The sequence below is a fragment of the Paenibacillus sp. FSL H8-0104 genome (genome assembly GCF_038050215.1).
Lineage (GTDB): Bacteria > Bacillota > Bacilli > Paenibacillales > Paenibacillaceae > Paenibacillus > Paenibacillus amylolyticus.
The window spans coordinates 3,460,293-3,575,635 of the sequence record NZ_JBBOTC010000001.1; the positions used below are offsets into that span (position 1 = coordinate 3,460,293).

Below are 115,343 nucleotides of genomic sequence, written 5' to 3' on the forward strand. Positions count from 1 at the left end.
GCCGCATCAATGCCGCGAGTACCCAGATTTACAGCCATCATGACTTCGGTTCCAACCAGCTTGGCCCAATCTGCAAATTCGTTTGTTCCTACCGCATTTGTTTCAATCGTCCACCAAGCGAGTTCAAGTCTGCGTTTACGCTCCGCTACCGGACCAACGCCGTCCTCCCAATTGTAACCGGATACGAAATTGCCGCCCGGATAACGAACGATGGGTACATTCAAAGCCTTGATCGCTTCAATAGCGTCCTGACGGAAACCTTGAGCATCTGCCGTAGGATGACCTGGATCATAAATTCCGCCGTATACGGCCCTTCCCAGATGTTCTATAAATGAACCATAGACACGCGGATCTACTTCAGCAATCTGAAAGTCTTTATCGATAAGCATTTTGGATGTAAGCAATGGGAAAACCTCCATAGAATTAATTTTAGGTGTGTAATAAACTTTATTTCAAGATGAGTTCGCATAAAAGCAAAATCAACAGATTGATTTGTTATCTAATGTGTATCATAATGCTATTATGTTGAGCAAGTTTATTTCGCAGGGTTCGCTAAAAAACGAATTCTAAATCAATAATATATGGATTCTATAGAGATAGGGAAGTGAAGTTCATGATGCTTGGCACGGATGCCACATCCTTGATCATATATGAGGCGCTCGCCAGCGAGGCCCGTTTAAATATCGTTCGCTTATTATTGCAAAACAGGGAAATGCATATCAATGCGCTTGCCAAAGAGCTGTATCTGAGCAAAGCCATCGTTAGTACACATGTGAGCAAATTGCAGAAAGCGGGCATCGTAGGCAGCCGCATGAAGCGTGAGAACGGTGGAACGTATAAATACTGCTTTATTCTGCAAGAATTTATGACTATCAATCTCTCCCCTGAACCAGTTGATGCTCCTTATCATGAAGTCTCTATTCCGGTAGGTCAATATACAGATTATGAAGCATGGCCGACCTGCGGGATTGCGACAACTACGCAGATGATTGGACAGTACGACACGCCTGCCTGCTTTATGGACCCGGATCGGGTCAATGCAGGTATTCTTTGGTTTGCACAAGGTTTTCTGGAATATAAGATCCCCAATTATCTGAATACAGAACAGCATCTCCAGGAAATTGAAATTTCACTCGAACTCAGTTCGGAAGCACCCCAAGTTAATGAAAACTGGCCTTCTGACATCCGTTTTTCCCTTAATGGTCATCACCTCGGAACCTGGACAAGCCCAGGGGATTTTGGAGATCGGAAGGGCAAACATACACCGTTATGGTGGAAATTGGACGTCAACCAGTATGGTGTACTGAAGGTGCTGCGTATTAACGGAGAAGGGACGTTTATGGATAGCCAGCGCATCTCAGATGTGCGTATCCATGATCTGGAGCTGGATTCATCCACTTACTGGACGTTTGGATTAAGACCGGAAGAAGGGGTGCCCGGTCGAGGCGGACTTACGTTGTTCGGGAAAGGGTTTGGCAACTACGATCAGGACATTTTGATACGGTACTATTACGAGGCTGCTGAGTTATAAATTTGGCTAGTAAAATGTGGAATATTAGGATAAGATGTAACCATCTGAACAAAAAGGAGCGTTTTTAAATGTCTAACAAGGTGATTTTGCTTTAGGTTCACAGAAGGATATTTGCGTTACAGGGATTCCTTTTGTGGACATTGCAGTGCGGGAAACCGTCCAAACAATGTTTACTGGAGGAGATTATTATTAATTTTAACGAAGCTGTTAACATCAGCAATACACATGTATTGGCATTGGTATCCGAGTTGTTTGACCTGGAGGGTTACAACATTCAGCTTATTCCGCCTCATGAGGGTGGACGGAATGTCGTTTACACCTGTGAGCAAGAGGGACGTGAATCGCTAATTCTCCGAGTGTCTTTTTTGCCTGACAGAAAGCGTGAAGATTACATTGCCGAACTGGAGTATGTCCGGTATTTATTTGAGCACGGTGCAAGTGTCTCGAATGTAGTCAGCTCGAAAAAGGGCGATCTGTTAGAAGAGGTCACTTATGGTGAGCATACGTTCTTTATCTGTATGTTTGTGAAGGCCACAGGGAAGTTGCTGGTAGAGAACCATTATCAGTACCGGGAAGGCGTTCCACTTAGCGAATACTATTATAATAGCGGTAAAGTTCTGGGCAGAATGCATCAGCTATCGAAAGGGTACACTCCCGTCCATCGCCGGCATCATTTGATTGACAATTACAGCGGTGAATATATCGATAACCTGGTACCTGAATCATTTTCTCTGCTTAAGGAGAAGATGGTTGAGCTTCTTAATACCTTAGACGGTTTGGATACAAACCAAGAGACATTCGGCATGATCCATTTTGATTATAACGATGGGAATTACTCAATCGATTTTGATACCGGTCAGATCACCGTGTATGATTTTGATAATTCATGCTTCGGTTGGTATATGTATGATCTGGCAGATCTATGGACACATGGCGTCGGCTGGATTCAATTTGAGCCGAATGCGGATAAACGCAAACAGTTCATGGATTACTATTTCCAAACCGCCCTCGCTGGATATACTTCCGAAACCAAGATCGAAGATTCGATGCTGGAGAAGCTGCCTTTATTTATTCAAGTCACTCTCTTGGAGAATATTCTAGGTCAATTTGAGGAAATGCAGTGTGCTGGCGAAGAACCGGAAGCTAACGAAGAACTGTTGTATCTCATTAAATGTCTGGAAGAGGATATACCGTATAAAGGATTTTTCCATGAGATGTATTCCACTGAAGCTCCTTTTGAGTATGAGGGACGCTGAAGGGACCTGTACGTAAACTAAACCCTGAATAACCAAGGATTCATCAAGTGGGGAGGCAGCCGGATCGACCGGTTGCCTCTTTGTTTGTCTGCGGCATTTTATTCGAATTTGGAAGGGGGCACGTTGTAGAATTTTTTGAATGCTTTGGAGAACGTAAAGGGATCGGGATAACCCAGAAATCCGGCAATTTGCTGGATCGTATATTTTTTCTCATACAGATAGTCTCTGGCCCGGTTCATTTTGATCTGATTGATATACTGCCCCGGTGTGATACCGAGAATTTTTTTAAACAACGAAATAAAATATTTCTCAGAGACGCCGGCAATATCTGCAAGTTCGTTAATTCGGATGGCACGATGCAGATTCGCATCCACGTATGGGAAGACATTTTGCAGAACCTCCAGACTTCCTTTGATCTTCCTCGGTTTTCGGTCTTTCAGAAACTCACCGTGATATAAGCCTTGCCTATGCAATTCCAAAATTTTGGCGATGACGAGAAGTAGAGAGGCTTTCAAATAAAGTGGACTGGCGGAAGCGCCGCTACTCTGTTTGAATCTTCGATAGGACGAGGTGAACAGCGTTGATTCCTCTTGAATCAGATTGCCAGGTACAATGCCCGGGAGTTGAAACTCGCTGAGAATCCGCTTCTGCTCAGCGATGCTGAAATCAAAGTGCATGTATACGAATCGGCACAACTCTCCGGTCGTGGAAGCCGTGTAGGGCATATCCGGATAAAAAAACACGACGTCACCCGGGTTCGCCGTATGCTCGATTCCATCGATGGTAATTAGTACGGAGCCAGCTGTAATGAACCACAGATCATAATCGGAATGAGACTTGTGCTCTGTCCAATTACTGTCGTGTGTTTGTTCCAAATAAGAGCTCATGCGAAGTGTGATATACTCCGAAAGTTCATCGATTATACTCATATTTACAGTTCCTGTGTGCATCTAATCCAACTCATTCCTCTCTACTTTATGACATCCTTCATTTTTCACTATCATAACAAAGGATTTATCTCTTGTTAACTATCGTACGATATGACATGTTTTGAAAACTATCACACATTCCGATTCCAGCTCACTCACCTATAATGAACTTATATCGTTAAGAGGAGGGGTTATTGATGAATGCTACAAGTACACAACATCCAAAGGTAGTTGTTATTGGGGCGGGCAGCCTGTTTTTTGGTCGTCAGTCCATCTGGCAGATGGTACACTCCCCATATTTGAATCAGGGAACGCTGGCTTTGGTGGATACGAACGAGGAACGGCTTTCAAAAATGGTAAAACTAGCGGAAATGGTCGCCAAGGAGAACAACGTATCCCTAAAGATTGAGGGTTCAGTGGACCGAAGACAGGTACTACCGGGAGCCGACTTCGTTGTGCTCAGCTTTGCGGAAGAATCGGTGAAATATCGGGGCATTGACTGCCAGGTTTCTCTAAAGTATGGAATTCGCATGTGTTCTGGCGATACGATTGGCCCTGGAGGAATCTTTCGCGCGATGCGGGAACTTCCGGTTATCACGGAATGCTCCAAAGACATTGAGGAGTTGTGCCCGGATGCGTGGGTGATCAATTATATTAACCCGTCTACCGTGCACGGCATTGCTTTACATCGATATGCACCGAAGCTTAAATCGTTTGCGCTGTGCGATAGTCATCATATGCCGCATAAGAAAGCCTATTATGCCGTAAGAGCTGGAATCATTGGAGACAATAGCCAGTTCACTGAAGAGATCAACCAAAAATTCGATTTTCGTATCGCAGGTGTTAATCATTTCACTTGGCTGCTCAAAGCCGAGTATGAAGGAAAAAATGTGATGCCCACAATTGCAGAAGCCATGCGCAAGCTGGCAGGTGATGAGAATAACGGCGGTGATCGCGGCGCAAAAGCTCTGTATAACGATGCGATTACCTATGAACTATATGATATTTTCGGAATCATTCCTACTTGTACGGCGCATACGAAGGAATACGTTCGGTATTGGCAGGGTCTTGGCAAAACTGCGGACACCATTCCGCCATTATCAATCTGGGAGACAGAGGACAGATATCAGCGTCACGACGAAATGTGGCGTCAGGTGGATGACTTTCTTGCAGGGAACATCCCAATTGCCGATTACATGAGTACCTTCGGACCAGACCATGCGACCGACATCATTGAGAATATGGTGGGGAACTTGGGCAAAAAGTTCTTCATCAATACGCTCAATCAAGGCGCGGTAACCAATATGAATGCGGATTCGTTCCTGGAACTACTGTGCGATGTAGATATGGATGGGGCGAAACCACTCCATGTAGGCGAGATGCCGCGTGGGATAAGAGGGATGCAAGAACTTGTACTGGATACCCATGAGCTTACAGTAGAAGCTGTTCTGGAACAGAGCTATGAGAAACTGAGAAGGGCGATGCTCACTGACCCGCTCGTGAATTCCATCAGTGACGCGGACAAGATCATCCATGAATTGTTGGAACTGGAGCGTAAGATGATTCCGGACGTTTGGTACAAGGATAGACTACAGTATAGCTAAGAATGATAACGAACAAAGACCACGTCGGTTCCTTCCATGGGACTAACGTAGTCTTTGTTTTTATCGTTTGTCATGTATTAAGAAATCCGACTCCACTTTAAACAATACAGCATGGTCTTCATAGTACGAAGTAATAAAATCACGAAATTCTCCAACAGCAGGATATAACCATTTTTGTTTGACCCAGGATAGGCTAATGGGATATATGGCTGAATCATCAGCAATTTTTACATAACGTAACCCCAGTGCTCTACATACGGAGATCGGAATTAATGCAACACCTTGATTAAGGCTGATAATTTCAAGCAGGGTATGAGAATCGACCTCAAATGCATGATTGGGGAGGAAACCTGCTTTTTCACAGAGCATAGTTGTAAAGCGGCTGTACTCCTTATTATCGGCAAGGGAAATAAAGGGCTCATTTGCAACAACACTTAATGAAATGCTTGTTTCTCCGCCGTATGCATGATCCGTGGGCACAACAAGAACAATGTCCTCCTCAACAAGAACAACACTCTCAATCTCCTCATCCTGAATCGGATGCCCCGTAATGCCCAGATGCATCTCACCTTTCTTCAAACCTGTAATAATTTCACTGCGGGTCCCAATACCCTGATGCAGCTTGGTTTTGGGGGAACCGTTGATATAGTCACTAATGAGACCAGTGAGAAATCGGGTATTCGTAATTGAGATCCTGATTGTATTGGATATTTGCTGTTCCTCCGCTTTAATCTCCATCTCTGCATTTTCAATTTCAATAAAAATCCGGTTCACATGCTTCAATAAAATCTCACCTGAGGAATTCAATTGAATATTTCGTCCTCTCCTATGAAATAGGGGGGTACCGAGTTCATCCTCAAGTCTTTTAATCGTTAAGCTCAGGGAGGGTTGAGCGATGTTCAATTGTGCAGCTGCCTTGGAGATATGTTCGGTATAGGCAACGGTCTGAAAATATTTGAGCTGAAGCAATTCCATTCACGTGCACTCCTTATTTATTCTGATAAATATATATAGTACTTATTATGTATTATATTAAATTTAAATATTGATGTAGAATTTTTTTATGAGATACAGATCAAATTTTAAATAACAAAAACCTGACTATATAAGTTGAACTAATCATTTACACAATAACGGAGAGGACAGAAAAAACCTGAAAAAGCGAAGCGTTCGCCTAAAAGCTTTCTGAAAGAAAGCTACATCGGAAGCATAAGCTATCACCGGATTTTCCCCTATTAGAAGGGGAATCGAAAAATCTGGGGATAACAGCGATTGGAAGGTTGTTCTGTCATCGTAGTGTCAGTGTAAATAATCTTTAATTCAACTTATATAGAACCAAAACATAAGGTAGGTGTCTTTGATGAAAATCGATGTGAATAACATAGCTAAAAATCTGAATACACCCCTAACAGCTCCGGCATACCCAATGCCACCGTACAAATTCGTGAATCGTGAATACTTGAATATTATTTACCGAACTGATGAAAAAGCGTTGCGAGCAGCCGTACCAGAACCTCTCGAAATTACGGAACCTTTGGTTAAATTCGAAGTGATGTGGATGCCAGATGTTTCTGGACTGGGTGCATATACAGAAGCTGGACAAGTCATTCCTGTGCAATTCAATGGGGAGGAAGGTGATTATGTGCATTCGATGTACGTAGACAATTTCCCCGCGATTGCGAGTGGTCGAGAGCTCACGGCCTATCCGAAAAAGCTGGGCGCACCCAAGTTGTATACCGATTCGGATACACTTGTTGGCACACTAGATTATGGATCGTTGCGTGTAGCCACGGCAACGATGGGATATAAACATGTGGAGATGGATAAAGAGTTCGCCAAACGTGAAATATGCCGACCTAATTTTATGATTAAGATTGCTACAGACTATAGCGGGAATTTAAGAATATGTGATCTGATCCGTACTCAAATTACGGACGTCGAAGTGAAGGAAGCTTGGACAGGACCTGCCCGACTTCAACTATTCGAACATGCGTTGGCTCCTCTTGCAGATCTGCCTGTGTTGGAAGTGGTGTCAGCTTCTCATATCCTTACCAACCTAACCTTAAACGCTGCACAACCTGTATATAACTACCTGGAAGAAAAATAAGGAGGAAAAATAAAATGAGAATTGCAATTGTAGGAGCAGGATCTTTGGGAACCATCGTAGGCGCATATCTTGCGGATGGTGGACTGGACGTTGAGTTAATTGATGCATATCAAGAACATGTAGATGCTTTAAATCAGACCGGTGCTAAAGTGACGGGTACCACAGAGTTTCAGGCAAAAGTAAAAGCCATTACTCCTGATCAGAAATCAGGACAATATGACCTCGTGTTACTTTTAACCAAACAACTCTACAACGATTCCATCCTTCAGGAATTAATTCCATTCTTGAATGAAGACAGTATGGTGTGTTCCTTGCAGAACGGGATTCCCGAAGAAAAAGTGGCGTCCATCGTGGGTGAAAAACGTGTTATTGCTGGCTCCGTTGAATTCGGCGCTACGTTCATTGAACCAGGTGTATCAAGTCTGACTACCGAGTACACTCAATTTAAGCAGTACGCTTTTCAGATTGGCGAATTAAATGGTGAGTTCACCGAACGAATTCAGGGCGTGAAATCGGTGTTGGATCTTGTGGGTGGAACACATATTTCCGATAACTTGGTTGGAACCAAATGGTCCAAATTGTTGATCAACAATGCATTCAGTGGTTTGTCCGCTGCATTGAATGGGGAATACGGAGACATTATCGATCATGAAGCCGGCATTGTGAGTGCAGCTCATATTGCGGACGAGACGATTAAAGTTGCTCGCGCCAATGGGGTTACCTTGGTTAAAATGAATGGATTCGACATCGCTTCACTCGAACTGAACAGCAAAGAAGATATCCCTGAACGGGTGAAAACATTACGTTACGTGATGGAGCCCTCCAGACTGCTCAAAGCAAGCATGCTTCAAGATCTGGAGAAGAACCGCAAAACGGAAATTGATTACATTAACGGAGTTGTTTCAAGCAGGGCAGAAGGTACGGGAATTGCGACACCTTATAATGATTTAGTTGTAAAACTGGTTAAATCTGCTGAAGAAACTCAAACCGTTCCTGATTTTGACACGAACATAAAAGCTTTTGAAGAACTATTAAGTGTTCAAAAATAAATTCAATTATTTCAACTGAAAGTCGCTAATATAGCGGCTTTTTTGTTGTATCAGTAAATCTAGTCAGGCTTGATTTTGCGACAGATAGAATAATCTTCGTGATTTTTGTTTCCTAAGATTATACAAAAAGGGGAATTAAATTTGATATAATATAGACTTGCTGGTTATTTTTCTATTCGAAGGAGATACATATGAGTAAATCTTGGGGGGAATTCGTCTTTTATTTGGTTGTATGGGACATACATTATTTATGTTCTTGCAAACAGACTTGATGATGAGGTAGAACTAGTTATGGAGCAAATTATGCAGAAATATAAGCGAAGAACAACACAAGCAAAGTTCAAGGCAGCTTACGGATTATATCGCAAGGATATGTTTGCCATTCGGCAAGCTGTACCTCATATCGGCTTATCGGACTACCGTACATATTACGAAACCATTCTACTCTTGGAAGACGGGAAAAGTGAAGATGCGCGTGAAAGACTTCAATCCATTAAAAAACAGTGGATGCGATCAACATTGCTCGCGGGTATTGAATTTAAAGCAGAAAACCATGATATCGCTATTCAGCACGCGCATGAAGCACTTAACTCTTCCAGAGGTGTTAATCGTTATGTTTTATATAAGGAATACGAAAGAGTATTACCAGAGGTTTTTGGACACATATCGTAAGATGGAGAAAATGTTTTGAAAAAATAAACCGTGCTTCACGGTTTATTTTTTTTCATTTACTAGCGGAGGTGTGAGTCCATCCTTAGCAAAAATAGAGGGTAGAATCGTCAATAACCTCTCACGGGTAAGGGGATCATCGTAGTTCCAGCCAGCTTCTACTATATGTACTTTACTGGGTGCCAACATGCCAACCAAACTTTGTAGCGGAGAAGGTATATTTACATTCATCTCCTCCTGAGGTACCATCACGAAGTTTCGGTCTCCACCGTATTGTGTGATTTTATTGTAATCAATTTGTATCCAAGGTCTGCCATTAATGATCAGTTGATTTACGGATTCAGTGGGTCGAAAGCCAAGTGATTCATACACGGTAGCGGCAAATCCCGTCTGTCCCATAACATATATGTTCTTACCCAGCACCAGATAGACAGTTGCTCGTTCTCCTGCAATATAATCATCCGCCAATTGTCGCCGTATCCTCCTGACACTTTCCTCATAGCGGTCGATCCACTGTTCAGCCGTTCTGCTTCGACCGAAAAGATCCGCAATATAACGAAGACGCTCAAAAGTGCTGGTTGATTCGCGATAAACGATGGTAGGTGCAATGGCATCCAGTCGAGGTAACTGCTGCTCACTATAGTTGCCTAACAGTATAAGATCAGGCTTCAGCAGGGAGACTTGTTCCGGTGCGGCTTGCAGTCCAATGTCGGGGATGTGATGCAGTTTGTTTCGATATATGACTTGTGATTTCATTGTAGTTATACCCGCACCGACTGGACGGATACCGATAGCAAGCAACTCACCAAGGGTATTGGTACCTGTGGCCACGATTCGTATAGCCACATCAGGGAGGGAAATCTGCCTGCCGAGGGAATCGGTGATCGTTCTTTGCCTGGTACGTCTTAGTATATTGGCGTATTCCCGGGGAGGGTGTCCTGTGAGCTGATGAAAGCGTCGACTGAAATAATACTCATCCTTAAAACCGACTTGTCGGGATATTTCACGTAAGGTCTCGGTAGAACTGGACAGTAGTCTTTTAGCGTGTTGGACCCTAAGCTCTGTTAGGTAGTCCGTCGGCTTCTTGCCAGTAATCACTTTAAACAATTTGCTATATTGCCATCGAACCATGCCGGCCATTTCCGCCAAAAGCTCTACGGTCAGATCTTCGTTGTAGTGCTGCTCCATATAGCTGAGTGTACGCTGTACCGCTTGATCATTTTGCACTGGCGGAGGAGCGCTTTCTAGCTGAGCCATCAGGCCAAGTATCAGTTGCAGCCGGGACTGAGTAACTGCTAATTTTGAATGATGCGTAGGCGTAAATTTCTTCTCCTGCAACCGATTTTGCTTGTTGGATTGCAAAGGCAGCGGAGAAATCCAGTCTTCACTTGCCAACGCAAGTTTTATAGTAGAAAGAGACAGCCTGTAAGGAAATCCCAGAATAAGAGGAGGGCAAGCCGGAAGCAGAGTCAACTGATCCACTTGAAAAGAAAGAAAGGTCAACCGGGCTACATGCGCTTGCTCTTTTATCGTTTTGAGAATGTAGGATTGCTGAGTAGGGAGCAGAATACAACTGCCTTGGCTCAGATCTTGGGAGATGTTGTTTGTTAACAGCCGAATTCCATGATCCAGAGCAATAAGCAATGTATATTCATTGGCAGCCTTGCTCTTGGTTGATGGATTATGATGATTGGTTTCCTGCAGTGGTGTGAGCTGAAGCAGATCATGCTGCTGCAGTTGGATGTATAGGGAAGCCATTTGCATTCTGGAGCACTCCGATCTAGTGATAATAATTCTCAATTACTAGTTTACCACATTTTACACGTTAGAGAATGTTTCGTTGCAGACCTTAGTACACGATGCTGAAGTTTACAGAATCCAAAAATCCTCCATAACCAAAGAGGTTGGAGGATTTTTGACGTTATCTATGCGATATTATTGATTCATCCATTTCGGTAGTTCATCAAGCAATTGCTCCAGTGCCAGTAGGTTGTCGGTATTCCAATCGGCTGATGCTTTGTAAACGTGTCCTTGCTGAACGGCCGGCAATGTTTTCCATAGTGTGCTCTGTAACAACCGATCAGATTCAGCTCGACTTTCGTCATTATCCAGCGTTAGGACAAAGAGATGATCTCCTGCATAGTCCGGCATTAGTTCTTCCGAAAGTTCGACGAATGTTAGCTCCTTGTCGATAATGTTTTGCTGAATTGCTGGTGGAATTGCAAATCCGTGCTCTTGATACAAGACTACACCCAATGAACGATTGCCCATCACATAGAGCTGTTTACCCAACTGCAAGAAGATGGTCGCTGTCTCGCCCTCTGCCACATTCAGCTTGTCCCACATCGCTTCCGCTTTTGTATCAAATCTGCTGATCCATTGCTCTGCCTCATCCTGTTTGCCAAAAATGTTGCCAAGTTCGCGTACGCGTTCCGTAAATGGTAACGCCGAGTTGAACGGAATGGTAGGCGCAATCTTCGAAAAAGCGGTGTTTCGGTCAGCATCTTGGTTATAACCATTCAAAATCAAGTCAGGCTGCAAGGCTGTTATTGCCTCCAAATCACCAGGATTTCCGACATCATCAATACCTTCTAATCGGTCTACAATATAGCTTTCGGAAGCATGAATCAGATTGGCTCCAACGACGGAAATATCCATGGCCAGGAGATCTCCAAGTGTTGAACCAAGATAGATCACCCGTTGCGGCTGAGTGGGTATTTCAATCACTTCGCCTGTTTGGGTTGTATAGCTTTTTGTCGTTTGTTCGTTGATCTTCACAGCTTCTTGTGAAGGGGCGCTTTCCGAACGGCTGCATGCTGCAAGGACGGATAGAAGAAGGAAGCATGCTCCCCATATGAATAGGTGTTTCTTAATTGTACTGTTCATCATTGTTTCCCCCTGAGTTCTCTTTTTCTCATTGATAACCATTATCAATTACAACGTAATTATAGGTGCCTTTTCAGCGGCTTACAATGAAAAAAACGCAGTGAATTTATTTGTACAAATGTCAATGCGTGCATCTATTTGTTCGTTGCTTTGTTTTCAATCCGCAGGTGTGTTGTCATCGGAGTATGCGTGATCAAAAACAGCTTGCTGTATAAGGAATTAATAACCTATGGATAATAATGACATTGACAACTGCAGGTTTTTCCAAAATAATAGTATGTAATTGAATACTGGTACCTTTAATTCAGTCCAGAGAGGCTGGCAAGGGCAGCGGATTTCATAATCACGCGAGAATCAGGGCTTATCCCGTCATGGGATGCTCTGTGTCTTCGCGCGGATTATGATGCAAAAAGAGGCTACTTGTCAGTGTATAACTTGACGAGTAGCCTCTTTTTTCTGCTTTTTTTGGTATCAGATACACTTTACGTTGGGGGTATTCTGATGAGCAAACAAGATCAAGAGTTTTCATGGCAAGCTGTGCCGAAATCGCAAAGAAACCACTTTTGGAAGACGTTATCCGTCATGCTCGGTTTCACATTTTTCTCAGCAAGCATGCTGGCAGGAGGCACGTTGGGAGTAAGCTTGACGTTCATGGAGTTCATTGGCATCGTGCTTGCGGGTAATCTGGTGCTCGGTATCTACACAGGGGCACTGGCACATATCGCTGCCAAAACGGGCCTGTCGACACATTTGCTCGCTAAATATGCGTTCGGTGCGAAAGGGTCGTATCTGCCTTCATTCCTGCTAGGCTTCACACAGGTCGGATGGTTCGGAGTAGGCGTAGCCATGTTCGCGATTCCAGTCGCCAAAGCCATGGACTGGAACGTGTACCTGTTGATTATCGTGTTCGGACTTGCCATGACAGCATCAGCTATCTTTGGTATGAAGTCACTCGTCATTCTCGGATATATCGCGGTTCCTGCGATTGCGATTCTCGGTGGTTACTCCATGTTCGAAGGTGCAGGTTCGCTGGGAGGTCTGCAAGGGTTGCTAGAATACACGCCAACACAGTCGCTTACCGCGGCGGCGGCATTAACGATCTGTATTGGATCATTCATAAGCGGCGGAACGCTGACACCCGATTTTGCCCGGTTTTCCCGAACATCGAAACAGGCAGTTACCGCAACAGTGATTGCATTCTTCCTGGGTAACTCACTCATGTTTCTGTTCGGTGCAGTTGGTGCGATGGCTTATAACCTGGCTGATATCTCGGAGGTCATGTTCCTGCAAGGATTGATCATCCCGGCAATTATCGTTCTGGGCCTGAATATCTGGACGACCAATGATAATGCACTGTACGCTTCGGGTCTTGGTTTTGCGAACATCACCAAAATCTCAAAGAAATTCTTCGTCGTCGTAAACGGTATCGTGGGTACCGTATTCGCCATGTGGATGTACAACAACTTCGTCAGCTTCCTAAACGTACTGGGCGCTGCGGTACCATCGATCGGGGCTATTATTATCGCAGATTACTTCATTGTGAAACGTAGAAACTATAAGCCATTTGCCGACATGTCATTCAAAAATGTAAACTGGGTAGCGATGGTGGCTTGGGCCATCGGCGTTGCATTCGCTCAACTGGCTCCTGGCGTAACACCATTGAACGCACTGCTTGGTACAGCAGTGGCCTATATCGTCTTGATGCTGATTGTTCCTGCGAAAGAAACCAAAGAAATGGGGAAAATAAATGATTATACAGAACGCAAAATTGCGGGGTAAAGAAGGACTATGGAATATCGTTGTGAAAGACGGAAAGTTTGAACGAATTACACAATCGCTGGAAGTGACCGAGAATGAAGAGATCCTGGATGTTAACGGATCGCTTGTGCTGCCACCGTTTATTGAGCCGCATATTCATCTCGATACAACGCTCACTGCAGGCGAGCCGGAATGGAATCTAAGCGGAACGCTGTTCGAAGGCATCCAACGCTGGTCAGAGCGCAAGGCTTTCTTGACACATGAAGATGTCAAAACACGTTCCAAAACGGCACTGAAATGGCAATTGGCACAAGGTATCCAGCATGTACGGACCCATGTGGACGTTACCGATCCAAGCTTGATTGCTGTTAAAGCGATGCTTGAAGTAAAAGAAGAAATGGCTCCATATATGGACATTCAGCTTGTTGCTTTCCCACAGGAAGGCATTCACTCTTATCCAAACGGGGCAGAATTGCTGGAAGAGTCACTGAAAATGGGCGTTGACGTGGTCGGCGGCATTCCACACTTCGAATTCACACGGGAATACGGCGTTGATTCAATGAAAGTTGCGTTTGATCTGGCCGAAAAATACGACCGTCTGATCGATATCCATTGCGATGAAATCGATGACGAGCAATCCCGTTTTGTTGAAGTCGTTGCCAAGGAAGCTTACGAACGTGGACTGGGTTCACGAACAACGGCAAGCCACACAACAGCGATGGGGTCATATAATGACGCTTATACGTACAAATTGTTCCGTTTGCTGAAGATGGCTGATCTGAACTTTGTCTCCAATCCGTTGGTTAATATTCACCTGCAAGGACGCTTCGACACGTATCCAAAAAGAAGAGGGCTGACGCGTGTCAAAGAGTTGCAGGAAGCAGGTCTGAATGTGTGCTTTGGTCACGATGACATCTTCGATCCTTGGTATCCGCTCGGTACAGGCAACATGCTGCAAGTACTGCACATGGGGATTCATGCTTCACAGTTGCTTGGTTACGACCAGATCGTGAATTCGATCGACCTCATTACGAAAAACAGCGCAAGAACGTTACACATTGAGGATGTATACGGTATTGAAGAAGGTAAACCTGCTAACTTCATCGTACTTGAAGCAGAGAACGAATATGAGGCTGTTCGCAAACAAGCCGGCGTACTTTATTCCTACAGAGGCGGCCGTAAAATTGCGGAATCGAAGCCGCGGGACACGTCCATCATTTTTGAAGGCGGTACAGAAAAGGTTACTTTTAATAAATAATGAAGAAAATATACTCCCATTAAAGTCGCTATTTTAGCGGCTTTTTTTCTTTTTTACTGTCTACATACAATAAGAACCAAACATTCAGCTTGCCTTAAGTGCTTCACTAGAAGCCTGCTTCCCGCCTTTTTTACGAACAAAACTAATGATCAGCAGTAGCAGGGGTAACAAGCCAAACAAAAAAATGGACATATTGCCAAGAAAATCACCCAAAGCTAATGTTTCCTCCAGGTTTTTGGGCAAGTAAGCAATTACATATAAGACTGGCAACATCGCGAATTGTATGCTCGTAATATTTTTGAGACGAAACAAATCTCGGATCCCGATTGCCGCAAAATAGTGTTTAAAAGCATAGGTTGCAAAGATCTGCATCAGCCAAAACACAATGAAAAGCGATTCATATCGCTCAAAAAGAAACCCCTCAATTTCAAAACTTCGAACCATGTCGAACGTTGGCCACATTCGTGTTTGAATTCCTGGCAAAGATAAGTTTCCTACAACGGTAACAATCGTGACCAAATATATGATCGTACAACTAAGTATGCTGTATATAGCAGCTTTATAGCTTGCTTTCACGTCTACCATGTAAGCTGTGATGATGAGTAAAACTTCATATCCAGAATAGGAGAGACACGAAGGTTTAAGCCCTTTCAACACAGGCATGAATCCATCGCCCAGGAGTGGTCTGAGGTTATTAATTTCAAACATCTTGCTGCTTAAAAGGAAAACCAGGGCTAACAACACAAGCGTAACGGGCAACACGATTGAAAAGACCCGGATGATGACCTTAAGACCACCCGTTAACATATAAATACCAATCCACAAACTGACCATAATGGTGACCCAAGTAGGCGTGCGCTCAAGGATGTACATACTTGTAATTTCGGCCATGACTCTAACTTCGAATGAACAAAGAACAACAAAATACACGATAATTAAAAGTCCCAATAGATAAGCAATCCACTGACCTGTGATTTCGGGTATAAATTCGAATACCGTTTTACCGGGGAATCTACGACACAACGTTACAAGGAGGATGCTGATTGTGGTTACAATTAATCCTGATAAAATGACAGAAATCCAAACATCTGGTGTCCCTACTGCTTTACTAATTGTGCGAGGGAGTGTTAGAATTCCAGCTCCGAGTATTGAATTGATAACTACAATAATGACCTCGGAGGTATTAATATTAGATGTGGATTGCTTCATTTGGCCTTCGCTCCAAACCGGAGAATATATTTCTAGGTAGTATCGCCCAACGCAGTTGTTTTATGTAAAATAAGTTGTACTGATATAATGTAGAGATATCCAATAATGAACTGAAGATGAGGATGCAGGTTATGCCAAAGAACGATAATATGTTAGCCATTCTATGGATGCTGAATTCAGGCACCAAAGTAACTGCAAAACAGATGTCCGAAAAGTTAGAAATCAATATAAGAACCGTATATCGATATATTGATGCATTATGTGCCAGTGGAGTACCGATCATTTCCGATACAGGTCACAACGGCGGGTATAGCTTGCTGAATCAGCATATCAAAGCACCTCTGTTATTTGATATCGATGAAAAAAAGGCACTTCTCCAAGCTGCTGTGTTTGCAAAAGAAGCTGGATATCCTTTGAGTGAGGCATTGGACAATGCAACATCCAAATTGAAAATGTATACAAATCAGGATCAGGAAAACACACTTCGCCGTCATTTAGCCGGGTTTAACGTTATCAATCGCATGGGAGATCCATCCGTTCAGCCGATCTTGGCGGAATTGGAGCAAGCCGTGGCTAATGATTGCTCTGTCGAAATTGATTATCGCAGAAGCCGCGATGAACAACCCAAGAATAGAGTAATAGACCCGTATGGAATGGTTTACTGGAATAATAAATGGTATACCATTGCGTTTTGCCACTTGAGGAATGAATTCCGCAGTTTTCGAGCAGATCGTATTCTGCGAATCAAGCATACTCCGCTCCGCTTTAATCGTTCGGAAGCCTTTTCAGCCCGTGAATTTTTTCTGCAAAATTTATTACCTGATGTAGGGGGCAAAGAGGGGTTAATCTCCTTGGTTATCGAAGGCCGATCAGAGGCATTGGATGACTTGGGGCTGCATTGGTTTATGGGACATTATCTGAAAGAGCGGACTTCTAATCAAGCCATCTTTTTATTTGATGAAAAATCAATTGATACATACGTCCCCTATTTTCTCCTATCCTATGGGAAGTCCATTCAAGTCATCGAACCACTGCGTGTGAAGGACAGACTTGTTGCTGTTGTATCCGAGTTAATAGAATACTATCAACTTTAACAGCTTCACTGACAGTAGATGTCAGTGAAGTTGTTTTATAATGATGACAATCTCGGATTACTGAGAAGGAAGGCGGAGTAGACATATGAGTGAACAGACAAAACACAAGGCAGTTTCAGGAAAATATACAAAGAAGGGTACACCTAACGGCGTTACATCGATTACCCCATTTATAACAGTGAAAGACCCTTCTGAAGCAATAGAGTTCTACAAAGTTGTTTTCAATGCAAGGGTGAAAGATATCACTGAGCATCCAGATGGAAATCGTAATAAGATTATTGTTCATGCCGAATTAGATTTTGGAAATGGTTTTTTACAGCTGGGGGCTGCAAACTCGGCATATCAATTGGCTTTGCCCCCAGATCAAGATCATGCATGTTATTCTTTAGGGATTTATGTCATTAATGTGGATGAAACCATTGCAACCGCCGTATCCAGAGGGGCGAAAGTAAGAGAAGAAATTATTAACTTTGCGTCTGGTGATCGATTCGGAAGTATACTAGACCCTTTTGGCGTACGGTGGTCTATTCTGACTCGGATTGAAGATCTATCGGAAGAAGAAAGTAGTCGAAGAGTCGCTGAGTGGGCCAAAAGCGATTTTTCCATGAACAGCTAGTTCGGAGCGCATCCTAAACATGGATGCGCTCGTTTTCTACTGTCCGTAATCCTATTCGTCTGTATCGGTCGAAGTATCCTCATTAAGCTTCTTATAATCCATTCCCATGTTTCCATCACACTAATGAAAGGAGGGAACATGTTTAAGCTAAGGAAAACACGGAAGATGTTAAAGTTAACTTGGATGACAATGTGGAAATCCCGTCACGTTTTCAGATTATGAGCATTCCTGCAACCATTTTATTCAAAGATGGTAAGCCTGTTGAGCAAGAAATCGGTATGTTGTCATCAGAGCGTTTAAAGAAACGGTTGCTGTTATTAACGTGGACACAAGATCCGCTTGGCCTCCTTTATTCTGATTTGATTGATGAATGGGTGCTCGATAAGCATTTTTGCATAAATATCACTTTTTTGAAGCCTGCCTTGGCAGTAAACGGGCCCGATTTCAGTTCTTTTTTAAGCATATAACCGAACCGCTCATATAATTTTTGTGCTGAAGGATTCGTATCGACGACCTCTAGATTGATTATAGTAATTTGCTTATTTCTTGCGACTTGCTCCAACTTAATTAATAGCAATTTACCTATGCCATGACCACGTGCTTCTTCAGATACGGCAATAGGGTCAATATGCAATACATGTTCGTGATACAAATGAAATTTCAAATAAAACGCATAAAATAAAAATCGCCAAGTCGCTACCACTGGGGAGTACACGTTCCGAAAAGCTGCATAATTGGCAGGTGTGAACGCTTTTTTTCCTAAATTGTAACCGAGAAATCCAACTACTTCTTCATTTCTTAATGCGTAAATGCCCTGTTCAAATTGAATAGACTGAGCTAATAGTTCTACTGCTTGTTTTTTCGTTTTTGCATAAAACCAAAGATGTGTTACTTTCAATGGAAAAGCTTCGTAAAATAAAGGAGCAACTTGTTCTTGTTGTTGTGCATTAAGCTGTTGTGTGATTTGAATTTGGTTCATTCATATCGCCCCAATCCTTCATTATCAATCAAGTTCACCGTCTATGGCAGACCGATGAAAACAATGTCGTCCTCCAAATAAATATCGATGCTGCATTTGCAAAGGAATATTACCCTGATTTATCCTATGTCTGGTTTACGCATGAATTTAGCCCTGGAGCATATCTAGGTTTAGAACGAGCAGAAGGAATCATTGAGGCCATATGCATGTTAATAACTCCAATTGGAACTAAGAGTGAGATGCCATTTTTAACGTTAAAGAATACAGTCGAACAGTTATTGGACCTGCTTATTATGAATTTTGATGCGAAAAGAATGTTCGAAGGGAACCCAACCAAGCTACAACGAATAGGAAGAATATATGATTACTTATTCAATAATAGGGGTTTTATTAACAAGGCATCTTTGAATGATATCGCCAAGCACACAGAGGAATATTTGAATTTGGATTATTTATCATCACAATTCAAGTTATTAATAGGAGATACGCTGCAAAACTTGCTTCATTACTTGCGCATTGAGCACGCAATCAAACAATTATTGACGACAGATCGAAGTCTGGTAGAAATATCAATTGAGAGTGGTTTTTCTTCACCTAGATATTTTTATCAACGATTTAATAAGATTTTCCCGGAAGGACCGAAAGCATTTCGTGAACAACATAAAAAGAAACAGGAGATGAAAGATCACTGTAGGGAAATCATCGATCCAGCATTAGTTTTTGCAAGACATCGTAGATTATTTGAAATTCCTGAGACGGTAAACAGCGAACTAAATAAATGGATTCACATCGATATATTTGGACATGATGAACAAAATTCAACTTCTCCATATTTGATCAAGCTATCTGAATTAGTAAAAGGTGATTCACATGCGTATCTTAAGAAGATCCTTCAGGAAAATAACGTAAGCCCCAACAACATTTTTCGATTTGAAGAAACGTTGGATAATGCAAACCGTGACGATTTTCAAGTTTTGACATGGCTGCTCAACCAATTCAGGGAAAACGATATCTTGCCTGTATTTATCGTCAGGACTAGTAGTAACGCTATTCTAGAACAGATAACCACCATACAAGGACTACTTCAAAACTATACGCTCACTTATGGCGCAGAATATATGAAGGGATGGAGAATTGAACTTCAATAATACGAAGGTACAAGAGAATAACCACACTCATAATGTTGATAAAAAAGTTGCGAAGCTTTGCTGCTTTGGATATGATTATCTAATGTGCAATCAAAGATAACACTTATGTAATCAATTAATGATAAAAGATAGTGAGGTAAGAAAAAATGATCGCAAGAACAGAAGAAGATTTTAATGGCTTGAAGGAAATTGGCAAAATTGTAGCTTCTATTCGAGATGAATTGGTTCAAAGAACCATCCCAGGCATAACGACTAAAGAACTTGATGATTTGGCAGGAGAGCTTTTTGAGAAAGCTGGCGCAGTTTCTGCTCCAAAAAGTGAATATAATTTCCCGGGATTTACTTGTATTAGTGTTAATGAAGAAGTGGCACATGGTATTCCGGGAGATCGGGTTATTCAAGAAGGGGACCTCGTCAATATTGATGTGTCGGGCTCCAAGAACAGTTATTTTGCAGATACGGGACTCTCGTTTGTCGTAGGCGAAGGTGAAGAAGTGTTAACGAAAATATGCGACGTTGTTAAACTGGCATTTGAAGCAGGTCTTAAAAAGGCAAAACCAGGCTCCAAAAAAAGCGGAATCGGGAAAGCCGTATTCCAAACTGCTAGACAGCATGAATTAACGGTTATCAAAAACCTTACAGGACATGGTGTTGGACGTGGAATACACGAAGCACCTGACCACATCTATAATTATAATGATCCATCGGATGATGAATTGTTAAAAGAAGGTATGGTTATCGCATTCGAGCCATTTATTTCAACTTCAGAAGAAGAAGTAGTCCAAACTGGAGATGGCTGGACCTTTGTTACTAAAAACAGCTATGTAGCTCAAATAGAACATACCATTATTCTTACTAAAAATGGTCCGATTATTGTCACTCTTTAAGGTGTTCAAACTGAAAGTCGCTAAATTTAGCGACTTTTTTTGTTTTTGTTTTATTGGTACGTCAAAGTAAATCAAAATATAAACGTTCGCTTATTAATTTATGTTGAAATTATGGAAGGATTTAACGTATATTTAGATCTGATCTTTATGTTATAGACAGAGGTGATTGATTGAGCACATCAAAAAAGCGCGTTCAAGTCATTGATGGACTGCGTGGATTCAGTTTGGTCGGCATTGTGCTGGCGAATATGCTGGCTTTCCAATATGGAATGTATGGCCAGAGCAAACCCCAACTGTTCGGGATTGGCGGGGCAGATCAGGCTTTCCTCTCATTCCTGCTGATCACTGTGGTGGGAAGTTTTATGCCGATTTTTGCATTTATGTTTGGCTTTGGAATGGTTAAGCTCTCGGAAAGCCTAAAATCACGAGATTTACGACCAAAGTGTCATCTGGCACGCCGTTTTCTACTACTGTTTGGAATCGGATTACTGCACATCATCTATCTGTGGGAAGGGGATATCCTTACATTTTATGGTATACTCGGTTTCTTCTTGCTCATGTTCCTTAATCGGAAACCCAGAACGCTGCTCATATGGGCGGTACTGCTACTCGTGGGAGCGGGCATACTTGGTCTCCCGGCATCTAATCCGATGAACCCGCTGGCGATTGAGTCCATTCATATGGAGAACTACATCATTCAAAGTCAGGATGTATACGGCAACGGCACATACGCGGAAATCAGGAATTTCAGTAATAACGGCGATCCATTCGGCGGGGATTTGGAGCTGTCATTTGCCCTGATAGCCCTGATGTTAGCACCACTCATGACGGTGCCGATGTTCCTGCTCGGCATGCACGCTGCCAGAATAGGCACGTTTAGCGATCCCCAAACGATGCGAGCTATGTATCTTCGCCGGGCATCATTATTGATTCCGGTAGGTTTGATACTCAAAGCATACGGTGTATTGGCACCACAATTGGGTGCGGAAGGTTGGCTCGGAATCGGAATCGGGGGGACGCTTGGAGGAGCGATGCTTGCAGTCGGATACATATACGCATTCGCGCTGTTGTATGCTGGAAACCGCCGTTTCAGCCTGATGGGCAGGTTCGAGGCGGTCGGCCGTCTCTCGTTGACGAATTATCTGATGCAGAGCGTAATCTGTACAACAATTTTCTATGGATATGGCCTGGGACTGTTTGGAAGTGCTGGCGTGTTTATCGGAGCAATTATTGCGCTTGCTGTCTACGTTATTCAATTGTGGCTCAGTCCGCTATATCTTAAGAAATTTAGCAATGGTCCTGTCGAGTACTTGCTACGGATTTGGACATATCTGTCCTGGAAAGGGCAGCCAAGAAAGAAGAAAAGATCAAATTTAACTACGAATGAAAACGCGCCTGGTGTCCAGTAAGCATAAAGTGTTATCGTGAAACGCAAAAAGAAGCTCGTTCCACCAAAAGAAAGGGCTTCTTTTTGCCGTAACGATCATCTTCCTAATGTTTCCTGTTATAATTAGTAATTATTTATAGATTCAACATATCAACCCTAATACATAAGCTAACTAATATAGTGCGGGCAGTGGTAAGGTAATGCGAAATGAAAGATGAAGCATATACATTCAACTGTTTCCACTCAAGCTTGAAAGGATCATTATTGTGCTAAAAATAATTAATTTTCTTCTTTTCTTGCTGATCATTTGGGTAGTCATCTTTTATCCTTTTCGTTTTGCTTGGTTTGAAGGTTTGAAACAGATTCCTGCAGATCTTCATGGTGTTTATTTACTTTTCTTGTTCTTTGGATATCTGATCTGTTCATCGGCTATGGGACTTATGGTAGGCAAGATGTTTTTTAAACGAAAAGAACAGTGAGTATATGTAGGTAGGAAGTAGGGAGCTTGGAGAATGGACAAAGGTATTTTAATCAATCAATTCTTAGAACTTTTTCCTGAATTCCACGATTGTTATATAGAACATTTGGATTTATATCAAGAGTTTCTAGGACATGTGTTTTTTGGTGATGAAGTGGCTACTTATGTTGAAGGATTGCTTCGTGAAAATGATGATACAGAACAAATTGAGAAGTTTTTCAATTTTTTTGAATGGATGGCGACTCAAACGAGCCTTTATATTGTACAAGTGTTATCTATTACAATTTTGTATGATCTAGGTGGGCATACCGATATTTTGAAAAAAGCTCAATGTTATATGAAACCGCATACTAAAAGACTTTCTCAAGAAATAGAAGATCTGCACTCAGGGAAATATTTTTCATAGGATACTCTGCTGGAGATTAGGTATTCAAGAGTTTAAATCGTTGGTTTTATAATATCATTCAAAGTCGCTAAAGCAGCGGCTTTTTTTGTTTATTCATGTAATTGCCTATCTAAAAGATTGAGGGGAAAGAACTTATTTCAATGATCGATTAGATAATTTTTGCTTTGAAGGAGTTTGCTACATTACAGCCTTACGCCTGTCCTGCCCAGATTATTGACTTGGGTAGTGACTAAGCGAATCTGGAAAAGATTATGGATGCGAGACCTGATGTCATCGTAACCTTTAATGGTTCGGTCGATACCATATACTATGAGTTGATGTCGAGGGACAAGAACATTGTGTCATTTCGGATTAGATTGAAGCGTTGTTGACCACTTTCTTGAATATGCCTTGGATGATTTTATGATTCGTATATTTGTTCCTATTAGATAAGTTGATACATTTACCTGAGGATTTGAGCCCCAGCGCTAATAAATGTTCTATCGTCGTTGATATTTAACAAAAATGTGAAAGATGAAACACTTATTTTTAGTAGATATCCCAAGATTTTTTGAGTAAGGAGTTTCTATTATGCACATAATAATAAGCCAGCTATTATATTTAATAGCTGACTTTCTTTTTATTCAAAAGTGAGCTATTCCCAATTAGCTGCGTGTTTTTGAATTAGATTAATCATCTGTTTCATTGCAGGTGAAATCCACTTATCTTTGTGATATGCCAAATATGTGGATATTGTAGGGCGGTCAGACCCAACTTCTTCGCCTTGAAATTTTTTGGATTTTAATTCTTCTTTGACAGAAAAGTAAGGAACCATCGAAATGCCTAGTCCGTTTTTCACACATTGCTTAATCGCTTCGATACTTTGGAACTCTATACTGTTCATAACATCGACTTTTTTATAATTGATGTAATCCTTGAATACAGATTTGTAACTGCAGCTACGTTCCGTATATAACACAGTTCCTTTTGCATGGTTTTTCTCATGAGGGGGACTAATAAGGACCATTTTTTCTCTCACCAAACGTTCGCAGTGTAGTTCGGGAGCCCCCCATCCCTCTTTTTCTAAGGCAACAAGAAGGTCAATCTCACCATTTTGAACAGCTTGAGAGACATCTTGGTAGTCAAGTGATTTGAGCGAAAGGTTAACTTGCGGATATTTCTCACCATACTCAACCAATAAAGAAGGGATGCGACAGATCATTAAGGATTCCGAAATACCTAGTGTCAAATTTCCCGAGGGCTCATCATTTGAAGTAAGTGCTTGTGTATACAACTCAATAATTTTATGAGCATACGGCAGAAATTGATGTCCGTATTGTGTGAGCACAACTTGTTTACCTAAGCGATCAAAAATAGGCTTACCGAACTCTTCCTCCAATTCTTTAATATGTGTTGTGACAGAAGATTGAGCATAACCGAGATGTTCAGCTGCTTTCTTAAATCCTCCTTTTTCAACAATAGTTTTTAATGTAATCAAATGGCGGAGTTCCATAGATACCCTCCTAAAGTGAGTTCATTTTTAATGAACTAAAGATTCAATAACATCAATTTTACTGTTCATTTCATTCATTTTATAATGTTCATATTCTGAAAGATATATAAACATAATTGTTAAAGGTGGATGGTTAAATTGGTACAAAAAAATAAATTGTTTGAACCTGTCAACGTTGGTTATAACTTTCTAAAAAATCGTGTAGGAGTAGCTCCAATGACTCGTACGAGTGCTACTCCGGAAGGTCTTGCCACGGAGCAGATGGCTGAATATTATGCGTCTTTTGCTCGTGGAGGTTTTGGATTTGTCATTACAGAAGGAACATACACAGATCAATTATACAGTCAATGTTACTTTAACCAACCTGGCTTGATAAATGAAGAACAAGCTATTGCTTGGAAAAAAGTCGTGGATACTGTACATGAAGCGGATGCTGCAATTATAGTTCAGCTTGAGCATGCAGGAGCACTTTCTCAAGGAAATCGCTTCAGTTCCCATAACCTAGCTCCTTCAAAAGTGCAACCTAAAGGAGATCCTTTGGCGTTCTATGGTGGAGTTGATAAATTTCCTACTCCGATAGCTGCAACAAAGCAAGATATCGAACAAGTGATTCAGGGATTTGTGGAATCAGCAATCCGGGCAAAAGCAGTAGGGTTTGATGGTGTTGAAATTCATGGAGCCAATGGTTACTTGCTTGATCAATTCTTGACCGACTACACTAATGAACGATCAGATGAGTATGGCGGTTCGACCGAAAATCGGGTACGGCTTTTAATTGAAGTTTCATCTGCAGTCCGTAAAGCCGTTGGACCGAATTTTACAGTAGGTATTCGAATTTCTCAAGCCAAAGTCAATGACTATATCCATAAATGGGGTGGAGGTGAAGCAGATGCTAAAGTCATTTTCGGTGGATTAGGGCAAACCGGGCTTGATTACATTCATGTGACTGAATATAAGGCATGGAAGCCTGCTTTCGAAGAGAATGGGCCTTCATTGGTACAACTAGCTAAAAGATTTTCAGGTAAAATTGTCATTGCCAACGGCCAACTTGAAGATCCATTAAAAGCATCTGAAATCATCACTGATGATAAGGCTGATCTCGTGACACTAGGAAAGGGGGCTCTAGCTAACCACGATTGGGTTACTAAAGTTAAAGAAGGTAAGCTACTAGCTGAGATGAGAGAGGATAAGATACTGCGACCAGATGCAACGATCAAGAATTTTGAAATCCTTTAATGGGAACAGACAAAAGTATTTTACTCAATTATTTCAAACTGAGGATGTCATACTATCTGTGTAGAGCTCTCAATCAGTGGTATGCATTCTCGACACCAAATAAATGGCTTTCAGAACTTATTGAGCAATAATAGTATTGCCATAGGTCGTTTTAAACGGATGACCTGTGGCAATTAAGGTAGAAAACAGACATTCAATTAGTGGGTTGCAATTATATACTAATTAATATTGGGAAATATCCATTTCAAAGTGATTTTAACGTTCTTATTCAGATAACAACGAAAGATGCCTGAACCTTTGATACCGCCTGTGGAATTCATCTATAAGTTACACACTATCTTTTTGGAAAGTACCTATCATAAAAGTGCGTACTATTCATAATATGTGACTCATGTATACTAAATTGTACCTCGATGTAAAGGAGAAAAGATCATGAAAAGCAAAGAAAATTCGACAACGTTGCGTATGTTAATGCCTCAATGGCAAGGGGGAGATAATCCTAATTACTCCTTTGGAGCTGAGCTTCTTGAATGGCTAGCTCCAGAGAATAACAAGCATATAACCGTTAAAGTACCTGTTTCAATGAGCGATGATACCCCCTTGGAAAAAGAGGAAGGTATTATAGGTGATATTGTGGGAAAAGAGCAATTATTAAATCAACTTGATGCGGCAAATCATTTAATCAAAGCATATCAACCAGACCGAATTGTCATGTTTGGAGGAGACTGTTTAGTGGAGCAAGCCCCATTCGCTTATTTAAACGAACGTTACAGTGGTGAGTTGGGATTACTTTGGATTGATGCGCATCCTGATATAACAACACCAAAAGAATACTACAATGGTCATACTTATGTATTGGGTAATCTATTAGGTGAGGGAGCTCCTGAATTCGCTGCTAAAGTAGATAAGCCTTTTCGTCCAGAGAACGTAATGATCGCGGGAATAGATCAACCGACTGGCCAAGAATCGGAACTAATTTCAAGATTATCAATTAAATCAGCGTCCAGTTCTCAATTAAAAGAAAGTAGCAAAACTGTGCTGGATTGGATCGAAACGAATAGGATTAAATATTTGGTGATTCATTTGGATCTGGACGTTCTTGACCCGAAAATTTTCAGATCATTGCTCTTTGCAAATCCGTTATCAGACTTAGAGATTGATTTTCCTATGGGCAAAATGCAACTTTTTGAGGTAGCAAAATTGATCAATGAAGTTAGTGATGTCACTGATGTAGTTGGTCTCGGGATAACCGAACATCTTCCATGGGATGCAATAAACTTAAAACAACTACTTCAGAAAATGCCTATCCTTAACGATTAAGATACTAATGCTTCAAAAGTATGCGCTTAATGAAAGGGACCATCGATATTAAGGAACAGAAGCACTTTCTTCATATAGTTAGTCTCCTTAGTAGCATTCATAAGAACTACATCTGTATTAGATAGGAGAACAAACAAGTGACTGATAATAAAACTGTTAAAACGTTACGCATGCTAATGCCCCAGTGGCAGGGAGGAAACAAACCAAGTTATATTCTTGGAGCTGAGCTCCTAGCATGGTTAGCTCCAGAAAACAATAATCATACGACAGTTAAAGTACCTGTATCCTATAGTGAAGATATGACTCTCCACACAGAGGAAGGTATTTTAGGAGGAATCGTAGGTAAGAACCAATTGTTGAATCAACTGGATGCAGCAACTCATTTAATTGAAGCTTATAAACCCGATCGAATTGTTATGTTTGGCGGGGATTGTTTGGTTGAACAAGCGCCATTCGCCTATTTAAATGAGCGTTATAATAGTGAAGTTGGACTATTATGGATCGATGCACATCCTGACGTGGCAACCCCAGAGGTGACGCCCAACGGGCATGCTCATATATTAGGAAATCTGTTAGGTGAGGGAGCGCCAGAATTTTCTCAAAAGGTTAAAAAGCCTTTCTTACCGAAGAACGTTATGTTAGCGGGACTTGTTCAAACAACTGAACATGAATCGGAACTTATTTCTAGGTTATCTATTAGTTCAGCAACTAGCGCCGAATTAAAGGATAATAATAAACCAATATTGGACTGGATTTCAGAAAATCAAATCAAATACGTAGTAATTCATTTGGATTTGGATGTACTTGATCCGAAGATTTTCAGGTCATTGTCATTTGCTAAGCCGCTGTCTGACAAAATTCATACTCGTATGGGTACGATGCAACTTACAGAGCTGATACCTTTAATACAAGAAGTTAGCTTGTTAACTACGGTTGTTGGACTAGGTATCACAGAACATCTTCCATGGGATGCTATAAACTTAAAAAATTTACTTAAGGATATGCCAATTTTCAAAAACTAAAAGAGAGTTTTTGAAAATTGGTAGATGTACTGATGATTATATATACTTGAGTAATTTTAGCTAATCGCTCATATAGATTAGAAATGTAAAAATCACAACAAAACTGCTTCGTCTTCATGAAACAAGGCGTTTGGTATTATCTAGTTAAGCGTGGAGTCAGAGATGCCTACTGGTCCAAGAGTTTCATCCGACATCGTGATTGGCAAACCGAAAACTTCCATGGGAATTTACAATTGTAGCTGATAAATAAACGGAAAGTGCTATCCAGAGAAAAACCACTCCTTTGCCGGAGTGGCTTCTTTGGATCATACGGAATAAGTGAATTAGTAGACAGTTATATAACCCGAAAATAGTTCGATTACCAACAGGTAATCCATCTCCAATCGTTAGACTACCGCCGACATTAGATAATCGCCTTGCTTCACTTCCTGCTCGGTAGTTTTTAACACGTCCAAGTAGTTGGCAGAGTTGGTAACGATGACTGAGGTGGCAGTGATGTAACCCGCTGTCCGGATTTGCTCCGCGTCAAACTCTACAAGCAGTTGCCCGCAAGAAACCCGATCGCCCTCTTTAACTTTTTTCTCAAAAAATTGTCCTTTTAGCTTTACCGTATTCACTCCAATATGGATCAGAAGCTCCATGCCACTGTCCGTGGTCAGACCGAGCGCATGACTGGTAGGGAATACGGTGGTTACGACACCATTGATTGGCGATACCAAAATTCCATCAGTGGGTTCAATGACAAGCCCTTGTCCCATGGCACCTGAAGAGAAGGCGGGATCAGGCAAATCTTCAAGTAGCTGAACACTGCCTTTCAGCGGACTCACAATGATTTCCTTGTTCAACCGCGATTCGTTTTGTTCAATCGCTTGTTTTTCCTGTCCAGAAGTTTCAGTCTGCGGCTCCTCAACAGTAGCCTCAAGATCTTTGAATCCAAGCAGCAACGTGAGTAGAAAAGCCAGGACAAAAGATACGGAAACACCGATCACAACCGAGGCGAACCCCGTTGTTACGTAAGTAGGAAAAGCGAGCAGGCTGGGAAGTGAGTAAGCGACTGCCCGACCACCCCCGACTCCGATAATTGCGCCCCCGATCGCTGCGGAAATACATGCGTAAATGAACGGTTTTTTCAATCGTAAAGTAACCCCGTAAATGCCTGGTTCCGTAATTCCGAAAATTGCAGTAATCGTAGCAGATCCGGAAAGGGTTTTAAGCTGTGAATTGCGGGTTTTCAGCATAACGGCGAGCAAAGCACCGGCTTGAGCCAGCACGGCTGCGGTCAACATCGGCCGCATTAAGTCATAGCCTATTGTCGCCAGATTATTAAGTGTAATTGGAAGAAAAGCCCAGTGAAGTCCAAAGATAACAATGACCTGCCAGAAACCACCAGTGACTGCTCCTGCCAACATTGGGCTGAATTGCATGAGTGAGGTAAAACCGCTAGCTAACCCCTGACTAACACTGTTGCCGATCGGTCCAAAAGCAAGAATGGTAAGCGGGACGACAATTAGAAGCGATAGCATCGGCACAAGAATATTGCGGATAGACTGGTGAATAATCGAGTTGAACCATTTTTCTATATGAGATTGAACCCACACCGCCAGAAGGATTGGAAACACGGTGGAAGTGTACATGACAAGCACAATGGGGATGCCTAAGAAATCATAAGTTTGACCGCTATTAAACGCAGCGGAAATGGTCGGAAAGACCAGGGCTCCTGCAATAGCCAAGGATACGTTCATATTAGCTTTGAATTTCCTTGCGGCAGTAACTGCCAAAAATATGGGCAAAAAGGTGAATACACTGCTTGATGCCGCGTTTAAAATTAGATAAGTTCCTGAGGTGTCATCTAGCCAGCCGAGCGCCACAGACAAAACAACCAGACCTTTGAGCAATCCAGCTCCAGCTAGCGCACTGAGCAACGGGGAAAAAACACTGGAAATAAGATCTACGGTTTTTCCGAATATTCCTGTTTTTTCTGCATTCTCTTTAGTATCCGTTTTGCTGCCGCCATCTTGAAGGTTGGTGTGCTCCATGATTCCTTCATAAACTTTGGACACGTTATTGCCGATGACGACTTGAAATTGACCGCCGCTTTTCACAACGGTGATGACTCCGGCTGTATTTTTCAACGCCTGTTCATTCGCTTTTGTATGATCTTTCAGGGTGAATCTAAGCCTGGTTGCACAGTGATATACATCATTCACATTAGATTCACCGCCAACAAGTTCAATAACACGTATGGACAGTTCTTTGTCTTTATTACTCATAGCATATTGCCTCCTTCATGATGGGTAATTGATCTCAGGTTGTGAGCTGTTCGTTCCTGATGTGCCGGCTTCTATCGTTTCACTTCCAAAAGCAGCAAAACCTGAACTCGTGGCAAAATAAAAAGAAAAATCATTTTGCCATCAGTCCAGGTTTTGCCTGCTTTACCAGTCACAATCCTTTATCCTAATGTGTTGTATATGAAGTTTTAGCTTGAAAGAAATAGGGCTATAAAGTGCTTCGTTCAGTAAGCCGCTGGATATGAATGGTTAAGTAAACGAATTCATCTTTGTTTAAGGACTGTACATACGTTTTTTCTAAGTACTCGTTGATCTTGCAAGTGCAAGAAAAGGCTCTGACATAAGTCTTTTTCACCTGCTGATATAAAAAATCTTCGCCGCTTTCATGAATCTCGTGGCGCAATAAGCGCATGGCGAAACATTGAAGGTGTGTTAAAAAACGTGAATAATTTAAGCTCGATTCATCAAGAACAGTGCCGTAATGGTACGTGACGATTTTCAAAATCTCGTTGACAATTTCAGTCATCTTTATCGTCAATTTCATTTCAGTGCCGTCAAGTCGGGCATTGACGACATGTAAGGCGATAAAACCAGCCTCATCTTCCCCGAGCGAAACCCCAATCATGTCGCTGATTAACTGCAGAGCATCCAATCCGATACTGAATTCCGTTTTATAGAAACGTTTAATTTCGAACAGCATGGCATTTTTAATCTCCATACCTTTGTTCTTACGTTGGATGGCAAAACTAATATGGTCGGTTAACGACAGATAAATATTGTCGCTGAGTTCAGTACCAAGTACATGGTTGGCGTGTTTTACGATCTCGTTCACAACTTCGAAATGAACGGCGGGTAATTCATGTATCAGTTCAGCCATTTTTACAGCAAATGCATGCTCGGCTAAATGGAAGATTTTATCGATCTTGTGTTCATCGACCACATCACCTGCACTTTTTTGGAAGGAGATGCCTTTACCCATAACGATGACTTCCTTCCCCTTTGTATTGCGGGTCAGCAGAAGGTTATTGTTTAATACTTTTTCAATAATCATGTGCATCGGCTCCTTGTTTTCTGCAATATGCATAAAAAAAACCTAAGATAGTTCAAACGCCGCCAATTGGTTAACGGCATTCAAACTTTCTTAGGTATTGCCCGAATCAACGGTCACAATCCTTATTTGAGGTAACTATAGCACAAGTGATAAAGCGGTTTCAAGTTACAAATTAATCCCATTTAATTCCACTAAAAAAGTTCTTGACATGTAATGCATTACACAAGATAGAGTCCAAATTGAGAACACAATAGAACAAGGAGGACTTCAAAATGAAAAAGGGATTAAAAATTGTGACGATTGGCGGCGGATCGAGTTACACCCCAGAATTGATCGAAGGTTTTATCAAACGGCATCATGAACTTCCAATACGTGAATTGTGGCTTGTAGATATTGAAGCAGGAAGAGAGAAACTTGAAATTGTAGGAGCCATGGCTAAACGGATGGTAAAAGCGGCGGGAATCGACTGTGATATTCACTTGACGCTTAATCGAAGAGAAGCGTTGGCCGATGCCGATTTTGTCACCACCCAATTCCGGGTCGGCCTTTTGGAAGCTCGTATTAAGGACGAAACGATTCCGATTAGCCATGGGATGATTGGTCAGGAAACCAACGGAGCAGGTGGGATGTTCAAAGCATTCCGTACCATTCCGGTCGTTCTTGGAATTGTTGAGGACATGAAGGAACTTTGCCCAGATGCTTGGTTAATCAATTTCACGAACCCTGCGGGAATGGTAACGGAAGCTGTGCTCCAATATGGTAAATGGGAGAAGGTCATTGGTTTGTGCAATGTTCCGATTATTTCCTCCAAGAATGAAGCTGCTGTTCTGGAAAAAAATGAAGAGGAACTGTTCTTCAAATTTGCCGGTATTAATCACCTTCACTGGCACAAAATTTATGACCGAGATGGTAAAGAGCTAACTAAACAGGCCATCGAAAAGCTCTACGGTCCTGATGCCGAGCCAGAAAAAATGGTCGAAAATATAAAAAGTATGCGTTTCTTGTATGAGCAAATTCTCCAACTGGGTATGCTGCCTTGTCCTTATCACCGGTACTATTACATGACCGACAGCATGCTTGAAGAGGAAGTAGAAGCGGTCAATGGCGAAGGAACTCGCGGGCAGGTTGTGAAACGCCTGGAGGAAAGTTTGTTTGAACTTTATAAAGATCCTAACCTGAATTACAAGCCTAAGGAATTGGAAAAACGCGGAGGTGCTTATTACAGCGACGCAGCTTGTGAAGTTATTAATTCCGTATATAACAACAAGGGAACGCATATGGTAGTCAACACACAGAACCGCGGAGCAATTAGCGATCTACCATATAACAGTGCCATCGAAGTTACAAGTATCATTACAGCCCATGGTGCAGAGCCTGTTCACTTTGGCGCATTCCCGTCCGCACAAAAAGGGCTATTGCAGGTGATGAAGGCAATGGAGGAACTGACGATCGAAGCAGCGGTCACAGGAGATTATGCAACCGCTCTACAAGCATTCACACTTAATCCGCTCGTTACCAGCGGTGACATTGCTAAGGTAGTTTTAGATGAAATGTTGGAAGCGCATAAAGAACATCTTCCGCAATTTCACAAATAATTTATTTAGAGATTGAAGTCATTCAGGCCTGTCCCTCATATAGGGACAGGCCTGAATGTTGTTCGTTCATGAAGTTTAACGGGATGGAAGAGAAAAGAACTCATGATCTCAAATGGGCTCTTTTCTTCTTTTAAAAGGATGGATGTTGTTTTATGTAGATTTTCGTTCAATCAGTCTAAACTGAAGAGGATGAAGATTGGATGCCGAATTTTCCAGCATACTCATAATAATATTAAAGGCATTCTCTGCTTGTTTATCCACGGGGTAATGGATCGTTGTCAGATCCAGCAGGTGAGCGCTGTCTGTATTATCAAATCCCATGATTCCCACATCATCCGGAACCGAAAACCCCGAGCGTTGAATCTCCGTTAAAATACCTGCTGCTACCTCATCAGTCGAACAGGAAATGGCATCCGGCTTGTCCGTTTGTTCTATCCACCATCGCGCTATTTCCTCACCATCATGAATGGTGACTTTATTATGAAATTGCGGAAAGCCAGTGTTCTTCAACCCATGCTTCTGTACAAAATCCTCATAAGCTCTTATTCGCTCCAAGGTATTCTGTCCTTTGGACGAATACACGTTCAAAATTTTACGATAACCTCTGGCATACAGATATTCGAGACCCAGCGTATAACCTTGATATTGGTCCATAAATACGGACGGTATGGTGTCGCTGGTAAGACGCTGCCATGTTACAATTGGCCCATATTTCGTATAGGATTCGATGATATCCCACTCAATCGTCCGTACCAGACAAAGAAGGGCGTCCACCTGTTTACTGCGTAACATTTCAAGCGCTACAAGCTCCTTATCACGATCTCCGTCTGTCATAAAAAGCATAATGTTGAATCCGTATTTTTGGGATATCATGTGGAATGAACGGACAAGTGACATCAAAAGGGGATTGTAAGTAACACCCATAACACCGATGACTTTTGTCGCTCCATTTTTTAAGGACTTTGCATTCGAATTAGGGACATAATCCAATTGCTCAATGATGTTCAAGACTTTTTCTCTTGTTAAATCGCTTACATAAGGATGTCGATTAATTACCCTTGAAACGGTTGCTGTAGAAACGCCTGCAAGACGTGCAATCTCTTGAATATTTGCCATCTGATCCACCTCATCATTAAGGATAGCACGATTTTAATTGTTTACAAGGTAGAGGCCATCATCTCGATTTGTGACCAGATAATGGCATGTTAGATGTTGAAAACAAAAACTTAATCCTCACAAAGTGACACGTATTTTTCATATACCTTCTACGTTGGTTGACAAACCAAAACCACGTTTGTTAGAAGCTCACCTTTAACAAACGTGGTCGAGAGGGCAGCTAGATAAGACGCTAAGAGCTTGAGTTTGTCCTTTCCGCCAGTTTAGTAATCAACTCGATATCTTGTTCGGTTAATTGTTCAAAAAAATGTTTGCGTATTGCCTTGGAGAGGTAGGGACGGGCATCATCTAACATTGATTTTCCAGAAGAAGTGATACTGACTTGTACTCCACGATCGTTGTCTAATGGTTTCTTCATCACGAGTCCACGTTTTTCCATACGCTTCAGATGATGAGATAATCGACTTTTATCCCAGTCCATAGAGTCGGCTAATTCCTGTTGGCGAAGGCTACCATCCCCAAAAAGGACTAATCGGTCCAATACTCCAAAATCACCCTCTGACAATCCTGAGTGATCGGCCATATCTTTGACGATACGACCGAAGATGGTCTGAAAGGAACCTTTCCACATATGCCATATTCGCATTTCTTCTTCGTTAAGTTCATTTTTATCCATAGGAGCATAATAACATGGTTGACGCGTCAACTTCAATGTGCTAAATTTGATCCAAGGTTGACGTGTCAACTTAGTTCATATGGACCCACCAATCACAAAAAAAGGAGATTATAACTATGCAAGATAAACCTGTCGCTCTGGTCACCGGGGCTAATAAAGGTATCGGCCTTCAAATTGCGAAGGATCTCACGAAACAAGGATTCACCGTGCTCGTTGGATCTCGCAGCCTCGAGAATGGAGAAACTGCCTCAAAAAGCATCGGTTCAGATTCACACGCTCTCCAGCTCGACGTTACAGATGAAAACTCCATCGCTGCTGCTGCAGAACGTATTCGGAACGAATTTGGTCGTCTCGATGTACTCGTGAACAATGCGGGGATCTCGCACGCAGGCAGATCGGGTGAACCATTTCCAAATGGTGGTGCAACGAGTGGTCTTTTGACCGTTGCTTCGCTTGAAGATATTCGTACAGTTTATGAGACTAATGTTTTTGGAGTTATTGCTGTTACGCAGGCGATGTTGCCACTTTTGCGGGAGGCCCCGGCAGCACGTATCGTCAACATAGGCAGTACCGGCGGCTCCCTTAGCTGGAACTCTATTCCCGAAAACTCGCATCGTGCGATGTTTGGTGCCTATTCGGCATCAAAATCAGCTGTTCATGCGGTGACACTTGCCTTTGCATTTGCGCTTGAATCAACAAACATCAAGGTCAATGCGGCATGTCCAGGCTTCACATCCACTGCGCTTAATAATTTTGCTGGTACTCGTAGTGTTGAACAAGGGGCTAGTGAAGCGGTCCGGCTGGCGATGATTGGAGCGGATGGCCCAACAGGAACATTCTCAGATGAGGATGGACCCATTGCTTGGTGATCATAGTTATACAATGAGGGTGAGTAACTTAAGGAGGATTTCATGATGCGCGTTTTCGTAACAGGAGCAACAGGCTACATCGGTTCCGCTGTCACCAGCGAACTTATTGAAAGGGGGCATCAGGTCATCGGTCTCGTGCGTTCAGACAGTAGTGCAGCGAAACTAAAAGAGTCCGGGGCCGAAGTACACCGCGGTGACATCAACGATCTTGACAGCCTCCGTAGTGGTGCAGCTGCTGCGGATGGCGTCATTCATCTGGCATTCCATCACGACTTCTCGAACTTCGCTGGAGCACTCACAACAGATCTGCATGCCGTAGAAGCGATGGGGGCGGCACTTGAAGGATCTGGCAAGCCGTTCGTAATCACCACACATGTGAATGGAGTGGCAACGGAGAACATGGTGTTAGCGCTGGCAGGGCGTGGAGTGCGTACATCGATTGTAGAGCTTTGTCCATCGGTACACGGTGAGGGTGACACAGGATTTGTGCCGAGCCTGATCAATATTGCCAAGATTAAGGGCTTCTCAGCCTATGTGGGAGAGGGGAACAACCGCTGGCCGGCTGTGCATCGCCTTGATGCCGCGCATCTATATTGTCTGGCGTTAGAAAAGGCACCCGCTGGTTCACGACTAGATGGGGTCGCAGATGAAGGAGTACCATTTTGCGACATCGCGAGTGCTATTGGTGAGCAGCTGAACGTACCTGTAGTCAGCATTTCACGCGAAGAGGCAGATGCCCATTTTGGCTTTCTCAGCACACTCGCATCGCTCGATATCCCGAGATCAAGCATTGCAACTCAGGAACTTATGGGATGGCGGCCAGTGCAACCTGCACTGATTCCCGACCTTAAACAGTCTCATTACTTCAACAACTGATTGGAATTTTCACGCCTTTTTAAAAAAATAACAACCATTAATAGAAGACACTCCATTCGTCAGGGGTGGCTTCTTCTTTTGCTAATGTATTCTTAAGACGTGGAAAAAATAGGTTCTTGAATTTCTTTCCCGATGTACAGCCGAATCCGAGATTGTGATAGGCTGTATCTACAAAAGTATTACACATTCTAAATGGAAGGGGATGATTTACCTGGATCAGGAACTTGCGACCACGATTGCTATCGAATTTAAGAACAATCAGAAGGTGTTGAATGCGATCGGTGACGAAACCCGGCAAGCCATCCTCATAGCCTTGATTCAAGGGCCGCAAAAACCCGGCATGCGCGTAGGAGAGATCAGGATGAAAACTCATCTTTCCCGACCGACCGTATCACATCATCTGAAAATATTGAAAGAATCACAGATAATAAGTGTTCGTAAAGAAGGAACTCTCAACTATTACAGCCTTGACTCCGGTAGCAAGTTGAAATTGTTGAAAAACCTGGTGAACGAGATAGAAAAGTTGCTAACGCAATGTGAAGAACAAGCATCGGAACAACAATTAGAAAAAACGGGGAGGGGGAGTTGCGAATGAATCAGACAGTCGCAGCGGCAAACGGAGTGGACATTCCTCAACTCGGGTTCGGCCTATATAAGATCAAAGACGGGGGGACCTTCGAAAGGACTGTCGAGGAGGCTATTCGAATGGGTTATCGCCATTTCGATACGGCCAAAATTTACGGTAATGAAGCGGCGCTAGGTCGGGTCATCCAAAACAGCGGCATTCCCAGGGAGGAGTTCTTCATTACCTCCAAGGTATGGACGACAGACCTGGGGTACCGTGCGACGAAAAAGGCGTTCGAGCAGACTTGCCAGAAGCTGAACGTAACATATCTCGATATGTATTTGATTCATTTTGCCGGTCCTCAATACGTGAACGCCTGGAAGGCGATGGAAGAGTTATACGACGCAGGTAAAATCAAAGTTATAGGTGTAGCCAATTTCGAGATCCGGCATCTGGAGCATCTGAAGAAACATTCCCGGATTTCGCCGTTGGTAAATCAGATCGAGACCCATCCGGAATTTCCGCAACACGAATTGCATGATTATATGGTTCGGCATCGGATTCTGCATGAGGCTTGGGGACCGTTGGGGCAGGGAAGCAAAGCGCTGCTGGAGCATCCGGAGCTGGTGGCAATTGCCCTTTGCCATCAGAAATCGGTTGCGCAAGTCATTTTGCGCTGGCATCTGCAACGCGGAATTATTGTCATCCCCAAATCATCGAATCCTCAACGGATAAAAGAGAACAAAGAAACATTCGACTTTGAGTTGAATGAGAAGGAAATGGAACAAATACGACGGTTGGACACGGGTAAAAGATATTCCGTAAGTCCAAATGGCTACATGGTCAACCCGATTTATATCAATTTGATGAAATTATTTATTCGTTCTCATTGATGGATCATATTTCTGCGGTACTGGTAGGGCGTAACTCCATATTCGACTTTGAACAACTGGATAAAATATTGATTTTTTCGGTAACCAACCATCTGCGCTATATCGGCTACACGGAGTTCCGAATCTTGAAGCAATTGAGAAGCCTTCTCCAACCTTTTCCTGGAAATGTAGTTTGACACATTTTCGCCCGTTTCTTGTTTGAATAGTTTGGAAAAATAAACAGGATGGAGATGTGCAACTTTCCCCAGTTCATCCAGGCTAAGGCCATGTGACAGATGGTCTTCGATATACGTTTGTACTTTGTCAACGATAGTTTGAATGGACATCTGTTTGTTGTTTCTGATTCGACTGACCCGATCCATGAGAGTTGAGGATAGTTCATCAGGATACCGTAACTGGTTGAATATCCACTCCACGGTTTCAGAGGGATCGCGATCCTTATCCGTTAGATATACATATAGAATGGTCTCCATGAGAAAGATTATTTTTTGTTTATGGAGATGGAAGTGATCATATTTTTTAATGATATTTCCCGCGGACTCCCAATCACCGCATGACGGAGAATGGTTGAATATGCCATTGAAGTCGTCTGAGTATACGTCCTCATTAAGAAAGAACCTGTAGAACATCTGTCGGGTCAAATTTCGATCAGTCAACAAAAATGGAGGAGACGCGACCGATTGCTCCAGTTTGATGGTCAGTTCTGCAGCAGCTTCTTCCGGAACAAGACCGAACAGTCCCGTTCCCGCAGCCCACACGAGACGATCCAATTTGTCTCCGACAGCATGTTTTATAGCATCCTCATGTTCCTGTGTGAAACCCTCCAGCTTGAAGCAGCACATACGACGATGACCTAAAAATTCAGTATACGCATCATATTGCTTCCTTAATGTCTCATTGTGAACAAGCAAGGAAAGCAGATACTCCAATCCATCGAAGTTCTCCCATGCAACAGATTGAGCGGGCTTAGTCTTTGTAATATTGTTGATGGCTTTGGACATGGCTTTCTCCACATCATCTTTGTCGACAGGTTTGAGCAAGTAGTCCAGCGCACCTAAACGGATTCCTTGTTGCGCATATTCGAACTCGGAGTAGCCAGAAAGGATGATCACTTTGGTTGGCAAGTTATGTTGGTGGATATGTTGAAGCAGATCAATACCGGAAACCTCAGGCATTCGTATGTCAGTGATCAGAATATCGATGTGGTTTTGAGTCAACATCTCTCGGGCTTCAATCGAATTGGTCATCGTCTCGATCTGATCAATGCCAAAGGTGTTCCAATCGAGCAAGTGCTTCATATACTCAACGACATAATGTCCGTCATCCACAATTAATAATCGCATTAGTTATCTCCTTTCACCACGGGAATGCTGATGAGCAGCAGCACGGACAAGCCGCCCCAATCATTAGTAGTAAAATGTAACCCGCTACGTTCGCCGTACGTATTTTTCAGACGTTGATTTACATTCCAGAGCCCTACGCCTTTAATTCCTTCAGGCGGGGTATCACTCTCAAGCCGAGCCTCCAGACTACGGATATCATCCAGCGAAAGACCTTTACCGTCATCGGAGACCTTGATCGTTATCGCAGTCTCCGTCTGTTTTACTTCAATCGTCACCCGATGGGCACCTTGTTGTCCTTCAATGCCATGTTGAATCGCATTTTCAACCACTGGCTGGATTATCAGCGGCATGAGGTGAAGGGAGGACAGTTCTGGCGGCAGATCAATACTGTACTCCATTTTTTTGCTAAGAGCCATAATGATCAAGAAATGTTCCGCAAACTGAAGCTCGCTTTCCAGCGTGACTTCATGCCGGTCCAACTTGGTTAAATAACGATAATATTCAGCTAGATGTTTGCTCATGCGCATGACAGAATCAGGTGAGAATTGAGCCACCGACATGATGAAAAACAAACTGTTGTACAAAAAATGGGGATTGATCTGAGCCTGGAGTTGTTGAAGTTCCGCACTTCGTCTTAGTTCCGTTTCAGTCTTCAAGGATACGAACAGATCCTGGATCTCGGTAACCATATGATTAAAACTTCTGAACAGGCTGTAAAACTCTCTATCCGTATTTTCGGTAATACGAGTATTATGATTGCCTTGTTCAACCTGTGAAAACTTCCGCTCCAACAAACGAATATTACGGTAATAGTTCCGGTAAAACGTAAAGATCACAAACAGACCAAGCGTGAACACGGCTAAAATGCTGGCAAAAAAAACTTTACGGTTGCGGTCAATCGGTTGCAGAAAATCATTCGTCTGTGTATATGTAATCAGGTAGGCGTCGATTGATTCAATATATCGGGAAAGAACATAGTAATCGTCCGACTTGGTGTGATAATCATATTTCAACGTGATCTCCGGCTGTGGAGAAAGCATATCGGTAACCGCTTTCAATAGATCGTTGTCGACTTCTTTCTCACTCCATAACTGATGGGAATTAAACCAAAAAAAAGCGTTTGAGCTGTCGTTGTTCACAGCCTTTTTCAGCAGATTTTTCAAATAATCGGTATTCAGCTTTACACCAACGACGTACTGAGTCGGTTCATTTTGTCCGGATTTTTGGATGTAAGGGTAGAGGGCAAAGTAATACAAGCTATTGCCGACGATCTGCCATCCCCGTTGATGAACATCCTTGAACGGAAGTCTCGCCTCCGGCGTACTGTTGGTGGACAGAAACGTTTCTTCAGACTTCCAGTAAATGCCGATCGATTCAATCGATCGACTGGATAGGAGCGTTTGCCGCAAGCGATCAACAATATCGTTTTTCTTCATTTGGGAATCGTAATTGCTCAGTTCGATAACATGCCTCTGATAAAATCGGACATCACTGTCAGCTGCATATTGAACTCCGTACATGTTAGCCTCGTATATAATCCCGTCCAGAATGCCTTTCACATAATCAAGCTGGTTTTTGGAAGCGCCAATCAGATTTTCTTCAAGTGTCTTGGAGCTTAATCGGTTCATCACGAAAAACAAACTTAACGTCAGCAGCAGAAAAAAAACAAAGAAATAGATGAATCGCTTCATATACATTTTTCTGATCATATGTGTTTCCTTTCATATCGCCAAACGCAGAAGTTTAAAATCCAGATCGGATTAACTTTAATATAAGCCAAACCTTCGAAAAGCGGAAGAGCAGCAAGAGTGATAAATGAAAGCGGTTTTAAAGTGCTTCAGGGTGGGGTGATGATCTTGAAATTTTGGCATTTTGGAGTGAAAGCGCTTTTGTTAAGCTTATCTTCAAGGATCGCTTTCAAAAAGCCATCATAGAGGAGGTATGCAACATTAACGAGATTGTACCCGCCAGATCTGCGAAAAAAACAAAAACAAAGCTATCCCAGCGGACTTCATTCAAAAAGGAAATTAAGAAAAGCTGGCCTTTGTACGTACTGTGTATTCCCGCATTTGTGTTTGTCTGCATCTTTTCTTATGGCCCGATGGTAGGTTTGCTCATGGCATTTCAGGACTACAAACCATGGCTGGGCATCACAGGTTCACGGTGGATCGGGTTAGATAATTTCGAACGAATTTTCCAGTACAAAGAAGCCACACAAGCGATCGTTAATACGTTAATTATCGCCGTTTCTAAAATTATCGTTGGTATTATCGTTCCGATCGTCATGGCTATTCTACTGAGCGAGATCCGAAATATGGGCATTAAGAAAAGTGTACAGACACTGGTGTATCTGCCGCACTTCTTGTCCTGGGTTACTGTGGCAGGGTTGATGATTGACATTCTGGGATTAGACGGAGGAATCAATCACATCTTGACACGTATTTTCGGGAACGATCCCATTTACTTCTTGGGTGATCCTGATCTGTTTCGATTTACGGTTGTGATCAGCGATGTGTGGAAGAGCTTTGGCTTTGGCATGATTGTTTATCTGGCGACCATTGCGGGAATTAATCCATCTTATTACGAAGCGGCCGAGATCGATGGTGCCACACGCCGGCAGCAAATTCGATACGTAACTTTGCCTAGCATGTTGCCCATGATTATCGTCATTTCTACGCTGAGTCTGGGCAATATTCTGGACGCGGGCTTTGATCAGGTTTTCAATCTGTACAATCCACTTGTCTACAGTACGGGAGATATCATTGACACCTATGTCTACCGTTCATCCTTGTTAAACGGGCAATACGGCTTCGGGACCGCTGTAGGACTGTTCAAATCGGGAATTAGCTTGATCTTGATCGTTGTCTCTTACAGGCTGGCCTATAAGTATGCCAATTACAAAATATTCTAACAAGGAGGGAGAGGGATTATGTACCATAAAACGACAGGTTATAGAGTATTCTCCTATTTTAATTACGCGTTTATGATACTGGCGGGGCTGGCGTGTTTCCTACCACTGCTTCATCTATTGGCGCAATCGCTCAGCAGCAAAGCGGCCATTAGCGGTAATATGGTTTCATTTTGGCCGGTGGGGTTCAATGTGGACGCCTATGTAAAAACGTTCAACAATTCTAATTTCAACGGTGCCATGCTAACATCCATCACTCGAACCGTATTGGGTACAACCATCAGCATGTTTATTCTTACCTGTGCAGGATATGCCCTGTCCAAGGAATTCCGGGGACGCAATGTGCTCATGTGGTTTTTTATCTTTACCATGCTCTTCTCGGGGGGATTGATACCTTCTTACATATTGATCACAGCCCTTGGATTAAAGGATACCATCTGGGCTCTTGTGTTACCGGGCGCTTTTGGTGCTTATAATTTGATTCTTCTCGTCAATTTTTTCAAAACGATTCCCAAAGCCCTGGAAGAAGCAGCTTTCATTGACGGAGCGTCCTTCTTCGTAATTCTCAGCAAAATATATTTACCATTATCTCTGCCTGGCATCGCGACCGTATCCTTGTTCATTATGGTGGGGCACTGGAACTCCTGGTTTGACGGGATATTGTACATGTCGGATGCAAGTAAGTATCCGCTGGCTTCGTTCTTACAGACCGTTGTCGTGCAGAGCAATATGCAAAATATGGCGATGAGCCAGTCCGAGGTGGCAGCCATGTCTGAACAGAGCATCAAGGCAGCGCAAATTTTTGTAAGCACGCTCCCAATCATTTTGGTCTATCCTTTTTTACAACGATATTTCGTGAAGGGAATTGTACTAGGAGCCGTCAAAGAATAGTTAGGATGACGACAAACAAATTGAGTATGAGTGAAGGGGGCATGTTTCCATGAAGAAAAGAACTGATTTATGGAAAATGGTAAGTATGGTTATGCTGTCGGCTGTTCTTATGGCTGGCTGTAGCAAAGGGGAGAGTGCTTCCGAGACCGCACCGGCATCGGTGCTTAAGGACGGAAAATATGACCCACCGTTTACAATTACCATCGCCAAACAACAGGATGAAAATGCTGGAAAGTACATCAACGGTGAGACGTTGAATGACAATGTATTGACCCGTTGGGGCGAACAAAACCTGGGTATCAAAATCCAAACCACCCTGCTGGGAGGTGATGCTTCACAATATAATACCAAGCTGCGGCTGGCACTGACGGGTTCCGAGAAACTACCAGACGTTCTGCCTGTCTATGATACCATGCTGGTCAATGATCTGATCGAGTCGGGGCAGGTCAAGGAGATTACAGAAGACATCTCAACCTACATGCCTGACCGGATAAAAGAAATATACAAACAATACCCAACCACCTTCAATCCAGTGGTTAGGGAGGGTAAGGTCTACGGAATGGCGATCGCGCCGAATTTGACGGAAGGCGAAGTCATGTTGATCCGCCAGGACTGGTTGGACAGATTGAATTTGAAAGCGCCAACAACGATTGATGAGTTTGAACAAGTCATCGCGGCGTTCACTAATGAGGACCCAGATGGGAACGGCAAGAAAGACACATACGGCTTTACTTTTTCAGGTAAAGATTCCTACAACACGGGCTGGGTCAGCGATCCAGTCATGATATTCAGCGCATACACGGGCAAACATCTTCCAAGGCAATGGCATAACGACAATGGCAAACTCACCTATGGATCTGTGGCTCCTGGCAACAAAGAGGCACTTGCCAAGTTACGCGATTGGTATGCACAAGGGTACTTGAACAAAGAATTGGCCACCCAAGGTGCCTGGGATGCACTGTCTGATTTTACGGAGGGGAAAGCTGGTATCATCATTGGTCGTCCTTGGCTGTACGACAGTGTGAAGGACGTAGAGAAAAATGTGGAGGGTGCAAAAATCAGCGCTTATCCGACCATTCAAGGTGTGAACGGTGATAAGACCTACCAATCCGCCCAGTTGAACGATGGTGTGTTCATGTTTAACAAGGATTTTCAGAACATGGAAGCCTTCTTCCTGTACTACGATAAAATGTACGACGCAGCGTTCAGCACGGGAGAGTTCAAATACGGCTACGCTCAAGGATACGATTACGATATCGTTAACGATGAAGTCACTTTTGATCCAACGAAATTCAATACGCCATTAGAGGCTGTGCAGGGTGTTGGGAAAATGGCATTTACCAAAAATACACCGAGTGTTGATGGCCCCGGCCAATCCTACTACGATCTGGCGAATGGGGTTAAAGCCGACACGGGTGTCCTCATTCAGAGCGCCTCGAAGGATCAAACGACGCAGGACGGATACCGGATTTCGTATGAAAACAGAGATGTTTTACTGCCAAATGAGTTTAACGGTCCACCAACGCCAACGATGCAAAATGTGTGGGAACAGTTGACCACCATGGAACAAGAGACGTTCACCAAAATCATATATGGCAATGAGCCGCTTGAAGTATTTGATACCTTTGTGAAACAGTGGCATGAAAAAGGCGGAGACACCGTGATCGAAGAAGTTAATGAATGGTACAACCAAGCCAGCGAGACGGATGTAATGACACTGATGAATTTGAAATAAAATCTAGTTTCACCTGAACCAGCCTTCCGGCAACAGGAAGGTTGGTCTTCTAAAAAAAGGAGATGATGAGACATGATCAAAGGTAAATCGTGGATGGCTATCGTCATTGCATTGATGTTGTTAACAGTTCATTTAACGTCCTCAGCTCAAACCGTTCACGCTGCTGGTGAAGAGACCCATGTTGCTGCAACATTGTTTGTGCTAAAGAATGAATCCGAAGTATCCAATGCCAAAATCCATTGGGCACCTGTCCAGGGAACTACTGCATACGAGTTATATAGATCCGAGAACAATGAGCCCTATGATTTATTACAGACCCTAACCGGTACAACGACGGATGATTATGACCTCAACATAGGTAGTACGTACAAATACCAAGTGAAGGCATATGGCGGAACTTCCTTGTTAACCTCCGCTGTCTCGCCAGAATATACCCCTTACAGCCTTCCAGAAAACCTCACAACTTTTGATAACACAACGCAATCAACGCTTATGCTCCCGAATGAACTTAAAGTGGGAGACACCTACTACAGATTCAATTTCGTGCAAAAGTCATCAGGCGGTTTTGGCGAAATGATTCAACAGACGTCAACGGATGACATCACCTACGGTAACGACAAAGTGGTCCTGTCCTACACGGATCATCCCGATCTGGCCAACTCTAAATTTGAAGGGATCAATATCCTATATCACGCGCCCACGAACAAATTTGTTTTTTGGGCTCACTATGAGAACAGTACAGACTACACACTTGCCAGAGTATCGGTGGCTTCGGCCACGCCTGGAGAAGACTTTACATTTCACAAAAGCTTTCGACCGGAAGGGAACCAATCCCGGGATATCTCCATTTTCAAAGATGATGATGATTCGGCGTATCTGATCTCTACGGCCAATAATAATTCGGACACCATCTTATATAAGTTAACCTCCGATTGGTTGGATGTGGATCATCAAGTTTCTGTTATTTATCAAAATCAACACAGGGAACTGCCCAAGATGATCAAAAAAGATGGCATTTATTATTTGTTCTCTTCCCAAGCGGCAGGTTGGTATCCGAGTATACCCTTGTATTCATCAGCAACAAGCATAGACGGAGATTGGTCTGAATTGCGGACGATTGGCAACACGTCAACCTTCTCGGCGCAGTCGGGTTCCGTCATGCGGGTGAAGCCAAATACGGGCAACAACGTGGTTATGGTTGCGTATCGCTGGATGTTCGGCTGGGCAGGTACGCAAAATGGAACAACAGAGGAACGACTGCTTCCCGTTTGGTTCTCTGATGGTTACGCATTTTATGATTATTTTGATCAAGTCCTGTACAACACAAGCGATGATGTTGTCGTTCCCGTTCAGAATGGAAAACTGCTGTCACAAGGTAAACCGGCAACAGCCCAAACGGTTACTGGAACAAATCCGGCAAGTTATGCTAATGATGGCAACTATCAAACCGAATGGGTAGGCACAGGCAGTTCCTGGCCACATTGGTGGAAGGTCGATCTCGGCTCTGTTCAACAGTTGAATAATGTGCAAATCTCCTGGTGGATGCAAAAAGGCTCCGAAGGTTATTACAAATACAAAATCGAGACCAGTACGGATAATATAAACTGGACCGTGGCATTGGATCGAACTAATAATACATCTTACGGTTTCACATCAGATACGCTATCGAGCACTGCTGCCAGGTATGTACGAATTAATATGCAAAATGCGGCACTTCATAACAACCCCAACAATTGGTACACGCCAAGACTATGGGAAGTGAAGGTATTTGGATCGGACACCAATTAACGATGTTCTTAAAAGAAGAGAGGTAACGGTGTGAATAATCAATTAACCAATGGTGGCATCTGGAATGATTCAAGCGGTAATCCAATCCATGCTCATGGTGGACATATGTTATTCCATGATGACTATTATTACTGGTATGGCGAAGATCGGAGAGACGATATATATGTGAGTTGTTACCGTTCCAAAGATCTATTCAACTGGGAGTTTCGAAACCATATCTTGACCACCTCTACACCAGCTGCACCCATTCGAGTTCGGACGAATCTGGCATTAGTGAACGATAAAGGTGGAAAAGTAAATCTCGAACGGCCTAAAGTGCTTTTCAACGCGGTGACCAAAAAGTTTGTACTCTGGGCTCACTATGAGAATGGTAACAATTACAACGATGCCGCATGCGCCATTGCCACATCGGATTCTCCGGATAGTCATTTCGTGTATCATGGCAGCTTTAATCCGTACGGGTATATGTCGCGTGACTGCACGCTCTTTCAGGACGAAGACGGGGCAACGTATTTTATTTCAGCTGCCAGAGACAATGCAGACCTGCACATCTATCGTCTGCAGGAAGATTACCTTAATGTCGAAAGTCTTATCGGAAAGGTGTGGCAGGGGGAGTATCGGGAGGCGCCAGCCGTCTTCAAACGGAAAGGGAAGTATTATATGGTGACCTCATTTTGCACGGGTTGGGCTCCCAATCAAGGGAAATACGCGATGGCTAATACGATGGATGGTCCATGGGGGATGCTCAGCGATTTTGGCGATGAAACGACGTACCAAACGCAACCAGCGTTTGTGCTGAAACGATCAGCGGAGGAGTATCTGTATTTTGCAGATCGCTGGAACGGATCGGATTATTTTCAGTCCAGCTATGTGGTACTGCCCATTGAATTCAATGGGGACATTCCGATTCTAAATGATTATTCCACATTATCTTTGCGAGAGGACGCACATCGGATTCATTTTGAACGATAATTTGAACGATAAAACGACTGATGAGAAAAGACTTTGATCCTACAGCGAATGCAGGTTCAAAGTCTTTTTGGATGAATTTTATAATTTCAAATCCAACGAATAGCGATCGCGAAGTACTGAACAATGGTGGAGCTCATGTCCAGCCATAACAAATGCAATCGATCGAGCTGAAGCAGTGTTATCACTGACGATCCCTCTACAGAGCCATGCTTCCGGGGTGAGGCGACGAAGCATAAGAATGGTTGAGCGGCGTGTGACGGCATATTCTTCGCTCAAATCGGCCAGGGTATACGCATTGAAAGGGTGGGTCTGCATAAGCACGTCCTGGTCGTAGCCGGGATGATTCGCTTGCTCACCTCTGGCGATGCGAAGCAATCGGCTGCTCATGATGCGTTCGTTATCCAAAAGGTGACCGATGACCTCTTTCACGCTCCATTTGCCTTCGGCGTACCGATAATTTGCTTGCTCCTCTGTCAATGAAGAGAGCAAAGTTGGTATGATATTGGCTTGCAGCTCTAAGCGTTCGATGATGTTCCCTTCAGGAACAAGCTGGATGTACCCTTTATAATAAGCTGCATATTCCTCTGTAGTTGGTCTTTCAACCATAGTAATGCCTCCTTTGGGATTCGTAGATCTGGAATATATTGTAGCATAAATCTTACTTCCAGCATTTAAATTGGCCCTTCCGCTTGATAGGTGGAAGGGCTGCTTCATGTAATTTAGGCAGTTTTTCAAGGTTACGTGTTATTCCACTTCTAATCCGTACGTCGTATTCCTTTATTTTGGACAAACTTCTCCAAAACCGCAAAATCCTCTGTCAGTTTTTTGAACGGTAACGTGTCCAGCACCTGTTCCCGATAACTCTTTTTGGCCGCTGCGCTGAGACGAGAGTCAAGTATGCTGAGTATGCCGAGGTCCGTTTCACTTCGAATCAAACGACCCGTTCCTTGCCGTAACCGAAGAAGCATGTCCGGTACAAATACCTCCATGAACGAATTCTCCGTTACAGATGCCTTATATTCATATACAGGATCCGATGGAACAGGGAAGGGCAGACGGAAAATAATGACCTGCGACAGGTCAGACCCCTCGATATTCACGCCTTCCCAGAATACACCAGTACCCAGGAGGACACCTTTGCTTTTCCTGAAATCGGCGATGACACTGTCCTGTGATGATCCCTCTTTTTGAACATGGAGTGCCCACGTATATTCATTAGCCCTTGAGATCAACTTTTTGTGAATGTATTTCATGTCCTCTTTTGCTGAAAAAAGGACGATTGTTCTTCCTTGAGTTAGATTACAGAGTTGAACCAATTCCTTATAAGCTGCTTCAAGATAGATTTCGCGCTGGTCATGTTGGTAATATGGAATTTTGTTCGAAATGTACATCGTGGCATGGTTGGTGTAGTCAAAAGGGGAGGGTTGGCGCTCTAAGAAATCTCCCTTATAACCAAGGGAGTGCGTCATATAAGAATATTGTTCCTCCAGCGTATCCCCGCCTTGGCACAGCGTTGCTGATGTTAGGATTACAGGTACCTTACCATTAAATAAAGCGTATTTCAGAAATTGGCTTATATCTTTGGGACAGATGCTGATTGTGGTTACTCTAAGGGGGCTGCTTGCCCATAAAAGATAGTTGTCCTCAATTTCAGATAAGACACGAATGAGGGTAATAAGCCCGTTGATGGCTTCAAAAGCGTCATCGATCTCCCGCTCGTGGCGTGAGGTCAAAATGGAAAGTCGCAGACTGAGATCTTTTAAATCGTTTAAGACTTGGTTTAACGGTATTCCTTTGATTTCCGACACTTTGATTCGGTCGTTATCCTGCTTGGCATGGTGGAGCAGATCCGCGTTTACCTGTTTGAAGATGCGCTCAGCGCAGTTTTTGATGAACTTGGATTGTGAGAAGAGACTTTTATCCCCGGACTGCTTCGTTAGAAGCTGCACCGTGTTATCCAGAATGCGGCAGATTCCCCGATAAGTGAACTCGAGTGTTCTGGCATCCCGAACTTTTGCTTCCAGATTATGCGCTTCATCAATGACGATCAGAGCAGGCTGTTCTGAGATGATGCTCTTGGTTCCTTCTTTTTTCTTCATCAAATCTCGTATGAGCAAGTCCTGGTTCACGATAATAAAATCAATCTCGTGAGCTTTTGCATTTAATTTCGCTCTCATATCGTAAAACAAACATGCAGTTTTATGATGACAACGTTCAAATTTGCAATCATTCACGGAAACGTGGGACCATTCGGCATCACTAACCCCAGCTTTAATATCGGCTCTTTCATCAATTTCATAATCTAATATGCGCTGCGCAAGGGTAGACACGGAGGAGTTTGCATCATCAAGATTGATCCATTCCGCTGCTCTACTTCGGCAGGCATACTGACCCATGCCTTTTCCCACGACGGAGCGAACCGTTGAGAATCCCAATCGACTACCAATAATCCTTAAATCTTTATGTATCTGTTCCGAGAGCTGAATGGAGGATGTCGCTATAATGACTGGTTTCTGAGACATTTGATTCGTGAGCAGACTTGGGATCAGGTACGCAAAAGACTTACCGATTCCGACACCAGCTTCAATCATGGCATTATGCCCATGGATATAAGCATCGGCGATATCGAGAGACATTTCTTGCTGTCCGATCCGCTCTCTAAGGCCAATTCGGGGGAACCGGTCATATATTCGGAAGATGGCGTTAACCAAAGAACGTTCGATTTCCTTGTCCGGTTCCTGCTTATTTATTTTATAAAGTTCATTTAACCAATTCATAACGATCGCCCCTCTTCCGAATGATGATCTTCTTGTACTACATTTTGGAGACGATTTACCTCACAATGCAGTTGTAACGGCATTTTTTAATCTGGATACGCCTTCCTGTAATTGTTCATCTGACAAATGTGCAAAAGACAAATAGATACCATACTTCGTACCAACAGACGTTGAACTGCTGACTTCTGAGTATACCACACCTTGTGACCGAGCTGATTCCCGAAAGGCCTCATAAGTGGTCACATTACCTCGCCACCAGCCAAACACGTGGAGACCCGCTTCATTCTCCACCCAATCAAACCATGTAGAGAGCTGCTTGTTCAAAAGTTTGAGTAACAGATGGAATTTCCGACTGTATAATCGATTCATTCTGCGCAGATGACGTTCATATTGACCACTTGTCATGAATGCAGCTAATGCCCGTTGTTCGATCAGGTTGACGGGTCTTGGCTCGTATAATGCCTGTGCCTTTCTAAAGGTATCTGCTAAGGTAGGGGGAAGAACCACATAACCAAGTCGTACTTCTAAAGGCAAGGTTTTGGTAAAGCTACCCAGGTAGATTACACGTCCTGCTTTATCGAGTGTTTTCAGTGGTTCAACATGCATTCCGCGATATCGGAATTCACTATCATAATCATCCTCAACAATCATGGCATCATTTCGCTGTGCCCAGTCCAGCAAGGTTTGTCTGCGTTCCAGACTGAGCATTTCACCAGTAGGAAATTGTCGTGACGGCGTGACAAACATCATACGTGCTTCCCAGTCCTGGGGCACAACGCCCTGACCATCGAGATTAGCTTCAATCAACTTTGCACCCGCAGCCAATATGGCTTTAGAAATCCCGACATAACAAGGACTCTCTGTCACTACATAATCCCCAGGATCTGCAAGTAATTGAGTGAGTAGAGCTATAGCTTGCATGGAGCCTGCAGTTACTGCAATATGATCCGGATCAACTTGAATGCCCCGCATCCTCCGAAGATAGGCAGCAATGGCTTCTCTCAATTTCGGATCCCCGGTTGAACTAACCATGGCAGAGGTTGTTTTCAGGTGATGCTCACGCTGCCTTATCTCTGCATACAATCGATTATTCCATTCATCGTAAGGAAACTTGGAGAAATCAGGTTGATATTTGCTAAAGTCGATCACTTCGTCGCTATTCATTCTGGAATCAAGTGTATGAGCATTGGACGGTGTATTTGTTTGAATCGACTGCTGTTCAAACTGCTGAATACGATTTCCCCAGGCGGATAAGTGATGCGTACAAGCTTTCTCGGTGGATGCATCATTGCTTAAGTCCAACTGATAAGCAACAAAGGTTCCTCTTCCATGCTCTGAATGAATGTAACCTTGAGCAGTCAACGTATCATAGACCTGATTCACGGTTCCTCTGGAAATGTGATACGTCGCGGCTAACTCTCGAGTAGAGGGTAACTTCTCGCCATGTATAAGATTACCTTCATGAATTGCATCACGAATGGCATGATAGAGGGCCTTCATCTTGGTATATTTTCGGTTCAAATATGAACTGTAAGCTACATGAAATTGCATAGGACCTCCAGAGTTATCATTGAAGTGGTACAATAAAAACCAAAAATATTGGATCTTTTTATATGACCATTCTCATTCTATACTAAATCATAGATTAGAGCGATGCCTTTATTGAAAACCACCCAAAAGTTACTTAGGAGGATTACAATCATGCAAACAGGTACAGATCGTGTAAAAAGAGGAATGGCTGAGATGCAAAAAGGTGGCGTCATCATGGACGTTATGAATGCAGAGCAAGCTAAAATTGCTGAGGCGGCAGGGGCAACAGCTGTTATGGCTCTTGAACGGGTACCTTCCGATATTCGCGCTGCTGGCGGTGTAGCTCGTATGGCAGATCCAACCATCGTTGAAGAGGTTATGAAGGTTGTATCTATCCCAGTTATGGCCAAAGCACGTATCGGTCATTACATAGAAGCCAAAGTGCTTGAATCCCTAGGTGTGGACTATCTCGATGAAAGTGAAGTTCTTACGCCTGCAGACGAAGTGTTCCATATCGATAAACATGAGTTTACTGTACCATTTGTATGTGGAGCCAAAGATTTGGGAGAAGCTCTTCGCCGTATTGGTGAGGGTGCATCGATGATTCGTACAAAAGGTGAGCCTGGAACGGGCAACATTGTTGAGGCAGTTCGTCATATGCGTCTAATTAACAGCCAGCTCCGCAAAGTGCAAAATATGTCCAAAGACGAGCTGTACGCTGAAGCCAAAAATCTGGGTGTAGCTTATGAGTTGCTGCGCGAAGTTCATGAAAATGGAAAACTTCCTGTCGTTAACTTTGCAGCAGGCGGTGTAGCTACTCCGGCGGACGCAGCATTAATGATGCACCTGGGAGCAGACGGTGTGTTTGTAGGATCAGGTATTTTCAAATCTGATAGCCCTGAGAAATTCGCTCGTGCAATCGTTGAAGCTACAACACATTACACCGATTACAAACTGATTGCTGAAGTATCCAAAAACTTGGGCGCCCCGATGAAAGGGATCGAAATTTCTAAATTGGCTCCAGAAGATCGCATGTCCAACCGCGGTTGGTAAGAGCAGATAGAGCAACTGGAGTATGAATAGTGTCAAGCAAAGCCGATCATAAATTGGATCGGCTTTTTTGTTATTGTTGACGAAAGCAATAGAAAAAAACGGAGAGGAGAATGTCCTATTTTCATCAATTGAGAATGATTATAATTATCATTTACGAGATTCGACATTTGCTGTATACTGACAATAACTATTTTACATAATGCATAAATAGAAAATTAAGGATTCAAAAGGGAGAGAATTAAATGTCTACACACTTTAAAAAAGGAATGTTATTTTGTTTTATTGCTGCACTTGTTGTTGTACTTGCAGCCTGCTCCAATAATAGTGATGGTAGCGATCAGGCAAACAATAACTCGCAACAAGCAGCGAAAAATGTTGCAACAGATGAGAAGACATCGGATGCAGAGACTTCAGCACCTGCTGAAACAACTTACCCGGTAACCGTTTCAAATTATACAACAGAGAACGGCACATGGGTGAAGAAGGATCAAACGTTTGACAAGGCACCTGAACGAGTAGTTGCCAATACCCAAGGTGCAGCCGAGCTGATGATTCGCCTTGGTTTGACAGACAAACTTGTAGGTGTAGCTGCGTTGTTTGGTAGTGTACCTGAAGATATTGCTGACGAGTTTAAACAAATTCCTGTGCTTGCTGAAGGCTATGTAGGTAAGGAAGTGACGATAGGGGCTACGCCTGACCTGGTTGTAGGGCGTGGTGGATTGTTTGAGGATGCGGACTGGGGTGTTGGTACAGTAAGCAGCTTGAATGATATGGGGATTAAAACGTACGTACAAAGCACCAGTGTTCCTGATGCATCGTTAGATAGTCTGTATCAGGATATTACTGAATTAGGTGAGATATTCAACGTACAAGCCAATGCAGCGGCATATATTGAGACGCTTAAAGCACGCGAGAATGCCTTGTCGGCCCGAGCTAGCTCTGAAACGATCAACTATGCATCATTTTCGGATAATGGTGATGGAACCATTGGAATTTACAACGGAAATGGTGATACGTTTATTGAAAGTGCAATGTCATTAATCAATATGCATAATATGCTGATTAATGAAACTGGCACACTCAGTCTGGAGAAGTTAATCGAGATTAATCCAGATGCAATGATTATTTCGAGGTATGCAGGTGGTATTGATCCAGAAGAAACGATTAAAAAGCTGCTTGCCAACAAGCAGGTGCAAAACATTAACGCAGTTAAAAACAAAAAAATCTACATTATCGATTTCAACAACTTCTGGGGTTACGGGGATTCCATCTTCACAGGTGTTGAAGGACTCGCTGATGATCTCGAGTTGTAATGAAGCCAAGGACAAAAACATAGTACCATTAAAAGTCGCTATTTTAGCGGCTTTTTTTGTTTATCAGGGACCGAATTCCTGTCTAAAGCTGATCAAACTTTTATTGGAACATAACGTTACTATTGTAAGATTAAAAATTACATGAAGTGGGTGAATCGCTGTGAGAATGAAGCATTTGAAAAAAGTAGTTGTCGTTGCATTAGTGATGTCGGTGTTATTACCATTGGGGGCGCAAAAATCTGAAGCAGCATCCAAATATGTTGATTTGGAAATTCAGTGGGCAGACGGTCGTATTAACCATGTTCAGACGTTAATCAAGGATGGAGTCACTTACGGAAGTTTTTTCTCACTCGGTATTAAGGCAGGCCTAGTGTGGGGGATGGAAGATGATAATACGGCCGTACTGAAGAGCAGTCAGAAGCATATTGTTGTGCACTTGGGAAGCAGCATTGCCGAGGTAGATGGTCAAAAAGTAGATATGGGCACAGAACCTGTGTCGTATATTAGTCACCTTTATGTACCCATTAGATTTCTTGCATCTGCTTTGGACGGGGAAGTGACTCATCAAGATATGAAAACGAACAAGGTAACCGTGACTGGATTGAGCAATTATACTGATACTTTTTATGGCAGCAACATGGGTTACACCTATGTCATTCGCACTGCAAAAGGAGACCTTGAGATTACGAATGCTTCTACTGGACAAAAGAGTTTGATACCCTTAGGGATCAAGGACATGAATGTGAATACTCATGATCTTAAAATAAATTTCAAGAGGAGTCCCCAAAATCTACTTATTGTCATCATTGAACACACTAATCGAAAAACGGAAGACTACGATCTTTACACCTTGGTATTCAAAAATAAAGGTCTGATTCGCAAATCCATTGCTCACGGGGTAACGGACCAGCAGGAAATTTTGAATTCAGATAGTACCATTCAACTCATCGATGACAACAGTATACGTATTATTGAAGATGGAAGTGGTAAAGTACTTGAAGTCCTTTCTCGTTGAATAGATATCTGATCCGATATTCATGAATTTCATCCCTCACCAACTGATTTTAATACAAACATCTCAAAGAGCCGCTGATCAGAGTGATCAGCGGCTCTTGCATATTTCTTCCCGAATCTTTTCAAAACTAGTTGACTTGTGAATTTATTATCAGTATAGTGTGAATCAGTTCACACTATACATTAAGGAGTAGTCTATGCCAAAAAATACTTTCTTTCGTTTAGACGAAGCAAGGCGCGAGGAAATATCGAATAGCGCTATGCATCTTTTTGTTGATAATCTTTACGAGGATATAACTATGAAGATGGTTTTGGATAGTTTGTCCATGCACCCCGGAACATTTTATCGGTATTTTGAAGACAAAGATGACCTTTATTGTCACTTAATACGTATTGTGACCCAGAAAAGAGCTACATACTTCAGTAACAGTAATGAAGATTCCCTTTACAGCTATTTCCTTACTGGCTTATTTGGTAACGTTAATGGCATGGTGACCGAGCCACTGAATGAGTTGGAAATCAAACTGACTAAAACATTTTCATATATTCCTGAGGACATTTTGCTGAAAGTATATGTGAATGTGTTAAAGGGCGAGTCATTCCCCATGATCAAGGACATTTTACGCCGAATGAGGGTTGATGGATATCTCCGACCGGATGTTGACGACGATCTGATCTCTTTTATGTTTGAGTCAATGCAGCTTAATTTAATCTTGTTTTTTAGGGAATTCGATATTAAGGACTCTGAGCTGCAACATAAGATCAGCAAGTACTTTGCTGAATTTATGGGTCATGGGCTGCTTGAAGATCATAAATATTCTGAAATGGTTAGCGATCTTAAGGGGGAAAGAAAATGAAAACCTATGACGCATTTCCAGAACCAATTGGGGGCTATACTGTCGGTCGAACCCAGATGGATTTTGAGTACACGGCATCAGATTACTCCAAAAGAGAACTGACCGCTTTTGTGTACTATCCGTCTGACAGTAGCGAAGGTAAGACTACATCAACGTACATGTTTCCTGAAGTCTACGAGATGTTTAATGAGCAGCCACTTGTCAATGCGTTGAAGGATGTTTTCTCTATAGATATCAAGACCCAGTGTTACGACGACCTTGCTCTTTCCGGGAAGGAAAAGCGCTATCCAGTGTTATTCTATGTTTGCGGCGGGGGCGGATCTCCAGAATGGGGGACAGTGCTCTGTACAGACTTGGCAAGCATGGGGTATGTTGTGGTAAGCATCGGCCATCAGAATAGCACGATGTATAAACGTAAAGATGGGCGCCTGTTTAATGTATCAAAGGACTTTTCGGATGTCATTACAGCGTTTGGTGAAGATCCGGAGATGCTGGCGTTGGCTGGTAAGATGGAGATGCGTCCTGACGATGAAACTGCCATTGAGATGTGCCGTAACGTGCTTGCACTACCGATACTTTCCAAGATAACAGAGTATAGTGAATTACAGGCAGAAGATGTAAGGTATGTAGCCGATTATCTTTACAAACTGGACTCTGGAGAGCTGAATTCCATCTTTAAGGGCAGATTGTTGCTTGACATCGGCATGGGTATAGTCGGACATTCCTATGGAGGGCCTACGACGGCGATGGTTTGCCGTGATGATGACCGGTTCACCTGCGGGATTGGTTTGGATAGCGGTGCGTTTGGACTTCTTGACAGCGATCTTAAGAAACCTTTCTTGTTCCTGTTTTGTGAACCTAACTATAATATGAATGCGATTATTGGCGCTAACAATAGCATGGAAACCTATTATTTCTCAGTTGATCGTGTTGCACATTTAGATTACTGTGACATCGTGTTTACCAGTGTTAATGAGGAACTCAGAGGTGAACGGGATGTTATGGAGATGCGAAATATTGTTACAGACTATGCGAAGAACTTTTTTGATCATTACATACTGCAGAAGGCAGCAAGTGTGGAAATTCTGGCATACGATGGTGTGGAATTGATCAGGAAGACCAGCAACAAGTGACATAACCGAGAGTTTGCTGATTAATGTATGTCGAAGAGCTAGCCGTACAGACGCAGAGCCGATAACCCCATTACGGGGTTATCGGCTCTCTGATATTGCAAATTAACTTCCTGGTTCCAATAACTGACGCTTATTCGGCCTTAGTCCCGCCAGTGTTTACTTCGCTTCTAGGCTCCATCAACATGATATGACATTCCTTTTCGGCGGAAGGTTTGATCTCGACTCCCTTAGGGACAATATACATCTCGCCCTTGGAAATCTTCACTTGCCCATCACGAAAATCAATTATCATTTCCCCCTCGAGCACAAAAAATAACTTGTCAGTCTCCTCATGAACATGCCACTCAAAATCTCCAGCAATCTTAACGATCTTAAATTGATAGTCATTCATTTCACCAATGAGTTTCGGAGACCAAAGATCGTTTAATTTCGAAAATTCCTCATTTAATTTAATAGCTTGATAGTGCATCGTCATTCCTCCTGTGTATTAATCCTATATGTTCAGTATACTGATTTAAGCTTTGGTATAACATGGATGCCTATTGAAATCAGGATGGATTATTGATGAACTTCAGACGATACTCCGTAGGAGAAATACCATATTGTTTCTTGAACACTCTGCTAAAATAAAAGGGGTCAGCAATGCCAACGGTCTCGGCAATCTGTTGTACAGACGCATCACTTGCCAATAACATTTGTTGTGCCATGTTTATACGATATTTCAATACATATTCTGCTGGACCCATACCTGCATGTCTTCTAAACACGTAGGAAAGTCGATTTCGATTAATATTATTTTGTTCTGCAAGCGATCCGACAGTCAGATTTTGATCATAGTATTCTTGGATATAGGTAGAGATCCGTTCGAATAAAACATCTGTTTCACAACTGTTTTGCCTATGATCAACACATATTAAGGTCTCATTCAGTACATCGCGAAACAGCATTTCGGTCTGAAACTTTGAAATACCTCCACGCTGGTTATACACATGCCAAAGACGCATGATTAATTCGATCAGACGTGGAGACTGACCCGTTGATAATTCAAAATGCTGATGGGAAAAGCTTGTCTCTTCGAGGTCCGAACTACATATTCGGTATAAAACGAGGATATATTCCCAGTCCGTTCTATGAAACACGGTTTGATCCAGTTTCATTTTCGCGCCCCCATGTACAACTTTTCCTGGTGAAAAAATATAGGGTGTACCATCAAATTGAAATTGTATTTTTCCTGTAAGAGGAAATACAAATCCAGGAAAAGAATCGGTATAGTCAGCCTGGGGAACCCCTGGATTTCTAGCATATCGATATACGCCTTCTACTTGAAAAGGAATGTGTGCAAAATGCGCTGCTAACTGATTAACGTCTACTTTCACATTACGTACCTCATTTCAAAAGTGTTTGCCAGTCATTCTAAGATAAATCGTTGTGCACCTTACTCCAACATTATTGATAACGATTATCACTGTCAACATATATAATGAAAAAGAAAGCTCTTTTTTACATATGGGCAATAGAATCCATCTTGTGTTAACATGTGCACTAACTAATCCAATTGTTTGCTTGAGAAGGGGAACCCATGTCAATTCGAATAAAAATGCTGCTGTCCTTTACGGGCATGCTTGTTATAAGTCTACTGTTCATCCTGCTTACGGCAAGTCTGTATACGATTGCGGCCACAGGGGATCTACAGAGTTTCCGTGATATATACAAGGTACATTATCAGATCAACCCCCTGACTGAACAGGGAGAATCGATCTTTCAAGAGATGAAGTTTCTGGCCAAAAATGACCCGGACGACCTGCAGAACAAGGTTTTGCTGCGTGAATATGATATGAAGCTTCGAGCTGAGAAGTCAGGGCTCTATATCAGACGAGAGAATAGTCAGATCTTCGAATCACTGACCTTCAACCAGCCAGAACTGAAGCAAGCACTGCCTGCCTATGATCTTAACAATTATCAGATTCGGAGCACCTTCAATATTGGTGAGCGATTTTACGCGTATGCAAAATTTGATTTTCAATATTCAGATGGGGAACGGGGGAGTATCTTTGTCATTCGTGAGAGAAGCCCCTTTGCGGAGCTTACTCGCAAGTTGCTGCCTGTGATGTCATTCCTGCTTATTGGCGTCCTCATCATTGCAAATCTGCTCTTGTTCCGCTGGATCACGCGCAGCTTCATTAAACCCTTGAATCAACTACGAAGTTCAGCCGAACATATTAAGGATGGCAATCTATCCTTTAAACTTCAGCTAAACTCCAATGACGAGGTTGGTCAACTTAGCGAAGCGTTTGAGAGCATGCGGAATCAATTACAGCTCTCCTATGCGTTACGTCAGCAGGACGAAGTGAACCGCAAAGAGCTTATCTCCAACATTTCGCATGATCTCCGTACGCCGATTACCAATATCAAAGGGTATATTGAGGGTATTCGTGACGGCGTGGCTAATACTCCGGAGAAAATGGAGAGTTATGTTAATATCATTCACTCCAAAGCAGTTAGCATGGATAAGCTGGTGGATGAACTGTTTTTGTATTCCAAGCTCGACTTGAACCAAGAGCCTTTCCTGTTTAAAGCAGTTGATCTCGCTGATTTCCTTGAAGATAGCATCGAAGAGCTGAGATATGATCTGGAGGACAAAGGTGTTGCCCTGGATTGGAATAACCAGGTGTCTGGTCCCGCTATGGCTGCTGTGGATCCGGAGAAGTTAAAACGTACCGTTGTTAATGTGGTGGATAATGCACTCAAATACATGGAGAATGAACACAAACGATTCGAGATTACACTTCAAGCTGATGAGAAATGGATTACGATGGGCTTTAAAGATAATGGCAGGGGAATACCTGAAGAGGCACTGCCTTATATATTTGAACGCTTCTATCGTGCAGAACAATCCCGGAATTCCTCAACGGGCGGAAGTGGGCTCGGGCTGGCAATTGCCCGCCAAATCATTGATGGACATGGGGGCTTTATCTGGGCAGAAAGCCAGCCCAATGATGGCACGAGTATATATATCAAACTGAAACGGCTGAATGAAGAGAGGAACTAATGAGTTATGGCAAACATTTTGATCATTGAAGACGAAACAACGATTGCGGAACTGGAACGGGATTATTTTGAGCTCAACGGATTTTCCGTGGATCTCTGCCATACTGGAGATGGAGGTCTGAAGCAGGCACTGGAGGGGGACTATAATCTGATCATTGTTGATCTGATGCTTCCTGGACTCGACGGCTTCGAATGTTGCAGGCGCATTCGCGAGGTGAAGGAGGTACCCATCCTTGTCGTTTCCGCGAAAAAGGAAGAAATCGATAAGATCAGGACATTTAATCTGGGAGTGGATGATTTTATTACAAAACCGTTTAGCCCAAGTGAATTGGTTGCACGAGCAAAGGCTCATTTGACCCGATACGAGAGACTACTTGGCAAAAACAAACCAGCTGAGCAGGATGAAATCCACATTCGCGGGCTTCACATTGACAAAGGATCACGCCGCGTTTTTGTTAATGGAGAAGAGGTGGCGATTACAACCAAGGAATTCGAGTTACTTGTATTTCTTGCGAGTCATCCCAACCGTGTATTCAGCAAATCAGATCTGTTCGAGCGGATCTGGGGCATGGATTCCACCGGAGACATTGCAACGGTTACTGTCCATATTCGCAAACTACGCGGCAAGCTGGAGACAGACCCCAAAAATCCGGAGTATATTGAAACCGTCTGGGGTGCAGGCTACCGGTTTACTGCATAAGTTTCGTGAAAATTTAGAGCCAGTTTATATTTTGTTAATAACTTTAGCCTTGGGAGTTTCTTTTTGTCCTCTATTCTATAGATACAGGCAACTACAACCTATAGAGGAGGAATTCAACCATGAATTCTACAACCCGCAAAATCGCTACATTTCTAACCATAACTGCATTAGGTACAGCAGTGTTCCCGTTAACTGCGAATCAAGTACATGCAGCTACATACGTTACTAACATTGCGGCAACAACCACACAGCTTAATCAACAACAGATTGAAGCTGCTATCAAGGATCTCAATAGCTTGGGGATCATGAACGGGTATGCAGATCAATCTATGGGTGAACATCAAGCAATTACTCGTGCGGAGTTAGCTTCATTGGTTTTCAAAACGTTTAATTTGGAGAGCAAGAGGGGAGAAACCGTAGAATTGACGGATGTGAATCCGAATGCATGGTATGCGCCATATGCGTCAAAGCTTGTTGAACTTGGCATCATGCAGGCTAACGATGGACAATTCAATCCGCAAACTCAAGTGTCGGATGCTGAACTCGAACAGGTCGTATCCAAAGCGATGCAACGTGATGTAAAGTCCGTTCACCATTGGATGAGCGAGTTCTACTCCGAGAACGGTACAGCAACGCGCGGCGAAACAGCAGTGCTGTTGCAAACTGCACACCAAGCTATTCCTTCGGAGCAAGCTCAAATCAAGAGCGTTAGATCACTGAATGCCATTACGTTAATTGTAACTTTTGACAAGCCGCTGACAGCAGCGAATGAAGCTTTTGCCAAGGCACAAACGGACTTTGCGTTTAGTGGCGGGTTGACGTTAACCAATATGCCCCGTTTGAAAACAGGGTCAATCGCGACTTACATCGTTCCAACGTCCGTACAAGATGCTAGTGAAGTGTACAACCTGACTTACAAAGGCCAAGACGCTGGTTCCTTTGAAGGCAGTGGTACGAAAATAAACATGACAACGGTTAGTCAAGTAACGAATGATACATTCGAGATTGAAGCATTGCAAGTGAACAGTGTCGTGGATTATGGTTACATCATTTCGGCTTACAGTGGTGGTCGAGGAGCTAATGCATTCGTGCTGAATGATCAAGAGCAAGCAGGAGGCAAAACGTATCAGATCATCTCTTCCATGCAGGCAAGACAAGTTGTAATTACGCCAGAAGGTGGCGAGCCTATCGTTGCCAGATATGTTCCGTTCACGCAATCCACAGATGGCAAACAAGAACCGAAGTTCCGTTTGCCTGAGGGACAAACGCTGAAATCAGGTGTCACATATACGGTTTCTTCGGATTGGGCCAACATCGAAAATGCTTCATTTACGGCGAAATCGTTTGATCCACTAGTGGTTGCAAGTGCTCAAGCAGTGAGCGAAACCTCCATTGAAGTTACACTTGACCAGGACCCTGGGGATGAACTGTTCTCTGGTCGAAGTGTAACGTTAACTTCACCTAGCGGGGATGTTCTGACGGCCACTTATAAATATTCAAGTCGAAAAGGTGCGACGGGTGTATTCGACCTAACAAATGATGGAAAGTTGACTCCGGGTACTACGTATACAATAAACCCAGTTGGGGATTGGAGTATCGCTTCTTCGGTCACCTTGACACTGGAGTAAAGGAGGCAGTATGAGTAAAACGCTGATTATCGTTGTCCTGATAAGCAGTATGTTGATCGTTCAAGGTTGCGTGCCTGAAATGAGAAACGACTCTAACGTGGAGGAAAAGGCCATGACTTCAGCAGATGAACAGCTGTTCAAGGCAGTAGAGGACAGCGATACTGAACGCATCGAACAAATGATTCAAGCAGGTGCCAATATCAATGCTCAAGATCAGAGTGGACGAACCGCTACAATGATTGCAACTTACAATAATGATCTAACATCGGCTAAAGTGTTAATTGAAGCGGGGGCAGATGTGAATATACAGGACGATATGAAAAATACCCCGTTTCTGTATGCTGGTGCTGAAGGATACTTGGATATTTTGAAGCTGACAATCGAGGCGGGAGCGGACCCAGCGATAACAAATCGATATGGAGGGACAGCACTTATTCCAGCTTCGGAGCATGGATATGTGGATGTAGTGCAAGAACTACTCACTCAAACTTCGGTGGATGTGGACCATGTGAATCAATTGGGATGGACAGCACTACTCGAAGCGATCATTCTTAACGATGGCAATGCTCGGCAGCAGGAGACGATACAATTACTCATTAATCATGGAGCAGACGTAAACATATCGGACCGTGATGGGGTGTCACCACTCAGTCATGCGAAGAATAATGGCTTCAAAGAAATTGAAGCCATTTTGGTACGAGCTGGTGCGAAATAGAACCCTTTTAGGGTGAATAAAGAAACAAACATGTTGAGATATATGTAAAAATGGTTTTCATGGAGCGCCTGATTCCTTCTATGCTGAAGGGCAGGCGCTTCATTCAATCCATCTTACGTGTATGAAACTGGCATAGTCTTAACATGACATGATTAGATACAAGAACGAAGATCTTAAAAATTGAATATCTCTGCTTTAAAGTTTGCTATAGTTTACCACCATGCTTCCGGATAAAATGGAAATACCAACCATGTAAGCGCTATCTATTATTGCGCTGATTATACATGTTGGAATCATTCATGGAGGTGTGTGATGAAGAGGAAGTCTTGGTATACTTTGGCGGTAACTGGTGTCATCTCTTTGTTTTTTTCGGTAAGCGCTTTCGCGGGTTATGTGTTCTGGGAACCTCTAACCTATTTTAACGCAAGTACATGGCAAAAAGCGGATGGGTATTCCAATGGGAACATGTTTAACTGTACGTGGAGGGCTAACAATGTTAATTTTACAAGTGACGGCAAGCTTAAGCTTGGTTTGACCAGCTCTGCACAGAACAAGTTTGATTGCGGAGAGTATCGTACCACGAATACGTATGGGTACGGCTTATATGAAGTCAGTATGAAACCTGCCAAGAACACAGGTGTAGTTTCCTCATTTTTCACATACACAGGGCCCGCACATGGCACCCAATGGGATGAGATTGATATCGAATTTTTAGGAAAAGACACAACCAAAGTTCAGTTTAATTATTATACCAATGGGGTTGGTAATCATGAGAAGATTATCAATCTAGGTTTTGATGCATCCCAAGGTTTCCATACGTACGCATTTGACTGGCAGCCGGGACATATCAAATGGTATGTTGATGGTGTATTGAAACACACGGCAACCAGCAATATTCCTAAAACACCCGGAAAAATCATGATGAACTTGTGGAATGGAACAGGAGTAGATAGCTGGCTCGGTCCTTATAACGGGGCTAATCCGCTCTATGCTGAGTACGATTGGGTTAAATATACGAGTAATTAAGCAGACTGAAGCAGCCGTTAGCGGCTGCTTTTTTCTATTTTCTGGTATTGTATTTATTCAATATATGTATTCAATATCCAATATCCTAAATTAATGCAATAAATGTTGCAATATTAGTATGGGCATAAATATCAAAAATTCATTATGATTAACCTGTAAGCAACATTACATAGACTGGGGGAACGAAGTTGGACACAAGTAAAAAGAGACGAGTAGGCAGTTTGGTCATGATCGGTGTATTGGCCCTATCTGCAGCCTTGAGTGGGTGTAGTAACGGGAGCGATAAGAAAACTGAATCGAGTACACCAGCGACAACGTTGGAGCTCAAAAATGGGAAGTATGATCCACCAGTATCCATTACGTATTTACGACCATGGGGTCCAGACGTGAAGTTTAAGTCAGGCGAGGATCAGGATAACAACGTCCATACAAAATGGGCCAAGGAGAAACTCGGAATTGAGTTGAAAAACCAGTGGATATCTCCATCCACCAATAATGCATTTGAGACAAAACTGCGTCTATCGCTTGCTTCCAATGCGGACATGCCGGACATTATTTCGTATCGCGGCGAATTCAATCTGGTGCGTGAATTGATTGAGTCCGGAAAATTTGTCGATGCGGGCGAGTTGTTTGACAAATATGCCAGCGACACATGGAAAGCAGCCGTAAACGAAGATCCTTCCGTATGGTATCCATACATGCAAGATGGCAAAAAGATCGGTATTCCGATTCTGGACTATTCCTATAATGGTGATCCTGTCATGTGGATCCGTGAAGACTGGATGAAGAAATTCAATCTGGAAGCACCTAAAACGATAGATGATCTTGAAGTCATTATGGAAACGTTTACGAATCAAGATCCGGATGGCAATGGGAAGCAGGACACTTACGGACTCACCATTGGCTTCAAGAACTGGCTGAACACATGGATGTCAGAAGCTGGGTGGGTATTTGGCGCTTATGGTACAATGCCAAACCAATGGAATCTGACGGCAGATGGAAAACTTGAATACGGTTCCGTTACACCTGGTGCAAAGCAGGCTTTGGCCAAATTACAGAGCTGGATGAGCAAAGGGTATATCCCGGAAGAAGCCGGCGTGTATGATGAGACAAAAGCAGCTGAAGAATTTACTGCCGGAAAAGCAGGTATTGTGGTTGGTCCTCACTGGATGCCATCCTGGCCGCTGGAGGATGTGAAGAAAAACAATCCGGAGGCTGAATACAAGGCGTATCCAATTCCTTCTGGTCCAAACGGTCAAGCAGGAAGACATGGTACGTCAAACGGAAATGGCGTAGTTCTAATTAACAAAGACATGAAAAATCCGGAAGCCTTTTTCACCTATCAGAACTATCTCTTTGATCACTATGCGAATCCTAAAGAGGGCGATGAGTTTGAGCATGGATTTGCGGAAGGATACGATTGGGTTATGGTAGATGGGAAACCATCAACCGATGCAAGTCTTACGGGGGGTTATGCTCCCGAGAAGTACACGTTGACTTTTGATGGAGCGCGTATTCCCAATCTAAGTATGACAACACTTGCCAAGCTGGCAAGCGGTGAAGAAGCAACTACACCATTTGAGAAAAAAATCAAATCAGGTGTACCAGTACCTATGCTTGATGCAGCCAAGATTGTTTTGGATCAAAAGGATATCGTGTTCAATCAAATGTTTACCGGTGCACCTTCAATGACGATGCAGATGAACAATGACATTTTGACGAAGATGGAGAAGGATACCTTCTCTCAAATTGTATATGGCAAAACCTCTGTGGACGCGTTCGACTCATTTGTTGAGAAGTGGAAGTCTTCAGGCGGAGATCAGATTACGAAAGAAGTTAACGAGTGGTATGATTCCGTGAAAAGCGGAAAATAGGATGACAAAGGGCTGGCTGAAATGATTCATCCCGGCCACATAAGCACCAAAAAGGCATTGCAGGAGAAGATCTCCGGCAATGCCTTTTTGTATTTGATATGGAGAAGGGGAAACCGGAGAGATTACTAGAACGTCAAGTCTGGTCTGTGTACTCTCTTAAACCGGCAGATTTTCCCGATATTCCTGCGGTGTAAGATCATAAAATTTCTTGAAAACTCGAATGAAATATGCGGTATTGTTGTAACCGACAAGTTCTGCAATCTCAAACACTTTGGCGGTTGATGTTCGCAAATGATAGGCTGCTTTCTCCATTCTTAACCGGTACACATAGGCAGTAAGTGCTTCACCTGTCTCCGCCTTGTATACCTTGGACAAGTACACTGGATGCAGATGCACATGGTCAGCAATTGCAGGCAGTGATACATCACCAGCCAGATGAAGGTCGACAAAACTTTTGACGCTGCGCACAATGGTGCTGTGATTGTCTCTAAGCTCTTGTTCAGCATCATCTCGTATGTAATGAAGTGTACGGACGGACCAGTCCTGTAGCTGCTGCGCAGTGGAATAGCTGGGAGCTTGAAAGTAACGATAGGACTCTGCTGGAATCAAAGAAGAGATTTGTTTGCCATTTTTATGAATGATGTACGCAAACGCGCCCGCTATAGCAAAATACACCTCAAAGGTTGACTCGGCAATATCATGATGTTCATTGGAATGCAGCAGTTCCGCAAAAATGTGTTCGATTTTCTGTTCCACATCCTCAAAGCGACCAGCTTCGAGCAGGCTAATCAACGTTGGTGGCTGATACAGCGACCTGATCGTATGTAGAGGGTTAGCATCCGTTTCATCGGAAGCGGTGACAAACAAACCTTGCACCTGACCCATCCGTTTACGCATGGACATAACCGTTCGCTCATAGAGTTCTCCAATTTCATGGGGAAACTTGCCCCAACTGGAGACCGAAATGGAGATAGCACCTTTCAAGTATAACTGAACATTGGTTTGAATCTGGGCAGCATACTGCTCAAGCAATGTCTGAGGCGTCTCACTCCTGCTGTAACTCATCGTTGTGGAATGTTTCATGCTTACCAGAACAACAATGTAATCATGCACGTCTCGTGTGTGCCAGATATGAAAATGATTATGCATCACTTCACTTATGATATTACATATCGCATATTCCATTAAAGCCAGGTCGCCGTGTGCCATATCGGATAGATGTTTCTCCATACGAATAATCAGCATGCCGAGATCTTCTCCTACGGAGTAGGGAAGCTCCAGCAGATCAAGCTTGTCTGCCAGCGTCTTCTGATCATAGACTTTTCCAGTCAGCAACTCATGCAGCATCGTGGATTGAAGCAATGGCAGATGATCCTGAAAGGCGTGTAAGGCTCTTTGATGAGATGCTGCGGTTTCCCACTTTTCTTTAATTCGATGAACAAGACGTTGCACGGATTCGATGAGATCTTCATCACTAACAGGTTTCAGCAAGTAATCAAAGCTTTCCTGTGCAATGGCCTGTTTCGCATATTCAAAGTCGGCGTGACCTGATAAAAGAATTGTCTGCACATGCGGCCACTTTTCATGAATCGCTGTAATTAGTGCAATGCCTGACATTTCGGGCATACGTATATCCGTAATTACAATGTCAATATCGTGGTTGTCCATAATTTCCAGCGCTACTGCACCGGATAAGGCTTCATGAACTGTACCGATCCCGCAGCTTTCCCACGGAATGGTCTCTGCCAGCGTTTCCACGACGGAACGTTCATCGTCAACTAGTAATATTTGCAGCATGGGTCGTTCACCTACTTGTCTGTATTGTCGTGCCATGTGATGTTAACTTTAATTCCACCCATTGAAGACTGTTCATAGGATAGTCCAGATCCTTCACCGTACAGAAAAGACAAACGCTGATGGACATTCCATGTACCACATCCCATATTCTCATCCAGCGGTTTAAGAAGATTATCCCTCAGATGATCAAGCTGTTTCTCAGACATACCAAGCCCGCTGTCCTCCACGATAATCGTGTACACATCATCCTCGCAGTCCGCATAGATTTTAATCTTACCATCCACCGATTTGGGCTCCAGACCATGAATAATAGCGTTCTCAATAATAGGCTGAAGGGTTAGTCTGGGAACTGTTTTATCTAAAATATCATGGGGCACGTCGATTGTAAAATGCATTCGTTCCAGACGAAGTGACTGGATTTCCAAATAATTTTTGACCATCGTCAGTTCTTCACGAAGCGTGGCTTGATCCTTTTCGGACCTGGTTATGTATCGGTAATACTCCCCCAGATTCAGTGCCATGGCTACCACGGCCTTTTCATTTTTCATTCGGGCCATGTTCTTGATATAGAACAGGCAGTTATATAGAAAATGCGGATTAATCTGCGATTGTAACTGTTTGAGCGTGGCTTCCCGACTTCTTAATTTCTCCTCATATACATTCTCGATTAATTCTTGAATTCGTTGAGCCATGATGTTGAAACGTGCAAATAACAGGCTGAACTCATTGCGTGCAGAATGATGCAGCCGAACGGAAAAGTCCCCGGTTGACAAGCGATTCGTCCCTTTCACCAACTGTAAGAGTGGAAGCTGCACACTTCGGTAGAGTGTATATAATACAACAACGCTCATCACGATCAGAACGGCAATTGAAGCGTAAAAAAGATTTCGGCTGCTCGTAATCGGTTTCAAAATCTGCTGCATCGGCACATAGTCAACATAATACCAGCCCAGGCTCTTGGATTGAATATAGGAGACGTAATATTCCGTTTTGTTCAACGTTGTGCTGAATCCGCCGCTGGCTTGCAGTGTTGCTTCTTTCAGAGAGGGCAGGATGGCATTCAGGGTTTCCTTTCCAGAGCTATTGCTGATTAAACCATAGTCGGGATGGAACATGAATGGATCGCCCTTATTGTTTAACTTGTTTTGATTAAGAAGTGCAGTTAAGTGATGAACTGGAAAACTGATTTTGGTAATCAATCTGGCTTTGCCAGGTCTCGCCATCGCTGTCGTTGGATCGGTAGTGTACCAGATAAACTGATTGTCAGCATAGGTCCAGGATTGCGAGAGAGGCTCCTTAAATTCATCATCCCTGTACGGAATGTAAGCATAATAATCCGTTGATATCACTTTTTGCATCCTTGGGAAGTATAGTGTGATGGTCGAATGCCATTTGCTTGCTGCGTTGTACAGATTCATTTTCTCCAGAATGGCACTTCCAACTTTCACACGTTCATAGGGAATGTCCTTGTAGTCGGGACGTTGATATTCCTGAATACTCGAATCTTGCCCAATAGACATCCCATACAATGACAGTTGGTAAATGTTGGATTCTACTGAATCAGCAAATGTCGAGAGATGATTCATCGTATTGTTCTGAATCTCGTGTTCGATAACACGCACGCTTTCCCGGTTCGAGTATGTATAGAGAAACAGCACCAGAATAAGCAGCATCACAAACAACAGTGTAATTTTGGTAAAGACATTCAAGCGTGTGAACAAAGTCCAACCTCCTTAATCTTATTAAAATATTGATATCGTTGTTGCAATATTAGGATATAGATCACAAATTTCCATTGCTATAATTTTAATATACAAGTTCACGATGACTTGTAAAATACAAAATTTAGAACATGGGGGATGCAGGAGTGAAGGAACATACGTTAGAAACGCCGCATAAACGGCGCTCCACCAGGGTTAAACAGCGCTGGAATATGCAACGGAACTGGACCTTGCATATGATGCTCATTCCAGCTGTATTGCTGGCACTGGTGTTTCAGTACATACCGATGGGCGGCATTGTAATTGCTTTTCAGGATTTCAAACCATACTTGGGATTTTCTGAATCCAAATGGGTGGGTTGGGACAATTTCCGATATTTATTTTTATATCCGGACGTAGGTCAGGTGATCTGGAATACGTTGGTCATTGCATTTTTCAAAATCATCGCAGGACTATTCGCTCCATTCCTGTTTGCCATTTTGCTCAATGAAGTACGCTTGACGGCATTCAAGAGAGTAAGTCAAACGCTTGTGTATCTACCGCATTTCCTATCATGGGTTATTCTCGGTGGTATTCTGCTCGATATCCTGTCTCCTCAGGGCGGCATGGTCAACCAGCTTGTCGTAGCCTTTGGAGGAGAACCGATCTTCTTCCTGGGAGACGGTACATGGTTCCGGATAACGCTGATCCTCAGTGATGTGTGGAAAGAATTTGGTTTTGGTACGATCGTATTTCTGGCTTCTCTCTCAGGAATTAATCCTGCGCTCTACGAGGCTGCCGAGGTGGATGGGGCCAACCGATTTAAACAGACGCTGCACATTACGATTCCGGCATTAATGCCGATTACAATCGTACTGATGACACTCTCTATCGGCAATATCCTGAACGCCGGTTTTGATCAGGTATTCAACTTGTACAATCCACTTGTGTATGACAAAGGCGACATCATTGACACCTTTGTATATCGACTCGGAATTCTGAACGGGAAGATGAGTTTTGCCACAGCAGTAGGGTTGTTCAAATCTGTGGTTGCTACCATTTTGATTGTTATATCTTACAGAATGGCTTACAAACTAGCTAATTATCGAGTTTTCTAGAGAGGAGAAAAGGGCTTGTATTATAAAACAAAAGGATACCGCATATTCAGCATCGCTAACTATACTTTTCTTGGGATATTATCGATACTCTGCATTTTACCAATTATTCATATATTGGCTGTTTCATTCAGCAGTATGGCGCCAGCATCATCAAACCTGGTTACCTTCTGGCCCATCGGGTTCACAACGGACGCATATGTGAAAACATTCGGGAATTCGAACTTCATCAACTCCTTGATCGTATCACTTAAACGGACTGTAATTGCAACGATCATTGGTATGGTCATCATGCTCTTAACCGCATTTCCGTTGTCGAAGGAAGATATCAGTTTTAAAGGTCGCTCCTTATATACGTGGTTTTTCGTATTTACCATTTTGTTCAGCGGCGGTTTGATTCCAAGTTACATTCTGATCCAGAAGCTTGGCTTGATGAATACAATCTGGGCGCTTATTCTGCCTGGCGCACTGTCCGTGTGGAACGTTATTCTCATGATGAACTTCTTCCGCGGTCTGCCTAAAGAACTTGAGGAAGCAGCTTATTTGGATGGAGCAGGTCATATCAAAACGTTGATTCTGGTCTACGTACCGCTTTCACTTCCAGCTATCGCAACCTTGTCCTTATTTACGATGGTGTATCAGTGGAACTCCTGGTTCGACGGCATGATCTATATGTCTGATATTAAAAATTATCCACTTGCTTCTCTATTACAGACCATTATTGTTCAGCAAGATCTCAGCAAAATCAACGTCGATCCTTCCATGTTGGAGAATATCTCGCAGCGAACCGTACGCGCAGCACAGATCTTTATCGGCGCGCTTCCGATCCTGATGGTATACCCGTTTTTACAACGATTCTTCGTTAAGGGGATCGTTATTGGAGCAGTCAAGGAATAGGCTATGCAAATGCAAGGATAACTGAGCTGAGGGAGGAAGAAGGATGAGAAAAGGACTGGCATGTATGGTGGCATGGAGTTTAATGGCTTCTCTCGTTTATCCAGCAACTGCTGGAGCAGAAAGTGTACAGGGTCAAGCGGAGGTGGGAAATGTGCAGGCAAAAAGCCTGCACTTCTCTGTTCCCTATACAGACCTGACGGGGCATTGGTCACAATCTGCAGTTACACGTTTGCAAGACTTGAATTTATTGAAAGGTTATACGGACGGTACGTTCAAGCCCAGTCAGGTCATTAGCCGAGCTGAATTCGTCATGATTCTGGATCGGGCCTTTGGTTTCACCGGTAATGCGGCGACTGGTTCATATGCGGATATGACTTCAGACGATTGGTACTATGACGTGATGGTACGAGCGAATGGTTCTGGCATCATCGAAGGGACAGACCGTGAACATCTGTCACCACAACAACCGATTACACGCCAAGATGCAGCGGTTATGGTAGATCGAGCTTTTCAACTTTCAGCGGTTACAAATGAAGATAGTGAACAATTGAAATTTCAGGATGCAGATGATATTTCCGGTTATGCAAAGAAAGCGCTTACCTATCTGGTGAACGAAAATATTCTTAAAGGTTTCCAAGGCAAATTAAATCCTAAAACCTCGATTACACGAGCGGAGACGGCAGAGTTACTGTCAGCGATGATTGCAGATGTAAAAAGCACTCCTGGAGCATATGAGTCCCGGGTAGATGGCAACTTGATTATTAAATCAACGGATATCACGTTGAAAAATATGGTTGTCAATGGAAATCTGCTACTGGCAGAAGGCATAGGCGAGGGATCTGTTGTTCTTCAGGGCGTAACTGTTACAGGAAGTGTCATCATTAAAGGCGGAGGCAGTCATTCCATCAACATTAACAACTCCAAGCTGAAGCGAGTAGTCGTTGACAAACGTGGGGAACCCGTCAGAATTGCCATTACGGAAGAAAGCAACATTCAGGAGATGCATGTAAAGCAGAAATCCATTCTGGAGATCTCTTCAAACAGCCTGATTGATTCCATGAATATTCATGCAGAAGCGAGTCAGACTCAAATGGATACCAAAGGTACAATCCAAAAATTGAGTGTAGATGCCGATGATGTTGTGATCAACGGAGAGAAAGTAAAACAAGGATTGCGCACATCCATGGTGGGTGAAGCCCAACCACCTGCTTCATCGCAGCCTGGTGGTTCAACAAATGTGACAAGTACACCCACACCATCTTCTCCAGACGGGCAATCACCGTCTACACCATCGACACCAAGCAATCCGGCGGGCGAAAAACCGGTTCCAGCAACAACGATTCCGCATGATCAATGGGAACTGGTCTGGAATGATGAGTTTAACGGACCTTCGATTGATTCTTCCAAATGGACCGTGCAGGATACAGGACTCGTTTATAACAATGAAATGCAATATTACAGCCCGGACAACACTCGCATTACGAAAGATCAGAATCGAAGCGTGTTGCAGATTGAAGCAAAAAAGGGTCCGAAAAACGGTAAAGATTACAGCTCTGGCAAACTGATCTCCATGGGAAAAGGCGACTGGACCTACGGTAAAGTAGTTGTACGTGCGAAGCTTCCGATCGAAAAAGGCATGTGGCCTGCCATATGGATGATGCCAACAGATGAAGCACATTATGGTGGATGGCCTGCCTCTGGAGAAATCGATATTATGGAGCTAATTGGTGGCAAAGAGAGTAATAACAAGGTATATAGCACATTGCATTATGACAGTGTGAAGCCTGACGGTTCCCATGGACATGATCAGGGAAGCCTTACTCTTCCGAAGGGAGAAACTTTCGCTGACGATTATCATGATTTCCAGGTGGAATGGTTGCCGGGTATGATTCGTTTCTATGTGGATGGAAAGCTGCATCATGAAGTGACCAACTGGCAAACGAAGGCCGCCGGCCAACCCGAGTATTATACGTTCCCTGCACCATTTGATCGTCCATTCTATCTGATTCTGAATCTGGCAGTTGGAGGAGACTGGCCGGGGGCACCTGAAAGCAACTTCACTTCCGAAAAGATGAATGTTGATTTTGTGCGAGTATATTCTTACAAAAATCTAGACACATGGCCTGATGTAACAACAAATCCCATCGAGCCTGTGCAACAGCGTGACCCACAAGCCGATGGCAATCAAATATACAATGAACGTTTTGCGGAAGGGGCTGCAGACAATGGAGTGCCTCTGCAGTGGAAATTCATCACAAATGCTGATGGAGCTGGCAGTGTCAAAGTTGTAACAGATGAGCAGAAAGGGAAAGCAGCAGAAGTTACCATTGATGCATCGGGTACTGAAAACTACTCGGTTCAACTCACTCAGATGCCGATGTACATCAAGAAAAACAAAAAGTACAAGATACAATTTGATGCGAAAGCATCTGCTAACCGTACGATCATGTCCAAACTGAACCAATTCGAAAAAAGTTGGACCAATTATTCGGGTGATAACACCTTTGCACTCACGACAGATTGGCAATCCTATGACTATACCTTTAATATGCGGGATGGCACGGATAACAATGCCAGATTTGAATTTAATCTGGGGCTGGATGATACAACGGTTTGGCTTGCCAATGTCAGACTGATTGAGGTGGGTGAGGCTGATCCAATAACGGTTGAACGGAACGCGCTGCCTGATGGTAATTTCATTTACAATGGTACATTTGATCAAGGTAAGGAACGCCTCGGTTTCTGGACCACCAGCGTCCAGGAGAATGCTGAAGCCAATATAAGTGTAAATAACTTTTCGAAATTCCCAATTATGGAGCGTCAGCTGGTTGTTGATGTTACTCAAACGAATAATGACCCACAACAAGTTTCGGTGAACCAACCCGATTTGAAACTGGAAGCGAATACAACGTATGGTTTCTCCTTAGATGCCAAGGCAGACACACCGCGAAGTATCGACATTGATGTTGTCAGCAGTAATGGGCATACGGTACAGGTTCATCAAGGACAAAACCTCTCCTTGAACCAAGAAATGAAAACATACACCGGAGAAATCATCATTGGAGATGGAGCATCAATCGCACAATCCGAGCTAAAACTGTTATTCGGCAGTTCTAAAGGTAAGGTATATGTGGACAATGTTCGTCTGACGAAACGCGGCAAACCTCTGTCAGTGAATGGCTACGCACATGTTCCTGCAACCGAAGCCTGGATGATGCAGGGCTTACAACTGGAGGACTCCGTAGAAGGAGGAAAACATGTCAGTTACATGGATCAGGGAGATCTGCTGCAATATAAAATCGATGTAGCTCACGACGGAGTATATGTTCTGTCTGCCCGAATGGCCAGTGGAAAAAGTGATTCCAAGGTTCAGTTCAGCATTCAGGATGAACAAGGTACAACCGTTGCACAATCAGACCTGAGTCTCGGAGACACGGGTGGATGGCAAGCATATAAAACGGTGTATTTTCCAGGGGTCAACTTGACAGCAGGCAAACCCTATTATGTGAATTTTGAAGGAGCAGATTATAATACACGTTGGGTGGATATTTCACAAAACAAAATTCAGAACAGTGAGCTAACAGCTGATCTGAATCATTGGGAGCTAACTCCTAATGATCTGACAGCCTCACATGACGAGGGTGAAGGATTAATGGTTAAATTGCCTGGTACAAGTGAACATTGGTGGGATGCTTTATTGCAACAAGGTCAGATCAAACTGGATGCAAACAAAACGTACCGACTTACCTTCGAGGCATCTGCTTCAAGTCCTAAATCCATGCAAGCGGTTCTTTCTCAGAATGCAGGCGATTTTGTGAAGTATTTTGAAGAAGAAGTGGAATTAACCGCAGATCAAAAGTCGTATACTTACACCTTCACTATGGGGGATACCTCCGATTCGGCAGCTATGCTTGCATTTGGATTAGGATATCCGCTATCTACAGGTGAACACTCGATTCACATCAATAACGTCCAATTATATGAAGTTAATCCGAATGCAGATCAAGGAGGTCAGCCAGCTCATGTTAACCTTATTCCCAATGGGGACTTCTCCAAAGGTGCAGAAGGTTGGTTTACCCACGCGGATGGTAATGCAGCGGACCTTGAGATGCAAGTTAGCAATCAACAGCTTCAAGCCAAGATTGGTCATGCAGGACAGCATCCATGGGATCGTCAAGTCATCAATGAAGGATTCGGCATACAGCAAGGTTTTAAATATAAATTAACGTTTAAAGCCAAAGCGGAGAAGTCCAGGAAATTGGGTTTGGGGATTGGATGGGTCGATGCAGCTGCCAACTATGAATGGCATGGGTTCTTTGGGGCACGAGTTGATTTGACCCCAGAAGAACAGGAGTTCACGTTTACATTTGATGCAACAGAAGACAGCTATGCGAATACTCGAATTTCATTTGATCTGGGTAACATTGATGGTGAGCAAGATGGCAACACAACCGTCTCATTATCCGAGGTCAGCTTGATTAATCTGGGTCCTGCCAATTAACTTCTGAATTCTCTATAATTTGTCTTATATGCTTGCCTAATTCTCTTATTACCTATACAAGCAGAATAAAGTTGTTCAGGAATGACATCATCCCCATGGCAAAATCAAATCGCTAAAAGAATTATCCAGCGAATATGAAGAGAAACCTACTACGAATTAAGCAAGAGACTGTCAGTGAACATTGCTGGCAGTCTTTTCTTCATATATCGCAGACATTGAGCGATACGTACTTACTCTATCCTAAAAACGAATGAACAAAAGAGATGATGTCTGTATAGTTCGTAAATAACTGTGAACAAATCGTTAATTCATTGACATTGCATGTAATTTTAATTAGAATACGAAATGGACTTCAGGTTGAAAACAGATATGAGTATCTTTATGTTTAGTTTAGAGCTTAGCTGTTGAATCTTTAAATCCTAACAATGAATATAGGAGCGACAATATTACAATCCTATATGAAGATTAGGATTTTTTGTTTTTAGCTTTGGAGTATAATTTGAAAGTTGGAGGCTGGCTTTACCATGGACAAATGGTTCAAACTTAAAGAACGAGGCACGACCATCCCCACAGAAATTATCGCAGGGGTTACAACATTTTTCACAATGGTATACATAGTTATCGTAAACCCAGGAATACTCAGCAGCACGGGCATGGACTTTAACGGAGTATTCATAGCAACGGTACTGGCAAGTATTGTGGGAACTCTGATTATGGGAATATGGTCCAATTATCCAATCGTCATCGCGCCGGGTATGGGGCTGAATGCATTCTTTGCCTATAGCGTAGTTGCCGGGTATGGCGTATCTTGGCAGGTTGCACTGGGAGCCGTATTTATAGCAGGGATTTTGTTTATTATTTTATCACTGACTTCATTCCGTTACATGTTGCTAGATGCAATTCCTGCTAGCTTAAAACATGCCATAACCGCAGGGATCGGATTGTTTATTACAACGGTAGGTTTGCAAAATGCCGGGATTATTGCCGATTCAGAATCGAATTTGATTACGATCGGAAACTTGGCTGAGCCGATGGCTTATCTGACCATTATCGGATTGATTATTACCGTTGTGCTGATGGCTTATAATGTGAAAGGTTACCTGTTCATCGGAATGGTGGTAACAGCGATACTTGCCTGGATTATGGGACTATTCCAAATGCCGGAATCGATTGTATCCATGCCGCAAGGCCTCGCGTCAACGGCTTTGCAACTGGATCTGGCAGGGGTATTCTCGAATGGCTTATATACAATCATATTTACCTTCTTGTTGATCACGCTGTTTGATACGACAGGCACGATGCTCGGCGTTGCTGAACAAGCAGGATTGCTTAAGGATGGTAAATTCCCACGCTCGCGTGGCGCATTATTGGCAGATGCCGTAGGAACAACCTCAGGTGCTTTGCTCGGAACAAGTCCAACATCGGCTTACATCGAATCCAGCACAGGGGTAGCTGCAGGAGGAAGAACGGGACTGACAGCGGTAACGGTAAGTGTACTGCTTGCGCTGACCTTGTTCTTCACACCGATCGTAAGTGTAATATCAAGCATTCCGGCGATTACTTCTCCGGCACTGATCATTGTTGGATACTTTATGATTAACGTTATCAGCAAAATCAAATGGGATGATCTCGAAGAAGCATTTCCTGCCTTCCTGATTATCATTCTTACTCCATTGACGCATAGTATTGCAACAGGCATCGGCGTAGGTTTCATCTTTTATCCGGTACTCAAGCTGCTTCGTGGAAAAGGTAAAGATGTTCATCCAATCTTCTACATTTTTGCGGTATTGTTCTTCATTCAGCTTGTGTTCCTGGACCACTAAAACTGTCTTATCCTATGGAGAACTGCTCTCAACAAGCAGCTCTCTTTTTTTTGTAGTTCATACTCCGTTCATATTCCCGTCACGAAGGGGACATCTTTCATGGTTACACTATACCTATGTCGCAAGAGCGGCTCTACAGATATAAACGACAGGAGAAGATGGAAATGGCAGAAGCAGTGGATGTAACAACAACGGGGACTAAGGGCCGTAAAAAACGGTACTTATGGTTGAAAATAATAGGTGGTATTGTCGGCGCGCTGGTGCTGTTCATGGGCATCACGTTTGTCGTTCATACGATAAGTAATGGGGCCGAGAAAAAGAAAATCGAATCGTACGGCCAATATGTCAATATTGATGGGAAGAATATGAATGTATCCATTCAAGGTAGCGGCGAACAAACCATCGTGCTACTTCCCGGACAAGGAACACCGTCACCAGTACTTGATTTCAAATTGTTAATCGATGAATTAACTTCTGATTACAAAGTTGTGGCGATTGAGCCTTTCGGTTATGGGTTAAGCGACCAAACCGAAAAGGAGAGAACCACCGAGAATATTGTTAGTGAAATTCATGAAGCTGTACAGCAGCTCGGTATAGATCGTTATATTCTGATGGGGCATTCCATCACGGGACTGTACGCGGCGACTTATGTGAACACGTATCCGGATGAAGTCTCTGCTTTTGTCGGGATCGATAGCAGTGTTCCGAATCAACCTGGCATGGATGTTAAATTACCTTTGAACTTAATGAAATTCTTTCAAAAATCAGGCTTAATGAGAGTACTCAATAAAGTGAGTGGTGATTCATATGCATCACTTGACTATGATGAACATACCAAAGAACAGATGAAGTTGATTTCGAATCAAGTCTCGACAAATCCGACATTAGTAAATGAGCTTAAACATCTGGGTTCCAATTTCAAAAATGGAGAAAAACTCACGTATCCTAGTGATCTGCCAGTGCTTCTCTTTGTTCAATCCAATAACGAGAAAAACCCGCAGTGGATTCCGCTACATGAAGAACAAGCCAAACAATCCGCACAGGGTAAGATGATCCCAATGGAAGGTTCACATTACCTGCATCATACCAAATACAAAGAAATTGCTGAGGAATTCAAATCTTACATGAAACAAATCCAATAGGATGATTGATTAATAAACTGCGGTACCGAATCTGGTGCCGTGGTTTTTTTGTTATCAGGAGAGGCTAAAATAAAACTTGACCTTAGGTCAGACCTAAGGTTTATGCTTGTAATATGAAAAACAGCAAAGGTGGTGAATTGGTTGAGTGATGAAATTACGATTAGTGAGCTGGCAAAGCTGATGAAAGTCTCTGTACATCAAATTCGATACTTCGAAGAAAAAGGGGTGTTACACCCTGCTTATATAGCAGAAAACCAATACAGGATGTATGGGGTAGATGAAATTTACCGTCTATCTCATATTTTGTTGCTTCGCAAAATGGGACTGTCTGTTCAAATGATCAAGGAATGTTTGAGTAATCTGACAACCGTTCAAATCACATCATTATTTCGCCAAGCGTTGGCAGACACGGAAGAAGCCATCACTCAGCTTCAGCAAACAAAGCACCTTATCAGCAAGTTGTTGCATGAGCAAGAGCATATTCCGCTTGAGGATCAAGTGACTTATTATATTGTTACTCGTGAGGAGATTCACTTATCACTGTGGTTCCATATGGAAGCGCAAGGGTACTTGCAAGCAAGGCAACTGACCCAACATAAAGGAAACATTCCCAATTTATTTGAAGCCGACATCCATTATGCGTACGACGAGACGGACACCGTAGGAATTTATACACAAAAGGAGGGAGCAAACGATTTAGTTTTGCCTAGAGGAAAATACCTTTCTCGTCATGTATATGTACAAATTGAAGCTGAACTCAAAGAACATATCAACGAATTTTATGCTTATGCAGAACACCAGGGCTATCCGTATCACGGTCCACTTATTATGGTAGAAAAATCTTATTTATCTTTATTCACACCAGAAAAGCTTCATTATGAGCTATTGTTACAAATGATCGAGTAGGGGAGGCACACAGTGACAACTTCCATTCAGATAGAACCCGTTTGTCCCCAGTTTCATCAAGCTGTTGCTGAACTCATGGCTTATGGTTTTGGACACAAATTTCAAAAGATCACTTCATTGTCCATAACTGATCTGGCTTACGCATTTGAACAGTTGCTCAATCATCCGCCCATGGAACAAAGTACTCTTCGAGTCATTGCTCGTGAAAATGAGGAAATTGTTGGCACCATGTGCTTGAAATGGAAGGAAGCAGATAACAGAGCAGCAATAACAAGCGTTCGTGCCAATCCTCATTGGTGGGGCCAGTGCAATAGGGTTGGCATGTGGAAACTGCTTCAGTTAATAACTGGTTTACATCTGCTGAAGCATACTCCTACATTAGGTGAATGTTATGTGGAAGATCTGGTTGTACATCCACAGCACCAAGGCAAGGGAATTGGTACGCAGTTGCTTCAATGGGCACAGAAATATATGTTGCAATCCAAATCAATATCATCTCTTAGCTTGCATGTGGCAAGTCAGAATCATCAAGCGATACAGTTATATGAACGCTATCAATTTCGCAAGCAGTATAGCACAAACAGCTTTCTGACCGGCCTGCTCTTAGGCGAAAACCAATGGTATTATATGATTTACAAAGGAGATAGTTATGTTTAATTGGAAAAAACGATACATCTCAGTTATTGTGGCAATCTTACTGATGGTTGGTGCAGGACTGTACATAGTCGATCAAAGTGATTTTGACATGGAGGAACAAACCATTGAAATTCAATCTCCACAGGGTAAGTTAACAGGTACGCTCACGTTACCCAGAAACCATTCAGACAAGCTAGGTCTAGTACTGTTTATTCACGGTGACGGTCCGATAGACTCTACTCATGGTGAGGGATACAAACCGTTATGGGAGCGACTGGCATCGATCGGGTATGCATCCTTGTCGCTAGATAAACGGGGAATCGGGGGTTCAGAGGGAAACTGGCTAGATCAAAGCATGGATGATCGTGTTGTGGAGGCACAACAAGCAATTGCATGGGCGAAAGAACAATCCATCATTGATGATTCCAAAATAGGCGTATGGGGTGCCAGCCAAGCAGGCTGGGTGATTCCTAAGCTTGCTGGGAAAGAACATCTTGCCTTCAGTATTTTGGTATCACCAGCGATAAACTGGTTGGAACAGGGAGAATACAACACACGCGGCCAAATGGCGAAAGATAGTTATTCCACGGAGGAGATTCAAAATCAGGTCGATTATGAAAACCAGATTAAAGAGATTTTAAAGAAACAAGGCACATATGAAGAGTACACCAAGATTGCTCGAGAGGATGATCTGATTTCCAAAGAACGCTGGAACTTCATAAAGAAAAATTTTGCTTCAGATGCCACGGCGGATTTGCATCATTTCAAAACCCCTGTACTACTTCTGCTTGGAGAAGATGATGTGAATGTGGACATTGTTGATACAGAGCAAGCATACCGTAAAGGAATTCAGCCATCTTCCTTGCTTCATGTGAAAATCTTCTCTAATACAGAACATTCGATGTTACCAACCTCTATTGCAGGCTCGGAATGGAAACAATCACTATTATTTCTGTTTGCTCCGAGAAGCATTACAGTGGAAGGGTATATGGATGAAATAGAACATATGTTGACCAAGCTCTCCTTATAACAGTTACAGTTATAGTTTCCTAGTATCGTTAGATAAATAATTGTCATTTGGAAATGAAAGAGCAGGGTCAGGGAGCGGGAGCGCCCTTATCCTGCCTTCTTGCGTGTTATATGTTATCTACTGTGCTAAATGTTCCAGATCCGGCTGCAATTTGGTCCGCAAAACATATAACATGATGGCCCCAACTAGGAACGCCACGGCATCCGCAATAACGAGCGACCAGATCACTCCATGAAAGCCGTTCATTTGATTAGCAATATACAATACAGGAATTAGTGTAATTCCTTGAATGATGGACATAACAAACGCGGCGGTTCCTTGGGCTGTTGCTTGGAAGATCCCCATAAACAAAGAAGTCATTCCTGTAATGAACAAGGATAAAAAGGTTACATGAAGAATGTAGCTACCCATTTCAATTAATTGCGGGTCAGTCGTAAATAAACCAATCAAGTGGTCGGAAATCAGATAGACGACAACCCCAAACAGGATGGCTAAACCCAAAATAGATTTTATCGTGAATCCAATCGTTTGTTTCATGCGTAATTTGTTCGCTGTGAATGAGAAGGCAATCAACGGCACAACTCCCTCGCACAAACCCATCAGAATAAACTCAGGAAATTGTAATAAACGTGATGAGATTCCATACCCAGCAACGGCCTGATCCCCATATTCGACAAGAAAAAGGTTAAGAATAAGCGACATTGCACCCAAGAAGACACTCATAACAAAGACGGGAACACCGATTTTGAACACATTACTCAGGATGTCCTTCGTCACCTTGAACCATTTCAGGGAGACGGTTAAGAATTGACTCTTATAACTCATATGGAATGCGTAAAATGCACTCGCAACCAAGTTGGAGATGACGGTAGCAGATGCAACGCCAATCACGCCCCAATGGAAGACAAAAATGAATAGTGCATCGAGGATAATATTTATAACAACACTGAGAATCATACCGGTCATAGAAGTCATTGCTGAACCTTCTGAGCGCACGATATTCTCCAGGGTGAAGAATAAGATGACGAAGGGTGAACCTATAAGCATAATCGTGACATACTCTTTTGTAAATCCGAAGGACTCTGGCGTTGCCCCCAGCCCATGAACGATTGGTTCAATCAGCGGGAGCCCAACGGCCATCACAATAATTCCGAGAACTAAACTGCTGTAAAAGGCAAATGAAGATACATGCTTCAGATCATCTACTTTTTTCTCTCCCAGCAAACGGGAGATGAATGTACCGCTGCCTATACCAATTAAATTACCAAGGGCCATGATGACCGCGAATAAAGGTAAAGTTAATGCGAGTGCGGTTAACATTGCCGTATTACCAAGTGTGCCAAGGAAATAGGCATTCAAGATGGAGTAAATAACACTCATTGACGTGCCTAGCATCATTGGGACAGCAAAGTGAGCTACGGCTTTGGCGATTGGTGCTTTTTCAAAGTAATGGAGGTTTTCTGCATCCATGTGGGTCACTACTTTCTTCGTTAATATTGATCTAATCTAACAGCGTTAGATTGAACCTTACAGTGTTAGATGTTATCATGAACTTATGAACCTGTAAAGCATAAACTTACACTGTTAGATAAAAGGGCGGATACCGATGAAAAAACAACAGCCTCAGATTTCGGAAGATAAGATTTTGGAAACTTCGTGGGAACTTCTTGGAGAAGAGGGCATCGAGAAATTCAGCATGAGACGCTTGGCAGACAAGTTGGGGATTCAGGCTCCATCTCTATACTGGTACTTCAAGAGCAAGCAGACGCTCTACCAGCGTCTGGCCAACCAGATATCGAAAATTATTCTGGACGAGTTTCATACTGAAGGGGACTGGAAGGAGCAGATGGAGGGGCTTGCGGTGACGGTACGGAGTGTGCTCAGCAGATACCCGTGCTCCACACAGCTCATGATGATGACGCTGCCCCATGAACCGGACATGATCCGCTTCACCAACCGCATGTTGCTCTGTATGGAATCAACGCCACTAGAGCAAGAACAGAAATTACAGGCCGTTCTCACGCTTGTGAACTATGTATTCTACTTCGTCCTGGATGATTATCAGCATCAGCGCAATATATCTGCTGTTCTTAAGGATCAGGAAGCACTTCAGGGTGAAGAGATGATCCAACTTCTGGATTCTATGAGTGAGAAGGAAGCTGGACTTTTCAGCAGGATGTATAAGAACGGTCTGTTTGAGGTGATGGGAACCGACGGAGCTTTCGAGTTCGGCTTGAAGCTTATTTTACTCGGGATTGAACAAGTCATAAAGAAACCCACCGAGAATTAAACTCCGGTGGGTTTCTTCTTATACTCACGTTAATCCCTTTATCAGTCTAAAATTTAGCCTGAATGTCTTTTAAAAACAAATCCGCAGCAGTCGAAAAGACCTGATGTTTTTTCCAAACGATATTTAACCCAGATTCAAGTCTTGGCTCTAGAGGTCTGAAACAAAGATCGCTTTCACTGGACGTATTCACTATTTTATCAAGTGTTAATGCATAACCAATGCCTTCTTCAACCATAATGGCAGCATTATATGCAAGATTGTATGTAGTTACGACGTTTAATTTGTCAAAATCTTCACCAAACCAATCCGCAAACTCATTTTTCGAAAATGTTTGCTTCATCGACTGTCGTGAACAGATCAGTGGAACATGTAATAAGTCTGTAGATCGAATCGTATCTTTGGAGGCGAGCGGACTTTCTTTTCTCATCACCACTCCCCAAACATCTTTGTCCGAGAAATTGATATAGTTATATTTGGAGACATCCGCTGGCTGGATTAGAATACCGAAGTCAAGGAGTCCCTTGTCAAGCCGCTCAGTTACATCATCTTCGTTACCGCTGTATAGGTGATAGCGTATATCGGGATATTTATTCTGAACTTCTTTTGCCACTCTTGCAATCTGTTTCATGGCTTCCGTTTCTCCACCGCCAATATAAATATCTCCACTTATGGTTTCTTCCATGGATTCAAATTCTGCCTCTAATTTATCAACCATACCTACAATTTCTTCAGCTCTATTCCTTAAAAGCATACCTTCATCTGTGAGAATAATACTGTAACTACTGCGAATAAATAATTTCTTTCCCAACTCTTGTTCAAGGTCTTTCAATTGTCTGGACAAGGTGGGCTGCGTAACATGCAAGAAATCAGCAGCGCGTGTAATGCTTCCTTCTCTGGCGACCGTAAGAAAATAACGCAATACTCTAATCTCCATCGTAACTCCTCCTTTATCCCTTATATTCTACAATAAACCTTACAGAAATGCCTTTCAAGCATAACTTGTTATAAGATATGAGTATTTGCTATGTGGTGTATAAACGCTAAACTAAAAAGCAAGGCAACTGGAGAAGAAATTGAAAGGAATGAATGATATGGATAAGACAAAAGTATGGTTTATCAATGGCGCTGGTCGAGGTATGGGCACAACTATTGCTAAGGCTGCTTTAACTGCTGATGCAGAGCAGAAAATTGCCAACCTTCAGACAGAGATCAATGCTTACCGGGATCTCTCTAAATCCATGGCATATGACAACTAAACGAAATCACCTGCTTGTATTCATTCTGACCTTTGGGGTATTCAGTATTTTAAATACGGAGATGGGCGTAATCGGAATCTTGCCTTTGATTGCAGAACATTACGAGGTCAGTATCTCAACCGCTGGTTTGATTGTGAGTCTTTTTGCGCTTGCGGTTGCTGTATCTGGCCCCATTTTGCCCTTATTATTTTCGGGCATGAACCGCAAGCATGTCATGTTATTTGTACTTGGCATTTTTATTGTGGGCAGCCTGGTCTCCGCCATCACATCAAACTTTACGGTATTGGTCATTGCACGTGTCGTTCCGGCTTTTTTCCATCCTGTCTATTGCTCATTGGCATTTACGGTCGCAGCGGCGTCAGTCCCCAAGGAAGAAGCGCCCAAGGCAGTCGCTAAAGTATTTGTAGGCGTGTCGGCAGGCATGGTACTTGGAGTACCCCTTTCGAGCTTGATTGCCACCAGCACATCGTTGTTCTATGCGATGTTGTTCTTTGCTGCCGTAACAATCGTCGCATTTGTAGCAACACTTCTTTTTGTGCCCTCAATGCCAGTTACGAAAAGAATCTCTATGGGTACTCATCTGTATGTATTGAGAAGATCCGTGATGTGGCTATCCATTGCTGGCGTGATTTTCATGAACGGAGCTGTATTTGGGGTCTATAGTTACCTTGCCGAGTTTCTGAAAACCGTGACAAGTTATGACTGGAACACCGTCAGTGTGTTGTTATTTCTATATGGCTTGGCCAATATGGTTGGGAACATGATAGCAGGGAAACTGCTCGCTAATTTCCCTTTAAGAACGATCAAGATGTATCCCATTGCATTAATAACGATATACATCTTGTTGTTCACCTTCGGACAATTCAGTGTGCCAACAGCCTTCCTTATTTTCATTTGGGGGATCATAGGAGGCATAGGGGGCAATATCACTCAATATTGGGTGGTAGCGGCAGCACCAGAGGCACCCGAATTGTCGAATGGGATCTTTCTAACCTCTTCCAACCTGGGAACAACACTTGGTGCTAGTGTATGTGGACTAATCGTAACTGGAATAAGTACACAATATATTGTAGTTGGAGGAATCGTGTTCCTTATCTTTAGTATCGTAACGAATTACTTCAGAATCTCCATGACTGGCCGATTCGAGGGTTCCAAAATTGGAGGATAAGAGGCGGACGTAGTGATAGGCGTTATACATCACCGTTTCGGCATTTTGCTCTCATCCATATACAACAGGTTCCAGCGGTGACCGTCCAGGTCGGCAAATCCAGCGCCGTACATCCAGCCGTCTATTTCACCAGGCTTGCCAAAGATGGTTCCTCCAGCAATCTCTACTTTTTGAATAAAAGCATCAACTTCTTCTCTGCTGTCAGCACCAATGGAAAATATCACTTCTGCGCTATGGGAAGTATCTGCGGTTTTGGCACCTGTAAATTTCTCGAAGGTTGCTTCCGGAAACAGTAGAATCGTTGTTGAGCCTATGACAAGCTGGGCTCTCTCGTTGCCAACATTCTCCCCATGGAATCCAATCTCATTGAAAAAGGTAGTGGATTTCACAACATCTTTCACCGGCAGGTTCATCCAGATTTTTTGTGACATGGCAGTAGCCTCCTAGAGTATATTTTCGACACTCTTACTATACTCTACCTCAATTCAAAATTACATAATCAGTTCAAAAACCAAACCAAAAGAGCAATCTCCAATGAGGTTGCTCTTTTGGTCATGGCTTATTATGCCTAACGGTGTATACGCAGTTTCTTCCTCCGGCTAGAATGTATTCTCCCCGTTCAATATGAACATTATCGCCTAGAACTGTTTTGAATAAATGTAACTCATTCTTGCATAACCCGGTACATACCGCGGCCGCTTCACAGATCGGACAATGCTTCTCAATGAATAGGAGACTGCCATCATCCTGCTCCTTAACCTCGGCCATATAACCTTCATTCGTACGAATTTCGGCCAATTTCTCCAATCTCTCTCTAACTCCTGATGAATCGCCAAGATGCTGAAGATATTGTTCTTGCATATTTTTATTTCGAACATCCAGCAGCTTGTCCAGCCCTTCAGTACCAAAAGCCTCTTTCATTGAATTGATGAGGCTGACGGATAGATCCGAATATCCACTTGGAAAAAAACGATTAGCCGCGGGAGTTAATATCCATAACTTGGTGGGACGACCCATGGGACGGGCCTCTTCCACAGTGGTGACCAATCCTTCTCCTTTTAGCGCATTCAGATGTTGACGAATAGCCATTCCGGATAACGAAAACTGAGAGGAGAGAGTGACAACATCCATTCCCCCGCGCTCTTTTAACAGATTAATAATTGCTCTCCGGGTACTGGTCGAGACATCCTTTTTAGTTTGATTTCCGCTCATGGTGCACCTCCTTGTGACGCAACTGAGTCTACATGACTAACTACATTTTAAACAAAAATGTTGACAAAGTCAAAGCCGGACTGTAGCTTAGACATTATAAACAAAAATGTTTACTAAGTATCCGGATACGATGTATACATACCAATTTTCTTGGAGGTCACATTTCATGTCGTCTAATCATCAAAGTATTTTCAGTCCGCGTTATTTTGCACTAACCATAGGGATTATTTTATCAGTGATGGCCGTTGGATTCGAAGGTCTATCCGTCACCACCATTGCTCCTTCGATTGCTGGAGACTTGAACGGCCTTAGCCTGTTCGGATGGATATTCAGTACCTATCTGCTTGCGCAGATTATCGGAACGCTGGTCGTCGGTCGAATCATTGATAAAAGAGGACCTGCAGCACCGTTCACTTTTGCACTTCTGTTATTTATCGTAGGGCTGATCGCTGCCGCAACCGCAGGCGACATGTATACCATGATAGGATCACGGGCTCTACAGGGTTTGGGTGCCGGAGCTATGATGACTTGTGTGTATACAGCTATATCGTTAAGTTACCCGGATGAGTTGCGTGCCAAAATTCTTGGAGCATTTGGTACTGCCTATGTTCTTCCGTCCATGCTCGGTCCATATGTAGCAGGAGTTATCGCAGATCAGTGGTCCTGGCGCTTTGTTTTCTGGGGGATCTTACCTGTGCTGGTGGTTTCAGCATTGCTTAGTTTACCTGCCTTTAGGAAATTGAAAGTGCAGAAGACAGGAGGGGATAGCGGATCTTCATCCACTTGGATGGCGTTACTCTTAACGTTAGGTACAGGGATTTTCCTGGTTGGTCTAAGTAGGCTTCCGAGCATTATGGGATTTGTTTTAGTCGTGATTGGCCTAGTATTGATGATATTTCCTCTGCGTAAATTGCTACCGAAGGGAACACTTACGTTGCGCAGAGGAATGCCAGCTATTTTGGCAACACGTGGATTGTTCTTCGCTGCCTATACTAGTACACAGAATTTCCTGGTATTGGCTCTAATCGATGTGAAAGGAATTACACCTTCTCAGGCCGGATTAATTGTGGCGAGTGCTGCATTAAGTTGGTGTATCATTGCGTATCTGCAAGGACGGTGGGATGCGGCAGATCAGGGCAGTGGACGTCATATGAGAATTATTCTTGGCGTATTGTTACTTGCCATAGGGATTGCCATCGTATTTTGGGTACCTGTTGTGACCGTTACCATCGCAGTTATTGGGCAGATCATTGCAGGAGTTGGTATTGGATTGGCGCATCCGATTAGTGGTGTTGTCGCATTCTCCCAAACGGGGGAAGAAGGCGTGGGCCAAACCTCGGCAAATCTGCAATTTGCAGATTCTTTTACACCTGGTGTAGTGATTGGCATTGGTGGTTCCATACTTGTCGTGTGTCAGGCTGGCGGTATGTCACTTCAATCCGGCTTAATTGTAGCCATGGGTTTCCATCTCTTGTTGATCGTCACGAGTATCATTGCCAGTACTCGGATCTCACCACGCAGATGAATAAGAAAGTGGGTGTACAGACCATTGCTCACTGAGGATCCGAATAAACTATTTACAGCTTATCGCATCATCGGAACGAAATGGACGATCCATATTTTATGTGCTCTGTCTCAAGGCCCGAAGAGATTCGGTGAAATATTCGATAACATTCCTTCCATTTCCGAAATGATCCTCTCCAGACGTTTAAAGGGTCTTCAACATGATCATTTGGTCAAAAGAACAATACGGACACGCCCTACACAAATTATTTATGAACTTACGCCAAAAGGAGCTGCTCTTGCAGCATTCATACCCTGTCTAATGGACTGGGATACCAAATTTCAAAATGATACCACCGGGAGGAATAAAGATGATCATTGAGGTCAGTGATACAGCATCGGACAAAATCGTTGAGATCTTATCAAGTGCGGATATCCAAAATGCCTTTCTTAGAGTAGGCGTTGATGAAGGGGGATGCAGTGGTTTGTCTTATACTCTTATCGTGGATGAACAGCAGGCAGAAGAAGACATTGTGTTAAATAAAAAGCAATTTAAAATATTGGTTCACGCAAACAGTATTCCATATATTGATGGTCTTGAGATTGACTATGAAGAGAGCGGAATGTTAGGTGGATTCACCATGAATAATCCAAATGCCAAAGTTTCGTGTGGATGCGGAGCCAGTTTCAGAATGGCCAATTATCGTGGCGAAGTGAAAAAATGTGATTAATGAAGGAAGGAGTGCAGAGCAATGATCTCATTTGTAGTATCTGAACAAGCAATCGATTCATTTAAGAATGAATGGGAATTGGAAGAGGACCAATATGTAAGGATTTACGCAAAATATATCGGAGGAGGCTCCGATGCTTTTACAATTGGCATAAATGCGAGTGCTACACCGGTCGATCCCGCATTGGTTCAATCCATTGGAGGATTTCATTTCTTTGTTGAAAAAACAGATGCCTGGATCCTGGAGGATGAACTTCTCCAAATTGACTGTAATGAACATGGCATATTTTCAAGCAAAATCTCCTATTGAACATGGGGAACCCTATTCTAGACCATAATCTTACTTTTTAAACATTTAACTTTACAAAGTATAACACTTCATGTATATTCAGGAAGTAAAAAGGTTTATTTTACCATAATACCCATCAAATTATGGAGGTGTGGAAGACAAACAACAATCAGATTGGGATTTTTGATGCTCAGTACAGGGCGCCTACAATTGGGATTATGCTGGTTCTGGCAACCGTAGCTTTTGAAGGACTGGCTATCACAACGATTGCCGCGAAAATGGCACAAAGTTTAGAGGGTATTCATTTATACGGTTGGATTTTTAGCGCATTTTTGTTATCTCAGCTTATTGGAACTTTGGTTATGGGTCAGCAGATTGACAAGCGCGGCGTTTTTACATCCATGCTGATATCTTTTAGTGTTTTTGTGTTAGGAACTGTGGTCTCCGCTATTTCTTTCGATATGCACATGCTTATTGCCGGAAGAGCCCTTCAAGGTTTTGGAGCGGGGGCCCTGATCACATGTGTTTATACCTGTGTGACGTTACATTATCCAGATACACTTCGTACTCAAATCCTGGCCGCATTCTCTATGGCATTTGTCCTACCAACCTTAATCGGACCTTATGCAGCAGGCCTTATTGCTTCCTACATCTCGTGGCGATATGTTTTCTGGATCGTTCTACCCTTGATTGGAATAGCGTTGAGTCTCACATTCCGTTCTTTCCGTAATTTGCAGCTTCAGCAAGATCTGTCAGGTCCAGCGCGAGCAACTGACTCAAAGATTATGTATGCGATTCTGCTTGCGGTTGGAACGGGGCTGTTACTCACAGGACTTGGTATGATAACCGATTGGAAAGGCATAGTACTCACTTTGGCTGGATTAGTCGTCATGATCCAACCAATGCGTAAATTGCTGCCTGTGGGCACTTTTTCGGTAAAAAAAGGATTGCCTGCTACTTTGGTATCGAGGGGTCTATATGTTGCTTGTTATTTTACAACGGAAAGTTTTGTGATCTTGGCACTAACCGAAGTGAAGGGGTTATCAGCTGACCTTGCTGGCCTCATTGTAGCAGCAGGTTCTCTGAGCTGGTCCGCCGCAGCGTGGTTACAAGCCAAGCTTGATGCACGAGATCAAGGTCGGGCCCGAAAGGGTAGGGTCATGACGGGCATTGGGATTATGATCGTTGGAACTGCGCTTGTGATCCTGGCTCTTATTTTGACGGACGGTGGGATTATACTCATCCTTCTCTCACAAATGATTACAGGGTTCGGTGTTGGATTGGCCAACCCTACAACAGCAGCCATTGCTTTACAACATGCCTTGCCCAGGAAAGAGGGAGAAATGTCCGCGAATCTGCAATTTGTGGATTCCTTCTACATGGGCGTAAGCATTGGAGTTGGTGGCGCTCTGATTGCCTTGTCCGAAACGTTACAGTGGGGCATATCGACAGGTGTTTTGATCGTGTTAACACTGCAATTATTATGGGTCTTGTTAAGTTTCTTGGCATCACTACGAATTACCAAACTCGTTCATCAAGAACATCATCCAATCAACCAAGTGAAGGATAACATCTCCATGTAACGGATGACGACCGCGTCGTTAAATACATCACGAAGAACGGGGGGACTAATTGCATTGGGAGGTGGGTAAGATGGCACGTGTATTAGTAGTCATTACTCCAGCTGAAGGACATGTGAATCCATCGTTAGGATTAGTTACTCAGTTGATAGACAATGGTGAGGAAGTCATCTATGTGTGCACGGAGGAGTATCGTTCCCGAATTGAACAAACCGGTGCCCAGATCATTACCTATCCGTTTCCACAAGATGCCTTCTCTCATGATCCGGTGTTGAAACCCCAGGAATACAAGCATTCTTATCAGTTCATTTATATGATGGTAAGCGGTATTATCCGGAGGATCATCCCCAATGTGCTACAGGTGATCGAGGATCAAAAGTTTGATTATATGATCTTTGATTCCCTGATGGGATGGGGAGGGACTATTCTTGCAGAAAAACTGGGAATTCCTGCGGTGTGCTCGATTGCGTCCTTTGCTTTTGTGGAGCCTCTGGGATCTAGCTCAGTTCTGAATGAGACGGAGACGAAGGAGCTTTATGAGGCTACGATGAAGATCACAACGGAGTTAGCTGAAGAGCTTCAAGTGAGTATTCCAGCTATGGAAGAGATTCCGGCACATACAGGTCAGTTAAAGCTCGTGTACACCAGCCGTTATTTTCAGCCGCAGGCAGAAAAGCTGGATGATCGTTTTATTTTCACGGGTCCTTCGATCATAACACGCCAAGATGCTCCGACCTTCTCGTTTGAGTTGCTTCGTGAACGGTACCCGCAAACCGTGTACATTGCTATGGGTACGATTTTAAATAAAAATTTGGATTTCTATCAGCTTTGTTTTGAAGCATTAGGGGATCTACCCGTGAATGTTGTTTTATCTTCAGGAAAATACACGGATATGGAGCCGCTGGCTGATCAAATACCACCTAATTTTATCGTCAAGCCATACATTGCCCAGTTGGACATGCTGCAGCATACCGATGTTTTTATTACACACGCTGGAATGAACAGCACAAGTGAGGCGTTATATTATAACGTTCCAATGGTGATGATTCCATTAACATCGGATCAGCCTCTTGTCGCCAATCGGGTACAGGAGCTCGGCGCGGGTATTACTTTAAATAAACATAACCTCAGTGCAACTAATTTGAGAGAGGCATTAACAGAAGTGCTACACAATTCACTTTATAGACGGCAGGCTTACCTCATTGGTGAATCTCTAAGGCAGGCTGGCGGTTACAAGCGAGCTGCCGAAATGATCATGAGTCATATGGGTTCAGGCCGGGGGAGTTACACAATTTAAATAGTTTTCCATTCAAAGTCGCTTAATAAGCGGCTTTTTTTTGGTTTTAATAGTCTTAAGACTTGACCTACAGTTAACTCTATGTCTTATACTCGATTAGGCTTGCAAATTATATAAGGAATTGGAGATTTTATTTATTATGGCGAAGAGCACGAATTGGAATGTTTTTGGACTGGCAATACTACTAGGTTTATTTTCTACATTAGGTCCATTTACGATTGATATGTATTTACCGGCTTTTCCGGAGATTGCACAAAATATGAATACAACGGCATCACTTGTACAATTTAGCCTTACTGCCTGTTTATTAGGACTTGGTGTAGGACAACTCGTTATGGGTCCTTTGAGTGACGCGTACGGTAGACGTAGACCATTGTTGATCTGTATGGCAGCCTACATTATTTGTTCCTTGGCATGTGCTTTTGCTCCGAATATCGGACTATTGATTTTGTTTCGTTTCACGCAAGGATTTGCGGCTTCAGCTGGAATTGTCATTTCCCGTGCGATAGCTAGAGATCTATACAGTGGACATGAACTCACTAAATTTTTCTCTTTGCTGTTGCTTGTAGGGAATTTGGGGCCTTTGGCAGCACCCATCGCGGGAAGTGGGGTTCTTTCATTCACAACCTGGATTGGCGTGTTTATCTGCCTTTCATTCTTGGGAATTTTCTTATTAATCATGACAAAGTGGAGCTTAAAAGAAACACACCCTATCGAAAGACGTATAGTTCCTGACTTCAAACAGCAATTGGGTAATTACAGAATGCTTCTGCGTGACCGTAAGTTTGTAGGCTACATGCTGGCACAGGGAATTATGACAGCAGGGGTCTTTGCTTATGTGGCGGGAACACCATTTATTTACCAAAATATATATGGCGTCACACCCACTGTATTTGCTATATTATTTGCTTCGAACGGCATCAGCTTGATCATCGGATCTCAAATCGTGGGTCGACTAGCTAAACGTATCCCTGAGCAGACGCTGCTATTATCGGGACTATGGCTTGCTATAATAGCAAGTGTGGCTGCTTTGGTCGTCACCCTGGCTCATGGTCCACTTTTCGCATTGGTGATTCCATTGTTCTTCTTTGTATGCTCGATCGGCATTACGTCTACAGCGGCATTCCCACTTGCCATGGAGAGTCAAGCTAAGATGGCCGGAAGTGCAGCAGCACTGCTCGGCGTTGTTCCTTTTCTTCTGGGTGCACTGGTTGCTCCTCTGGTCGGCATCGCGGGTGAGGACACTGCCGTCCCGTTAGGACTCACTTTGTTAATGACCAGTATCATTGCCATTGTTACTTATTTCCTACTCGTTAAAAACGTCCCGCAGCATACACCTAATCATGCCCAGTCTAATGCTGACTTTTAGTATTGAAGGAACAGCTCGCCAAACATTGGCGTAAGACATGAATGAATATGAATATGATTCCATCACAAGTCGCTGCAATAGCGGCTTTTTTTGGTTTTCCGTGCTGAACCCTCAGCCTGAATTCAGGTAAGGTATTGTTAGATAATGGAGAGACTAGGTAGGAGGGGGCTGCTCACTGCTTCATTTGGTATAAGCTTAATCTCTCTTGTACAGCATTCAGGACTTCTTCCGGAATCTCCTTCACCTTGATATCTTCTCCTAGAAAAAGCAACCAATTGGTGATTTCGGTTAACTCTTCTGAGTTATGAACATTCATAAATGCCTTTAGGAGAGCCGTAGTCTGGTATGGATTTGTATAGGCAATTGAAAACTTTAAAGGATGGTATTTTTTGAATTGCGCAATTGCCTTTGGACCAAGTTCCAGAACAAGGTTGATAACTTCTTCCTGTGTATTTCGTTTGAGTTGTTCTACAATCTTTTTTGTACTCAGTCTTTTTTTCGCCGGGTATGCTTCGACATGGATGAGGTTGTCAACGGATACGATTCGTCTTTTTTCTTCCTCCAAGTCAAAACCTTCAATGATCCAATGGCCTTTTTGATGATGAAGGTGCAAGAGAACAATGGGATAGGACTTGGTTTTCTTCTCTTCTTGGACAGTGACTAACAAATAACGTTCTATAAGAAGAATTTGGATGAGTTTTTCCAAGGTAGGGTGAGGCAGGTCTGATAGATCAAGCAAGTCTGGATTATGGGGATTGGTTCCTTCAAAAAGCAATATTTGATTCAAATGTACAAGGTCATCTTGCTGATGTTCTGAGATAAGGCCCAATAACTTTTCAGCCAAAGATTGACGACTCTTCAGATAAGGAAGCTGTTGATTTCTTGTCGCCATAAAAGCAATGAATAACGCTTTGATTTCATTATCGGTAAACCGTACCGTGGGCAGGAGGGAGTTGTTCATGACAAAATAACCCCCGTCCCGCCCAACTTCAGCGACAAGTGGCATTCCCATGGCTTCAATTTCTCTGATATCTCGAATGGCTGTCGAACGAGAAATATTAAATTCTCGCATGATTTCAGAGATGGTAAAGTGTGCACGGTTATTGATATACCGCGTGATGGTATTAATGCGTTCAACTTTTTTCATTGGGCCCCCTAAACAGTATCATATTCTGACATGATTTAAGGTTATTATAAACCTATCAAGTGAAAACACAAATCAATTGAAAATTTAAAGAGGACGGTGTAAACCATGAGTAATTATCATTTCGAAGAAAAAGAGAGCTTTATCGTGTTAGGTATTGGAACGGATCTTAAGAGCGACTATACAGACTATGTTGGCATCAGCAAGGAGAAGGCGGATTTTTGGTCCACGGTGAAAGAGGATGGAAGCCTGGACAAACTAAAGTCTCTGGCAACAAACGACTACATTTTTGCCGTAAACGAAGCAGTAAATAACCAGATGATGCATTATGCTGGTGTCATGACAGCAGAAACTTTGCCAGAAGCAACGAGAGTAATCCAATTTCCTAAGGGAGAATACCTGGTTGTGAAGGGCGAAGCTGCAACGGCTGATGCGCTCAATAATATGCTTACTGGCATTGCCTTTGGTCAAGCCCTCCCCGTAGAAAAAGATTATGCCTATGTTGGCGGTCCAAATACAACAGTTGAAATGGGAGAGAAAAACGGTTTGGTATATGGTGAAATGTGGATTCCTGTTGTAAGGAACTAACGAGCAGGGGAGATTGGATAGTCGGTCGTATATCGTTTAAAGTCACGAACATAGTACTATTAAAAGCCGCTAATGTAGCGGTTTTTTTGTTGTTCATTAGGAGCATAATCATACATGAAAACAGCAGATCACTAATAAAATAAATGAAAGGAAGAATTATGGAAGGGAGCAGTCTGAGTGAATACTCGTCTCGCTGAAACAACTATTTGTGGGGAGTTCCATATAAATTCAGCAAACATAACAGAGGTTTTAACGCTGTGGTCAGCATCTTCAGCCTTAAAAGTACATGGTACAGTAAGTATTTATAATCATAAACAAAGTAATTCATCTGTCTTTTTGAACATAATACATAATGAAGGAACGTGTTCGCTTCCTGTTCTACCGGGTAACACCTGTGCTTTTAGCTGTGCCGGAATGCATCATATTGAAGTGGAGATTGAAAAGAGCTTAAACAATATTGCAAGCGGCACATTTGGAATAGATATATACTATCAAGTTCTAAATGAAGAAGAGGATGAGGAATAAATGGAAACAAAGTTGGAATAGCCCGAACCACTACTATCTCCCCACATATATTTATAGAAAGAGCATTTTTAAGGAGGTTCACAAATGGCTCAAATTGGTAATTGTAATAATACGGTTTCTCCAGCGGTGGTGAACGATGCCGTATGTACTACGATAAATTTGTCAGATACGGGAGGGACACCAACAATTATATACGAAAATTCCTCAACGTTTCTGATAAACGGAACTATTCTAATTGAGAATAACGGAGTGGGGGTTTCACCCACCGCTGCTTTGCTTATTGACGGTGTTCAAATTCCTGGTTTTGTCGTAGCCCCAGGTAGCAGTAGATCTTATACTGCACCAACAATTAATTCTATAAGTCTCATTGGAGCCGGTGCGGGAACAACAAGTATCAAAATTGCGTTCTCTTTGAATTACAGATTCTAAGTATAGGATATTCAATGTGAAAGAATCCCTTCTTTTATAGGAAGTGGATTCTTTTTTGGTTCGATGTCTAGTGATTATCATTTAATAGATTTAGTATTCCTCAAGTATGTTATCATATTCTTTGTGATGGCGGCTTCATTCGAGAACAGCTAAGTAATAAGCACTTTTTATTATTTACATAAAGTCAATGGAAGGCAGGAGATATAGCAGTATGGTCACGCTGATACTTTCGCTCGTTATGATTATAAACATATTACTCTCAGCGGTATTTTTGTTTTTTGAAAGGAGAGACATTGGTTATACTTGGGCCTGGCTCATGATATTTTACTTCATTCCTATTTTAGGTTTTATCGTTTATCTCTTTTTGGGACGTAACCTTAAAAAGAAAAATTTCTACGGACTTTCAGTTGAAGAGAGAAACTCCCTAAAGTTAATTGTCGAGAACCAGTTAGTGACATTGAAGCAGCAACGTAAGGAAAACAACCCCCTGCTCATGAAATATGCTGACTTGATTCAATTGAATCTCACATCATCCAATGCAATCCTAACCAATGACAATGAGATATTCATCTTCGATGATGGACAAGAGAAATTTGATTCATTATTTGCAGATATCAAGGAAGCCAAGAAAGAGATTAACATCCAATATTACATTATTCAACCGGATTCCTTAGGGAAGAAATTACGAGATGAATTAACTATAAAAGCTAAAGAAGGCGTAAAAGTGCGAGTTCTCTATGACGAAATTGGTTCAAAGAAACTTTCATTGAAGTTTTTCAGAGAACTGATCTCTGCCGGTGGAGAAGTAGAGGTCTTTTTCCCGTCACTGATTAGGCCATTAAATTTCCGTATGAATAATCGAAATCATCGAAAACTTTGTATTATTGATGGGGAGATTGCTTATATTGGCGGATTTAATCTGGGAAATGAGTATCTAGGCATGGATAAAAAGTTTGGATACTGGCGTGATACACATTTTAAATTGCACGGGGATGCCGTTAATCATATTCAAGGAAGGTTTATTTTGGATTGGAAACACGCCAGCAAATCCGATCAAGTAAGTTACGAACAATTCTCCTTCAACACAGCAAGGCTTGATGGTTCAAGTCCAGTTCAGATTGTGTCTAGTGGTCCTAACTCACAGGTGGAACACCTGAAGAATATGTACATCAAGCTTATAGTAAATGCCAAAAAGAGTGTGTATATTCAAACGCCTTACTTTATTCCTGACAGCACTTTTATGGATGCATGTAAAATCGCACTGCTATCCGGGGTGGATCTGCGCATTATGATTCCCAATAAGCCCGATCACCCGTTTGTATATTGGGCGACTTGGGCGTATGCTGGTGAATTGCTGGACTATGGAGCCAAGATTCTGTTGTATGATAATGGATTCTTACACGCAAAGACCATTGTAGTAGACGAAGAAGTCGCTTCAGTAGGGACGATGAATATTGATTCCCGGAGCTTTAGGTTGAATTTTGAGGTGAATGCAATTGTATATGACGAGCGAGTTGCGAAACAACTTCAAGAATTGTTTCATCAAGATAGCCAGTTAAGTACAGAACTTACTTCTGATCGTTATAGAAACAGGTCCCTTATTATCAAATTTAAAGAAGGAATATCACGTCTTCTTTCACCTATTTTATAGGTCAGCTTCACTGCCGAAGTTATACTCAACCAGGCACGATAAAACTTTCCACTGAAGTGCTTCTTAACGACTAAAGATATTAGCAAATCCTTCTTTTTACGTCAACAGTCAAAAGCTCTCTTCCAAATGGAAGAGAGCTTTCCCAATTGCACGACAGCATGTTATTAATTTAGAACGCCGCTGCCGACTATTGTAACCTTTACTTCCGGGTGAAAACGAACTTGGGCATATTCTTTATTCCAGTTTAGGCTTTTCCATAAGTCCGGGTAATGGGCAATTAAATGTCTGCCAATACCGAAGGAATCACAACCACTTTGCTGAAGTGTCTTGATAATTTGTTCTGCGTCCTGAGTCATGTCATCGGATAACTGGCTGTTCAGACGTTCAATTGTGTCTTTATCCTGAAGATGATTCATTGCATACTCAACGATCGTTACTGGAAGTTCGATACGGAGGTTCACATCAATTTGGCTATCACTTGCCACCTTTACCGCAAGTTTGCGCTTAATTTGTGCGATATTTGCTTCATAAGTGACATAGTTCCGCGGGTTGTTGGAAGGCCCTGGGTGGACCTTTTTGACAAAACGCGCTGTTTTATTCCATTTCCCACTCATAATAATGTATAGAGGAGCCTGTTCGGTCGTAAGACTCCCATTGAACCTTTGCCCATGAAACAGGGCGATTCCCCTAGCATCAATCTCCTCTCCATCCTTATATAGATAAGGCAGTGTAAAATCCTGTCCCGGATCCAGCATGGGAGGGAGAAGGGTCTCTAACGTCATTTCCGGAAAAATACATAATTCCTCCAGACTCTTAATTTTTTTGGTAATAAAATCACCAATCAATATGCTGCCAACTTTTTTTTGGTGTAACAGATCTCCGGCATCGCCATCCACAATAGCAATTTTCACATGTGATGTTGGGTAATCGGGTTCCCGATATAAGACGTCCAGGTAGGGGTAGATATCATTTTGTGCGAGTTTGTTGCCGTATAAGATCATCCCATATTTGAAAAACCGGATATCACCAGTCACTTTAGCGCGAATTCTATCTGTACTTTGACGGACGGATCTCCCGGTGCCTGAGTGGACTTCATTACCGCTGCTCCCTTGTTGACTCTCAGAATCATCGACAATTTCAAGCGTCTGTTTAATTTCACCCTCTGAGGTGATGTCAAACGCCGAAGCATTAGCCAGTCTTGCATCTTTTAAACTATCCTGATCCCAACATCCCGTCATCACCATGAGCAGGGTCAGCAGGATGAGGATTTTCCCCCGTTTACTCATATCATCTTCTCTTTTCGTTTCATTATATAAGATAGAACCAACAGGAGCAGAGGCAGGATCATGAGAAAAAAGTATGCCGATCTGTTGGCTATCGTACTAATTAACTCAAGTTTTTCCTTCTGTTGTGGCAGATACGCAATTATGCAAGAAGCAAGAACGACATAAGGCACGGCTTTTTTATGGTGTTTTTGTTTGAAGAGATAACTTATACCATAAGATGCCGTATAGTAATAGCCACATATGGCCCCAAAAATGGATATTAACCAGATAGGGAGGAACAGGAAATCGGCCCGATCCATTGTTCCGAGTGGGATAGAGCGGAGCAGATATATGACCGGTTCAGGCATTAAGTCAAGTTGCTGGGGGCTGAACGCCGTTGAACAAATGAACACGGTGAATGCATACAACACCACAACTACAGCACTTGCTAAAGCAACAGACTTGAGTTTGCCACCGCTGCTACCTTCAACCATAGGAAACACAACGAGAAAAAACTCGAATCCAAACATAGCCATTAATGTTTCGGTTGATCCACTAATGATATTGGGCCATCCTGCTTCGGTTAAAGGCAAAAGATATAACAGATTAACTTCCTTGAGTCCATAACTGATCAATACCATCATGGGCAAGACCAAAAAGGAGATGAGTACCAGTACTCGGGCAATGATTCGTAATTTTTGCCGAACCAAATAGATACTGCTGAACAAGAAGAGGGCTAATATAGCCCACCGAGGCGTATCCTGCAGCATCCAGCGGTTAATCACACTGTAGGCGTTCACCAGAACAGAAGTACCCATTAACAGGAAATATCCAACGTAGGCAATGATCAGCAACTTGCCAATCCATTTCCCCGTAATCAGCGTTACAATGTCATAAATGGATGAACTCGGGAATCTTCGCATCAAAAGCCAGCACAACAATATGACAAGTTGGATCAGGAACCCTCCAAGGAATACAGAGATCCACCCACCGCCTTTAGAGAGAAGGTGTATACGGTAAGGGAGGGACAAGATATCTACACCAATTTCAAATTTCAAAATGAGCAAGAATAATTGTCCCCGAGTAATTGTTGTTTCCTTATTCACGTTTTTTCCAACTCCTAGAGAACTTCTGCTGATTCAGCCGCTGCGGGCGGGCATCATGAGGACGCCCGCGAAGCGCCCAGATGGGAAATCGAATCCATACATCCTTCATGTCAGCTAATCGGAAAGGGGCCACTGGAGCAAAATAAGGCGATCCGAAGTTTTCCATCTTACAGAGGTGAATGGTTAGAATTACCAGACCAAATGCGATGCCGATATATCCAAAAAGCGCCGCTCCAATCATCATTGGAAAGCGGAGAATACGGACTGCCGAACTCATCTCATGCGAAGGCACCAAAAACGACGAGATAGCGGTTAGTGAAACCACAATAATCATTGTATAGGATACAAGCCCCGCACGAACGATAGCATCTCCGATAACCAAACCGCCAACGATGCCGATGGTCTGGCCCACACGGCTGGGAAGTCGGACCCCGGCTTCTCTTAATACTTCAAAGATCAGTTCAAGTAACATTGCCTCTACAAGTGCAGGAAAGGGGATGTTCTGTAATGATTTCTTGATCGTGTGTGCCAGTTCGATCGGTAAAATAGCGGAGTGAAAAGAGATGGTTGCAATATAAACAGCAGGTAATGTAAAAGCAATGACAAAACTCATCATGCGAATTAAACGTAAAAAGGAACTGACAATCCAGCGACCATGATAATCATCCGGACTTTGATAAAAAGCAAAAAACGTAACTGGAGCAATAAGAGCTGAAGGACTTCCTTCGGCAAGTATGGCGACACGTCCTTCCATCAAGTTGGCAATAACCCGGTCAGGTCTTTCTGTATTGAGCTGCTGGGGAAACAGAGAGAAGGGGTTATCCTCCATAAACTCTTCAATAAAACCTGGAGCGAGCACCATATCTGAAGATATGGACGTGATTCGCTCTTTTACTTCGTTCACTAACTCCGGATTGGCCAAGTCTTGAAGATATACAACTGCAATTTTGGTATGTGTCTTCTCGCCGACGTTAAAATATCGAACGATTAAGGATGGACTAATAATTTGTCTACGGATCAGATTCAAATTAACCGAAAGCTGCTCTACGAATCCATTATGCGGCCCTCGAATAACGCCTTCATTCTCCGGTTCGGTTGTGCTTCGGACATACATTTTCTCGGTAGAAAGAATGTAAAACTCCGGGTACCCATCGATTATGTAAAGACTTTTCCCTTGAATAAGTGAATCTATTCCACGTTGCAGATCCGTATCTTTTCGACTTTCTAAAGTCGTGAACGATGGGTAGATTTCCGAATGAGCTTGGCCATTCAGTGCTGTTAAGACATGTGTTTGAATGATCTCCTGATCTACAAGTGAATCGATATAGAGAAGCACACTCTGTACACCATTAAGTAGAAGCTGTTGTTGTTTCAAATCGTCAGTACAGTAGAGGGACTGTTCAACATAAGAAATATTCATTTTTAATTCAGAAAAAGCCTGATTGGTTGGGGTCATTGATCCACCTCTTTATAAAATGCGACATGGATTATCTTGTGCAAAATCAAGACTATTATGCAATAGGCGCTTCTTATTCAAAGAACTTATAACCAAACATTGAAAAAATAGTTGCACAAAAATCCATAATTTACAATTCAATTAGAAACTTTTTCCTAAATCTAGCGTCTAATACTATGACTTTTTGAGGGGTTATACATTACTAGAGAGTAGAAGGAGCCAAAGACAACACATGAATATGAAGAAGAAATTATCCATTTTTACCGCTTTAGCCGTTTTTCAAGCATTTGCAGTTGGTTCTGTGAGTGCGCAATCAGCACCGCAAGGTGACACCGCGTCAGTAAACACAGCCAATGTAGAATCAGTTGAGGTGTTACAGCAAGAGCAGCCGATTGCAGAGCGTGAAGTGAAGACGGAGAGCAATAACAAATCTATCAATACTCCGCCCACTGAAACCAAGGACACTCAAACCTCAACCGGCACTGAGGCAACACCTAAAACAGAGAGCGAGAAACCTGCATTGGATGGGGGAGAGACGACTACAAACGAAACGGGTGAAAAACCTGTAGTTCAAGAGGAAACCCCTGAGAAGGTTGAAACGCCAGCTACGCCTGCTCAGATAGAGCAACCATCCATTGATGGAACGTCTCCTGCAGCAGCAGGTGGGAATCTGACGTTGTACATGAATAGCAACAAAATGGAGCAGGATGGAAAAACGTATCTTGCTGGACAGCCAATGGCTGTAAAAAACGGTGTATCCTATGTTGCAATCCGTGCGCTGGTTGACCGTGTGGGATACGGCGTCAAATATGATAACAAAACCAAGGAAACCATCATTATTAGTGGTGAAGATGAACTCCGATTCAAAACTAACAGCAAGGACTATACGGTAAATGGAGAGGCCAGAACGATGAAAGGCCCTGCTTATCAGCAAAAAAGTACATTCATGGTGCCGTTAACTTCCATTACTCAAGCTCTGAACATCACCTATAAAGTGAATCAGTCGGCTAAAACGGTTGTGTTGAATCTTAATACAAAACCTGTTGCAAGCTTTACCATTTCCCAAAAGGAAATTTTTGCGGGTGATCAAGTAGACTACGTGACTTCTTCCAGTTCACCTAATGGAATGGATATCGTTGACGAACGCTGGACTGGTCGCCAGGATTCATTTGATCAAGCAGGTACATATACGATTTCATATCAAGTACAGGATTCCAATGGTCAATGGAGCGATCCCTATTCAACTACGATTGAAGTTTTGGCTCCTAATCTTCCTCCTGTAGCCATGTTCGCCACGGATAAAGAAGAGTATAAAATGGGCGAAAAAATAACATACACAGACCAAAGTACAGATGATGAAAATAATATTGTTAAAGCGGCGTGGGAGAACAATTCACTTGCGTTCTTTGAACCGGGTCCAAAAACGGTGACTCTTACGGTAACTGACAATCACGGTGCTACGAACACGTACTCCAAAGTCATCACCATAACCAATGAGACCTTATATTCATTTACCGATTTTAATTTACTCTTCACGCCGGTAGGACAGAAATTCACCTTTAACGGCGGCGAAGTGACTACGATGGAGAAAGTGCCTTATACGTACATGGATGAGCCAAGTTTGCTGATCCGCAGTAACAGTCCGGAAACTGTGAATACGGAAGGCATTGTATATAAAGAATCATCTTCGGGGCAGACCCGTTTCATGATTCACCACGTGAACAATACAGGCAAAAGAGTAAAAATGTATGTGATTGCAACCAATAACAATCTGAATCCAGCCGTATTTGAACAACAGAATATGGGCTTTGCCGGACCTACACCGTATGCTACCGTAGCTGGGAAATTGTCTATTGATAAATGGTTCAAGTCGATTCAGACTGGAGCGGATCAAAAGAAAGAGTACCTTCAACCTGGGGAAAGCAAACTGATTTTGACAGAACTTAATAAAACGCCGATGAAAGAAGGACAAGTAATCTCCCTCTATTCGGACGCTTATAGTGATTATTCCTTAGACTATAACGTTATCCTGGTGGAAGAAAATAAAGATCCTTTCGAGGCTTTGTCATTGCTACCTGTGCTGGATCGTGACGGAGTACACAACCGGGGTACGTACCCGAATGCGACTCGCATTATAAAGTACGATGAGCACGTGGGAATCAAACCTGCCCGTCTGCCACTTGGTGACAATTCAAGCGATCCCAATCTGGTAGGAACAGATCCGATGGCTTACACAGACGCATCCAATGCGGGTAATTTCGGCGTATTGTACAAAATTACGCTGACCAATGTTGCTCCGCGTACACTTATCTCCTTTAACCCTCGTGGAGGGAAGTACTCCGGAGTAGCTCTGGTGAACAATCAGTTGGTATCGATTGCCGATGGTAACGTTGCGGTTGCCAATTCAAGTGAACAAAGCGTGCTTTACCGCACCGGTTCAACTGGAGAGAGCGTAACCATTCTATTCTCTGCCGCGCCGGGAAGCAACCTGCCGGTCAATCTGCTCTTTACACCACTCCCATCGGAGAAGTAAAGGTATATAAAGTTTTATATCTAAATCAAAGGCAACCGAACAGGAATGATTCGGTTGCCTTTTTTTGCGTTGGAAGAAATCAGACTATAGTTGGGAATGAATCATCTTTGTTTAGGAGAGGTTATTTTCCAATAACATTCCCACTTGTTTTCCCATAACTTGAGGTGAATAGGGCATGTCATTAATAAACCACCATTCTACAATTCCTACATAAGCTGGTGAGATAAATTGAATAAGAAGCTCTTCATCTATTCCTTGTTTTTTTCCCTCGGACATATCCCAACCATTCTTAATATCGTCTGTGACAAAATCGAGGAACCTGCTACGGAAAAAAGGAGCTCCTTTACTAGTTAACATTGCTGAAAAGAATGAATAATGTTGTTCAAAATATAAAAACCATGTTGCACTACCCTCTAATGTATCCGTTTCAGCTTCCAATTCACACAATCTCTTTAATTCCTCAATATGCTCTTCAATAAGCTTATCCAGTAGATCGTACTTATCCAAGTAATGCAGATAGATCGTTCTACGATTAACATTAGCTTGATCAGCAATATCCTGAATCGTAATGTCATCAAAACTTTTTTCAGACATGAGTTCTATCACTGCTTTTTTGATAGCTTCTTGAGATTTCAAACTTCTTCTGTCCACTTTAAGCATGTACATCCACCTAACTTTCTTGAAAAGTAATTCACAATTTGAGTCGCGTTGTGTATTAATGCACGAATCCTGATGTTTTGTGGTTGTTGATACATTTTATTTATATATAATAATACACGAATGAGTATTAAGCCCTCAATGTGAATTTAAATTATTATAAATGATTACAGCCAAAAGGAGGAGAGTTTGGTTTCAATCATTTGAATATCATCTTGGGCGGAGTACAGCATGAGAAAGAGAATATGGAGCAACGGTGGGGGTAATAATCATGTCTAAACGAAATAATTTATTTATATTTATATTAACTTTGGGTGTCTTCGGAATCTTAAATACTGAAATGGGCGTTATTGGGATATTGCCTCAAATTGCTGAACAGTTCAATGTTAGCGTGTCTCAAGCAGGATTGCTAGTAAGTCTGTTTGCACTTGCAGTTGCGATATCGGGTCCCATTCTGCCTTTAGTGTTTTCGCGTTTTAATCGCAGAGGGGTAATGCTACTTGTACTCGGTGTGTTCGTGATTAGTAACATTTTCTCTATATTTGCAACAAACTTTACATTCGCAATAATTGCTCGTGTTATCCCGGCATTTTTACATCCCGTCTATATCTCGATCGCTCTGACAGCAGCAGCTAGTTCGGTTAGTGAGAAAGAGATTCCTAAAGCAGTGTCAAAAGTCATTATGGGCGTGTCTGCTGGCATTGTGCTAGGTGTACCCATCACAACTTTTATTGCCAGTATCGCTTCAATTGATGCTGCTATGACTTTTTTTGCTATCGTGAATGCAGTAGCATTCATTGGTGTATTGCTATTTGTTCCATCCATGCCTGTCAGAGAAAGGCTTTCATACGGATCTCAACTACGTGTATTGAAGAAAGCAATAACTTGGCAATCTATTGTTGCCGTTATATTTGTAAATGCAGCAACGGCTGGAGTGTATAGTTACTTCGCCGAATATCTTGCGACCATTACTCATATTTCTGGGAAAGGCCTCAGTCTAATGTTAGTTATATTTGGTGCAGCCAGTTTGTTTGGTAACGTATTAGGAGGAAGATTGCTTTCCAAAAATGCAATTAAGTCCGTAATGATCTATCCATTTGTATTTGGAGTAGTCTACATCTTCCTGTTCTTTATGGGCCAATTCACTGTCCCTATGTTCATTATTGTTGTTATATGGGGAGTGCTGTATGCAATCGCAAGCAATATTAGTCAGTATTGGATTACGTCAGCAGCTCCGGAAGCCCCTGAATTCGCGAATGGATTATTTCTAACATCTGGTAACCTGGGCGTAACCATTGGAACAACTGTTGGAGGGTTGTTTATATCAGGAATGGGGGTTCGGTACATTGTAGTAGGTGGACTGTTATTTTTGATATTGAGCCTGGCGTTTATCCTATTAAGAATTTATATGTATACTCCTAAAAAACAAATCTCTCATTGAGAATTTAACCTTTTGTTATCTTGGGGACACGTTAATAACGTGTCCTTGTTTTATTGAAGAATAACCACACTAAAGGTAAAGCGCACTTTTATTATGAACCATAGATATCCTTTATAAATTGAATAAAGTGAGCGGTAGCTGAGCTAAATATCCTATTCTTTTTCCAAGCGAGTACATGATTTGTTATTCGTTCAGGTTCAAAGGGAACAAAACATGTGCTATTACTTTCCCGGATTGTATATGATCCGCTTACACATATGGCATACCCCAGTTTCCGTTCTACCAACTGCATCGCATTAGTCAATAAATTATGGGAAGCAAAAATAGTAAGACGATCATTCTCCACACCAAGCCAACTTGCAATCTCATTCTGCACAATTGTCCGACGGGGTGGAATTAAGGGTAATGAAAGTATTTCTTGAATCCCAATGGTTGATTTCTGAGCAAGAGGATCATCTCGTCTCATCAGAATGCCCCACTTGTCCGGATAGGGTAATCGAACATAGTCATATTTTGCAGTTTCAATGGGTTCCAATAATATGCCAATATCGATATTTCCTCGATCAAGCTTTTCTCTAATGTCATCTCCATCTGCACTATACAGTTCATATTGTACTCTAGGATGCCGGTTAGAGAATTTCTCTACAATTTCTGCCAACGCTTTGGATACAATGGACTCCACACATCCAATAGAAACTACTCCACCAATTAAATCCTTTTGTTCTGCCAGATCTCTTTCTGTCTTGTCTAAGAGGGAAACGATCTCTTTTACCCGTTGCTGATACAAGAGACCGCTATCTGTTAGTGTAATCTGTCTTTTTCCTCGTATCAACAAACGCGTACCCAGTTCTTCTTCAAGATCCATAAGCTGCCTGCTTAGTGTTGGTTGCGTAATATGAAGGATTTCTGCTGCTTTTGTTATATTGCCTACTTTAGCCACAGTTAAAAAGTATTTTAAAACCCGAATATCCACAACTTATCATCCTTTCATAATGCATCGGATAAATCATTCACAGATGATTATACGATACATATTAGGCATGATACAAAATACACCATAGGTATTAGTAATTATACAGATAGGAATTTACAATGAATGGAGAACGTGACTTGAGAGTTATGTAGTGAATAATAGAATATGAGGTTGAAACTATGAATAAATCGAAAATGCCATTTTCGACCCCGTTGTTATTTACGGATAAAGATTTAATGAAAATATTTATTCCGTTAATTATTGAACAAATTTTAGCATCTTTGATCGGATTGTCAGATTCAATCATGGCAGCTTCTATAGGAGAGTCAGCCGTATCTGCAGTTTCTTTAGTCGAAATGATTATGTTACTGTTAATAAGTTTATTCGCAGCTTTAGCTATGGGTGGCACAGTGATTGTAGGGCAATATCTCGGAAAAAAACAGGAAAATCAGGCCAGAGAAGCCTCGAATCAATTAGTTTGGTTTGCTGGAGCAGCAGGGCTTGTTATTATGATTTTTATTTATCTCTTTAAAAGCTTTATTTTAGATATTCTCTTTGGCAATATCACCGACGAGGTATATAACTATGCCAACACTTATTTATTGATCATCGGAGCTTCTATTCCTTTTTTAGCTCTCTATAACGCTGGAGCTGCCATATTCAGAACGATGGGCAACTCCAAATTGCCTATGAAAATTATGCTGGCTATGAACATTCTGAATATAGCGGGCAATGTCTTGTTCATATATGGGTTCAATATGGGGATTGCAGGGATTGCTATTCCTACTTTAATTTCCAGGATAGGTGCTGCAGTATGCATTCTAATTCATCTAACAAATCCTAAGCAAATTCTTCATCTGAATAAAACCGTAAAGCATAAGTTTAATTCAATGATGATTAAACAGATCATGCGAATTGGTGTACCTTATGGAATAGAAAATGGAATATTCTATTTTGGACGATTGTTGATACTAAGTTTGGTATCTACATTTGGAACAGCTGCTATAGCTGCAAATTCGGTTGGCAGTACGATTACTTCATTGCAAGCTTTACCTGGAATGGCCATTGGTTTAGGTATGTCCATAGTCATTTCCAGATGTGTAGGTGCTGGAGATTTTACACAGGCTAGATACTATACGAAAAAGATACTTGGTATCATTTTTGTGGCACAGATTGTGAGTTCCGTGGTGAGTTTAGCCTTGTTCCCAAGTATACTGAGCATTTATAATTTTTCAGTAGAAGCAACGCAGTGGACTACTGAGATTGTGTGGAGCCATGCGATTGTCATGATATTGATTTGGCCTTTCGGCAATGCACTTCCATCGGTATTTCGGGCTGCTGGAGATGCAAAATACCCCATGCTAGTGAGTATGATTACTATGTTTTGCTGTAGAATTATGTTCGCTTATATCTTGGTATACCTATTTGATATGGGGATGTTTGCAACATGGATAGCTATCTATTGTGATTGGTTGATAAAAGGAGGGCTGTTCATTTGGAGGTATGTTAATGGGAAATGGACTACATTCCAAGCTACCGAGCTAAATGGCAGGAAAGCTGAATAATTAATCGAATTGCTTGAAGGAATGGCTTTAAGCATCGAAGTTCACAAAAGCGCTCCAAGCTGCGGCGCAACGAATTTAAGAAGCTACGGGCGTTTCCCGGTATTCAACCGAGGAACGCCCGTTTAGTCTTTTCTGGAATCGGTTCTGGTTATAGAACATAGTATATTCGCTCACTTGCTGCTCAACCTCCACTTGGCCGGGATTAGCTGTTGGAACGAGCCAGGCACACTTCCTTAAAATCTTATAAGAAATTCTTGATATTTCAGAAATTTATCCGAAAGGCGGGTGCTATTATACAAATACAAACAAAGACGAGGTGATGAAATGCAAGCAAAGTTGGCAGCGGACGCCATTCCCATCTCCAAAAAGCGAAAGACATGGATAAGGACGATACAAAAGCACAAAGTGATGTATGCTCTCTTATTACCAGCTTTAATTTACTTTGCGGTATTCAAATACATTCCTATGGCGGGAATCATGATTGCTTTTAAAAACTACAACCTGGCTTTGGGGCTATGGGATAGTCCATGGGTGGGATTCAAAAATTTTACGGATTTTATGAACGGCGTTTATTTCTGGGACATCATGAAAAATACGATCGTCATATCGTTGTATAAGCTATTGTTCGGTTTCTCCGCGCCCATCGTGCTTGCTTTACTCCTCAATGAAGTGTATAGCCAATGGTTTAAGAAAATCGTACAGACGATCACTTATTTACCTCATTTTCTATCATGGGTCATTGTGTATGGAATTATGGTAGCATTACTAGCCCCAGGCGATGGTCTCTTTAACATGATTTTGAAGGATTTAGGTGTTGAACCCATCTCGTTTCTAACCGAACCTGCCTGGGGCAGAATGCTGATCATCTTATCTGAAGTATGGAAGGATATTGGATGGGGGGCGATTTTGTACCTTGCCGCCTTGGCAGGAATCGATCCAAGCTTATATGAAGCGGCTCGAATGGATGGCGCATCCAAATGGAGACAGCTCTGGCATATCACGTTACCCGGTATTCGAGGAGTCATTATTCTGATGCTGATTCTTAAATTAAGCCATATCCTGGATGCGGGTTTTGACCAAATATTCATGTTTGCCAACACCTTTAACCAGGAGAAGATCGATATTATTGACACATGGGTATACCGCGAAGGGTTGGAACGTCTTAAGATTGGCTTGGCTACGGCTGTAGGATTGTTTAAAGCTGTCATCGGATTTGCTTTAGTGTTGGCAGCGAATAAGCTCGCCAAAAAATTCGATGGGCAAATCTGGTGAGGTGGTCTTTAGAATGATCCATATGACAATCGGGGAAAAAGTCTGGCAAACCGTCGTTTATGTAGTTCTTATTATATTATCCCTACTGTGCGTGCTGCCCTTTCTATATGTGGTTGCTGTCTCCGTAACACCTGAATCGGAAGTATTAAGAAGAGGGATTGTGATTATACCAGAATCCTTTACCTTTCTGGCCTATAAAGAAGTATTCATTTCTCATGGGATCTGGCAGGCGTATAAAATTACGTTGTTCCGAACGATTGTAGGGACTGCGTTAAACGTGTTTTTTACGGTAATCGCGGCCTACCCGTTATCCAAAAAATATTTGCCCGGAAGAAGTCCATTTTTACTCTTCATTGTGTTTACCATGATGTTCAGTGGGGGATTAATTCCGACTTATTTACTAATCCGCTCTTTGGGATTGTTAAACAGTCCTTGGGTATTGATTATTCCAAATCTCATTAGTGCATTTAATCTGGTGATCATCAAAGGTTTTTTTGAACAATTGCCTGGTGAAATTGAGGAATCAGCGAGGGTAGACGGTGCCAGTGAACTTCAGACGTTATGGCGGATCATTTTACCCCTTTCCTTACCCGTCCTGTCCACCATTTCCTTATTTTACGCAGTCGGGCATTGGAACAGTTATTTTGATGCTATTGTATATATCAATGATTCCAACTACATGCCACTTCAAGTGATTTTGCGCAACATTCTGCTTAACGTTGCAACTCAAAGCGCTGATTCGCTCGCCAATTCCGGGGCTGTCAGTACGTTCGCTGTGCAGATGGCTACAGTAGTTGTAACTACAGTCCCGATATTGATCGTTTATCCATTTTTGCAAAAGCATTTTACCAAAGGTGTACTCCTGGGATCCGTTAAAGGATAAAAGGTGTTCCAACCTAACTTATTACGGGGAAACCGTGATAATATACAAGCAAAGGAGAGGTCAATATGCAGCGTAAAAAGATTTCATTTGCTATTCTATCGGCAATCTTAGGACTTGGAACGCTTTTATCAGGATGTGGGGGGAATGAAGAAGTTACATCGACAACTTCGAGTAATTCGCAAGGCCAGTCTGGCCAGTTTGCAACAAAAATGAAAATCTCAATGTTTAACCAAGGCACTTTTAATGCTGCTGCTCCGGTACCTCCACGTGATGAAGATATTCAACGCCAAATGTTGGAAGAAGAGATGAACATCGACTTGGAGATGATGATTCCTCAGGCTGGGCAAGCAACAACCAAACTGAATACACTCATTGCAGGCGGGGATATTCCAGACTTGATCTTTTTGAAAAGTCGTGCTGATCTTGCGCAATATTACGACCAAGGAGTTCTTGCCGATTTGACACCGTATATGGACCAATTCCCTGAACTACAGAAACGATTTGGCACCGACTCATGGGAGGCAATGTCCTATCAAGGGAAGACCATTGGAGTTCCAGGCTATGATAATGTAAACGGTATCAGTCGAAGCTTCTTCATCCGTAACGATTGGCTCAAAAAGCTGAATATGGAGGTACCAACGACACCTGATGAGTTGTTCGAAGTTATGAAAGCCTTTACAGAGAAAGATCCGGACGGGAATGGCAAAAACGATACGTACGGATTCATCGGTGGTATGAATAAAGAAGGTAATCTGCAAACCTATGGCTTTGATAGCTTGATGTGGATGTTTGGCGTCAATCCTCCTTCAGCCGTTGAGATAAAAGATAATGAACCGGTATTTCTGTTTATCGATCCCAAAATGAAAGAGGCGCTTGCTTACATTAATAAAATGATGACAGCCAAGGTGGTTGACCCGGACTGGGTGACGATGAATTCGCCGGATCTGTTGGACCAAAAGATGTTTAAGGGTAGAGTTGGCTTCATGATCAGAGATGCTCGTAGACTGGAACCGGATTATCAACAGAAAATGAAAGAAATTAGTGGCGAGGTGCCCGAATGGATCGTTATTCCTCCGATGAAAGGTCCTTACGGGGATCAAATTGTAGAGAGAAAATCATTTCAGGGCAATTCATGGGCCATATCCGCAAAAGCGGACGAGGACAAAATCATTCGGATCTTGTCCATGTTAAATTATCTCTTTACGGATGAAGAAGCCTATCCGAACTTTGCATACGGAATTAAAGGCATCCATTGGGATGTTGTAGACGGCAAGATCAAAAATAAAACCTCCGAGTTATCGAAGGAAATGAAAGAGAAGTACCTATGGGTTGATCATTATAGAATGCCGCGCCGTGGTGATGATGCGGAGTACTTCAGTTTCCAGAATCCGAAGACAGCGGAAGCTTTCAAGGACAATCAGCAATATGTGGGGCCAACGTTGCCCGGAAATTTATTGACCCCAGACCCTAGCGATACCTTGGATGCTGACCGCACACGTTTCATTAATGAAAGCTTAGTTAAATTTATGACGGGCAAAGAGCCTCTTTCCAACTGGGACAATTTCCTTCAGACGCTGGATACCAAGTTTGACATGCAGAAATATAAGGAAACAGCAATCCAGCAATTTAAAGAAGCCGGCCTTATCAAGTAAAAATAAACGAAGAGAGAGTGGCTATTCGTAGCCCCTCTCTTTATTAGCATATGCTATTCTTAGTTTAAAACGGAACTAAAAGGAAGATGATCGATGCGAAGAAGAATCAGCTTGCCTTTAAAATTATTTTTTATCGTGTTTGCCTTTGTATTAGGCTGCATCATCTTGATAAGCCAATTGTCTTATCGCTATGTCCAAAAGGAAATAAGAACCAATGACATTTTTTACACCAATCAAATACTAGACAAGGTTGACCAGTATTTTACCGTTAATTTTTCCTCCTTCCAGACGATTCTCTTCTCAGTTGAAACATCAGTGAAAGCCAACATTAACAATACCGAAGTGATTAAAAAGCAATTAAGGGAGCTGTATGAACTCAACAGTATTTATGTCAGTAATATTTATTTGATCAAAAGCGATTTATCCATTCTGGGTGGAAGTACACCTACTCGAATATTCGATGAACCTTTATCTGAAAGAGCACCTTTATTTGATGCGGCTGAAAAAAATAGAAGGACTACCATTGTTAGTGAACCTTACAAATCGAAGTATTCCGGCTGGACCGTTACGATGGTTCGATATCTGAACGGTGCTCCGTTTCCTATGGCCATTGCGGTTGATTTGGATCTAAATGCCATTGAAGAAACCTTGTTCAAGATTAATAAACAGGAACAAATGAATCTGGCTCTGATCACTGCGTCAGGTAAGATCATTGCCGGATTTTCTGAAAATAAAGGACCTCTGAATATTCAAGATCATTCTTTTTCGATCGGAGAGACGTCAGCGGAAGAAATTCTGGATACGACGGAAACAAACCTTCAACTGTCTACCAACGATGGTATTCCGGTCTCCCTTTTAAAAAAACCAACGGAGAAATTCAACTGGACCATCATCTCGATCAACGATGAATCACGCTTAAAAGCAGCGTTGTCCAGATTGGAAACCTATTACCTCGAGCTTCTCGCTGCAGGTCTTCTTTTAAGTTTGTTCATTTCTTTTTTGGTTGCCAAATATATAAGAAAACCACTCTATACGCTCAAAACAAAAATGAAGCAGGTGGAACAAGGTATCCTTACAACAACAGTTACGATTAATCGAAACGATGAGTTTGGCGATCTTTCACGAGCATTCGATCGTATGCTTCAGCAAATTGTTGAACTGATTCGCCGAGCCGAGCTTCATAATGAACTTGAGCGGAAGCTGGAAATCCAAGTGTTACAGTCTCAAATAAACCCACATTTTCTGTATAACACACTTGGTTCAATCAGCAATGTGATACGTCTCGGACAAATAGAGAAAGTAGATGTGGTGATCGGGTCGCTCATTTCATTATTGGAGTACGGGATAGACGACGCTTCAGAGAAGGTTTCCCTACGCCAGGAATTACGCAATGTAGCAGACTATATT

The 115,343-nt window shown here is 42.7% G+C and carries 100 protein-coding genes (2 of these 100 cut by a window edge); 68 read left to right on the forward strand and 32 right to left on the reverse strand.

The window, feature by feature from the left end; translation table 11 throughout:
- A protein-coding gene (gene arfA, locus NST38_RS15435; RefSeq protein ID WP_074096903.1) for an arabinosylfuranosidase ArfA crosses the window boundary here: on the reverse strand, positions 1–389 show its beginning. Its footprint begins 1,105 nt before the window's first position; only the first 389 of its 1,494 coding nucleotides appear in the window; it begins with the start codon at positions 387–389; the stop codon falls past the left edge of the window.
- A gap of 224 nt (positions 390–613) precedes the next feature.
- Between arfA and NST38_RS15440 the strand changes: the two genes are divergently transcribed.
- Both NST38_RS15440 and NST38_RS15445 read left to right on the forward strand, forming a co-directional pair.
- Positions 614–1,531: an ArsR/SmtB family transcription factor gene (locus NST38_RS15440; RefSeq protein ID WP_076253086.1), complete on the forward strand. Its 918-nt coding sequence runs from the start codon at positions 614–616 to the stop codon at positions 1,529–1,531.
- A gap of 140 nt (positions 1,532–1,671) precedes the next feature.
- Positions 1,672–2,787: a phosphotransferase enzyme family protein gene (locus NST38_RS15445; RefSeq protein ID WP_341344012.1), complete on the forward strand. Its 1,116-nt coding sequence runs from the start codon at positions 1,672–1,674 to the stop codon at positions 2,785–2,787.
- A gap of 98 nt (positions 2,788–2,885) precedes the next feature.
- Here NST38_RS15445 and NST38_RS15450 read toward each other — a convergent pair whose 3' ends face one another.
- Complete coding sequence (locus NST38_RS15450; protein ID WP_076253087.1) at positions 2,886–3,737, reverse strand: AraC family transcriptional regulator; 852 nt, start codon at positions 3,735–3,737, stop codon at positions 2,886–2,888.
- Positions 3,738–3,913: 176 nt separating this feature from the next.
- Between NST38_RS15450 and NST38_RS15455 the strand changes: the two genes are divergently transcribed.
- Entirely contained in the window at positions 3,914–5,320 is a 1,407-nt protein-coding gene (locus tag NST38_RS15455; protein WP_076253088.1) for a family 4 glycosyl hydrolase, read from the forward strand.
- A gap of 60 nt (positions 5,321–5,380) precedes the next feature.
- Here the strand turns inward: NST38_RS15455 and NST38_RS15460 are convergent, their stop codons facing one another.
- Positions 5,381–6,295 carry a LysR family transcriptional regulator gene (locus tag NST38_RS15460; protein ID WP_076253089.1) on the reverse strand — a complete coding sequence of 305 codons (915 nt, stop codon included), beginning with the start codon at positions 6,293–6,295 and terminating at the stop codon, positions 5,381–5,383.
- 385 nt (positions 6,296–6,680) lie between these two features.
- On the opposite strand from NST38_RS15460, the gene NST38_RS15465 reads away from it, so the two are divergent.
- The 3 genes from NST38_RS15465 (at position 6,681) to NST38_RS15475 (ending at position 9,148) form a co-directional block, all read left to right on the forward strand.
- The gene (locus NST38_RS15465) at positions 6,681–7,427 is read left to right on the forward strand and encodes an acetoacetate decarboxylase (RefSeq protein ID WP_083684759.1); all 747 of its coding nucleotides are present in this window, start codon (positions 6,681–6,683) and stop codon (positions 7,425–7,427) included.
- Between the two features lie 14 nt (positions 7,428–7,441).
- The gene (locus tag NST38_RS15470) at positions 7,442–8,476 is read left to right on the forward strand and encodes a ketopantoate reductase family protein (protein WP_076253091.1); all 1,035 of its coding nucleotides are present in this window, start codon (positions 7,442–7,444) and stop codon (positions 8,474–8,476) included.
- Positions 8,477–8,767: 291 nt separating this feature from the next.
- Positions 8,768–9,148 carry a hypothetical protein gene (locus NST38_RS15475; protein ID WP_076253092.1) on the forward strand — a complete coding sequence of 127 codons (381 nt, stop codon included), beginning with the start codon at positions 8,768–8,770 and terminating at the stop codon, positions 9,146–9,148.
- Positions 9,149–9,190: 42 nt separating this feature from the next.
- Here the strand turns inward: NST38_RS15475 and NST38_RS15480 are convergent, their stop codons facing one another.
- A complete protein-coding gene (locus tag NST38_RS15480) occupies positions 9,191–10,909 on the reverse strand; it encodes an AraC family transcriptional regulator (protein WP_076253093.1) in 1,719 nt (572 codons plus the stop codon).
- Positions 10,910–11,080: 171 nt separating this feature from the next.
- A complete protein-coding gene (locus NST38_RS15485; RefSeq protein WP_341344013.1) occupies positions 11,081–11,923 on the reverse strand; it encodes an ABC transporter substrate-binding protein in 843 nt (280 codons plus the stop codon).
- A gap of 609 nt (positions 11,924–12,532) precedes the next feature.
- On the opposite strand from NST38_RS15485, the gene codB reads away from it, so the two are divergent.
- Together codB and NST38_RS15495 are read left to right on the forward strand one after the other, a co-directional pair.
- Positions 12,533–13,810, forward strand: coding sequence for a cytosine permease (codB, locus tag NST38_RS15490; protein WP_076253095.1), 1,278 nt, complete (start codon positions 12,533–12,535; stop codon positions 13,808–13,810).
- The gene (locus tag NST38_RS15495; RefSeq protein ID WP_076253096.1) at positions 13,779–15,047 is read left to right on the forward strand and encodes a cytosine deaminase; all 1,269 of its coding nucleotides are present in this window, start codon (positions 13,779–13,781) and stop codon (positions 15,045–15,047) included. Before codB ends, NST38_RS15495 begins: the two co-directional genes overlap by 32 nt.
- Positions 15,048–15,131: 84 nt before the next feature.
- Here NST38_RS15495 and NST38_RS15500 read toward each other — a convergent pair whose 3' ends face one another.
- A complete protein-coding gene (locus tag NST38_RS15500; protein ID WP_076253097.1) occupies positions 15,132–16,256 on the reverse strand; it encodes a GerAB/ArcD/ProY family transporter in 1,125 nt (374 codons plus the stop codon).
- Between the two features lie 131 nt (positions 16,257–16,387).
- Between NST38_RS15500 and NST38_RS15505 the strand changes: the two genes are divergently transcribed.
- From NST38_RS15505 to NST38_RS31650, 3 genes are all read left to right on the forward strand, one after another.
- On the forward strand, positions 16,388–17,350 hold the full coding sequence (locus NST38_RS15505) for a helix-turn-helix transcriptional regulator (RefSeq protein WP_076253098.1): 963 nt from the start codon (positions 16,388–16,390) through the stop codon (positions 17,348–17,350).
- An 85-nt stretch (positions 17,351–17,435) separates the two neighbouring features.
- Positions 17,436–17,966 (forward strand): VOC family protein, encoded by a 531-nt coding sequence (locus NST38_RS15510; protein WP_076253099.1) that lies wholly within the window; start codon positions 17,436–17,438, stop codon positions 17,964–17,966.
- A 179-nt stretch (positions 17,967–18,145) separates the two neighbouring features.
- Positions 18,146–18,433: a thioredoxin family protein gene (locus NST38_RS31650; protein WP_143781282.1), complete on the forward strand. Its 288-nt coding sequence runs from the start codon at positions 18,146–18,148 to the stop codon at positions 18,431–18,433.
- On the opposite strand, the gene NST38_RS15515 is transcribed toward NST38_RS31650, so the two are convergent.
- Positions 18,316–18,945 (reverse strand): GNAT family N-acetyltransferase, encoded by a 630-nt coding sequence (locus NST38_RS15515; protein WP_076253100.1) that lies wholly within the window; start codon positions 18,943–18,945, stop codon positions 18,316–18,318. The two genes, NST38_RS31650 and NST38_RS15515, sit on opposite strands and share 118 nt — an antisense overlap.
- Positions 18,946–19,151: 206 nt before the next feature.
- On the opposite strand from NST38_RS15515, the gene NST38_RS15520 reads away from it, so the two are divergent.
- The 4 genes from NST38_RS15520 to NST38_RS15535 all read left to right on the forward strand — a co-directional run bounded on the left by NST38_RS15520 (position 19,152) and on the right by NST38_RS15535 (position 23,251).
- Positions 19,152–20,093 carry a helix-turn-helix transcriptional regulator gene (locus NST38_RS15520; RefSeq protein WP_076253101.1) on the forward strand — a complete coding sequence of 314 codons (942 nt, stop codon included), beginning with the start codon at positions 19,152–19,154 and terminating at the stop codon, positions 20,091–20,093.
- Positions 20,094–20,239: 146 nt separating this feature from the next.
- Positions 20,240–20,980 (forward strand): type I methionyl aminopeptidase, encoded by a 741-nt coding sequence (gene map, locus NST38_RS15525; protein ID WP_036671233.1) that lies wholly within the window; start codon positions 20,240–20,242, stop codon positions 20,978–20,980.
- 170 nt (positions 20,981–21,150) lie between these two features.
- Complete coding sequence (locus NST38_RS15530) at positions 21,151–22,389, forward strand: DUF418 domain-containing protein (protein WP_076253102.1); 1,239 nt, start codon at positions 21,151–21,153, stop codon at positions 22,387–22,389.
- Positions 22,390–22,879: 490 nt separating this feature from the next.
- The gene (locus NST38_RS15535) at positions 22,880–23,251 is read left to right on the forward strand and encodes a DUF7674 family protein (protein ID WP_076253103.1); all 372 of its coding nucleotides are present in this window, start codon (positions 22,880–22,882) and stop codon (positions 23,249–23,251) included.
- 634 nt (positions 23,252–23,885) lie between these two features.
- Here the strand turns inward: NST38_RS15535 and NST38_RS15540 are convergent.
- Positions 23,886–24,743, reverse strand: a complete 858-nt coding sequence (locus NST38_RS15540; protein ID WP_036615694.1) for a LysR family transcriptional regulator — start codon at positions 24,741–24,743, stop codon at positions 23,886–23,888.
- A 129-nt stretch (positions 24,744–24,872) separates the two neighbouring features.
- Between NST38_RS15540 and NST38_RS15545 the strand changes: the two genes are divergently transcribed.
- The 3 genes from NST38_RS15545 to NST38_RS15555 all read left to right on the forward strand — a co-directional run bounded on the left by NST38_RS15545 (position 24,873) and on the right by NST38_RS15555 (position 28,321).
- Entirely contained in the window at positions 24,873–25,979 is a 1,107-nt protein-coding gene (locus NST38_RS15545; protein ID WP_076253104.1) for an NADH:flavin oxidoreductase, read from the forward strand.
- A gap of 432 nt (positions 25,980–26,411) precedes the next feature.
- Positions 26,412–27,299, forward strand: coding sequence for an arginase family protein (locus NST38_RS15550; protein ID WP_036671243.1), 888 nt, complete (start codon positions 26,412–26,414; stop codon positions 27,297–27,299).
- Between the two features lie 170 nt (positions 27,300–27,469).
- The gene (locus tag NST38_RS15555; protein WP_076253213.1) at positions 27,470–28,321 is read left to right on the forward strand and encodes an arginase family protein; all 852 of its coding nucleotides are present in this window, start codon (positions 27,470–27,472) and stop codon (positions 28,319–28,321) included.
- A gap of 386 nt (positions 28,322–28,707) precedes the next feature.
- Here NST38_RS15555 and NST38_RS15560 read toward each other — a convergent pair whose 3' ends face one another.
- A complete protein-coding gene (locus NST38_RS15560; RefSeq protein WP_076253105.1) occupies positions 28,708–30,591 on the reverse strand; it encodes a beta-glucoside-specific PTS transporter subunit IIABC in 1,884 nt (627 codons plus the stop codon).
- A 226-nt stretch (positions 30,592–30,817) separates the two neighbouring features.
- Positions 30,818–31,660, reverse strand: coding sequence for a BglG family transcription antiterminator LicT (gene licT / locus NST38_RS15565; RefSeq protein WP_076253106.1), 843 nt, complete (start codon positions 31,658–31,660; stop codon positions 30,818–30,820).
- Between the two features lie 272 nt (positions 31,661–31,932).
- Between licT and NST38_RS15570 the strand changes: the two genes are divergently transcribed.
- The gene (locus NST38_RS15570; RefSeq protein WP_076253107.1) at positions 31,933–33,255 is read left to right on the forward strand and encodes a 6-phospho-beta-glucosidase; all 1,323 of its coding nucleotides are present in this window, start codon (positions 31,933–31,935) and stop codon (positions 33,253–33,255) included.
- Positions 33,256–33,405: 150 nt separating this feature from the next.
- On the opposite strand, the gene NST38_RS15575 is transcribed toward NST38_RS15570, so the two are convergent.
- Positions 33,406–34,371: a LacI family DNA-binding transcriptional regulator gene (locus NST38_RS15575; RefSeq protein ID WP_076253108.1), complete on the reverse strand. Its 966-nt coding sequence runs from the start codon at positions 34,369–34,371 to the stop codon at positions 33,406–33,408.
- Positions 34,372–34,603: 232 nt separating this feature from the next.
- Positions 34,604–35,047, reverse strand: coding sequence for a MarR family winged helix-turn-helix transcriptional regulator (locus NST38_RS15580; RefSeq protein ID WP_076253214.1), 444 nt, complete (start codon positions 35,045–35,047; stop codon positions 34,604–34,606).
- A gap of 116 nt (positions 35,048–35,163) precedes the next feature.
- Here NST38_RS15580 and NST38_RS15585 point away from each other — a divergent pair, with 116 nt between their 5' ends.
- From NST38_RS15585 to NST38_RS15600, 4 genes are all read left to right on the forward strand, one after another.
- Complete coding sequence (locus NST38_RS15585) at positions 35,164–35,916, forward strand: SDR family oxidoreductase (protein WP_076253109.1); 753 nt, start codon at positions 35,164–35,166, stop codon at positions 35,914–35,916.
- Positions 35,917–35,961: 45 nt separating this feature from the next.
- Entirely contained in the window at positions 35,962–36,792 is an 831-nt protein-coding gene (locus NST38_RS15590) for an SDR family oxidoreductase (RefSeq protein ID WP_076253110.1), read from the forward strand.
- 202 nt (positions 36,793–36,994) lie between these two features.
- Positions 36,995–37,387: an ArsR/SmtB family transcription factor gene (locus NST38_RS15595; RefSeq protein WP_047843023.1), complete on the forward strand. Its 393-nt coding sequence runs from the start codon at positions 36,995–36,997 to the stop codon at positions 37,385–37,387.
- Positions 37,384–38,250, forward strand: a complete 867-nt coding sequence (locus NST38_RS15600) for an aldo/keto reductase (protein WP_076253111.1) — start codon at positions 37,384–37,386, stop codon at positions 38,248–38,250. Before NST38_RS15595 ends, NST38_RS15600 begins: the two co-directional genes overlap by 4 nt.
- Here the strand turns inward: NST38_RS15600 and NST38_RS15605 are convergent.
- The gene (locus NST38_RS15605; protein WP_076253112.1) at positions 38,244–39,593 is read right to left on the reverse strand and encodes a response regulator; all 1,350 of its coding nucleotides are present in this window, start codon (positions 39,591–39,593) and stop codon (positions 38,244–38,246) included. The genes NST38_RS15600 and NST38_RS15605 overlap by 7 nt on opposite strands.
- Complete coding sequence (locus tag NST38_RS15610) at positions 39,593–41,284, reverse strand: sensor histidine kinase (RefSeq protein WP_341344014.1); 1,692 nt, start codon at positions 41,282–41,284, stop codon at positions 39,593–39,595. The genes NST38_RS15605 and NST38_RS15610 overlap by 1 nt, the downstream gene beginning before the upstream one ends.
- 335 nt (positions 41,285–41,619) lie before the next feature.
- On the opposite strand from NST38_RS15610, the gene NST38_RS15615 reads away from it, so the two are divergent.
- From NST38_RS15615 to NST38_RS15635, 5 genes are all read left to right on the forward strand, one after another.
- Positions 41,620–42,504 (forward strand): ABC transporter permease, encoded by an 885-nt coding sequence (locus NST38_RS15615; protein WP_036616097.1) that lies wholly within the window; start codon positions 41,620–41,622, stop codon positions 42,502–42,504.
- Positions 42,505–42,522: 18 nt separating this feature from the next.
- The gene (locus NST38_RS15620) at positions 42,523–43,392 is read left to right on the forward strand and encodes a carbohydrate ABC transporter permease (protein ID WP_017688372.1); all 870 of its coding nucleotides are present in this window, start codon (positions 42,523–42,525) and stop codon (positions 43,390–43,392) included.
- Between the two features lie 49 nt (positions 43,393–43,441).
- On the forward strand, positions 43,442–45,127 hold the full coding sequence (locus NST38_RS15625) for a hypothetical protein (RefSeq protein WP_076253113.1): 1,686 nt from the start codon (positions 43,442–43,444) through the stop codon (positions 45,125–45,127).
- A 72-nt stretch (positions 45,128–45,199) separates the two neighbouring features.
- Positions 45,200–46,915 carry a discoidin domain-containing protein gene (locus NST38_RS15630; protein WP_051447402.1) on the forward strand — a complete coding sequence of 572 codons (1,716 nt, stop codon included), beginning with the start codon at positions 45,200–45,202 and terminating at the stop codon, positions 46,913–46,915.
- A 30-nt stretch (positions 46,916–46,945) separates the two neighbouring features.
- The gene (locus NST38_RS15635; RefSeq protein ID WP_051447401.1) at positions 46,946–47,887 is read left to right on the forward strand and encodes a family 43 glycosylhydrolase; all 942 of its coding nucleotides are present in this window, start codon (positions 46,946–46,948) and stop codon (positions 47,885–47,887) included.
- 78 nt (positions 47,888–47,965) lie between these two features.
- Here the strand turns inward: NST38_RS15635 and NST38_RS15640 are convergent, their stop codons facing one another.
- The 3 genes from NST38_RS15640 to pdxR all read right to left on the reverse strand — a co-directional run bounded on the left by NST38_RS15640 (position 47,966) and on the right by pdxR (position 52,215).
- On the reverse strand, positions 47,966–48,493 hold the full coding sequence (locus NST38_RS15640; protein ID WP_036615666.1) for a DinB family protein: 528 nt from the start codon (positions 48,491–48,493) through the stop codon (positions 47,966–47,968).
- Positions 48,494–48,642: 149 nt separating this feature from the next.
- On the reverse strand, positions 48,643–50,664 hold the full coding sequence (locus NST38_RS15645; protein ID WP_076253114.1) for an ATP-dependent DNA helicase: 2,022 nt from the start codon (positions 50,662–50,664) through the stop codon (positions 48,643–48,645).
- A 60-nt stretch (positions 50,665–50,724) separates the two neighbouring features.
- Positions 50,725–52,215 carry a MocR-like pyridoxine biosynthesis transcription factor PdxR gene (pdxR, locus tag NST38_RS15650; RefSeq protein WP_076253115.1) on the reverse strand — a complete coding sequence of 497 codons (1,491 nt, stop codon included), beginning with the start codon at positions 52,213–52,215 and terminating at the stop codon, positions 50,725–50,727.
- Positions 52,216–52,362: 147 nt separating this feature from the next.
- Between pdxR and pdxS the strand changes: the two genes are divergently transcribed.
- The 5 genes from pdxS to NST38_RS15675 all read left to right on the forward strand — a co-directional run bounded on the left by pdxS (position 52,363) and on the right by NST38_RS15675 (position 57,564).
- Positions 52,363–53,247, forward strand: coding sequence for a pyridoxal 5'-phosphate synthase lyase subunit PdxS (gene pdxS / locus NST38_RS15655; RefSeq protein WP_200868523.1), 885 nt, complete (start codon positions 52,363–52,365; stop codon positions 53,245–53,247).
- 242 nt (positions 53,248–53,489) lie between these two features.
- Complete coding sequence (locus NST38_RS15660) at positions 53,490–54,560, forward strand: ABC transporter substrate-binding protein (RefSeq protein ID WP_036615655.1); 1,071 nt, start codon at positions 53,490–53,492, stop codon at positions 54,558–54,560.
- 166 nt (positions 54,561–54,726) lie between these two features.
- On the forward strand, positions 54,727–55,575 hold the full coding sequence (locus NST38_RS15665; protein WP_101313825.1) for a copper amine oxidase N-terminal domain-containing protein: 849 nt from the start codon (positions 54,727–54,729) through the stop codon (positions 55,573–55,575).
- Between the two features lie 196 nt (positions 55,576–55,771).
- Positions 55,772–56,431 carry a TetR/AcrR family transcriptional regulator gene (locus NST38_RS15670; RefSeq protein ID WP_076253116.1) on the forward strand — a complete coding sequence of 220 codons (660 nt, stop codon included), beginning with the start codon at positions 55,772–55,774 and terminating at the stop codon, positions 56,429–56,431.
- Positions 56,428–57,564, forward strand: coding sequence for an alpha/beta hydrolase (locus NST38_RS15675; RefSeq protein WP_076253117.1), 1,137 nt, complete (start codon positions 56,428–56,430; stop codon positions 57,562–57,564). The genes NST38_RS15670 and NST38_RS15675 overlap by 4 nt, the downstream gene beginning before the upstream one ends.
- A gap of 130 nt (positions 57,565–57,694) precedes the next feature.
- Here the strand turns inward: NST38_RS15675 and NST38_RS15680 are convergent, their stop codons facing one another.
- Both NST38_RS15680 and NST38_RS15685 read right to left on the reverse strand, forming a co-directional pair.
- Entirely contained in the window at positions 57,695–58,033 is a 339-nt protein-coding gene (locus NST38_RS15680) for a cupin domain-containing protein (RefSeq protein WP_076253118.1), read from the reverse strand.
- Between the two features lie 79 nt (positions 58,034–58,112).
- Complete coding sequence (locus tag NST38_RS15685; protein ID WP_076253119.1) at positions 58,113–58,940, reverse strand: helix-turn-helix transcriptional regulator; 828 nt, start codon at positions 58,938–58,940, stop codon at positions 58,113–58,115.
- Positions 58,941–59,143: 203 nt separating this feature from the next.
- On the opposite strand from NST38_RS15685, the gene NST38_RS15690 reads away from it, so the two are divergent.
- From NST38_RS15690 to NST38_RS15715, 6 genes are all read left to right on the forward strand, one after another.
- Positions 59,144–60,613 carry a sensor histidine kinase gene (locus tag NST38_RS15690; RefSeq protein WP_076253120.1) on the forward strand — a complete coding sequence of 490 codons (1,470 nt, stop codon included), beginning with the start codon at positions 59,144–59,146 and terminating at the stop codon, positions 60,611–60,613.
- A gap of 6 nt (positions 60,614–60,619) precedes the next feature.
- Entirely contained in the window at positions 60,620–61,312 is a 693-nt protein-coding gene (locus NST38_RS15695) for a response regulator transcription factor (protein WP_076253121.1), read from the forward strand.
- Positions 61,313–61,431: 119 nt separating this feature from the next.
- On the forward strand, positions 61,432–62,940 hold the full coding sequence (locus NST38_RS15700; protein ID WP_076253122.1) for an S-layer homology domain-containing protein: 1,509 nt from the start codon (positions 61,432–61,434) through the stop codon (positions 62,938–62,940).
- Positions 62,941–62,950: 10 nt separating this feature from the next.
- The gene (locus NST38_RS15705) at positions 62,951–63,655 is read left to right on the forward strand and encodes an ankyrin repeat domain-containing protein (RefSeq protein ID WP_076253123.1); all 705 of its coding nucleotides are present in this window, start codon (positions 62,951–62,953) and stop codon (positions 63,653–63,655) included.
- A 312-nt stretch (positions 63,656–63,967) separates the two neighbouring features.
- Entirely contained in the window at positions 63,968–64,681 is a 714-nt protein-coding gene (gene bglS, locus NST38_RS15710; RefSeq protein ID WP_036615630.1) for a beta-glucanase, read from the forward strand.
- 227 nt (positions 64,682–64,908) lie between these two features.
- A complete protein-coding gene (locus NST38_RS15715) occupies positions 64,909–66,555 on the forward strand; it encodes an extracellular solute-binding protein (RefSeq protein ID WP_051447411.1) in 1,647 nt (548 codons plus the stop codon).
- A gap of 156 nt (positions 66,556–66,711) precedes the next feature.
- Here the strand turns inward: NST38_RS15715 and NST38_RS15720 are convergent, their stop codons facing one another.
- On the reverse strand, positions 66,712–68,352 hold the full coding sequence (locus tag NST38_RS15720; protein ID WP_036615627.1) for a response regulator: 1,641 nt from the start codon (positions 68,350–68,352) through the stop codon (positions 66,712–66,714).
- A gap of 11 nt (positions 68,353–68,363) precedes the next feature.
- Complete coding sequence (locus NST38_RS15725; RefSeq protein ID WP_083684762.1) at positions 68,364–70,073, reverse strand: sensor histidine kinase; 1,710 nt, start codon at positions 70,071–70,073, stop codon at positions 68,364–68,366.
- A gap of 146 nt (positions 70,074–70,219) precedes the next feature.
- Between NST38_RS15725 and NST38_RS15730 the strand changes: the two genes are divergently transcribed.
- From NST38_RS15730 to NST38_RS15765, 8 genes are all read left to right on the forward strand, one after another.
- Positions 70,220–71,170, forward strand: a complete 951-nt coding sequence (locus NST38_RS15730; RefSeq protein ID WP_017688355.1) for an ABC transporter permease — start codon at positions 70,220–70,222, stop codon at positions 71,168–71,170.
- A 15-nt stretch (positions 71,171–71,185) separates the two neighbouring features.
- Positions 71,186–72,064, forward strand: coding sequence for a carbohydrate ABC transporter permease (locus NST38_RS15735; protein WP_017688354.1), 879 nt, complete (start codon positions 71,186–71,188; stop codon positions 72,062–72,064).
- A gap of 43 nt (positions 72,065–72,107) precedes the next feature.
- Positions 72,108–76,565, forward strand: a complete 4,458-nt coding sequence (locus tag NST38_RS15740; protein WP_076253124.1) for a carbohydrate binding domain-containing protein — start codon at positions 72,108–72,110, stop codon at positions 76,563–76,565.
- 524 nt (positions 76,566–77,089) lie between these two features.
- Entirely contained in the window at positions 77,090–78,388 is a 1,299-nt protein-coding gene (locus NST38_RS15745) for an NCS2 family permease (RefSeq protein WP_017688352.1), read from the forward strand.
- Between the two features lie 164 nt (positions 78,389–78,552).
- The gene (locus tag NST38_RS15750) at positions 78,553–79,530 is read left to right on the forward strand and encodes an alpha/beta hydrolase (RefSeq protein ID WP_101313828.1); all 978 of its coding nucleotides are present in this window, start codon (positions 78,553–78,555) and stop codon (positions 79,528–79,530) included.
- Between the two features lie 141 nt (positions 79,531–79,671).
- Positions 79,672–80,436, forward strand: a complete 765-nt coding sequence (locus NST38_RS15755; RefSeq protein ID WP_076253126.1) for a MerR family transcriptional regulator — start codon at positions 79,672–79,674, stop codon at positions 80,434–80,436.
- Positions 80,437–80,448: 12 nt separating this feature from the next.
- A complete protein-coding gene (locus NST38_RS15760; protein ID WP_076253127.1) occupies positions 80,449–81,093 on the forward strand; it encodes a GNAT family N-acetyltransferase in 645 nt (214 codons plus the stop codon).
- Positions 81,086–82,102, forward strand: coding sequence for an alpha/beta hydrolase family protein (locus NST38_RS15765; RefSeq protein WP_076253128.1), 1,017 nt, complete (start codon positions 81,086–81,088; stop codon positions 82,100–82,102). Before NST38_RS15760 ends, NST38_RS15765 begins: the two co-directional genes overlap by 8 nt.
- Before the next feature lie 117 nt (positions 82,103–82,219).
- Here NST38_RS15765 and NST38_RS15770 read toward each other — a convergent pair whose 3' ends face one another.
- A complete protein-coding gene (locus tag NST38_RS15770) occupies positions 82,220–83,572 on the reverse strand; it encodes an MATE family efflux transporter (RefSeq protein ID WP_076253129.1) in 1,353 nt (450 codons plus the stop codon).
- Between the two features lie 136 nt (positions 83,573–83,708).
- Here NST38_RS15770 and NST38_RS15775 point away from each other — a divergent pair, with 136 nt between their 5' ends.
- A complete protein-coding gene (locus NST38_RS15775) occupies positions 83,709–84,392 on the forward strand; it encodes a TetR/AcrR family transcriptional regulator C-terminal domain-containing protein (protein ID WP_076253130.1) in 684 nt (227 codons plus the stop codon).
- A 46-nt stretch (positions 84,393–84,438) separates the two neighbouring features.
- Here the strand turns inward: NST38_RS15775 and NST38_RS15780 are convergent, their stop codons facing one another.
- Complete coding sequence (locus NST38_RS15780; protein WP_076253131.1) at positions 84,439–85,326, reverse strand: LysR family transcriptional regulator; 888 nt, start codon at positions 85,324–85,326, stop codon at positions 84,439–84,441.
- 157 nt (positions 85,327–85,483) lie between these two features.
- Between NST38_RS15780 and NST38_RS15785 the strand changes: the two genes are divergently transcribed.
- Complete coding sequence (locus NST38_RS15785; protein ID WP_156946122.1) at positions 85,484–85,648, forward strand: hypothetical protein; 165 nt, start codon at positions 85,484–85,486, stop codon at positions 85,646–85,648.
- A complete protein-coding gene (locus NST38_RS15790) occupies positions 85,638–86,816 on the forward strand; it encodes an MFS transporter (protein ID WP_076253132.1) in 1,179 nt (392 codons plus the stop codon). Before NST38_RS15785 ends, NST38_RS15790 begins: the two co-directional genes overlap by 11 nt.
- Before the next feature lie 29 nt (positions 86,817–86,845).
- Here the strand turns inward: NST38_RS15790 and NST38_RS15795 are convergent, their stop codons facing one another.
- Positions 86,846–87,247: a VOC family protein gene (locus tag NST38_RS15795; protein WP_076253133.1), complete on the reverse strand. Its 402-nt coding sequence runs from the start codon at positions 87,245–87,247 to the stop codon at positions 86,846–86,848.
- Between the two features lie 121 nt (positions 87,248–87,368).
- Positions 87,369–88,028, reverse strand: a complete 660-nt coding sequence (locus tag NST38_RS15800; protein ID WP_036671328.1) for a helix-turn-helix transcriptional regulator — start codon at positions 88,026–88,028, stop codon at positions 87,369–87,371.
- Between the two features lie 166 nt (positions 88,029–88,194).
- Between NST38_RS15800 and NST38_RS15805 the strand changes: the two genes are divergently transcribed.
- From NST38_RS15805 to NST38_RS15830, 7 genes are all read left to right on the forward strand, one after another.
- Entirely contained in the window at positions 88,195–89,553 is a 1,359-nt protein-coding gene (locus NST38_RS15805) for an MFS transporter (RefSeq protein WP_076253134.1), read from the forward strand.
- 12 nt (positions 89,554–89,565) lie between these two features.
- Positions 89,566–89,913 carry a winged helix-turn-helix transcriptional regulator gene (locus NST38_RS31655; RefSeq protein WP_370511441.1) on the forward strand — a complete coding sequence of 116 codons (348 nt, stop codon included), beginning with the start codon at positions 89,566–89,568 and terminating at the stop codon, positions 89,911–89,913.
- Positions 89,903–90,262: a HesB/IscA family protein gene (locus tag NST38_RS15810; protein WP_017688344.1), complete on the forward strand. Its 360-nt coding sequence runs from the start codon at positions 89,903–89,905 to the stop codon at positions 90,260–90,262. The genes NST38_RS31655 and NST38_RS15810 overlap by 11 nt, the downstream gene beginning before the upstream one ends.
- Positions 90,263–90,283: 21 nt before the next feature.
- Positions 90,284–90,571 (forward strand): HesB/YadR/YfhF family protein, encoded by a 288-nt coding sequence (locus NST38_RS15815; RefSeq protein ID WP_076253135.1) that lies wholly within the window; start codon positions 90,284–90,286, stop codon positions 90,569–90,571.
- A gap of 122 nt (positions 90,572–90,693) precedes the next feature.
- Positions 90,694–92,133, forward strand: coding sequence for an MFS transporter (locus NST38_RS15820; RefSeq protein ID WP_036671331.1), 1,440 nt, complete (start codon positions 90,694–90,696; stop codon positions 92,131–92,133).
- Between the two features lie 70 nt (positions 92,134–92,203).
- Positions 92,204–93,427 carry a macrolide family glycosyltransferase gene (locus NST38_RS15825; RefSeq protein ID WP_036671332.1) on the forward strand — a complete coding sequence of 408 codons (1,224 nt, stop codon included), beginning with the start codon at positions 92,204–92,206 and terminating at the stop codon, positions 93,425–93,427.
- 139 nt (positions 93,428–93,566) lie between these two features.
- Positions 93,567–94,796, forward strand: coding sequence for a multidrug effflux MFS transporter (locus NST38_RS15830; protein ID WP_076253136.1), 1,230 nt, complete (start codon positions 93,567–93,569; stop codon positions 94,794–94,796).
- Positions 94,797–94,968: 172 nt separating this feature from the next.
- On the opposite strand, the gene NST38_RS15835 is transcribed toward NST38_RS15830, so the two are convergent.
- Positions 94,969–95,943, reverse strand: a complete 975-nt coding sequence (locus tag NST38_RS15835) for a helix-turn-helix transcriptional regulator (RefSeq protein ID WP_076253137.1) — start codon at positions 95,941–95,943, stop codon at positions 94,969–94,971.
- Between the two features lie 105 nt (positions 95,944–96,048).
- Between NST38_RS15835 and NST38_RS15840 the strand changes: the two genes are divergently transcribed.
- The 4 genes from NST38_RS15840 (at position 96,049) to cls (ending at position 99,133) form a co-directional block, all read left to right on the forward strand.
- Positions 96,049–96,528, forward strand: coding sequence for a GyrI-like domain-containing protein (locus NST38_RS15840; RefSeq protein WP_076253138.1), 480 nt, complete (start codon positions 96,049–96,051; stop codon positions 96,526–96,528).
- Between the two features lie 177 nt (positions 96,529–96,705).
- The gene (locus NST38_RS15845; RefSeq protein WP_076253139.1) at positions 96,706–97,053 is read left to right on the forward strand and encodes an S-Ena type endospore appendage; all 348 of its coding nucleotides are present in this window, start codon (positions 96,706–96,708) and stop codon (positions 97,051–97,053) included.
- A gap of 84 nt (positions 97,054–97,137) precedes the next feature.
- Positions 97,138–97,482 carry a DUF3992 domain-containing protein gene (locus NST38_RS15850; RefSeq protein WP_076253140.1) on the forward strand — a complete coding sequence of 115 codons (345 nt, stop codon included), beginning with the start codon at positions 97,138–97,140 and terminating at the stop codon, positions 97,480–97,482.
- A gap of 211 nt (positions 97,483–97,693) precedes the next feature.
- Positions 97,694–99,133, forward strand: coding sequence for a cardiolipin synthase (cls, locus tag NST38_RS15855; RefSeq protein WP_083684765.1), 1,440 nt, complete (start codon positions 97,694–97,696; stop codon positions 99,131–99,133).
- 164 nt (positions 99,134–99,297) lie between these two features.
- On the opposite strand, the gene NST38_RS15860 is transcribed toward cls, so the two are convergent.
- From NST38_RS15860 to NST38_RS15870, 3 genes are read right to left on the reverse strand one after another with little or no spacing between them, the layout of a single operon-like run.
- Complete coding sequence (locus NST38_RS15860; RefSeq protein ID WP_036615573.1) at positions 99,298–100,419, reverse strand: Ger(x)C family spore germination protein; 1,122 nt, start codon at positions 100,417–100,419, stop codon at positions 99,298–99,300.
- Entirely contained in the window at positions 100,416–101,504 is a 1,089-nt protein-coding gene (locus NST38_RS15865) for a GerAB/ArcD/ProY family transporter (RefSeq protein ID WP_036615569.1), read from the reverse strand. Before NST38_RS15865 ends, NST38_RS15860 begins: the two co-directional genes overlap by 4 nt.
- On the reverse strand, positions 101,497–102,960 hold the full coding sequence (locus NST38_RS15870) for a spore germination protein (protein WP_036615566.1): 1,464 nt from the start codon (positions 102,958–102,960) through the stop codon (positions 101,497–101,499). The genes NST38_RS15865 and NST38_RS15870 overlap by 8 nt, the downstream gene beginning before the upstream one ends.
- A 232-nt stretch (positions 102,961–103,192) precedes the next feature.
- Between NST38_RS15870 and NST38_RS15875 the strand changes: the two genes are divergently transcribed.
- A complete protein-coding gene (locus NST38_RS15875) occupies positions 103,193–105,493 on the forward strand; it encodes a copper amine oxidase N-terminal domain-containing protein (protein ID WP_341344015.1) in 2,301 nt (766 codons plus the stop codon).
- Positions 105,494–105,604: 111 nt separating this feature from the next.
- Here the strand turns inward: NST38_RS15875 and NST38_RS15880 are convergent, their stop codons facing one another.
- A complete protein-coding gene (locus tag NST38_RS15880; RefSeq protein ID WP_036615561.1) occupies positions 105,605–106,153 on the reverse strand; it encodes a TetR/AcrR family transcriptional regulator in 549 nt (182 codons plus the stop codon).
- Positions 106,154–106,421: 268 nt separating this feature from the next.
- Here NST38_RS15880 and NST38_RS15885 point away from each other — a divergent pair, with 268 nt between their 5' ends.
- Positions 106,422–107,591, forward strand: coding sequence for an MFS transporter (locus NST38_RS15885; RefSeq protein ID WP_036615559.1), 1,170 nt, complete (start codon positions 106,422–106,424; stop codon positions 107,589–107,591).
- A 91-nt stretch (positions 107,592–107,682) separates the two neighbouring features.
- Here NST38_RS15885 and NST38_RS15890 read toward each other — a convergent pair whose 3' ends face one another.
- Positions 107,683–108,564, reverse strand: coding sequence for a LysR family transcriptional regulator (locus tag NST38_RS15890; protein WP_036615557.1), 882 nt, complete (start codon positions 108,562–108,564; stop codon positions 107,683–107,685).
- A 179-nt stretch (positions 108,565–108,743) separates the two neighbouring features.
- On the opposite strand from NST38_RS15890, the gene NST38_RS15895 reads away from it, so the two are divergent.
- Positions 108,744–110,129 (forward strand): MATE family efflux transporter, encoded by a 1,386-nt coding sequence (locus NST38_RS15895; RefSeq protein WP_235200833.1) that lies wholly within the window; start codon positions 108,744–108,746, stop codon positions 110,127–110,129.
- A gap of 75 nt (positions 110,130–110,204) precedes the next feature.
- On the opposite strand, the gene NST38_RS31660 is transcribed toward NST38_RS15895, so the two are convergent.
- Positions 110,205–110,321, reverse strand: coding sequence for an IS3 family transposase (locus tag NST38_RS31660; RefSeq protein WP_370511442.1), 117 nt, complete (start codon positions 110,319–110,321; stop codon positions 110,205–110,207).
- Positions 110,322–110,453: 132 nt separating this feature from the next.
- Between NST38_RS31660 and NST38_RS15900 the strand changes: the two genes are divergently transcribed.
- The 4 genes from NST38_RS15900 to NST38_RS15915 form a co-directional block, all read left to right on the forward strand.
- A complete protein-coding gene (locus NST38_RS15900; RefSeq protein WP_036615554.1) occupies positions 110,454–111,401 on the forward strand; it encodes an ABC transporter permease in 948 nt (315 codons plus the stop codon).
- Positions 111,402–111,414: 13 nt separating this feature from the next.
- Positions 111,415–112,284 carry a carbohydrate ABC transporter permease gene (locus NST38_RS15905; protein WP_036615551.1) on the forward strand — a complete coding sequence of 290 codons (870 nt, stop codon included), beginning with the start codon at positions 111,415–111,417 and terminating at the stop codon, positions 112,282–112,284.
- Positions 112,285–112,349: 65 nt separating this feature from the next.
- Positions 112,350–113,936: an extracellular solute-binding protein gene (locus tag NST38_RS15910; RefSeq protein ID WP_076253143.1), complete on the forward strand. Its 1,587-nt coding sequence runs from the start codon at positions 112,350–112,352 to the stop codon at positions 113,934–113,936.
- 93 nt (positions 113,937–114,029) lie between these two features.
- Positions 114,030–115,343, forward strand: the 5' portion of a protein-coding gene (locus tag NST38_RS15915; RefSeq protein ID WP_076253144.1) for a sensor histidine kinase. Its footprint extends 426 nt past the window's final position; only the first 1,314 of its 1,740 coding nucleotides appear in the window; its start codon is at positions 114,030–114,032; the stop codon falls past the right edge of the window.

What these genes read in the sequence shown, in the direction of transcription:
- NST38_RS15900 (WP_036615554.1), top strand. Translation starts at nt 110,454, where the DNA reads ATGCAAGCAAAGTTGGCAGCGGACGCCATTCCCATCTCCAAAAAGCGA.
- NST38_RS15700 (WP_076253122.1), top strand. Translation starts at nt 61,432, where the DNA reads ATGAATTCTACAACCCGCAAAATCGCTACATTTCTAACCATAACTGCA.
- NST38_RS15515 (WP_076253100.1), bottom strand. Translation starts at nt 18,945, where the DNA reads ATGAACCAAATTCAAATCACACAACAGCTTAATGCACAACAACAAGAA.
- NST38_RS15670 (WP_076253116.1), top strand. Translation starts at nt 55,772, where the DNA reads ATGCCAAAAAATACTTTCTTTCGTTTAGACGAAGCAAGGCGCGAGGAA.
- NST38_RS15520 (WP_076253101.1), top strand. Translation starts at nt 19,152, where the DNA reads ATGTTAATAACTCCAATTGGAACTAAGAGTGAGATGCCATTTTTAACG.
- NST38_RS15645 (WP_076253114.1), bottom strand. Translation starts at nt 50,664, where the DNA reads ATGAATTGGTTAAATGAACTTTATAAAATAAATAAGCAGGAACCGGAC.
- NST38_RS15775 (WP_076253130.1), top strand. Translation starts at nt 83,709, where the DNA reads ATGAAAAAACAACAGCCTCAGATTTCGGAAGATAAGATTTTGGAAACT.
- NST38_RS15665 (WP_101313825.1), top strand. Translation starts at nt 54,727, where the DNA reads ATGAAGCATTTGAAAAAAGTAGTTGTCGTTGCATTAGTGATGTCGGTG.
- NST38_RS15770 (WP_076253129.1), bottom strand. Translation starts at nt 83,572, where the DNA reads ATGGATGCAGAAAACCTCCATTACTTTGAAAAAGCACCAATCGCCAAA.
- NST38_RS15580 (WP_076253214.1), bottom strand. Translation starts at nt 35,047, where the DNA reads ATGGATAAAAATGAACTTAACGAAGAAGAAATGCGAATATGGCATATG.
- NST38_RS15740 (WP_076253124.1), top strand. Translation starts at nt 72,108, where the DNA reads ATGAGAAAAGGACTGGCATGTATGGTGGCATGGAGTTTAATGGCTTCT.
- NST38_RS15450 (WP_076253087.1), bottom strand. Translation starts at nt 3,737, where the DNA reads ATGCACACAGGAACTGTAAATATGAGTATAATCGATGAACTTTCGGAG.
- NST38_RS15885 (WP_036615559.1), top strand. Translation starts at nt 106,422, where the DNA reads ATGTCTAAACGAAATAATTTATTTATATTTATATTAACTTTGGGTGTC.
- NST38_RS15850 (WP_076253140.1), top strand. Translation starts at nt 97,138, where the DNA reads ATGGCTCAAATTGGTAATTGTAATAATACGGTTTCTCCAGCGGTGGTG.
- NST38_RS15870 (WP_036615566.1), bottom strand. Translation starts at nt 102,960, where the DNA reads ATGACCCCAACCAATCAGGCTTTTTCTGAATTAAAAATGAATATTTCT.
- cls (WP_083684765.1), top strand. Translation starts at nt 97,694, where the DNA reads ATGGTCACGCTGATACTTTCGCTCGTTATGATTATAAACATATTACTC.
- NST38_RS15750 (WP_101313828.1), top strand. Translation starts at nt 78,553, where the DNA reads ATGGCAGAAGCAGTGGATGTAACAACAACGGGGACTAAGGGCCGTAAA.
- NST38_RS15475 (WP_076253092.1), top strand. Translation starts at nt 8,768, where the DNA reads ATGGAGCAAATTATGCAGAAATATAAGCGAAGAACAACACAAGCAAAG.
- NST38_RS15555 (WP_076253213.1), top strand. Translation starts at nt 27,470, where the DNA reads ATGCTAATGCCCCAGTGGCAGGGAGGAAACAAACCAAGTTATATTCTT.
- NST38_RS15875 (WP_341344015.1), top strand. Translation starts at nt 103,193, where the DNA reads ATGAATATGAAGAAGAAATTATCCATTTTTACCGCTTTAGCCGTTTTT.
- NST38_RS15690 (WP_076253120.1), top strand. Translation starts at nt 59,144, where the DNA reads ATGTCAATTCGAATAAAAATGCTGCTGTCCTTTACGGGCATGCTTGTT.
- NST38_RS15510 (WP_076253099.1), top strand. Translation starts at nt 17,436, where the DNA reads ATGAGTGAACAGACAAAACACAAGGCAGTTTCAGGAAAATATACAAAG.
- NST38_RS15595 (WP_047843023.1), top strand. Translation starts at nt 36,995, where the DNA reads ATGATTTACCTGGATCAGGAACTTGCGACCACGATTGCTATCGAATTT.
- NST38_RS15810 (WP_017688344.1), top strand. Translation starts at nt 89,903, where the DNA reads ATGATCATTGAGGTCAGTGATACAGCATCGGACAAAATCGTTGAGATC.
- NST38_RS15465 (WP_083684759.1), top strand. Translation starts at nt 6,681, where the DNA reads ATGAAAATCGATGTGAATAACATAGCTAAAAATCTGAATACACCCCTA.
- NST38_RS15560 (WP_076253105.1), bottom strand. Translation starts at nt 30,591, where the DNA reads ATGAGTAATAAAGACAAAGAACTGTCCATACGTGTTATTGAACTTGTT.
- NST38_RS15575 (WP_076253108.1), bottom strand. Translation starts at nt 34,371, where the DNA reads ATGGCAAATATTCAAGAGATTGCACGTCTTGCAGGCGTTTCTACAGCA.
- NST38_RS15675 (WP_076253117.1), top strand. Translation starts at nt 56,428, where the DNA reads ATGAAAACCTATGACGCATTTCCAGAACCAATTGGGGGCTATACTGTC.
- NST38_RS15455 (WP_076253088.1), top strand. Translation starts at nt 3,914, where the DNA reads ATGAATGCTACAAGTACACAACATCCAAAGGTAGTTGTTATTGGGGCG.
- NST38_RS15825 (WP_036671332.1), top strand. Translation starts at nt 92,204, where the DNA reads ATGGCACGTGTATTAGTAGTCATTACTCCAGCTGAAGGACATGTGAAT.
- NST38_RS15605 (WP_076253112.1), bottom strand. Translation starts at nt 39,593, where the DNA reads ATGCGATTATTAATTGTGGATGACGGACATTATGTCGTTGAGTATATG.
- bglS (WP_036615630.1), top strand. Translation starts at nt 63,968, where the DNA reads ATGAAGAGGAAGTCTTGGTATACTTTGGCGGTAACTGGTGTCATCTCT.
- NST38_RS15480 (WP_076253093.1), bottom strand. Translation starts at nt 10,909, where the DNA reads ATGCAAATGGCTTCCCTATACATCCAACTGCAGCAGCATGATCTGCTT.
- NST38_RS15590 (WP_076253110.1), top strand. Translation starts at nt 35,962, where the DNA reads ATGCGCGTTTTCGTAACAGGAGCAACAGGCTACATCGGTTCCGCTGTC.
- NST38_RS15840 (WP_076253138.1), top strand. Translation starts at nt 96,049, where the DNA reads ATGAGTAATTATCATTTCGAAGAAAAAGAGAGCTTTATCGTGTTAGGT.
- NST38_RS15600 (WP_076253111.1), top strand. Translation starts at nt 37,384, where the DNA reads ATGAATCAGACAGTCGCAGCGGCAAACGGAGTGGACATTCCTCAACTC.
- NST38_RS15820 (WP_036671331.1), top strand. Translation starts at nt 90,694, where the DNA reads ATGGAGGTGTGGAAGACAAACAACAATCAGATTGGGATTTTTGATGCT.
- NST38_RS15570 (WP_076253107.1), top strand. Translation starts at nt 31,933, where the DNA reads ATGAAAAAGGGATTAAAAATTGTGACGATTGGCGGCGGATCGAGTTAC.
- NST38_RS15640 (WP_036615666.1), bottom strand. Translation starts at nt 48,493, where the DNA reads ATGGTTGAAAGACCAACTACAGAGGAATATGCAGCTTATTATAAAGGG.
- NST38_RS15800 (WP_036671328.1), bottom strand. Translation starts at nt 88,028, where the DNA reads ATGAGCGGAAATCAAACTAAAAAGGATGTCTCGACCAGTACCCGGAGA.
- NST38_RS15505 (WP_076253098.1), top strand. Translation starts at nt 16,388, where the DNA reads ATGCCAAAGAACGATAATATGTTAGCCATTCTATGGATGCTGAATTCA.
- NST38_RS15705 (WP_076253123.1), top strand. Translation starts at nt 62,951, where the DNA reads ATGAGTAAAACGCTGATTATCGTTGTCCTGATAAGCAGTATGTTGATC.
- NST38_RS15470 (WP_076253091.1), top strand. Translation starts at nt 7,442, where the DNA reads ATGAGAATTGCAATTGTAGGAGCAGGATCTTTGGGAACCATCGTAGGC.
- NST38_RS15680 (WP_076253118.1), bottom strand. Translation starts at nt 58,033, where the DNA reads ATGCACTATCAAGCTATTAAATTAAATGAGGAATTTTCGAAATTAAAC.
- NST38_RS15585 (WP_076253109.1), top strand. Translation starts at nt 35,164, where the DNA reads ATGCAAGATAAACCTGTCGCTCTGGTCACCGGGGCTAATAAAGGTATC.
- NST38_RS15785 (WP_156946122.1), top strand. Translation starts at nt 85,484, where the DNA reads ATGGATAAGACAAAAGTATGGTTTATCAATGGCGCTGGTCGAGGTATG.
- NST38_RS15895 (WP_235200833.1), top strand. Translation starts at nt 108,744, where the DNA reads ATGAATAAATCGAAAATGCCATTTTCGACCCCGTTGTTATTTACGGAT.
- NST38_RS15860 (WP_036615573.1), bottom strand. Translation starts at nt 100,419, where the DNA reads ATGAGTAAACGGGGGAAAATCCTCATCCTGCTGACCCTGCTCATGGTG.
- NST38_RS15630 (WP_051447402.1), top strand. Translation starts at nt 45,200, where the DNA reads ATGATCAAAGGTAAATCGTGGATGGCTATCGTCATTGCATTGATGTTG.
- NST38_RS15905 (WP_036615551.1), top strand. Translation starts at nt 111,415, where the DNA reads ATGATCCATATGACAATCGGGGAAAAAGTCTGGCAAACCGTCGTTTAT.
- NST38_RS15545 (WP_076253104.1), top strand. Translation starts at nt 24,873, where the DNA reads ATGGTTAAATTGGTACAAAAAAATAAATTGTTTGAACCTGTCAACGTT.
- NST38_RS15495 (WP_076253096.1), top strand. Translation starts at nt 13,779, where the DNA reads ATGATTATACAGAACGCAAAATTGCGGGGTAAAGAAGGACTATGGAAT.
- NST38_RS15535 (WP_076253103.1), top strand. Translation starts at nt 22,880, where the DNA reads ATGGACAAAGGTATTTTAATCAATCAATTCTTAGAACTTTTTCCTGAA.
- NST38_RS15795 (WP_076253133.1), bottom strand. Translation starts at nt 87,247, where the DNA reads ATGTCACAAAAAATCTGGATGAACCTGCCGGTGAAAGATGTTGTGAAA.
- NST38_RS15540 (WP_036615694.1), bottom strand. Translation starts at nt 24,743, where the DNA reads ATGGAACTCCGCCATTTGATTACATTAAAAACTATTGTTGAAAAAGGA.
- NST38_RS15780 (WP_076253131.1), bottom strand. Translation starts at nt 85,326, where the DNA reads ATGGAGATTAGAGTATTGCGTTATTTTCTTACGGTCGCCAGAGAAGGA.
- NST38_RS15620 (WP_017688372.1), top strand. Translation starts at nt 42,523, where the DNA reads ATGTACCATAAAACGACAGGTTATAGAGTATTCTCCTATTTTAATTAC.
- codB (WP_076253095.1), top strand. Translation starts at nt 12,533, where the DNA reads ATGAGCAAACAAGATCAAGAGTTTTCATGGCAAGCTGTGCCGAAATCG.
- NST38_RS15460 (WP_076253089.1), bottom strand. Translation starts at nt 6,295, where the DNA reads ATGGAATTGCTTCAGCTCAAATATTTTCAGACCGTTGCCTATACCGAA.
- NST38_RS15830 (WP_076253136.1), top strand. Translation starts at nt 93,567, where the DNA reads ATGGCGAAGAGCACGAATTGGAATGTTTTTGGACTGGCAATACTACTA.
- NST38_RS15625 (WP_076253113.1), top strand. Translation starts at nt 43,442, where the DNA reads ATGAAGAAAAGAACTGATTTATGGAAAATGGTAAGTATGGTTATGCTG.
- NST38_RS15500 (WP_076253097.1), bottom strand. Translation starts at nt 16,256, where the DNA reads ATGAAGCAATCCACATCTAATATTAATACCTCCGAGGTCATTATTGTA.
- NST38_RS15790 (WP_076253132.1), top strand. Translation starts at nt 85,638, where the DNA reads ATGACAACTAAACGAAATCACCTGCTTGTATTCATTCTGACCTTTGGG.
- NST38_RS15815 (WP_076253135.1), top strand. Translation starts at nt 90,284, where the DNA reads ATGATCTCATTTGTAGTATCTGAACAAGCAATCGATTCATTTAAGAAT.
- licT (WP_076253106.1), bottom strand. Translation starts at nt 31,660, where the DNA reads ATGATTATTGAAAAAGTATTAAACAATAACCTTCTGCTGACCCGCAAT.
- NST38_RS15550 (WP_036671243.1), top strand. Translation starts at nt 26,412, where the DNA reads ATGAAAAGCAAAGAAAATTCGACAACGTTGCGTATGTTAATGCCTCAA.
- NST38_RS15880 (WP_036615561.1), bottom strand. Translation starts at nt 106,153, where the DNA reads ATGCTTAAAGTGGACAGAAGAAGTTTGAAATCTCAAGAAGCTATCAAA.
- NST38_RS15765 (WP_076253128.1), top strand. Translation starts at nt 81,086, where the DNA reads ATGTTTAATTGGAAAAAACGATACATCTCAGTTATTGTGGCAATCTTA.
- NST38_RS15805 (WP_076253134.1), top strand. Translation starts at nt 88,195, where the DNA reads ATGTCGTCTAATCATCAAAGTATTTTCAGTCCGCGTTATTTTGCACTA.
- NST38_RS15745 (WP_017688352.1), top strand. Translation starts at nt 77,090, where the DNA reads ATGGACAAATGGTTCAAACTTAAAGAACGAGGCACGACCATCCCCACA.
- NST38_RS15835 (WP_076253137.1), bottom strand. Translation starts at nt 95,943, where the DNA reads ATGAAAAAAGTTGAACGCATTAATACCATCACGCGGTATATCAATAAC.
- NST38_RS15695 (WP_076253121.1), top strand. Translation starts at nt 60,620, where the DNA reads ATGGCAAACATTTTGATCATTGAAGACGAAACAACGATTGCGGAACTG.
- NST38_RS15660 (WP_036615655.1), top strand. Translation starts at nt 53,490, where the DNA reads ATGTCTACACACTTTAAAAAAGGAATGTTATTTTGTTTTATTGCTGCA.
- NST38_RS15715 (WP_051447411.1), top strand. Translation starts at nt 64,909, where the DNA reads ATGATCGGTGTATTGGCCCTATCTGCAGCCTTGAGTGGGTGTAGTAAC.
- NST38_RS15610 (WP_341344014.1), bottom strand. Translation starts at nt 41,284, where the DNA reads ATGAAGCGATTCATCTATTTCTTTGTTTTTTTTCTGCTGCTGACGTTA.
- pdxR (WP_076253115.1), bottom strand. Translation starts at nt 52,215, where the DNA reads ATGCAATTTCATGTAGCTTACAGTTCATATTTGAACCGAAAATATACC.
- NST38_RS15720 (WP_036615627.1), bottom strand. Translation starts at nt 68,352, where the DNA reads ATGCTGCAAATATTACTAGTTGACGATGAACGTTCCGTCGTGGAAACG.
- map (WP_036671233.1), top strand. Translation starts at nt 20,240, where the DNA reads ATGATCGCAAGAACAGAAGAAGATTTTAATGGCTTGAAGGAAATTGGC.
- NST38_RS15910 (WP_076253143.1), top strand. Translation starts at nt 112,350, where the DNA reads ATGCAGCGTAAAAAGATTTCATTTGCTATTCTATCGGCAATCTTAGGA.
- NST38_RS15440 (WP_076253086.1), top strand. Translation starts at nt 614, where the DNA reads ATGATGCTTGGCACGGATGCCACATCCTTGATCATATATGAGGCGCTC.